Below are 109,833 nucleotides of genomic sequence, written 5' to 3'. Positions count from 1 at the left end.
TCGCGGCGCTGCCACCGGGCGCGCAAATGTATGTCTGCGGCCCGGTGCCCATGCTGGACGCTGCGCGCCACGCCTGGGAGGCGTCTGGCCGGCCGGCGGCCGACCTGCGTTACGAGACCTTCGGCAACAGCGGACGCTTTTCGCCGCAGGCTTTCCGGGTGCTGATTCCTCGCCACGCGCTGGACATCACCGTGCCGGCCGGTTGCAGCCTGCTGGACGCCCTGGAACAGGCCGGCGTCGAAGCGGTATCCGACTGCAAACGCGGCGAATGCGGCCTGTGCACGCTGGACGTGCTGGCGCTGGACGGCGAGATCGACCACCGCGACGTCTTTCTCAGTGAGCACGAGAGGCAGCAGAACACGCGGCTGTGCGCATGTGTCTCACGGGTAGTGGGCTCGGTGACGCTGGATTCTTCCTACCGGCCTGACGCTTGAACATCGGAAGGTGGTGCTCCGTTTTGGCTTCCCGACAGTTCGTATATAGAACATTGGTGCTCATCACGAACGCTCAGTAAACTAGCGCCAGCCACCCTCATCGGCCTTCTATCCATCCTTATAAATTCAAATCGACCACTGGAGACAAACCATGAAAAGACGCCTTTTTACCGCCGCCGCACTTGCCGTTTCCACCCTGGCTTCGGCCACCTCGGCACTGGCCCAGGACAACACCTTCAAGATCGGCCTGATATTGCCGATGACAGGCCAGCAGGCCACCACGGGCCGGCAGATCGAAGCAGCAGTGCGTCTTTATATGGCGCAGAACGGTGACAGCGTGGCGGGCAAAAAAATCCAGCTGATCGTGAAGGACGACACCTCGCTGCCGGACACCACGCGCCGTCTGGCGCAGGAACTGGTGGTCAATGACAAAGTCAATGTGCTGGCGGGCTTTGGCATCACGCCCTCGGCGCTGGCCACCGCGCCCATTGCGACGCAGTCGAAGACACCGATGGTGGTGATGGCCGCAGCAACGTCCAGCATCACCCAGGCCTCGCCCTACATCGTGCGCAGCAGCTTCACCCTGCCGCAGGTCTCGGTCGCATTGGCCGACTGGGCGCCAAAAAACGGCATCAAGAAAGTGGTCACGCTGGTGTCCGACTACGGCCCCGGCATCGATGCCGAGAAATACTTCAAGGACCGCCTGACCTTCAACGGCGGCCAGGTGACCGACGCGCTGCGTGTGCCGCTGCGCAATCCCGACTTCGCACCCTTCCTGCAAAAAGTGCGCGACAACAAACCCGATGCGCTGTTCGTCTTCGTGCCCTCCGGCGCGGGCGCCGCGGTGATGAAGCAGTTCCTCGAGCGCGGCCTGGACAAGGCCGGCATACGGCTGATCGCCACCGGCGACGTGACAGACGACGACCAGCTCAACGACATGGGAGACGGCGCGATCGGCGTGGTGACCTCTCATCACTATTCGGCGGCGCACCCCTCAGCCATGAACAAAAGATTCGTGGAAGCTTTTGCCAAGGCCAACAAGGGCCTGCGTCCCAACTTCATGGCCGTGGGCGGCTATGACGGCATGCGGGTAATCTACGAGGCACTCAAAACCAGCAAGGGCCAGGGTGGCGGCGACGCGCTGCTCGAGGCCATGAAAGGCCAGCTGTTTGAAAGCCCGCGCGGCAAGATCTTCATCGACGCGCAGACGCGCGACATCGTGCAGGACGTCTACCTGCGCAAGGTCGAGAAGAAGGACGGCCAGCTTTACAACGTGGAGTTTGACGTGATCAAGGACGTCAAGGACCCCGGAAAGAACAAGTAACCCCCGAAGCGCCGCTTCGCGGCGCCTCCCCCTGCTGGGGGCAACCTCTGCGGCCCGGCAAAAGCCGGTTCCGCGCCGTTCCTTGCGAAGACAAATGCTCACGATCCTTTTCGACGGTATCGCTTACGGCATGCTGCTGTTCATCCTGGCGGTGGGCCTGGCCGTGACCATGGGCTTGATGAATTTCATCAACCTCGCGCATGGCGCCTTCGCGATGGCCGGCGGCTACATCACCGTGCTTCTGATGCAGCACTTCGGCATTCCTTTTTTGCTGTGCCTGCCGCTGGCCTTCTTAGGCTCGGCGCTGCTGGGCGCGGTGCTGGAGCGCACGCTCTACCGGCCGCTCTACAACAAGCCGCACCTGGACCAGGTGCTGTTTTCCATAGGCCTGGTGTTCATGGCGGTGGCTAGCGTGGATTACTTCGTGGGCTCGACGCAGCAGATCATCCAGTTACCCGAATGGCTCAAGGGCCGCACCGAGATCGGCAGCGGCGCCTGGATGCTGGGCATGGGCCACTACCGGCTGTTCATCATCGCAGTGTGCGCAGCGTTGACGGTGGGCCTGCAGTACCTGCTGGCGCGCACGCGCTTCGGCAGCCGCTTGCGCGCGTCGGTGGACGACCAGCGCGTGGCGGCCGGCCTGGGCATCAACGTCAACCTGGTGTTTCTCTCAACCTTCGCCGTGGGCTCGGGCCTGGCCGGCCTGGGCGGCGCGCTGGGCGCCGAGGTGCTGGGCCTGGACCCGAGCTTTCCGCTCAAGTTCATGATTTATTTCCTGATCGTGGTAGCCGTGGGCGGCACCTCGTCGATCACCGGCCCGCTGCTGGCCGCCCTGCTCCTGGGCATCGCCGACGTGGCGGGCAAGTACTACATTCCCAAGCTGGGCGCCTTCATCGTCTACAGCCTGATGATCGTGATCCTGATCTGGCGGCCGCAAGGCCTCTTCGTGCGCAAGGGTGGCAAATAGCATGGGCAACACGCAGACATCGCTGCTCAAAAGCAGCCGCTGGAAGCCCTGGGAACCAGTGCTCTGGCTCCTGGCCTTCGCCGCACCGGTGCTGATGCCCAGCCATGCATCCATCATCAATGAGATCGCCATCGTCGCGCTGTTCGCGGTGTCGCTGGACCTGGTGCTGGGTTACACCGGCATCGTCTCGCTGGGCCATGCGGCCTTCTTCGGCATAGGCGGCTATGCGGCGGCGCTGTTCGCCAAGCTGGTCATGCCCGACCCGCTGGTGGGCTTGGCCGTGGGCATCACCACCGCCACGCTGCTCGGCGCCCTGTGCTCGCTCACCATCCAGCGCGGCAGCGACCTGACGCGGCTCATGGTGACGCTGGGCGTGGCGCTGATCCTGCTGGAGCTGGCCAACAAGCTCGACTGGCTGACCGGCGGCGCCGACGGCCTGCAAGGCGTGGTCATGGGCCCACTGCTGGGCCGCTTTGAATTCGACCTCGCGGGCCGCACCGCCGCCTACTATTCGCTGGTGGTGCTGCTGGTGCTGTTCGTGCTGATGCGCCGACTGGTGCATTCGCCGCTGGGCGCGACGCTCAAAGCGATACGCGACAACCGCCTGCGCGCCATGGCCATCGGCATCCCGGTGGCGTCGCGGCTGGCGGTGGTCTACACGGTGGCTGCGGGCGTGGCCGGCGCGGCCGGCGCACTGCTGACGCAGACCACCGGCTTCGCCTCACTGGATCTGTTCGAATTCCACCGCTCGGCCGACGTACTGCTGATCCTGGTGGTGGGCGGCGTAGGCTGGCTGTATGGCGGCGTGGCCGGGGCCATTGTGTTCAAGCTGATGCAGGATGCGCTCTCGTCCATCACGCCGCAGTATTGGACCTTCTGGATTGGCCTCTTCCTGGTGGTGCTGGTGCTGGTGGGCCGCGAAAGGCTGGTCCGGCCCTGGACCTGGCTGCCGCAGCGCCGCAACGGAGGCCGCCCGTGAGCGACCCAACGCATGACGCGGTGCTGTCCGCGCAAGGGCTGGTGATGCGCTTCGGCGGCATTGCGGCCACCAACAACGTGAGCCTGAACCTGCGGCGCGGTGCGCGCCACGCCTTGATAGGCCCCAACGGCGCAGGCAAGACCACGCTGGTCAACCTGCTGACGGGCGTGCTGCAGCCGACCGAGGGCCGCATCCTGCTCGAAGGCGAAGACATCACGCGGCTGGCGCCGCACCAGCGCGTCAAGCGCGGCATGGTGCGCACCTTCCAGATCAACCAGCTCTTCGACTCGCTGACGCCTTTGCAGACGCTGGCGCTGGCCATATCGCAGCAAACCGGCCTGGGCGCGAAATGGTGGCAGCCGCTGGGCCGCAACCGGGCCGTGGCTGAACGCTGCGAACAATTGCTGGAGCAGTTTCACCTCGCCGAGGTGATGGATCAACCGACCCGCGTGCTGGCATACGGCAAGCGCCGCCTGCTGGAGATCGCCGTGGCGCTGGCCTGCGAGCCGCGCGTGCTGCTGCTGGACGAGCCCGTGGCGGGCGTGCCGGCCGGCGAACGCGAGGAGCTGCTGCAAACCGTGGCCGCGCTGCCGGCCGACGTATCGGTGCTGTTGATCGAACACGATATGGACCTGGTGTTCAGCTTCGCCACCACCATGACGGTGCTGGTCAACGGCACGCTGCTGACCGAGGGCACGCCCGAACAGATCGCGGCCGACCCGCAGGTCAAGGCGGTTTACCTGGGCCATGGAGAGGAACATGGGGAGGAGATGGCCCATGGCTGAGCTGCTCGAGGTTGACCAGCTGCGCGCCGGTTATGGCGAAGCCGTGGTGCTGCACGAGGTGTCTTTCACGCTCGGTGAAGGCCAGACGCTTGCGCTGCTGGGCCGCAACGGCACCGGCAAGACCACGCTGATCAACACGCTGGCCGGTGCGACGCGGCAGCATGGAGGAGCCATTTCATTCGGCGCGGGCGCAGCGATGGTCGCACTGCACCGGCTGCCCTCGCACGAACGCGCAGCGGCCGGCATAGGCTGGGTGCCGCAGGAACGCAACATCTTCAAGTCGCTGACGGTGCACGAGAACCTGACTGCGGTGGCCCGCCCGGGCAAATGGAATCCTGACGGTGTGTACGCCATGTTCCCGCGCCTGGCCGAGCGCAAGGGCAACCTGGGCACGCAGCTGTCGGGCGGCGAGCAGCAGATGCTGGCCGTGGGCCGGGCGCTGGTGCTGAACCCGAAGCTGTTGCTGCTCGACGAGCCGCTGGAAGGCCTGGCGCCCATCATCGTGGAGGAGTTGCTGCGCGCCATCCGCCGCATCACGCGCGAAGAAGGCCTGAGCGCCATCATCGTGGAGCAGCACCCGCAGGCCATTTTGGCCATTTCTGACAGCGCCGTGGTGCTTGACCGGGGCATGGTGGTTCATGCGGGGACGGCCCAGGCTCTGCGCGACCAGCCGGAGCGCCTTGATCATTTGCTGGGTGTCGCGCGCTGACATGCTATATAGCTGTTCAGCATTTCCCGCTTAAATCGCACAAAAAACGTTTACGCACCGTTATCGTGAAACAGCTGCCGGTAAAGCGGTTTTCTGTGCTGAAAAGTCAAAGGCAAAGCACCTTTTTGCGTAGATTCACTTACTAGGGTTTTCCCGTCCAACGGCCTACAATCGCTGACCTTACAAAAAATTGACGGTCGCCCCGACCGTTCCGCTGGAGACCTTGCTGATGCCGATACCCACCCCCGCGACACCCGCTGACCGTGAAGAAAAACGCGCCGAACTGCGCCGCGCAGCGCTTGAATACCACGAGTTTCCAACACCGGGCAAGGTTGCCATCGCGGCGACGAAGCAACTGACCAACCAGCGTGACCTGGCATTGGCTTACTCCCCCGGTGTCGCGGCGCCTTGCGAAGAAATCGTCAAAGATCCCAATAACGCTTTCAAATACACCAGCCGCGGCAATCTGGTGGCAGTGGTCACCAATGGCACCGCCGTTCTGGGCCTGGGCGACATTGGCCCACTGGCCGCCAAGCCCGTCATGGAAGGCAAAGGCGTTCTTTTCAAGAAATTCGCTGGCGTGGATGTCTTTGACATCGAAATCGACGAAAAAGACCCAGCCAAGCTGGTTGACATCATTGCCTCGCTGGAGCCGACCTTCGGCGCCATCAACCTCGAAGACATCAAGGCACCCGATTGTTTCTATGTGGAGCGCGAACTGCGCAAACGCATGAAGATCCCGGTGTTCCACGACGACCAGCACGGCACGGCCATCACCGTGGGTGCTGCGGTATTGAATGCCCTGAAGATTGTTGGCAAGGGCCCCGGCCAGGTCAAGCTGGTGACCTCCGGCGCAGGGGCAGCGGCGCTGGCTTGCCTGAACCTGTTGCTCAAGCTGGGCATCCAGCGCGAAAACGTGTTTGTGACCGACTTGGCCGGTGTGGTGTATGAGGGCCGCACCGAGCTGATGGATGAAGACAAGATCCAGTTCGCGCAGAAAACCGACGCGCGCACGCTTGCCGACGTCATTGCCGGCGCAGACATCTTTTTGGGTCTGTCGGCTGGCGGAGTGCTCAAGAAGGACATGGTCGCCAAAATGGCTGCCAAGCCCATCATCCTGGCGCTGGCGAATCCCAATCCGGAAATCACGCCCGAAGACGTGCGCACCGTGCGTGATGACGCCATCATGGCGACCGGCCGCACCGACTATCCCAACCAGGTCAACAACGTCCTGTGCTTTCCCTATATTTTCCGCGGTGCCCTGGATGCCGGAGCCTCCACCATCACCGTGGAGATGGAAATCGCCGCGGTTCACGCCATTGCCGAGTTGGCTCAGGCCGAGCAGAGCGAAGTCGTGGCGGCCGCTTATGTGGGCGAAAAGCTTGCGTTCGGTCCGGAGTACCTGATTCCGAAGCCCTTCGATCCGCGTCTCATGATGAAGATCGCACCTGCGGTGGCTCAAGCTGCCGCCGACAGCGGGGTGGCCTTGCGGCCCATCCAGGATATGAATGCCTACCGCGAGAGGTTGCAAAGCTTTGTCTATGCCTCGGGTACGGTGATGAAGCCGATTTTTGCGGCCGCCAAGGCTGCCAGCCGCAAACGCGTGGCCTACGCGGAAGGCGAAGAGGAGCGTGTATTGCGCGCCTGCCAGATTGTGGTGGACGAAGGGCTCGCGCGCCCGACACTGATTGGCCGACCCGCCATCATTGCCCAGCGCATCGAGAAATTTGGCCTGCGCCTGAAGGAGGAGCTCGACTACGACGTGGTCAACGTCGAGCAGGACCATCGCTACCGGGACTTCTGGCAAACCTATCACCGCATGATGGAGCGCCGCGGCGTCACCGTGCAGATCGCCAAGATCGAAATGCGCCGCCGCTTGACGCTGATTGCCGGCATGTTGCTGCACAAGGGCGACGTGGATGGTTTGATCTGCGGCACCTGGGGCACGACGGCTCACCACCTGGACTATCTCGACCAGGTAATCGGCAAGCGTGAAGGCGTCAATACCTATGCCTGCATGAATGGCCTGCTGCTGCCTAACCGCCAGGTTTTCCTGCTCGACACGCATGTCAACTGCGACCCGACGGCCGAGCAGCTGGCGGAGATCACCACCATGGCGGCCGAGGAAATGATGCGCTTCGGCATCAAACCCAAGGCGGCCTTACTGTCTCATTCGAATTTCGGCTCCACCAATTCGCCGAGCGCACTGAAGATGCGCCGCACGCTGGAATTGCTGCGCGAAAAAGCGCCCTGGCTTGAGGTTGACGGGGAAATGCACGGTGACATGGCGCTGGACGCCGATGCGCGTGCCCTCATCATGCCGAATAGCACGCTGACGGGAGAGGCCAATCTGCTGGTCCTGCCCAATATTGATGCAGCCAATATTTCGTACAACCTGCTGAAAACAGCGGCAGGCGGCAATATCGCTATTGGCCCGGTTTTGCTGGGGGCCAACAAGCCCATGCATATCCTGACCGCCACGGCAACGGTGCGCCGTATTGTTAACATGACAGCTCTGACGGTAGCGGACGCTAACGCCGGCCGGTAAGCCAAAATTAGATAGCTAGTACTAACTTAAAGTACGAATAATCCCTACCTTTGCTGCCTAAATTTTCAGCATCCACTTGCGTTTTTTGCTCACATGCGGCAAACTACCACTCTTGAAATTTAAGGGTTAACCCGAAAAAATAGGCGGGTAACTCCGGATTCGAGAAAAGGTTTTTCATGTTGCGCAATGGGTGGGCGGCCAAAACGGTCACATTGCTGATTTTGGCAACCGGTCTGGCCGGGTCAATCCCCAGTGTGGTGCAGGCAAGAGGCCAGGTTCCGATCGGAACCATAGCGGCCGTGCAATTGCCTCCCCAGGGACGCGACATGATGGTGCTGATCTACCAAGGCGGGCCTTTCAGGCATGAAAAGGACGGCGTGGTATTTAGGAACCGGGAACGCCTTCTACCGGCTCAAGATCGCGGTTATTACCGTGAATACACCGTCAGAACGCCCGGTGAACGCAGCCGGGGAGCCCGGCGCATTGTTTGTGGTGGCTTGAAACCCGTCGCGCCTGATGCCTGTTATTACACCGACGACCACTATGCGAGTTTTCGCAGAATCGTTCAATAAATTGAACTGTGGTCGTTATTTTGAGTTTTTGACTTAAGAGAAAGAGTAGCGGAGATGGATACACCACTTCGTCGGGACAACGAAACGCCATTGCGCAAGGACGGTGAAACGCCCTTGCGAGGCGTGCGTCCCAATATCGTTCAGTCCATACGGGCTTTCCGGGTGCAGGACCTGCAAGATGCAGCGACACATCTAAACCAGCATTTTCTGTATGCCAACCTGGGCAATGCCCAGAGCAAGCAGGATGTGCTGGACATGATTGCGGCGCAATACACTTTCCCTGCACACTTCGGCAAGAATTTCGACGCGCTGTATGACTGCATGACGGATCTGGTTCACAAATCAGGCCCGCAGCCAGGCTTCATCGTCGTGCTCGAGCAGATTCCGGCGAATGCCAAATTTGACAAGGAAGCGCGCGAGCAGTTGCTCGACATCTTCCGGGATGCCTCGGACTACTGGGCGGATCGCAAGATACCGTTCAGATGCTTCTATTCTTTTCTGTAGCCCGCTCCCCAGACATCGGCCAAGGGGATCGGGCGAATGAGGCCCAGCAAGCAGTTGCAGAAGGTGAAGAAGTCATGCCTACCGACAAACTGGTAGACGTGTCGCCATTGGCGCTGCGCATGAGCAGCCCATTTAACGCGGGTTACTGGCTCGCAGCTGCTTAAAGCAAAATCATATGGTCGCCGCAGGCGCCCGCAAAAAAGCCCGTCTCTGACGGGCTTTTTTTATACCGAAACACCGGCCGTTCAGGTCTGCAATGCTTGTGCCAGGGCTACGTATTCGTCCACCGACACCTCCTCGGCACGGCGCTGCACGTCAAAGACGCCACCAAAGCCCCGCGCGGTCAACCATTGCCCCAACGTGTGCCGCAGCAGCTTTCGGCGCTGGCTGAAAGCCACCTGCACCAGTTCGCTAAGCAGCTTGACGTCCAATACCACAGGCGCTGCATGCGGCATCATGCGCACCACCGCGCTGTCGACACGCGGTGGCGGGTCAAAGCTATGCGGCGGCACGAACAGGACATTTTCCATCGCGTAACGCCACTGCAGCATCACGCTAAGCCGGCCATAGTCGCTGGTGGCCGGCTTAGCTACCATCCGGTCTATTACTTCCTTTTGCAACATGAAATGCTGGTCTTCTATGACCTCCACCGCATCCAGCAGGTGAAACAGAATGGGCGTGGAGATGTTGTATGGAAGATTGCCGACCACACGAAGTTTCTGCCCATCGGCGCAGGCCGTCTGCGCCAGCTGGCGAACATCCACTTTCAACACATCGGACTCGACCACGGCAAGCTGGGGATGCAAGCGTAACTGGCGGGCAAGATCGCGGTCCAGCTCGATGACCGTTAAATGCCCCACCCGCTCGACCAGAGGCTGCGTCAACGCTGCCAATCCGGGACCAATTTCCACCATGGCCTGCCCGGGCCGCGGGGCGATCGCCTGCACAATTTCCTCAATGACGCCTCGGTCCGTCAGAAAATGCTGGCCAAAGCGCTTGCGTGCAATATGTTTCACATCGGCGGCGGGACTAAGCCGACAAGCGGGTAAAAAAACAGGACTGGCTCTCCGGAGAAATCGCCCTGGAAATTGGCTCGCCAGGCGTGGCAGGTAAGGCTAGAGGGAATACGAGGATCATCTTCATAGCTGCGGTGCTTCTCGGTATTCCACATAGGCACGACCCCGGATTTCTTGAACCCACAACGCGTAAGCTTCGGTTTGTTTTTTCTCGCGCAGTACACCGCGCGCCATCTCGCGCTGTTCACGCTGCGAGAGTTGGGTCTCGCGGCGTTCCAGCACCTGAATAAGATGGACGCCAAACCGGGAAACCACGGGGTCGGCTATTTGGTTAGGCGCCAGTCCGTTCATAACGTTCTCGAACTCAGGCACAAACATGCCAGAGCTTGCCCAGCCGAGGTCACCCCCCTCCTTGGCCGAAGCATCGTCACTGTTTTCGCGGGCAAGCGCCGCGAAATCGGCCTGCCCGGCCTGGATGCGTTTTTTGAAACCAGCCAGCTTTTCTATGGCGGCGGCTTCACTGAGTTGCGGCGTCAACCGGAGAAGGATGTGTCTGGCATGGGTTTGCGTCACCATCATGCCCGGCATGCCACCCTGCCGTTTTTCGATGACCTTGAGGATGTGAAATCCCGCCCCACTTCGCAATGGCCCCGCCAAGCCCCCCGCCTGCAGTTTGCTTGTCGCGGCCACAAAGAGGTCCGGATAGCGGTCCGCTGTGCGCAACCCCATCTGACCACCTGAGGCGCGGGTGGGCGATGCGGAGGTTTCGGCGGCCAGGGCGGCAAAGTCGGTGCCACTACGGGCTCGATCCAACACCTGCTGGGCCTTCACCTGCAGCGCTGCGACCTGATCAGGCGTAGCATTCTCCGGCACGGCCACCAGAATTTCTGCGAGGTTGAGAGCAAGCGAAGACGAAGGCGCGCCGCCTTCCTGGTCGCGCAGAAATTGATCGATTTCCTGCTCCGTGACCGTCGCGCGCGATTCCAGCTCACGCTGGCGCAAGCGGGTGACCAGCAACTCGTCCCTCAGCTCAGAACGGAACTGGGTATAGTCGATGTTGTCCGCCTTCAGGCGGCTGCGCAACTCGCTGACTGAGATCTGATTTTGATTGGCAACAGTCTGGATCGCGGCCTCAACGGCGTTGTCATCCACCCTCAGGCCGGAGGAACGAGCCATTTGCAGTTGTGCCTTGTCACTGATCAAGCGCTCCAGGATTTGTCCCACCAGTTCACCACGCGGCGGCACTGCAGCGCCCATTTGAAGCATTTGTTGCTCAGTACGAACCAACTTGCTGCGAACTTCATTGTTGGTAATAGGTTCGGAGTTGACCACCGCAACAATGAAGTCAGCCTGCCGTTGCCCGCTTCCCTGCACCGCCGCTCCGGGGCCGGAAGCCGCATCGGGCAAGCGCAACGTACCGGAGGGCCGCAGCCCTTGAGCCAGCGCCCCTGCCACCACCAACAGCGTCAGGGTCATCACAGCAAGCTGAGCCGGCTTCAAAAAAAACTCTGGAACAACACGAATATTAGTCATAAGTAGTAAAACGGCTTGGCGTACTGGTATTCTCACGCAGATATTGGTAACGCGGAACGTTCGATTTCAGCGTTTCCAGGGGGTTGGAACCGAGACGTGAGAATCCGACCAGTTCAAGCTGGAACAGGATTTTGGTATCGGCGCTTCCGGTCCCCGTTTGAGAACGCTGCAGCACAACGCGCCCTATCCAGCAGCAGCCATCGTATTCAACGCCGATGATCGAATCAACGAGTCTTTTATCCCGCATGCTGTAATTCAGCCGGCCAACAGCATAGTAACGGCCTGCTCCCTGCCCTTGCCCGGGGCCCAGGTCCTTCCCCTTGTCGCCCCACAAATCATTGATGGGCCACTGCCACCCCACATCAACTTGTTCACTGACATTGCGCTGGCGCCGGAACGCAGCACTGATGACGCGGTAACCGCTAGGGTTGTAGCGCACGCTGATAGAGGTCCGCTCAGACTGCTTGGTCTTGGGGTTGTACTGCACCGTGCTGTCGAAAGACCACTGCGGCACCCAATTGATGGACGCGCCGACGAGCAAGTCGCTGATACGGTCAGTCACCGGCAGCGCCCCTGGCAAGGTGACCTTCTGATCCTCAAAGCGCAGGCGCTGCGCAATACCAATACGCACAGCCTCCGCGCCGGTCGCAGGATCCAGCAAGCGCGAGGTGACACCCAAGGTCAGCAGGTTGGCGTCAGAAATACGGTCATTGCCGACGAACGCGTTTTCGGTAAAGACCGTAGCAAAGTTGAAGTCGTTAGACCCAGAATCGTAGTTCGGCAGAAGGCTCTGGTCACGATAGGGCGTACGCACATAAAAGGCCCGGGGCTCCAGGGTTTGGGTGAAGCTCCGCCCCAGGAATTCGGCGCTGCGTTCGAATTGCACGCCACTGTCCAGGCTAAAGGTGGGGACCACACGCGACGCTGTTTTTGCGCCATTGGGCAGTGCTGAATCAAACGTGTAGCTCGCCGCATGCAACTGCACTTTAGGCGTGATGTAACCCGCGGGCAGCAGCCAGGGGCGGCTCAGTTGCAGCCGTGTGAATGCCCGATCACTGTTAGGCTGCTTTGTAAGCTGACGGTTTGCGGAGAACCGGGTGAGATCCCCTTCCACCGACCAGTCAAAACCATTACCCAATCCCGCCACAGGCGCGTCCACACGGGTATAGGCCATCGCAAATTGGGGTAGGCGGTCGTAAGGCGGAATAATGGGCGAGGTGACATCCTGCAAGGTCTGCCACTTGAGTGTCCGCATGGACGAGGAAAAAAATCCACGACTCCAGGACAAAGTCGCATCTTGAGGCAAAAGGCGCGGAGTGGTCGCCCCTTTAAGAGCCGGAAAGTCCCGCCAATAATCGCTATCACTCACCCGGGTCATATTAAGGTTGATACCCAGGTCTCCCACGGATGACAGGCCGCTACTGATAGCGCCGCGATGCTGATAACCGTAAGACCAGCGGTCACGGTTGCGCAACTTGTCTCCGGGTAAAAAGCTTCCTTGCAGTTCGCCGCTGTACTTTTGCTCCAGGTAACGGAATTCCCCGGCGAAATCCACACCACGCTTGAGCATAAACGTCGGGGAAAATGTCGCGTCCCGGTTGGGCGCAATATCAAAGTAATAAGGCTGCTTGTACTCAAAACCATTCAATGACCCCATCCCGACGGAAGGAGGTAGAAGCCCTGACTTGCGCTTGTCGCTTAGCGGGAAACTCACCTTGGGGAATGCCAGGATGGGCACATCCTTGAAACGCACAACGGCTCCATTGGCTACCCCCACCTCACGCTCCAAGTCAAACTCAAAGCTTCGGGCACGCAGCACCCAGGAAGGCTCCCAACTCGCCTCGTCATCGCGCTCGCAGGTGGTGTAACTGGCCCGTTGAGCGGTCAGGTGACCTTCATCGATGAAATCAATTCGCCGGGCCTGACCATTACCCCCATTGCTGAGGAAACGATAGCTTGGCGTCGTGAAAAAACCTTCGAACCGATCTAGCTTGATCTCCAGTTCGGGGCCCTCAAATCTGTTGCCGGCCCGGTTGATGCGGACATTGCCGCGGCTTTTGAGCTGGTCTTCGGGCTGGTAGTACTCGATGCGATCCGCGCGAATGGAGGTGGCCCCGCGGCGCAGTTCAGCGTTGCCGTCAATGACAGTCTCAAGATCCGGCCGTCCTGAAATCCGGTCGCCAAAAACAAACGTGGGGCCCCTATCCTGCGGATCACTGGACACTTCTTCGGCCAACTGGGGCGAAGACTTGAGTTTGGGCGCATCACCTGCAGGCTGGCCCGCAACCTGCGCCGCGGAAGCCCCCTGTAAGGGAACAGGCGACTGGGGCCCAACCTGGGCGTGCGCCCTCCCGGCACCGGTCATCCCCAGTGCTGCGCAAACCACCAGCGTGGAGACAGCTTGCGCTATCGGGGAAAGAATAAAAGGCGAAGGGGATGCGCGGTGCATCGTTTATGTGAGATAAACCCGTTTGTAAAATCAGGCCTGATTATCCATGACCCTCCATCTCCTCCCCGCGCTGCCAGACCGGGGAGCTACCGCAGGACGGCCAAAGGCCTCGCAAACATGAATCTCCCCCCCATTGCCTGGGCCGACCCCGCTCGTGCCAGCGCCTTCTCCAACTGGCTGGCCGCTGCCGCTAACCAGCACCGGCTAAGGCCCGACACGGTCAGGCTGGCTTCTGCCGACGCCAGTTTTCGCCGCTACTTCAGGGTAGACGCCGCAGCAGGCAACGCCAGCTATATCGTGATGGACGCCCCACCCGCACAAGAGGATTGCAAACCATTTGTCAAGGTGGCCGGCCTGATGGCCGACGCCGGCTTGACGGCCCCGCGTGTGCTGGCGTGGGACGAGCCGCTGGGCTTCATGCTGCTAAGCGACCTGGGCGCGCAGACCATGATGGAGGCACTCACCCCGCCCGCTGAAGTAGACGCAATTGCAAGCCCCGCCCCCGCACACTACGACCTGTATGTGGACGCGATCGAGGCGCTGGTGCGCTGGCAACTGGCTTCGCAACCTGGCGTGCTGCCTCCCTATGACGACGCTTTGCTCTCGCGCGAGCTGGCGCTCTTTCCCGACTGGTATGTCGCCAAACACCGCGGTATCGCGCTGGACACCGGCCTTCAGGACAAACTGAACGTCATCTTCGAACAGATTAAGGCCAGCAACCTGAATTCGCTCGATGGCGCACGGGTCTACGTACACCGCGACTTCATGCCTCGAAACCTGATGATCACCCAGCCCAGCAACGCAGGGGGCATGCAATTTGCCGACGGGCTGCCCCCAGGAAACGAGCCCCGAAACATGGCGAACAGGGGCAGCGTAGTACGCGAAGCGACAAGCGTGGGAGCTCCACCTTTAGGCGTGCTGGATTTTCAAGACGCGGTCTACGGCCCCATTACCTACGACATCGCCAGCCTGATGCGCGACGCCTTCCTGACCTGGGAAGAAGATTTCGTGCTGGACATCACCGTGCGGTACTGGCAAAAAGCCCGCAAGGCGGGGCTTCCGGTCGGCGATGATTTCGGGGAGTTCTACCGGGCCGTGGAATGGATGGGCCTGCAGCGCCACCTCAAGATTCTGGGCATTTTTGCGCGGCTCACACTGCGCGACGGCAAGCCCAAATACCTGGCCGACACGCCCCGCTTCATCAAGTACGCCCGCAACACCGCCGCGCGCTACCGGCAGCTCGGGCCGCTGATGGTGCTGCTTGACGAAATCGAAGGCAACGAAACCCGTGTGGGCTATACATTTTGATGAAGAATACGACTCTAGCCCGGACAAGCATTGGACTTATCGCTATTATTTTGATAGCAAAAACACTCTTGCACCGCCACATCGCTTCAAGGCCCGTCCCGTGACCGCCCGCTTCTACGCCGACATCGCTCTCGCGCCCGGCAGCTCCGTCAGCCTGCCCGCGCATGCGGCGCGCCATGTGCAGGTCTTGCGCATGCAGCCCGGTGACGCACTCACGCTGTTCAATGGCCGGGGCAACGGCCAACCGGGCAGCGAAGGCGAATTCGCCGCCACCATCGAACGCATGGGCCGCAGCGACGTCGAAGTGATGGTCGGTGCCTACACCGCCACGGCGCGTGAGGCCGGCCGTGCCGTCCACCTCGCCGTCGGCATGCCGGCCAATGAGCGCATGGACTGGCTGATCGAAAAAGCCGCCGAGCTCGGTGTAGCCAGCATCCAGCCCCTGATGAGCGAACGCAGCGTGCTGCGCATCAAAGGTGAGCGTGCCGACAAAAAGCTGGCGCACTGGCGCGGCGTGGCTATCGCCGCCTGCGAGCAATGCGGCCGCAGCCGCGTGCCGCTCATCCACGACGCCGCCAACCTGGCCGACTGGCTTAAAGGGGCGGGGCATGGCACCACCCAAGGCGGCACCCGGTTGCTGCTGTCGCTGCAGGACGGCACCCTGCCGCTGGCCAAAGCAGTCGCTGCTGCCGGCAGCGGTGCGCTGACTTTCCTGAGCGGTCCCGAAGGTGGCCTTAGCCTCGCGGAGGAAGCGGCAGCCATCGCCAGCGGTTTTGCACCCGTTAGCCTGGGGCCGCGCGTGCTGCGCGCCGAGACCGCGCCGTTGGCCTGCCTGTCGTTGCTGGCACTGGCCTGCGCCTGACCCCGCTGATCCACGGCAAAGGTATCACAACGCTCACGTAAGATGGCGTTGGCGCGATGAGCCGGGAAACTGGAAATACACACAGCCCCGCAACGCCGCTTACAACATCAACCCTTCGAGAGGAGTGTCATGGACTGGTACCTGAAAGTAATGAAGAATTACTTCAACATCGACGGCCGTGCGCGGCGCACCGAGTACTGGATGTACTTTTTGGTGTACATCGGCATCATCATCCTGGCTGGCATCCTCGACGCCATCATCGGCCTGGGTCTGGTCGGTCTTCTCGTGGCGTTGGGCCATCTGATTCCCAGCATTACCGTCGGCGTGCGCCGCCTGCATGACATCGGCCGCAGCGGCTGGTTTTTGCTGATCGGGCTGATCCCCTTCATCGGCTGGATCATCCTGCTGTACTGGGCGGTGAAAGAGGGCGACCCCCAGGACAACGCCTACGGCAGCAACCCCAAAGCCGCCTGACGGGGCGATCAGCAAGGCGCAGCAGCCATGAACCGTAACCTCTGGCTGCTGGCCATCTGCCAAGGCCTTTTTCTCACCAACAACGTCACCTTTATCGCCATCAACGGCCTGGTCGGCCTGAACCTGGCGCCGCTGGGCTGGATGGCCACATTGCCTGTCATGGGTTATGTGGTGGGCGGGGCGCTATCCACTTCCGTGGTGGCTCGCACGCAAACACGCTTCGGGCGCAAGATTTCTTTCCAGTTAGGCCTGCTGGTCGCCGTTGCCTCGGCCCTGCTGTGCTGCTATGCGGCGTACAGCAAAAACTTCTGGTTGCTGGTGGCGGCCACGGTGGTGGCAGGCTACTACGCCGCCAATGCGCAGCTCTACCGCTTCGCCGCGGCAGAACTTGCCCTGCCGGCCTTTCGTGAAAAAGCCATTTCGCTGGTCATGGCCGGCGGCCTGCTGGGCGCCGTCGCCGGGCCCAACCTGGCAGCCCGTACCCGGGAATTGACTGATACCCCTTTTGCCGGCGCCTACCTCGCACTGGCTGGTGTGGCGCTGCTTTCGATGGCACTGCTGGGCTTCATCCGCTTTCCGCCGCCACCCGAGGCACATGCGGCCCGGGGAGGGCGGCCACTCAGCGAAATCATGCGGCAGCCGGTCTTTATTGTGGCCGCTGCTGCGGGCGCCCTGGGCTTCGGCGTCATGAATCTCCTGATGGCTGCCACGCCGATTGCCATGCAGGTCTGTGGGTTGCCGTTTTCCAGCGTTGCGCTGGTTCTGGAGTGGCATGTGATCGGCATGTTTGCGCCGGGGTTTTTCACCGGCCACCTGATCCGCCGATTCGGCATCCTGCCCATCATGGCGGTGGGCGTGGCGCTCAACGTAGCGTGCGTGCTGATCGCGCTCTCGGGCGTGGAACTCAAGGAATTCCTGGTCGCACTCTTTTTGCTGGGCCTGGGCTGGAATTTTCTTTTTACCGGCAGCACCACGCTGGCCCTCACAGCGTATCGCCCTGAGGAAAAAGACAAGGCGCAGGGTGCGCTCAATTTCTGCATTTTCGCCGTGCTGGCGATTTCTTCGCTGGCCTCCGGTGTGCTGGTCACCACGCAAGGCTGGGCGCTGCTGAACATGGGCTCCCTCCTGCCGCTGGGGCTGACCGCAGCGGCGCTGGCCTGGCTCTCACTGGGCCAACGCAAGGCCCAAAAAATCTGAGCCCTTTTGCTTTCCGGGCTTCCGATACTGCCGGACTCTGTCAAATACCTCACAGCGAAGGCCAGGCTCCAAGGACAAACCATGGTGAGGACCCGATGGACAGCTGGATGCAGCTCCAGGCTAAGCCTCCGTCTTTCGCCGGGGGCGCTATTAATTTAATAGCTACTTGTGCCCGTGTTGACTGGGCTAACGAAGGCTTCCCCCAAGATTCTCTTACACGCTAAAAGCGGGCGTCCAGCCAGGCCTTGAGCGTGTCGAACACCGGCGCCGAATCGGTTTCGTTGAATATCTCGTGGTAGAGGCCCTCAAAGCAGCGCGTGGTCACCGTCCCGGGCATGACATCCCGTGAGTTCGCGGCGCTTTCCGCAAAAGCACGGCTGCCCGCCTGGTCGACCAGGCGGTCCGTGCCCGCATACATCAGCAGCGTCGGCGTGCGCCAGCGGGCGGCGGCCGCTATGGTCGCCGGGCCGGCCGTCGCGATGAACTTGCCCAGCCGCGGCGAAATCCTGTTGTGCACCTGCCGGTCTGCCAGGTATTTCCTGACCACCTCGGGGTCGTGCGAGAGGTAGTTCGGATCCAGGCCGTTGCCCACGCACAGGTTGGGCGCCAGTTTCGGCATGAACGCCAGCAACAGTTTTTGCAGAGGACCCAGGCCGGCATCCAGCGCCGGCGAGGACATCACCAGGCCGTCGACGGGGCGCATGCCCAGCGAGACAAAACGGCTGGCCACCAGGCCGCCCAGGCTGTGGCCCAGCAGGACGATCGGAAGCTGGGCGGATTCCGGCGCTGCGGATTCCCGCACCAGGCGCATGCAGCGCAGCCGCGTGTCGTCGACTACCTCGGCCAGGTCGTCGAGCAAGGTGCTGTCATGGGGCAGCACACCCCGCGCGCCGCCCGACTCGCCATGGCCACGCTGGTCGTAGGCGCGCACGGCGAAGCCCCACTCCATCAGTTGGCGCGCGACATGGTCGTAGCGCAGAGCGTGTTCACCCAGGCCATGCACTAGCAGCACGACGGCACGCGGCGGCGGCGCGTACGGGCCCATTTCGTCGGCCCAGGCGTCCAGCGGCCACTCGTAGAGGGCCAGGTTCTCGCCGTCGCGGGCGGTGAAGGGGGCTAGGATGGTCGAATGCATGCGGCGGCGAAAGCCTGGCCTGGGGCAAGCGTACGCGGAAGCCCGCGATGCAGGAAAGAGGAAAGACTGCGCACCCGAGTCAACCGGGGACGCGGGCCATCACATGCGCAACCGCTGCGGTCAGCTTTTTGGCATAGGGCACGTTCAGGAATTCGTTGGGGCCGTGGGCATTGCTCTTGGGGCCCAGCACGCCGCAGACCATCATCTGCGCCTTGGGAAAACCCTTGCTCAGCATGTTCATCAGCGGAATGGTGCCGCCCTGGCCGATGGTGCCGCAAGGTGCGCCAAAAAAGCTCTGCGACGCGTCGTTGAGCGCGTTCTCGAACCAGGGCACAGTGCTGGGGGCATTCCAGCCGGTCGCGCCGCCATTGCTTTCGAAAGTCACCTTGGCCTGGTAGGGCGCATTGTCTTCCAGCAATGTCTTGAGTTCCTGCACTGCCGCGCCGGCATCGATCAGGGGAGGGAAACGCAGCGAGAGCTTGAAAGCGGTGTAAGGCCGCAGCACATTGCCGGCGTCCTTGAGCGCCGGAAAGCCCTCGGCGCCCGTCACGCTCAGCGTGGGGCGCCAGGTGCGGTTAAGCAGGGCTTCGACCGGGTCGGTGGTGGTGGGCAAGGCGAAGCTGCTGGAGCCTTCGCAGTCGTAATGCGCCCACGGAAAGCGCTTGTAGATTTCCTCACCGAGGATTTTGGCGGTAGCCTGCGCCTGGGCCAGGCGGTCGGCCGGGATTTCGCAATGAAAGCTCTGCGGCAACAGGCGCCCGGTCTTGCTGTCCTCGAGGCGGTCCAGCACCTGTCGCATGATGCGAAAGCTCGAGGGGACCAGGCCGCTGGCGTCGCCGGAGTGCACACCTTCGGTGAGCACCTCCACCTTGAGCACGCCGGCCGCATTGCCGCGCAGGCTGGTGGTCAGCCACAACTGGTCGTAATTGCCCGCACCGGAATCCAGGCACACCACCAGCGCGACCTCACCGAGGCGTTCGCGCAGTGCGTTGACGTAGGGCAGCAAATCGTAGGAGCCGCTTTCCTCGCAGGTCTCGATCAGGCCAACGATGCGCGGGTGCGGAACGTTCTGGCTTTTAAGCGCCTGCACTGCGGCGATGCTGGCGTAGACGGCATAACCGTCGTCGGCGGCACCGCGGCCGTAGAGCTTGCCGTCCTCGTACTTCGCCGTCCAGGGGCTCAGGTCATTGCGCCAGCCGGTGAATTCGGGTTGTTTGTCGAGGTGGCCGTACATCAGCACGGTTTGCGTCGAATCGGCGCGCGTCGCCGGGATTTCAAAAAACAGCACCGGGGTGCGGCCTTCGAGGCGCACGATTTCCAGCGTGAGGCCCTCGACCTTCTGCGCCTCGACCCAGGCCGCCGCATTGCGCATGACGGTGTCGATGAACCCGTGCTGGGCCCAGTCGCTGTCGAAGGTGGGGGACTTGGCGGGAATGGAAATGTAGTCGGTGATCTGTTTGACGATGTCACCGTCCCACTGGGCCGTCACCTGGGAAAGGGCCTGGGCGGCGTTGAGGATGCTGGCGGGGATTTCGCGGTGCAAGGGGGCGTTCATGGAAGGGCTCCGGGAGGAAATGTCGGCTTTTCAGGGCGGCTTTTGGCCGCGACAACTGCTACTGTACGCTTCCGACACAGACCGCGCCACCGGCCAGGGGAAGACCCGCAATTGGGGAATTCAACCTACAGCGCCCACGGCCGGCCAGAGCAAAGATAACTTCACCATTTCTCCCCTTATCGGACGAGATTGAACGAGAGAACCGACCAGCAAGCACGGAGCCGCCATGACACCAGCCAGCCGCACCCCAGCAAGCCCCGCCCCGCCGGCCCATTCCCGCATACGGGCGGGCGTGGGCGGCTGGACTTTCGAGCCCTGGCGCAGCAATTTCTTTCCGCCCGGCCTGCCGCATAGCCGAGAGCTGGAATACGCCAGCCGCAAGCTCAGCGCCATCGAGGTCAACGGTACCTACTACGGCACGCTCAAGCCTGCGAGCTTCAAAAAGTGGCACGACGAGACGCCCGATGACTTCATGTTTTCCCTGAAGGCTTCACGCTACGCCACCAACCGCCGGGTGTTGGCGGAGGCAGGCGAATCCATCCAGCGTTTCGTTGACAGCGGCATCGGCGAACTGGGCCGCAAATTGGGTCCTATCGTCTGGCAGTTCATGCCCGGCAAGGTGTTTGACGCGGAGGATTTCGAGGCGTTTCTCGCGCTCTTGCCCAAGCAGGTGGGTAGCCATGCACTGCGCCATGTGGTGGATGTGCGCCATGAAAGTTTCATGTCGCCCGACTACCTGGCACTGGCACGGCGTTACAAGGTAGCCACGGTCTTTACCGACGCTGACAAGTTCCCGTCTTTTGCGGATCTCACCGGTGATTTTGCCTACGCCCGTCTGATGATGAGCGACGCCAACCTGGAAACAGGCTACGAAGAAAGCGCACTCGACGCGTGGGCAGAGCGCGCGCGGCAGTGGGCGGCGGGCACAGCGCCACATGACCTGCCTGCGCTGGAAGACACGCAGGCAAAGGGCAAGCCGCGCGACGTGTTTGTGTATTTCATCAATGGCGCCAAAGAAAGGGCACCGGCGGCCGCCATGGCTTTTTTAAACCGGCTGGGCTTTGAGCCCGCTGTGTAGCCCGCAGGTTTAGCCGTAGGAGGCCATGGCCTCGCCCAGGCGAATCTCGCGGCCGGGCGCCCACTCGGGATTGAACTTGAGCGGGCCTTTGGGAAACAGCATCACGACCGTGGAGCCCAGCAGAAAGCGGCCCATTTCCTCGCCCTGCTTCAGGCGAATCGCAGAGGCCAGCTCGTCGGGGTAGTTCCACTCCCGCACCACCTTGCCGCGCGGCGGGTTGACCACGCCGTGCCACACCGTGGCCATGCTGCCGACAATCGTCGCACCCACCAGCACCAGCACAAACGGACCGCGGGCCGATTCAAAAAGACACACCACGCGCTCGTTGCGCGCGAACAGGCCGGGCACGCCGCGTGCGGTGACGGGGTTGACGGAAAACAGGTCACCCGGCACGTAAATCATGCGCGCCAGGCGACCACCCGTGGGCATATGGATGCGGTGATAGTCCTTGGGACTCAGGTAGAGCGTGGCGAAATGGCCGTCCTGGTAGTGCGCCGCCAGCGCCGCATCGCCCCCCACCAGCGCGGTGGTCGAATAGCTGTGGCCCTTGGCCTGGAAGATCTGGTCTTTCTCAATCGCGCCGAACTGGCTGATCGCACCGTCTACCGGGGAAATGAGATCCGCATTTGCCAGCGGCCGTGCTTCAGGCTTGAGCGCCCGCGTGAAGAAGTCGTTGAAGGTCGGATAGCTAGCAATGTCGGAGTTGAGCGCCTCGTCCATGTTGACCTGGTACTTCGCGACAAAGCGGCGAATGATTTCGGTGGTGACCCAGCCGCGCTCACGCGAAGCCACGAAACCGGCAAAGTTGGTCAGCGCCTGTTTGGGAAACAGGTATTGGGGAATAACGGCGAATCGGTCGGACACTAGGCGGCTTCAGTAGGGAAGAAAGGGTCATTCTATCGACGCCCAAAACACCCTTCCTGTCGGCCAGCGGCTGCTCACTGTGCGGGATAACCCGCCTCAGCGAGCGCGGCCGCCACGGCCCGCCGTTCTTGCGAAGACTGCACCACGACTTTTTTGCCAGGCAAGTCCACACTGACCTGCGCGGCCGGATCCAGCGACTTGACGGCCTGGGTGACGGCGCCAACGCAATGGCCGCAGCTCATGGCGGGGATATTGAATTCCATAAAAACTCCTTAAGGTTGCTGCAGGGATTGTCTGGAGTCTGAACCTTCCCATGGGGGCAGGGTCAAGCGCGGGCCCGGCAAGCCCTGCTCCGACTCAGGGCTATTTCCCCAAGGTGCTTGACCCTCCCATGGTGGTAAGGTTGAGACTACAGGCATGAACACTACATCCACGTTAAAAACATCCATCGCGACACCAGCGCTGACTGAGTGGCAATTTCCCGTCCAGGGCATGAGCTGCGCGTCCTGCGTGGCGCGTGTGGAGCGCTCGCTGGCCAATGTCCCGGGCGTTGAGGACGTGAGCGTCAATTTCGCGACCGAACAGGCCAGCGTCAAGACGCGCAGCAACGTCGGCATGGAGACGCTGAAGGCAGCCGTCGTAAAAGCCGGCTACAGCGTAGCTACGCAATCACTGCAACTCAAGATCGAGGGCATGACCTGTGCTTCGTGCGTGTCGCGCGTCGAGAAAGCGCTCAAGCAGGTGCCGGGGGTGCAGTCGGCCAACGTTAACCTGGCGACTGAGACCGCCGAGGTCAACGTGGCGGGCAACGCCGCGATGCTGCCCGCGCTGATGGCGGCGCTGGCCAAGGCCGGCTACCAGGCGCGGGAAGTTTCTGCCGCCGGAGCGGAGCCTGTGAAAAAACCCGGTGCTGCCTGGTGGCCCATTGCGTTGGCGGCAGTCCTGTCTGCACCACTGGCGCTGCCCATGGTGGGCGCGCTGTTCGGCAAAGACTGGATGCTGAACGGCTGGCTGCAGTGGCTGCTCGCCACGCCGGTGCAGTTCTGGCTGGGTGCGCGTTTTTACCGTGCCGGCTGGAGCGCCTTGCGCGCCCGCACCGGCAATATGGATTTGCTGGTCGCCCTGGGCACCTCGGCCGCCTACGGCCTGAGCGTCTACCAGCTGTTGCGGCATGGCGACCACGGCATGGCCCATCTGTATTTCGAGGCCTCTGCCATCGTCATCACGCTGGTGCTGCTGGGTAAATGGATGGAGGCGCGCGCCAAACACCAGACGACGGCTGCCATCCGCGCACTGCAGGCGCTGCGCCCCGACACCGCACGCCGCCGCCAGGACGGAAAAGACGAGGACGTCGCGCTGCAAGACATACAGCTCGGCGACCTGGTGGTGGTGCGCCCCGGTGAACGTATCGCGGTAGACGGCGAGATCGTCGAGGGTTCCACGCAGGTGGACGAGTCGCTGATCACCGGCGAAAGCCTGCCGGTTGCCAAGCATGCGGGCGACCACGTCACAGGCGGCGCGGTCAACGCCGAGGGCCTGATCGTGGTGCGCACCACGGCCATAGGCGCGGAGTCCACGCTGGCGCGCATCGTGCGCATGGTGGAGTCGGCACAGGCCAAAAAAGCGCCGATACAGCGGCTGGTGGACCAGGTCAGCGCCGTGTTCGTGCCGGTGGTGATTGGCATTGCTTTGGTGACGCTGCTGGGCTGGGGCCTGGCCACGCAAGATTGGGAGGCCGCCATCCTCAATGCCGTCGCCGTGCTGGTGATTGCCTGCCCCTGTGCGCTGGGGCTGGCCACGCCAACCGCCATCATGGTGGGCACCGGCGCTGCCGCCCGCCAGGGCATCCTGATCAAGGACGCGGAGGCACTGGAAGTGGCCCACAGCGTCAAGGTCGTAGCCTTCGACAAGACCGGCACGCTGACTGAAGGCAAGCCTGAGCTGGTGGCGCTGGAACCCAACGTCATTTCTGCCGGTGAGTTGCTGGCCTGGTCGGCCGCCATCCAGTCGGGCAGCGAACACCCGCTGGCCCGTGCAATCACACGCCGCGCAGCAGAGCAGCAGCTTGCGATTCCGCCGGCAACAGAGTTGCGCGCCGTCGCTGGCCGCGGCATGGCCGCCGTGGTGGCCGGCCGTGAACTGCGGCTGGGAAGCCCGCGCTTCATGCAAGAGCTGGGCGTGGACCTGAACGCCTTCGCCGCACTGAACGCACGCGCCAAAGAACTCGAAGCCCAAGGCCGCACGGTGTCGTGGCTGGTCGAAGCCACCGGAACACCGCAGTTACTGGGGCTGATGGCGTTTGGCGACACACTCAAAAGCAGCGCGGCACCGGCGATTGCCCGCCTCCACGCGCTGGGCATTCAAACCGCGCTGGTCACCGGCGACAACCGCGGCAGCGCCGAAGCGGTGGCGCAGCAACTCGGAATAGGCCTCGTGCACAGCCAGGTATTGCCGCAAGACAAGGCAGCCATCCTCGGCCAGCTCAAAGCCGGCGTACAGCCTCAGAACGGGCGCGTGGCCATGGTGGGCGACGGTATCAACGATGCACCGGCCCTGGCCGCCGCCGACGTCGGCATCGCAATGTCTACCGGCACCGACGTGGCCATGCATGCGGCCGGCATCACGCTGATGCGTGGCAACCCTGCGCTGGTGGCCGACGCCGTCGACATTTCGCGCCGTACCTACGCCAAGATTCGCCAGAACCTGTTCTGGGCTTTTGTCTACAACGTGGTCGGCATCCCGCTGGCTGCGTTGGGACTGCTCAGCCCCGTCATCGCCGGCGCCGCCATGGCACTGAGCAGCGCCAGCGTGGTGATGAATGCCCTGCTGCTGCGCCGCTGGAAAGGAAGCACCCATGACTGATAGCTCTGACATTGTTAACACCGGCCCGCTCAACATCGGCCAGGCCGCTGCGCATTCCGGCGTGTCGGCCAAGATGATCCGCCACTACGAGTCGCTGGGCCTGCTGCCCACGGTGCACCGCACCGACGCGGGCTACCGCCAGTACGGCGAGAAAGAAGTGCACACACTGCGCTTCATACGCCGCGCCCGCGCGCTGGGCTTTAGCATGGCCGAAATCACCGAGCTGCTCAAGCTATGGCAAAACAAACGCCGCGCCAGCGCAGACGTCAAGCGCATCGCCCTGGCCCACATGGCCGACCTGGAGCGTCGGATTGTCGAGATGGAGGCGATGAAGCAGACCCTGGGCCATCTGGCCCACTGCTGCCAGGGCAACAGCCGGCCTGACTGCCCCATCCTGAGCGAACTGGCGGCCTGAAAACCGTTTGGGGCCCAATGAAATGTCCGATTCCGGCGAGCGACAGCGAGCCGCCGGATTTATCCTGAGGGCGTCGATGGCACTTCCATCACCCCACGGATCGCCACATGCCACCTCTTTCCAGAACGCCTTCCCTGTTGCCCGCCGACACGGACAGCTGGGCAGCCACCACCGCCGCGCTGAACCTCCACGGCAACGCCGTGCTCCCGCACCTATTGAATGCGCGGGAATGTAAAACCACGGCCGGGCTGTATGCCGACGCGCGCCATTTCCGCAGCCGCGTGGTGATGTAGCGCCACGGTTTCGGCCAGGGCGAATACCAGTACTTCAGCTACCCGCTGCCCGATATCGTCGCGCGGTTGCGCGCCACGCTCTACCCGCGTCTGGTCGGCGTCGCCAACGCCTGGAATGAGGCAATGGGCATAGACGTCCGCTATCCAGCGGCCCATGCCGATTTCCTCGCGCGCTGCCACAAGGCCGGCCAGGAGCGGCCCACGCCGCTGCTCTTGCAATATGGGGCAGGAGACTACAACTGCCTGCACCAGGACCTGTATGGCGAGCATGTGTTCCCGATCCAGGTCGCGGTGCTGCTCTCGCGTCCGGGCGAAGATTTCACGGGCGGCGAATTTGTGCTGACGGAGCAACGCCCACGCATGCAGTCGCGGCCCGAGGTGGTGCCGCTGCGGCAAGGCGATGCCGTGGTGTTTGCCGTACATCACCGGCCGGTGCAGGGCAGCCGCGGGTTTTACCGGGTCAACATGCGGCACGGCGTGAGCACGGTGCGCAGCGGGCACCGGCACACGCTGGGCATTATTTTTCATGACGCTCAATAAAGGAGAGGGTGTGACCCCGGGGCTTTTCGATGAGGCGCCGACGCCGTATGCCGCACCCGAGGCGATTGCATCGGGCGCGGTGCTGCTGCGCGGCTTTGCTCTCGATGTGGATGAAGCCTTGTTGCAAGCAATTCAAAAGGTCACCGCAACCGCGCCGCTGCGTCACCTGGTCACGCCCGGCGGCTACACCATGTCGGTCGCGATGAGCAATTGCGGCACACTCGGCTGGGTGTCTGACCGCAGTGGCTACCGGTATGACGCGAAAGACCCGCTCTCAGGCAAGCCGTGGCCCGCCATGCCGGCCTGTTTCGCCGACCTGGCGCTGCGTGCGGCCGCAGAGGCGGGCTTCGACAACTTCCACCCCGACGCCTGTCTCATCAACCGTTATGAACCCGGAGCCCGCTTGTCGCTGCACCAGGACAAGGATGAGGGCAACATGGCCGCGCCCATCGTGTCGGTGTCGCTGGGCTTGCCGGCGGTGTTTTTGTTCGGCGGCTTGAATCGCAACGACCGCCCCGCGCGATACCGTCTGGTGCACGGTGACGTGGCGGTGTGGGGCGGCCCGTCGCGGCTGGCCTATCACGGCGTGGCGCCACTGGCCGAAGGTGAGCATGCGCGCCTGGGCAGGCAGCGCATCAACTTGACGTTTCGCTGCGCGCGCTGAATTCTTCGAACGCGCTCAGGCGCGTTCGCGAAATTTTTTCAGCCAGCCCAGTCCGGCCGGCGTGGCGCCGCCTTCCGCGCCGCGCAGGGGTTTGTACTCGCAGCCGACCCAGCCGCTGTAGCCGAGTTCATCCAGCAGCGCAAAAAGATAGGGGTAGTTGAGCTCGCCCACATCCGGTTCATTGCGGCCGGGCGCACCGGCAATCTGCAGATGGCCGACGCGGCCCGTGGGCAGGTATTTGCGCAGTTTCATGGCCAGGTCGCCTTCCACGATCTGGCAATGGTAGAGGTCCATCTGCACCTTGACGTTGGCCGCGCCCACTTCGCGGATGATTTCGTGCGCATGGTCTTGCCGGTTCAAAAAGAAGCGCGGAATGTCGCGTGTGTTGATGGGCTCGATCAGCAGGTCGACACCGGCCTTGGCCGCCTGCGCGGCCGCCTCGCGCAGGTTGTTCACATAGAGGGGCTGCACCGCTTCGCGCTCCACCCCCACAGGCAACACGCCGGCCATCACGTGGATGCGCGGGCAACCCAGCGCCTGGGCGTATTCCAGCGCAATGGCAATGCCTGCGCGAAACTCAGCTTCATGGCCCGGCAGGCAGGCCGTGCCTTTTTGCGAGGAGGCCCAGGCCTTCTCAATGCTGGCCACGTCCACACCGCCCGGCGGTGCGTTGAACAGCACCAGCTGCTGGCCGTGCTGCTGCAGGATGGCTTTGAGCTCGTGCGGCGCCCAGGCATAGGGTGAAAGAATCTCCACGGCCTTGAAGCCATCACGCGCGGCCGCGGCAAAGCGTTCGGCCATGGGAAGCTCGGTGTACATCCAGCTGAGGTTGGCGGCGAATTGGGGCATGGGTTTTCAGGGGGCGGGTGTGTCGGGGCCGGGCGCGGTTTTGCATTCCCAGAATATGCGCGCGGTGCAGCGGCGGCAAATCTCCGGGTCCAGCTTGTTGAAGATGGTGGAGATGGCGGTGAATTTGTCAGGGAACTGGTGCTCTGGCCCCAGCACGCTGGTAAAACCCGTCTTGCGCCACATGCGGATCACTTCGGGGCGCGGCCGATGAAAGTACAGGTCACCGCCCATGGCGCGGCGCGCAGCCAGTTCGGCCTCCCACAACTCGGCGCCGGCCAGGTCGATGAAGTTCATGCTTTTGCCCATGACCAGCAGGTGTTTTTGTGGTTGTGGCTGGGTGCGCAGCGCATGCAGGATGTCGGCCACGTGCTGGGTCGCGCCAAAATAGACCTCGCCCTCCATGCGCAAAAGCTTGAGCTGGGGACACTCGGGCAGTACCTGGCGCGGCGCTTCTTCGGGCCCTTCTGCGGTCGGCGTTTTGGTTGTCTCCAGCCCCGCATCGGGCGAGTTGTCGATCACCACAAACTGCCGGTCCAGCCCACGGCTGTCAAAGCCCATGGTGCGCATCGCGGGCTTTGACGTGCGGTAGAGAAAAGACATGAGCGACAAGATCATGCCCAGCAAAATCGCAATCTCCAGCCGTATGGTGACGGTAGCCACCATGGTGGCGAGCGCTACGCCGAAGTCGCTGCGGCTCAGGGTAAACAGCTGACGCCAGCGGGCCATGTCCAGCAGCGCAAAGGCGACCAGCACCAGCAACGCGGCCAGCGCCGCCATAGGAATCTGCGCGAGCAGCGGGGCGCTCACGGCCACCAGCGCCAGCAACAGCAGGGCCGAGAACACCGAGGCCAGCGGCGTGCGCGCGCCGGCTTCCAGATTGGGCATGGAACGGTTCATGGAGCCACAGGAGACATAGCTCGAGAAAAACCCGCCGACGATGTTGGACAAGCCCTGGCCGCGGAACTCCCGATTGGCGTCTATACGCTGACCCGAGCGCAACGCCACCGTCTTGGCAATCGAAATCGCCTGGCCCAACGCAACGATGGTCAGCGCGAAGGCCAGGCCGATGAGGTCGGCAGCCTGCGCCCAACTGATGCGCGGCACTTCAAAACGCGGCCAGGGCACGCGAATCTGCCCCACGGTTCGCAGCGAGGCCGACGGCGCGGCGTCAGGATGAAGAAAACGGCTCCAGGCCCAGGCCAGCGCGGTGGCCACCGCCAGCCCGATCAACATATAAGGCCAGTTGCGGCGCAGCCGGCGCAACAGCAGCGCCACACCCAGCGTGATGGCCGCGACGCCCACGGCCAGCGGCTGGGCCGCGCTTAGCTGCGTGATGACATGCCCCAGAACCGCCGCCGCGCTGTGCTCGGGCGCAGCCGCCAGGCCCAGCAGGTCGGGCAATGCATGCACGGCGATCAACAATGCCGCGCCTGAAGTAAAACCGAACAGCACGGCAGGCGAAATGAAGTTGGCCAGCACGCCCAGGCGCAGTGCGCCTATCAGCCACTGCATGACGCCCACCATCACGGTCACGGCCAGCGCCAGCTGGATGTAGAGCGGGCTGAAGGCCACGGCCAGTGGCGACAGCATGGCAAATAGCGCCAGTGAATTGGCGTTAGTGGGCCCCGACATGACGTGCCGGCTGGAGCCGAAGAGCGCGGCGATGATGCAGGGAATGACCGCGGTATACAAGCCGTAGGCCGGCGGCAGGCCGGCCAGCGTCGCGAAGGCAATGCCTTGCGGCAATACCAGCACCGCACCGAGCAGCCCCGCCATCGCATCGGCCCGCACGGTGGCGGGCGACACCTCGCGCACCCAGTCGCCAAAAAGGCGCTCCAGGAGCGGAATCGATGACCGGGATGCGCTGGGGACTGAAGGTTCCATCACGAGGGCCTGAGCATACCGCGCCCGGCACTCCCGGCGGCGCGATCAGGCCAGGCCGGACAGGCGCAGCAGCAGACCGGCCAGAGCCGATGCAAAGATGACCTGGATCACACCACGCTTGTAGCGCAGCAAGGCCACCGCGGCGCCCAGCGTAATGGCCAACGAGTAAAAGTCCACCCGAGCCAGCCAGGGCCCCCCCGTATCTGCCCGCAGGGCGATGTGCGCGAGAAAAAACAAGGCCAGGCTGGCGATCACACCGACCACGGCCGCCGTGATGGCCGTGAGCGGCGCGGTGAAATGCAGCTTGCCGTGCGTGGATTCCACCAGCGGCCCGCCAGCCAGTATGAACAGGAAGGAAGGCAAAAAGGTAAACCAGGTCACCACCGTGGCTGCCAGCGCCGCACCCAGAAACAGCATGTCCGGCCCCAGCACCTGCTTGGCCCAACCGCCCATAAAACCGACAAACGCCACCACCATGATCAACGGACCGGGCGTGGTTTCGCCCAGTGCCAGGCCATCAATCATCTGCGGACCGGTCAGCCAATGGAATTGCTCCACCGCGCCCTGATAGACATAGGGCAGCACCGCATAGGCGCCGCCGAAAGTGAGCAAGGCCGCCTTGGTGAAGAACCAGCCCATTTGCGTGAGCGTGGCATCCCAGCCCCTGGTAACCAGCAAGGCGCCCATGGGCAGCAGCCACAGCGCGGCACCTACCCCCAGCACGGCGGCCAGGCGCGAAGTTTTGAAGCGGGCATGCGCCGGTGTTGGCGTATCGTCGTCAATCAGTGCGGGCCCATAACCCTTTTGTGCAGCGCCGTGCCCGGCGCCGCCGGAAAACTGAGCCGGCGAGAAGCGGGACCCCAGCCACCCTACCGCCGCAGCGCCCAGCACGATCAATGGAAACGGCACATTCAACGCATAGATTGCTATAAAACTGATAGCTGCTATCGCCCATAAGACGGGGGCTTGAGAGGGTTTTCTTAATGAACGTGAACCGATGCGATGCACCGCCTGCAGAACGATGGCGGCAACCGCCGGCTTGATGCCGTAGAACAGGCCGGCGACGAAGGGCACGTCACCAAACGCCACGTAGATCCAGCTCAGCGCGATCAATATGAACAGCGAAGGCAGCACAAACAGCGCGCCCGCGACGATGCCGCCCCAGGTGCGGTGCATCAACCAGCCGATGTAGGTAGCCAGTTGCTGCGCCTCCGGGCCGGGCAGCAGCATGCAGTAATTGAGCGCATGCAAAAAGCGCCGCTCGCTGATCCAGCGCTTTTGCTCGACCAGTTCGCGGTGCATGATGGCAATCTGCCCGGCCGGCCCGCCAAAGCTGATGAAGCCAAGCTTGAGCCAGAACCTGAAAGCATCGGCAAAAGACACCGCCGCAGGCCGCTCGTGCGGCAAGGGAAGGGATGAAGGCAAGGCAGTGGTCACTTGGTGGCTCCGGTCATGGTTTCTGGCTTCCAGCTGTGTGGCTCGCCCTGCGCTTGGCGGCACCACGCATAGAGCGCGTCGTAAAGCGGCATGGCCGCTTCCAGCATGGCGTGATCATCATCCGCATGCAGGCGCGACAGGCCAAGCGAGAACGCCAGGAGGCCGGCCGATTGCGGCGCGAGTTCGAGGCGATCGGTGTCGGCGCCGCGCACGATGCGGGCCAGCACGTCCAGTGCGGGATCGTTCAGCCCAAAGGCCTTGAGCAAGGTATCAAAGCTGCAGAGTTCGCCTTCGTGCGAGATCGGCGCACCGGGGATGTCGTAGGCCACTGCGCCCAGGCGCTTCGCTTCATCCAGCACTTGCGGAGTCGGCACGTAGAAAAATTCCGCCCGCGTATCGATGAAACGGCGTACCAGCCAGGGGCAGGCGATGCGGTCGATCTTGGGCCGCTCCCGCGTGATCCAGCGTGAGGCTTGCTCGCCAGTGACGCCCCAATCGGGCCGCTTGACCAGCGTGGGTGAGCGTTGAGCACGCCATTGGGCGATGTCTTGCGGCGTATCGACACCGTCTTCACCGCCTTCGATACCGCCGGCCAGTGCGCGGGCATTCCAGCCTGCGGCTCGCAGCGCGGTCACCGCATCCGCGCTGACGTTGTGCCCATAGACGCAATACACCACGACTTCGCGTGGCGGCTGTGACGCGGCAAAGGCCACCACGTCTTCCGGTGCGCAGCGCTGGGCAGCTGCAATCAGATGGGGGCTTTCAAGGAACTTGCCTTTGCGCCGCACATCGAGCAACAAAGGCGCGTCCGCGCGGCCCATGCGGGCTGCGAGTTCTTGAGGGGAAATTGAGGGAACGGAAAGGATAGAGGTGTCCACGGAATACTCCAATGAGTTGCCAGCGCTTGGACGGGACACCGTCTATCTGTGAAGATTCGGGAGGCTGAAATCCCGATAGGCGAATACTAGCACCATTAACTGCGGGTTCTAACCCCGCTGGAACTTGAAGACCGCCCGGCTCGCACGGGCATTCGGCCAGAAGCGGACTTCGCGGCCATCCTGCAAGCCGAAGGAATCCAGGATCTGCAACTGGTTTTGCAGCGCCAACGCTTCAAAGTCCTGCAGCGTGCCGACGCGGATATTGGGCGTGTCATACCACTGGTAAGGCAGCACCTTGGTCACCGGCATGCGGCCTCGCGCGACGGCCAGGCGGTTCGGCCAATGGCCGAAGTTGGGAAACACCACGATGCCGGCGCGGCCCACGCGCGCGGTTTCGCGCAGCATGGTTTCGGCGTTGTGCAGGTGCTGAAGGGTGTCGATCTGCAGCACCACGTCAAACGACCGGTCGCCAAATAACGCCAGGCCGGCTTCGAGGTTGAGCTGGATCACGTTGACACCGCGGGCCACACAGGCCTGCACGTTGGCGTCGTTGATCTCGACACCATAGCCTGAGCATCCGCGCTCGCGAATCAGGTAATCCAGCAGCTCGCCGGTGCCGCATCCCAGGTCGAGCACGCGGGAGCCGTGCGGCACCAGCCGGGCGATGGACAGCAAGTCGGGCGAGGGCGGCACGTTGAGTTCGACGGGAATATTCATACAGCCACCTTGCTCTGGAAGTAAGAGCGCACCACACCGAGGTAGCGGTCATCCTCCAGCAAGAACGCATCATGGCCATGCGGCGCGTCGATTTCGGCGTAGCTCACGTCGCGCTGGTTGTCGAGCAGGGCTTTAACGATTTCGCGGCTGCGCGCCGGCGAGAAGCGCCAGTCGGTCGTGAAGCTCACCAGCAGGAACTTGGCTGACACATGTGCCAGCGCTTTGGTGAGGCTGCCGCCGTAGGTCCGGGCCGGATCGAAGTAGTCGAGCGCGCGAGTGATCAAGAGGTAGGTATTGGCGTCAAAGTACTCGCTGAACTTGTCGCCCTGGTAGCGCAGATAGCTTTCGATTTCAAACTCGATGTCTTGCGTCGTGTATTTGTAGGGGGCGTCGGCTTTCACAGTTTCAGCCACGGCCTGCCGCAGCTGACGGCCGAATTTTTCATTCATCACGTCGTCGCTCAGGTAGGTGATGTGGCCGATCATGCGGGCGATGCGCAAGCCGCGTTTGGGCAGCACGCCGTGGCGGTAGAAATGGCCGCCGTGGAAATCCGGGTCCGTCACGATGGCGCGCCGTGCCACTTCGTTGAAGGCGATGTTTTCGGCAGTGAGATTGGGCGCGCTGGCCACCACCACGGCATGGCGCACGCGCTCGGGGTATTGCAGCGTCCAGGCCAGGGCCTGCATGCCGCCCAGGCTGCCGCCCATCACGGCGGCCAGCGTTTGAATGCCCAGGCGATCAAGCAGGAGGGCTTGCGCACTGACCCAGTCCTGCACGGTGACGACGGGGAAGTCGGCGCCGTAAAGCTCTTGTGTGTCGGGGTTGGGCTGCATCGGGCCAGTAGAGCCGAAGCAGGAGCCCAGGTTGTTGACGCCGATCACAAAGAAGCGGTCGGTGTCCACCGGCTTGCCGGGGCCGATCATGGTGTCCCACCAGCCTTCGGATTTCTCGATCGGTTGGCCTTGCGCATCGAGGTAAACGCCCGCCACATGGTGCGAGGCATTGAGCGCGTGGCAGATCAGAACGGCGTTGGATTTGTCGGCGTTGAGCTCGCCGTAGGTTTCATAGCTCAGGTCGTAGGCGCGTATCGACGCGCCGCTCTGCAAAGGCAGTGCCTCTACAAAATGCATGCTGAGCGGGGTGGCAATAAGTGTCAAAAAATCACCTGCAGAAAACAAAAAAACCCGGCATCGCTAAAGCGAGTCCGGGTCGTTTGGAGTTCGTCTTTAGCTGTACTTTTTAAGCGCCCGCAAGCTGAGCAAATCGGCGCTGAACAAAGTATACCCCCACGGTCGCTCACTGCGTGTAGCTCCCTGCCCCCCGAGGGGGCCGCCCGCCTGCGGCCCGGCAAAGCCGGTTCCGCGGCTCATGCTGGGTTTAAGAGTTCATTGAGCGCGAATGGGGTGGCTTCATATAAGCAATGCCGCCAATCCCATCCCCGCAAAGATCAGCGCCGAAACGATATGCACGATGCGCAGCGGCACAAGCCGCGTGACGCGCTCGCCCAACCAGACCACCGGCGCATTGGCCAGCATCATGCCAAGCGTGGTGCCGGCCACCACGCCCACGATGGCGTCGTAGCGTGCAGCCAGCATCACAGTGGCGATCTGCGTTTTGTCGCCCATCTCGGCGAGAAAGAATACGATGACGGTGGTGAGGAACACGCCGTAGCGCGGCGGCTTTTCTTCCTCTTGTGCATCGAGCTTGTCGGGCACCAGCATCCAGGCGGCCATGGCCAGGAATGAGGCGCCGAGAATCCAGCGCAGCATTTGCGGACTGGTCACGGTCGTCACCCAGGCGCCGGCGGCGCCGGCCAGGGCGTGGTTGACCAAGGTCGCGACGAGGATGCCGGCGACGATGGGCCAGGGCTTTTTAAAGCGGGCGGAGAGGATCAGGGCGAGGAGTTGCGTCTTGTCGCCCATTTCGGCGAGGGCGACGATGCCCGTGGAGACGAGGAAAGCTTCCATTCAAAAAAGACTCCGGCCGAAAACCCATGACTGCACGGCATCCCCGGCCTGAAGCGGAGGCTGTGCAGTCAAAGGTCTCGCGTGATCCGAAGACCGCTTGCGCCATGTCCAGAAGAACGGGTTCCAAGGACAAGTCTGTTGACGCAAGCCCCTTTCAGGATTGAAAGGCTGGCTACTCCCCAATGACAGCCCGCATTATATCGTTAGCCCCCGAAGCTTCCTTCCCCGGCCAGAGCGACGCCGCCACCCCGCCTTCCAACGCGTTTTTGCACGTTTGTGGCGCATTTCTTGCTTGTATTTGGTGCGATTCTCAGAATCGACCCAATAACGCACCAATACATCACATTTCATCTGAAGAGGGACTTATGGAAGCACTAAAACAGGGCTCTGACGCCTTGTTCATCCTGCTGGGCGGCATCATGGTGCTGGCCATGCATGCCGGTTTTGCCTTTCTGGAACTGGGCACCGTTCGCAAAAAGAACCAGGTCAATGCCCTGGTCAAGATCCTGGTGGACTTCTCGGTGTCTACCGTGGTGTATTTCATGGTGGGTTATGGCGTGGCCTACGGAACCCATTTCTTCGTCGGGGCCGAACAGCTGGCCGCCAAAAACGGCTATGAGCTGGTGAAGTTCTTCTTTTTGCTGACTTTTGCAGCGGCGATCCCGGCGATTATTTCGGGCGGCATCGCGGAGCGGGCGCGCTTTTACCCGCAGCTCATCGCCACCGCCGTCATCGTGGGCTTCGTGTACCCCTTCTTCGAGGGCATTGTCTGGAACCAGCACTTCGGCGTGCAGGCCTGGATCAAATCGCTGACGGGCGCGGAGTTTCACGATTTCGCGGGCTCCATCGTGGTTCACGCTGTGGGCGGCTGGCTAGCCTTGCCGGCGGTGATTTTGCTGGGCGCGCGCAGCAACCGCTACCGCAAGGACGGCGCCGTGTCGGCCCATCCGCCTTCAAACATTCCCTTCCTGGCGCTGGGCGCCTGGATTCTCACCGTCGGCTGGTTCGGCTTTAACGTGATGAGCGCGCAGACCATCGACAAGATCTCCGGGCTGGTGGCCGTCAATTCGCTGATGGCCATGGTGGGCGGCACATTGGCGGCGCTGGCGTTTGGCAAAAACGACCCCGGCTTTGTGCACAACGGCCCGCTGGCCGGACTGGTGGCGGTGTGCGCGGGCTCCGACCTGATGCATCCGCTGGGCGCGCTCGTGACGGGCGGCGTGGCGGGCGGCGTGTTCGTTGTGATGTTCACGCTCACGCAAAACAAATGGAAGATCGATGACGTGCTGGGCGTCTGGCCGCTGCACGGCCTGTGCGGCGCCTGGGGCGGCATTGCGGCCGGCATCTTCGGCAGCCAGGCGTTCGGCGGCTTGGGCGGCGTGAGTTTTGGCGCGCAGCTGATCGGCAGCGCGATGGGTGTGGTCTGGGCGTTGCTGGCGGGCTTTGCCGTCTACGGCATCCTCAGGGCCACCATGGGCCTGCGGCTCAGCCAGGAAGAAGAATTCGAGGGCGCCGACCTGTCTATCCACCGCATAGGCGCCACGCCAGACCGCGAAGTCAACTGGTAAGAACGTCCCCGGCCAGCAGATTGCTACCAAATTAGTAGCTACAAATCCATATACTGTTTGGGCTAGAGCCCTATTTTGTTATCAATGCCGAGTGAATACGAGGCGCGGCCCAGCGATCCAGCGACCACGGTCCCAAGCCATAAATGGCCAGCCCCGCCAGCAGTGAGCCCCAGAACACATGTTGCTGCAAGGCGGCCGGAGCAATTTCGCTGAGTGAAATCACCGCCACAGCGTTCACCACAAACAAGCCCAGAGGCGAGAAGCGGCCTCCCAGGCCCAACACGAGCAGCACTGGCAAGGCGATCTCCCCGGCCGTGCCCATCGCCGCCGCCAGGGCTGGTGGCAACAAGGGGACTTTGTACTCGTCCGTGAACAGGGCCACGGTGATCTCCCAGTCCCGCAGCTTGGTCAGGCCTGAGAGAAAGAAGACTTGCGCGATGTACAGCCGCGCCAACAAAGCCGCAAGCGGCTGAAGCGAATCCAGCGAGCGCGTCAGCAGGCGCCAAAGGTCCAGGCCGCGCTGCAAAACGCCTGCCCGGCTTACATGCGCGGTGTGAATGGTGTTCATGGATATTCCCCGGGGGTTGTGATGAAAATTAAAAGGGCTCGGTCAAGTGAGATGCCTGCGAAGGTGAGTGGGCCAGACGGCGCGCGCATGTGACGACGCCATCCTGCACGGCCCGGCTCAACCATTGTTCGAAGCTGAACGCTGCGGACTCCGTCGCGCCAGTGGATGCTCGTTCCAAAGCATTCTCCAGCGCGGTTCCGAGCGAACTGCCGGCTTGAAGCGCCGTCAGCAGGGCATGTTCAGCTTCAGTCATGGCGCACACGCGAGGCTTAAAGCCCTGCCGCCAGACCAGCGCGTGCTCCGCAACTTCGTCGCGCAACCAAGCAGCCGCCTCCGCCAGCGCAGGTTCGCCCACCAGATGGGCATTGACGATGCTGGCCACCGGATAAGCGCTGGCCAGCAGAAAAACACCGGCACCCAGCGTCAACGTGATCTCGTCGGGATCGCTCGCTGATAGCAGGGCAAATGAATGGGGCTCAGGCTGGGCATCGGCGGCTGTGCTTGCCCGATGCAAAGCCCACTCAATACGGGCGACATCGCCTAGGTAGGGCTCATCCGCCAGTTGCGGCTCCGCCTCCAGAAAGACCGCGAACGCATCGCCCCAGCAAGCCATGTCGCCGCGGACAGGAGGGTTGCACCGCCAGAAGTGCCGCGCGAGCGGTGCAAAGCTTTCACCTCCGATCAGCTGCACCAGCACCGGATAGGCCGCAGCCAGCGCCCGCTCCGCCAATGCCAGACCGTTGGCCTGGTAGGCCTGCAGGCCGCGCCGCGCCAGCGGGGCGTGCGCAAGCTGCAAATGAGGCCAAAGGTTGCCGTCGTCGCGCTCACCCATCAAGGCACGCAGCAGCGCGTGCTGTTCCTGCGCCAGCATCGCCGTGGCGTTCATGCTGCCGCCATCTGCGGAATGTGCATTGCGGTGTCCCGCGCGAAGGCAGCCTCTTCCAGCAGCACGGCCAGCGGGGGGATACCAGTGTCCCATTCCACCAGCGCAGGCACACCACCAAAGCGCTGCTGCGCATAGCGGTAGATTTGCCAGACGTCCGCGCAGACACGGCTGCCGTGATCATCAATCACGATGTCACCGGTGACGCAGTGGCCGGCCAGGTGCAGTTCGCCCACACAGCCGTTCGGAATCTGGTCCAGCCATCGCAGACAGGCGGCCAGGGGTTCGGCGTCGCTGCCGGCAAGGCGGTCATTGAGAGCGTTGACATAAATATTGTTCACATCGACCAGAAGGCCACAGCCGGTCCGATGAACCAGCTCGCGCAGGAATGTGGTCTCTTCGCGGTCTGAGCTGTTGAAGTGAAGATAGGCCGACAGGTTTTCCACCAGCAAGGGCCTCTTCAGGCGATCTTGCACGCGCTGCACATTGGCGCACATCACGTCGAGGGCGGCGTTGTTGAAGGCAATGGGCAACAAGTCTGCCGCGTGCAGGTCACGGCCGGCCACCTCACCCCGCGCAAAGCAGGCATGGTCCGACACGCGAACCGGCTCGATACGTTCGACCAGACGGGCCAGCTGATTGAGGTGCCATTCGTCAATGCCGCAGGCCGAGCCCAACGCGAGCCCAACACCGTGCAGGCTGACGGGATAGTGTTTGCGCGCTTGGCCCAGCACGGCCAGCGCGGCGCCGCCATCGGCAAAAAAATTTTCGGAATGAACCTCGATGAAATCAAGGTAGGGCAAAGACTCCAGCAACTCGCCGTAATGCGGATGCCGCCAGCCTATGCCGCAGGAGGGACGGCCTGCGTGATGTGAGAGGGACATGATGAATGCCGCGTGATGTATGGCGTCTCAGGAAAGGGGCGCCGTGCTACGCGGCGCGTGCCCCTCCCTTACTTCGTCAAGATCAGAAAATGTGCGATCAGCTCTTCTTTTCCATCGCCTTCATCTTGGCCTGCTCTGCGGTCATGCCCTTCATGCTGGCGCAAGTGCCCTTGGCAACATATTTCCATTCGTTGGCATCGCCGCTGACCTTGGACTGGCCGGCGCACGAGTGGGTGCCGCTGAGGTTGGCACAGTCGTTCTGGCCCGCCGCAGCGATGCCGTAGCATTTTTCTTTTTCCTGGGCGACCGCGGGCGTGGCAACCAGCATGGTGGACAGCAGGGAAGCGGCGGCAGCGGCAATCATGGCGCGTTGGTTCATGGTGAAGACTCCTGTTAATTCGTAAATTGTGAAAGTTGAACAACAACCACAACAGAGGTTTTCTGTGTGGTTGCGAGTTAGTCTGGCCTGCTTTGTTTTTCTTACGCACGCTTCAAAAATTTTTTGGAGCCCCTCTTTTTTTTACAGCAAGTCGGCGATGCGGTCCCAGGCTTCAGGAGGTATACGGCCCACATAACGCTCAACCACTTTTCCGGTCTTGTCGACGAGGAATGCGGCCGGTAGCTGCGCAGGCTTGCCCACGTTGTCCTTGTAGCCGCCTTCACCCGTCCAAAGCTGCACAAAGCGCTGCTTCAGGGGGACAGTGCGCGAAATGATCCGTTCGTAGTCGAGGAAGTCCTGCATGCGCGTGTCGGTGTTGACGGCGACCAGTTCAAAGGGTTTGCCGGCCCAGCCCTCGTAGTTGTTTCGCAGCTCCGGCATCTTGTCGCGGCAGACAGCACAGCCGGTTGACCAAAACATCACCAGCACCACCTTGCCTTTGAGTGAAGACAGCTTGAAATACGTTCCTTCGATCGTCTTGCCCTCGATCTGTGGCAGGGTGACGGGCGCCACCGCCGAGGTGGCCAGTGTCTGCGCAAAGGCTGAGGCCGTGGACATCATGACCGCGCACGACACAAGCACAGCTCGCCAATAAGACCCAATGGGTCGAGGGCTAGCGGTTTGCGGCAGCGATGTGTATTGCGTGGGGGTCATGGCGACGTCCTAAGTAGTGAGGTGTTTGGCAATAGTCGGAATCCGGCCGCAGTCCTTACGCAATTCGCCAAATTTTTCCGGCGTGACGGCGCCGTGCGGCTAGACTCCCGGGCATGGCCACATTTGAAGAACAGCTGGTTGAGCACCGCATCTACCTCATGCGGTTTGCGCGCCTGCAGTTGCGCAACGATGCATGGGCCGAGGATGCGGTGTCCGAAACCCTGCTGGCCGCGCTGTCAAAGCCGCAGAGTTTTGGCAACCGCTCACAGCTCAAGACCTGGCTGGTCGGCATCCTCAAGCACAAGGTCATTGACCTGCTTCGCAGCAATGCGCGCACAGTGGCCGTTGCGGATGCGCAGGCTGACGAGGAGGGTGACGAGCTGGATCGGCTGTCGTTCAAGGCCGACGGCCACTTTGCCGAAACGCCCAACGATTGGGGCAACCCTGACCAGATCCTGCAGCAGGCGCAGTTTTTCCAGGTGCTGGACGCCTGCATGGAGCGTTTGCCGCCCACACTTGGCCGTTTGTTCCTGATGCGCGAATGGCTGGAACTTTCTTCACAGGAAATCTGTAAGGAACTCTCGCTGACGCCGACGAATTTGTATGTCCAGTTGCACCGGGCCCGGCTTCGCTTGCAGGAGTGCCTGAATATTCATTGGTTCGGCAAACGGGGCGCCTGATCACCCGGCCTTTTTTTACTTCCTCACCCCTATTTCCGCCTCCAGCATGAAACCCCGCATCAACCTGCTAAGACGCACCTGTCAGGAAGCGGCAGCCCTATTGGTCGCGCGCGAGGACCGGGCGCTCAGCCTGCCGGACCATATTGCGCTGAAGTTGCACCTGGCGGCTTGTGACGCATGCCCGAAGTTCCAGAACCAGCTTCTGGTCATGCGGGCGGCCATGAAGCAATGGCGGCATGACGGTGACACCTGAACCGTAGCGACCTGGCGGCGGTTTATGCGGCAAGAAGCGCCCATTGCTCCGCCCGTCATTGAAAATTTGTGTAACTATTTACCGATGCTTCGCATTCAATGCTGGCTGTCGCAAGCATTCACGACCCGACCCGGGCATTGATCGTGACATTGACCATCGGATGCTCGGCGTGTAGGCGGAACATGGGCCGCCCAATGACGCCGCGTCGCAGCCGCTATCGAGGTGTGTGCACTAACTTGTCAATTTGATCAATTAGGCATTGACTATCAGTTTTGGCAGTTACACAGCTTATCCGCACCGGCAAATCCCGCAGACAAGCTCACGCAATGATTTAGCCCGTGAAGCGCGGTCAGTGGAGCCGTTCAGGCAGACCTGCGCCACTGCGGCAACGTAAGAAATTCGGCTGCGTTTTTTCGATGACGGAGGCACCGAAAGCCAGTATTCATGCGGCCTGCCACGGCCTAGGTAGTAACCATAGTAGATTGTGTTTTTGATAACTGAAGCATAATATGCCTGTGCGGGTGTCAGCATTCGCACACGTTAGGTGATCGGTCAGTTTCGCGCGCTACAGCGGTACGTATCAAGATTTGTTGTGCTTTCGGGACCCCATCGCTTTTGTTTTTGTGTTTTAGAGGAGTCCCTTCATGGGCAACAAACTTTACGTCGGCAATCTGCCGTACTCGGTCCGCGACGAAGACCTGCAACAATCTTTTGGCCAATTCGGCTCTGTGACCAGCGCTAAAGTCATGATGGAACGCGACACCGGTCGCTCCAAAGGCTTTGGCTTTGTCGAAATGGGCAGCGATGCAGAAGCCCAGGCAGCTATCAATGGCATGAACGGTCAGCCTCTGGGTGGCCGTAGCGTTGTCGTGAACGAAGCACGTCCCATGGAAGCACGCCCTCCACGTAGCGGCGGCTTCGGCGGTGGTGGTGGCGGCTACGGTGGCGGCGGCGATCGTTCCGGCGGTGGCGGCTATGGCGGCGGCGGCGATCGTTCCGGCGGTGGCGGCTATGGCGGCGGCGGCGGTCGTTCCGGCGGCGGCAGCGACGGTGGTTTCCGCAGCCCATACGGTGGTGGCGGTAGCGGCGGTGGCCGTTCCGGTGGCGGCGGCGGTGGTGGACGCGGCGGCTACTAAGCCCTGCGAACCCTCTCTTCAGCCCCGGCTGAAGTGCGCTAAAAAGGCTTCAAGACTTCGGTTTTGAAGCCTTTTTGCTTTGCAGCCCAACAAACACGGGCGCAAACGGTTCCTTTTTTGATAGCATCGCCCGAGCTTTAGGGCGTCAGCGCTCACCCTGGCGGTGCTTGCGCGCGCGGCCGGACAGGGCTTTGTCAAACACAGCATTGGGCAGCAGGCGCAGCAAACTGGCGACCACGCCCATTTGCCAGGGAATCACGCGATAACTGTCGCCCGCCTGGATGGTGGCAAACGCTTTTTCGGCAAACAGCTCAGCCTTCATCAAAAACGGCATGGCGTAACGGTTTTCGCGGGTTAACGGCGTATCAATATAGCCAGGGCAAATCGTCACCACTTTCACGCCGCTGGGGCGCAGCTCGCCGCGCAGGCTTTCGCAGTAGGCAATGACGGCGGCCTTGCTGGCGCAATAAGCGCCATGGCCCGGAAGGCCGCGTATGCCCGCCACACTGCCTATGCCCACGAAAGTGCCGGAACCGCGCGCCACCATGCCAGCCATAAATGGATGGAAGGTGGCTGCCACCCCAATGTTGTTGGTGGCGAAAGTCTGTGCCATGACATCCAGGTCTGCCCGCACTGTAGTGTCCATGCCGATGCTGATGCCCGCGTTGGCGATCACGACATCGGGAACGCCCTGCGCCGCAACACAGGCCTGGCCTGCCGCCACGATGCTGTCGATGTCAGAGACGTCAGCGCTATAGACCTGAAAACGGCCTGCACTGACAGCATTTGCCTCGGCCCAAGTCTGGACTTCCGCCGTGCGGCGGGCAGCCAGCGCCAGCCGGTAGCCTGCCGAATAAAACCGCATGGCCAGCGCCTGGCCAATGCCGCTGGACGCGCCGGTGATGAATACGAGTCTGGACATGGTGGGATAGGTTGAAGAATCGGGACTAGCGCACGGCTGGATCGCCGCCCGCCGGTTTGGCGGCAGGGTTCGGATCCGCCGGCACCGTCAGCGTTGGAAGACCGGCCGCGCTGGCAGCCGACCGCGGAACCAGAATGCCGCGGACACGGCCCTTCAAGTCGGCTACCCGGTCCAGGTTGTCATAGCCGAAGGTGTCGCCGACGAACTGGTCCGTGCCGCGGATGAGCAGCACAGGCTTGTGCGACCTGACACGGTCCTCATTCAGGAATGCGTGCAGGAACTCGCCGCGAAACTCCATGCGCGGTGTTTCCTTCCCGTCGGCATCTTTGCTTGCTTCCCGAATCACCACCGCATTGCCTACCAACTGCACTTCCGAGCCGTCGCCATTGCTGTAGGCACGATTGGCCGTGGCGTTGGTGACTCGACCTTCAACGCTGATGCTGCGGATACGCGCCTGGTCAATTTCCAGAACATCAGTGTCGGGGAAATGCCTGGCCTCAATGCCATAGATCTCGCTCTTGAGCTGCCCGCCTTCGTCAAATGTTTTCACAGTGAACTTGCGCATGAAGTAGTCGACTTCATGGCTCGCCTCTTTGGCCACCTCGGGCGCGCCGAAGATGGGGGTATTGCGTACCAGCCAATAGGTGCCCAGGGCAAGCGCGCCCATCATCAGCAGGGGCATATAGATAGCCATGCTGTCCCATACGCGCAGAAAACGCCGCCAGGCGTTTTTCAGCTGGCGTGTGGCACCCGAGGTGCCTGAAGCACCATTCTGCAAAGTGGCGCTCACTGGTTGTATTCCTGAAGCAGACCGGCGTAGCGCCCACTGGCAACCAGCAACAGGTCACAAAATTCGCGCCCAGCGCCGTGACCGCCCGCCGCCTGCGTGACGTGGTGGGCACGCGCCCGGACTTCCAGATGCGCATTCGCCGGCGCGCAGCTCACTGCCGCGCGAGCCATCACGGGCAAATCGGGCCAATCGTCGCCCATCGCCGCAGCGACAGACCAGTCCAGGCCCAGGGCCTGCAAGGTGAGTTCCGCTGCGGGGCGCTTGTCTTCAGTACCAAAATGCGCGTGCGTGATTCCCAGCGCATTCAGGCGCGCTCGCAGCACATGGCTGTCCCGCCCCGTGATGACCACCGGGGTAATGCCGGCCCGCTGCAACAGCTTCAGGCCATGGCCATCCAGGGTGTTGAAGCGCTTGATGATCTCGCCCGCAGCGCGGTACCCATCATTGGCCAGCGCCAGCTCATGACCCTCCGGATATTCGGAAAAATACAAGCCCCCATCCGTCAGCACGCCATCTATGTCAAAAAATGCCACCTTGACCCCTTGGGCACGCAGCAACAACTCCGGCGAGAAATTCAGGGCAGGCGTCACAACCATCATGCGTGACCACTCGAAAACCGCATCAAAGCGCCGGGGACTAGGACCGGCCCATTCAAGCCGGGGCCGTGGAACTGGCTTCGCCAGGCCGCAGGCGCAGCGGCCCCCTCGGCGGGCAGCGCATTACGCGAAGCGAAAAGCATGGGGGCCATATCCATCAGATGACTTTGGCGCGCATCAGGTCGTTGGTGTTGAGCGCCCCACACAGGACACCCGCCCCATCCACAACCAGCACGCTGGTGATTCGATATTGCTCCATCAACGCGACGGCTTCAACAGCCAGCGCATCCGGCTGCACCGTGCGAGGATTGGCATGCATCACTTCCCCGGCCTTGCTGCTGCGCAGGTCCACACCCTTTTCGATCAGCCTGCGTAAATCACCATCGGTGAATATGCCCAGCACGCGCTGGCTGCCATCCACCACGGCCGATGCGCCAAGCCCTTTGGCGCTCATCTCGCGCATGAGATCGGTAAAGCTGGTATCCGGCTGAACCTGCGGCACCGCATCGCCGCTGCGCATCACGTCACTGACATGGGTCAGCAATTTCCGGCCGAGCGCGCCGCCCGGGTGCGAGCGGGCAAAATCCTCTTCCTTGAATCCGCGTGCGTCCAGCAAGGCGACCGCCAATGCATCACCCAGAGCAAGCTGCGCGGTGGTGCTGGCGGTAGGCGCCAGGTTGAGCGGGCAGGCCTCCTGGGCCACGCTGCTGTCAAGCGTTACACGTGCATGTCGGGCCAACGTGGACTGTGCGCCCCCCGTGATGGCCACCATCGGCACACCCTGGCGGCTCAGTACCGGAAGGATCACCGTCAGCTCCGCGCTCTCACCACTGTTGGAGATGGCAAGCACCACATCGATGGCTTTGATCATGCCGAGGTCGCCATGACTGGCTTCGGCCGGATGGACAAACATGGCCGGTGTCCCGGTGGATGCGAGCGTGGCGGCGATCTTGCGGCCTATGTGGCCACTTTTGCCCATGCCCATGACGACCACACGGCCCCGGCATCCCAAAATCAGTTCCACTGCCTCAGCAAACTCGCTGCCAAGCCGCCCGGCCAGGCCTAACACGGCCGCAGCTTCTATCTCGAAGGTTTTCCTGGCAAGGCTCAGCACCTGTTGGGCATCAAAATTCACGGCGTCAAGACTCATGGCTGCATTCTATAGAGGCCTCCATGCCCCGTATTACCAACAGCCCTTCATCGCAGGGGCAGTCAAGCCGTCAAATCGCCCTGGGCGCGCAATATCCTCGGCTACCATCAAAGGATGAGCGCGCTTGAATTGACTTTGCTGTACCTGCTGGCCGCTGTGCTGGGTGTGGTGGCATGTCGTTCATTGAAGCTGCCACCCATGCTGGGCTACCTGGCCGTAGGGGTAGCAATAGGGCCCAACGCCCTTGCGCTGGCAGAGAACTCCGATGGCATCCGCCATTTGGGTGAGTTCGGGGTGGTATTCCTGATGTTCGTGATCGGGCTCGAATTCAACCTGCCCAAGCTGCGCTCCATGCGGCGCCACGTATTCGGCCTGGGGCTGCTGCAGGTGGCTCTTACCATCCTCCTGGCCACGGCCGGTTCGCTGTTCCTGGCGAGCATGGCGCCAACTCTCTGGAAGATGGGGTGGCAAACTTCGTTGGCGCTGTCCGGGGCAATTGCAATGAGCAGCACGGCCATCGTGGTCAAACTGCTGTCGGAGCGGCTGGAGCTCGAATCCGAGCACGGCAAACGCGTCATGGGCGTGCTGCTGTTCCAGGATCTGGCCGTGGTGCCACTTCTTGTGCTGATTCCCGCACTGAGCGCACCCGCAGACACGCTGCTCATGGCGCTCGCGATTGCGGGACTCAAGGCGGCCGTGCTGGTGGGACTGTTGCTGACCGGCGGCCAGCGCATCATGCGCTGGTGGCTGACCCTCGTCGCGCGGCGCAAAAGCGAAGAACTCTTTGTGCTCAACCTGCTGCTGGTCACACTGGCGCTTGCCTGGCTCACCGAGCGGGCAGGGCTTAGCCTGGCCCTGGGCGCATTTATTGCCGGCATGCTGATCTCGGAAACGGAATACAAGCACCAGGTCGAAACCGACATACGCCCGTTCCATGATGTGTTGCTGGGCCTGTTTTTCATCAGTATCGGCATGCTGCTGGACTGGCGGCTGGTGCTGGAGCGCTGGCCCCTGGTGTTGCTGCTGATGACGCTGCCCGTGCTGTTCAAGCTGGTTCTGGTCACGGCATTGGCCCGCGCGCTGGGCGCAACGGCCGGTGTCTCACTGCGCACGGGTCTCTATCTCGCACAGGCCGGCGAGTTCGGTTTTGTGCTGCTCACACTGGCCCAGCAGAACAACCTGGTCCCGCCGGCCCTGCTGAATCCCATCCTGGCCAGCATGGTGCTGTCGATGCTGGCCACGCCCTTCATCATCATGTACAGCAACCGCATCGTGATGAGGCTGGTCTCCAGCGAATGGCTGCAGCAGTCGCTGCAGATGACCACCATCGCCCGCAAGTCCATCAACGCCAACAAGCACGTGATCATTTGCGGTTACGGCCGATGCGGCCAGAACCTGGGCCACATGCTGGAACGCGAAGGCATCCAGTACATGGCGCTGGACCTGGACCCCGACCGGGTGAGGCAGGCCGCCGCCGCGGGCGACTCCGTGGTGTTCGGCGATGCTGTGCGGCTACAGGCCCTGATGGCGGCGGGCCTGGCACGCGCCAGCGCAGTGGTCATCACCTACCTGGACACAGCCAGCGCCCTGAAGGTGCTGGCCAATACGCGCGCCCATGCGCCCACAGTGCCGGTGATCGTACGCACAGTGGATGACCATGACCTTGAAAAGCTGCAGGCAGCCGGCGCGACCGAAGTTGTGCCCGAGGCCATTGAAGGCAGCCTGATGCTGGCCAGCCATGCGCTAGCGCTGGTGGGTGTGCCCATGCGCCGGGTGATCCGCGTGGTTCAGGACCAGCGCGATGCGCGCTACAACCTGTTGCGCGGCTACTTCCGCGGCGCCGATGACGATACAGTCAACGAGCTTGAGCAGGAGCGCCTTTCCAATGTCACGCTTCCGCTGGGCATTAAATCCCTGGGCAAGCCCCTGGGTGCCATGGCGCTGGAAGCAGGCGGCGTGCGCGTGGTGAGCCTGCGCCGCAGCAACGGCAAAGCCGTCGCTGCGCACGAAGAAACATTGCTGGAAGGCGGTGACACGCTGGTGTTGTCGGGCAAGCCCGAAGCGTTGGCTATGGCAGAAGAAAAGCTGCTGCGCGGTCGCCCCGGTTGAATTCAACCATGTACCAAGTCAGCATCGCGGCGCTCAACGATGGAAACCATCATGCGCGAGGCTTTACCTTTACGCGCTGACGGCACAATACGGTCGCGATCCACTACGGATAGAGCCATGCCAGACCTGTACAACCTCAACCACCAGACCGTCAGCCAGTACCTCAGAAACCACATCCGCACGGTGCCGGACTGGCCGGCCCCTGGCGTGCAGTTTCGCGACATCACGCCGCTGCTGCAAAACCCCAAGGTATTTCGAGTGCTGATCGACGCCTTTGTGCACCGCTACATGGACCCCGACCTCAGGCCCGACGTGGTGGCCGGGCTGGATGCGCGCGGGTTCATCCTGGGCGCCGTGGTGGCCTATGAACTCAATGTCGGTTTTGTGCCGATACGCAAGAAGGGCAAATTGCCGTTCTCGACGGTGCAGGAGACTTATGAACTGGAATATGGCAGCGCTACTGTGGAGCTGCATACGGATGCGGTCAAGCCCGGTGACCGGGTATTGCTGATCGATGACCTGATCGCCACAGGCGGAACCATGATGGCGGGCAAAAAGCTGCTGGAAAAACTGGGCGCAACCGTCACCGAAGGGGCTGCAATTGTTGATTTGCCCGAACTCGGCGGGTCAGAAAAACTGCAGGCTGCGGGGCTGCCGCTGTTCACGCTTGTTAATTTCGCGGGGCATTGAGCCATTCAACATAGTGACCTGGAAGTCACCTTGATGAAGACTCACTAGCTATCAAAAAGATAGCTGATTGGACCCATTATTATTGGGCGTGGGGTCAATTTACCTTGATTGAGGGGCCACGCCGGCCTAGTGCAGATCCCCGTACTGCGTGCTGCTCAGTGCCGGTGAAGTGGTCTCTGGCGGCATCTCGGTGTCTTCAAAACCCGTCAGCAGCGTGTAGGAGCGCGGGCCGCTGTGGACCTTGACACCCTTTTCCGGCGTGGCTGCGGGGCCTTGGGCGGACGCAGCAAGCAAGGCCTGCTTGAAGGCTGCTACCTCATCGGCCTGGATGGGCTCATAGCGCGGGGCGGCAGGCTTGACGGCAGCGCGTGTTTCGACATTGGCTTCAGCGCGTACAACAGGTGCCTGCGCAGCCTGCGGGCTCGGTGCGCTCGGGCTTGGTTTGACCACGACCGCCATTTCATCCATGCGCCAGTACACGGCAGGGACCGTGATTTCAAAACGTGCCTTGGCATGTTGTGTGATCAATGCCTCGATTTCACCCAGTTGCTCGGGCGGCCCGCCAAAAGCTTTCGCCAGGTCCATCATGACGAGGAATTCATTGCCGCTCTGGTCGAGTGAAAGCACCTTGAACTTGTAGCTGGCCGAGAGCACGCCTGAGCGGGTCATGGCCTCGCGGATCGCGGTGTACAGCTGCTCGCGGCGGGCGTGGCGCTTGAGTTTGCCGACTTCGGCGGGAGTCGGGTTTTCGGCGGAAGGTCGCTGGGGTACGGGCGCTGCGATTTTCTCGCGCGCGGTGCCCGCACGTTTGTGTTCGTCATTTGCAGCCGGAGCAGCTTGCTGCGGCTTGGCGGAAAACCAGTTTAAAAAGGACATGGGCAACGTTTCTCGTGATGAATATGCATTTTCCGTTAATGCGGGAAATGAAATCTGTAAGCAATAGCTCAAACTGTCGCGATGTTGTTTGGCCGCGAATTCAGTTGTCCTAAAGACTTTATCGAATCATTCCAGCAAATGCCCGGTAAAAAATCACGCCCGCCATTACTTTGGCGCCTGTTGTTTGCGCTTTGGCGGGAACACGCCGGAGGCCTATTGCCCCCATGACGCCAGGTCTTCCTGGCAGGTAATCCGGGGTTCAGTGCGAGCCTCAGGTTACCGCTACGCGTTTGGGGCGGTTGTAGAGGCGTTTGGCCATCACGGAGCCCATCGCCATGGTCAGCTCCAGGGCAATCGGGCTGTGGCGGTTGGCCAGTTCCAGGAACCGCATCGGCGTGAGGCACCAGAGTTTGCAGGGTGTCGACGCATGCACTGTGGCGCTGCGCGGCATGTGCGAGAAAAAAGCGCCTTCACCCAACACCGTGCCGGCACCCACCAGCGCCATACGCACGCGGGCTTTTTCGTCTTCGTAATGAACACTGAGCGTGCCGCTTTCCACGAAGTACAGCGTGCGATCCAGCGCTCCCTGTTCCATCAGTACCTGTCCGCTGTTTAATGCAAAAGGCTGCATATAGCTGGCCAGGATGTCCCAGTGCGGCTGGTTGAATTGGCAGCGCAATGCATCACTGGCATGGCAATGCAATATGGCTTGAGCCAGGCCCTGGATGTCAAAACGGATGGCGGCGGGTAATGGAGCGTTCATAGTGCAACGGAAGATACCTTCGCACTACAGGGCCGACAAGTGACTTTAACGCCCACTTACACCTGATACAGGAAATCCGGACTTGTAATTTCTCCTCGACAGCACGCCACTTTTGACTGTTTTTTGAGCATTTCCCGCAACGGGCTACCGCTTGTCTCCAGTCGGCTCCCGCCTGTCGCCGGTCTACTACTTTCCAATACAGAATCTGGAAAAAATTTCGCCCAACAAATCGTCCGGCGTGAACGCACCAGTGATTTCGCTGAGGTGATTCTGTGCCTGGCGCAGGTCTTCAGCCAGCAGGTCGAGGGCAGGGTGCTTTGCACAAATTTGCAGATGCGCCTTTGCGAGCTGCTCCGCGACTTGCTGCAGGGCGCGCACATGGCGCTCGCGGGCCATGAACACGCCTTCAGGCGCGGCTTGCCAACCCACAAGCCGGAGCAGCTGCTGGCGCAGTTCCTGTAAACCGGAGCCGGTCTTGGCGGAGATGAACCCGCCGCCCGGCGTGTTTTTCAGTTGCGCATCATGCGCCAGATCTGATTTGTTCCAGACATCGATAACAACCGTGCCTTGAGGGAGTTTTTGGCTTAATGCCCTTGCTATTCGGGCGTCAGCAGCTATGTAATTCATAGCGTCCTGTGTGTCGCCCGCAGCCGCATGGCGGGTCAGATCGTGGAGAAACAGCACGGCATCGGCGCTCTCGATTTCGGCCCATGCGCGTTCAACGCCGATTTTCTCCACCTCATCCAGCGCCTCCCGCAGCCCGGCGGTGTCCACGACGTGAAGAGGTACACCTTCGATCTGGATCAGCTGCGAGACTTTGTCGCGCGTGGTGCCGGCGATGGGTGTGACGATGGCCAGTTCAGCGCCGGCCAGCGCGTTGAGCAGTGAGCTCTTGCCCGCATTGGGTTGGCCGGCAATAACAACTTTGATACCTTCACGCAGGATTGCGCCTTGTGTGGCACGCCGCATCACATCGGCAAGCGTTGCCTGCAGCCGCTCCAGCTGGCCCAGCGCATCGGCTTTTTGCAGAAAATCAATATCCTCTTCGGGGAAGTCGAGTGTGGCCTCAACCAGCATGCGCAGATGGATCAACTGCTCGAGCAGCGTGTTGATTGCCAGCGAGAACTCTCCCGACATGGAGCGGGCGGCCGAACGGGCTGCGGTTTCGGTGCTGGCGTCGATCAGGTCGGCAATCGCTTCGGCCTGCGCCAGGTCGATCTTGTCGTTCAAGAAGGCGCGTTCAGTGAACTCGCCGGGTTGCGCCACCCGAAGCCCCGGCACAGCGGTCTTGCCTGTGTCAGGATCAGGTGCCGCACCCGCCTCCAGGCAACGCGCCAACAGCAGTTGCAAGACGACGGGGCCGCCATGGGCCTGCAGCTCCAACACCTCTTCTCCCGTGTAGGAATTCGGCGCAGGAAAATGCAGCGCCAATCCCTGGTCGATAACCCCGCCTTTAGCGTCTTGAAACGGCAGGTAGCTTGCCAGGCGCGGCTGTAATTGCCTGCCGCATACGGCTTGAATGACAGGTGCGATGTTTTTGCCGGACACGCGCACAATGCCGACCGCTCCGCGCCCCGGCGCGGTGGCGATGGCAACGATGGGGTCGTGGTGTCGGGCGAGCATGGGAGTAGATGTTAAGGGGCAAACAACAACAGGTTGGTGGGTTAACGGCAGCCAGCGCCCGCGACGCAAGGCTGCCGGGCCGCTTTCCCATGAAAAAGGGCCGCGAAGCGGCCCAATTTTTTATTCCGTCACTGCCTTATTTGAATTTGGGCAGGTTGAACTGGGGCGGCACGCCCATGCGCGTGTTGATCACCCACTGCTGGGCGATGGACAAGATGTTGTTGGTGATCCAGTACAGCACCAGGCCGGCAGGGAAGAAGAAGAACATCACACTGAAAATCAGCGGCATGAACCACATCAGCTTGGCCTGCATCGGATCCGGCGGCGCAGGGTTCAGCGCCGTTTGCAGCATGGTCGTGAGCGTCATCACGATAGGCAGGATGAAGTAGGGATCTGGCGCCGAAAGATCATGAATCCACAAAACCCAGGGCGCATTGCGCATTTCGACGCTGGACAACAGCACCCAGTACAAAGCGATGAACACCGGAATCTGGATCATGATGGGGAAGCAGCCGCCCATGGGGTTGACCTTTTCCTCGCGGTAGATTTTCATCATCGCCTGCTGCATTTCCTGCGGCTTGTCCTTCAGGCGATCACGCATTTCCATGATCTTGGGATTGATCGCCTTCATCTTGGCCATGCTGGAGTACGCCTTGGCGTTGAGCCAATAGAACGCGATCTTCAGCAGCAGCACCAGCGCCACGATGGCCCAGCCCCAGTTGTGCAGGAAGCCGTGCAGCTTGTCGAGCAGCCAGTACAGCGGCTTGGCCAGGATGGTGAGCCAGCCATAGTCCTTGACCAGTTCCAGGCCGGGAGCAATGGCTTCCAGCATTTTTTCTTCCTGGGGGCCGACAAAGAACTTCGAATCAATGGTCTTGGTCGCACCGGGAGCAATGGTGTCCAGTGGCGTGATCATGACAACGGAATACAGGTTGTTGGCAACCTTCTGGAACAACAGGTCACGCTTCATGCCGTCCGGAAGAATCCAGGCGGTTGCAAAGTAATGCTGCACCATGGCCACAAAACCGTTGGTCGCCTGTTTTTCGACATCTACAGTGCCTTTTTCAATTTCCTTGAACTCGACCTTCTGGTATTTCTTGGCCTCGGTATAAATGGCTGGGCCAGTGAAGGTGGAGTAGAAAGAAGACTCGCCGGGTGGCGGGTTGCCGTCGCGCACCAGCTGCAGGTAAAGCTGCGGCGATACGGCTGCGGTTCCAGTGTTGACGACATCGTGGCGCACGGCAATGTCATAAGCACCGCGTTTGATCGTGTAAGTCTTGACCAGCTTGACGCCGCCGACGTCCGCGGACTCGAACTTGACTTCGAGCTCGTTCAGGCCTTCCTTCAGCGAACGTTCGCCAGGGAGAACTTTCATCGGTGTCTTGTGGGTAGGAAAACTACCCGTGGTGCCGGGCGCCGTCACCAGGCCCGTCTGGGCCACATAGACGCGGTTCGCGCTTTCATCCAGCAGCACAAAACCTTCGTCTTTTTTGCCTTCCGCTTTGTATTTGCTGAAAGTCGAATGCACCAGCGTGCCGCCTTCACTGTCGAAGGTCAGTGTGAGCACGTCGGTGCTCACCACCACGCGCTCGCGCGTGGTCACTGGCGCAGCAGACGGGGCAGACGGGGCACCCGTGGGCACAGCACCAGGCGTCGCGGGTGATGCATTGACGGCCTGCGGCGCCGGCACCGAAGAAGCGGCAGTGCCTCCAACAGGCGCTGAGGCGGCGGAGCCGGCTGCCGGTGCCTTTGCGGTCTGCGTGGCGGACGGGAAGAAGGTCGCCTTGTGGCCGTTATAAACCTGCCACTGGTCCCACAGAAGGACCATGGAAAAACCAAAAATCACCCACAGGATGGTGCGGCGGATGTCGTTCATGACGGCGTCTTTTTAGAAGGGGTGGAGGCCACGGGAGTGACCAGGCGGGAGAAAAGTGAAATCGGGGCAGGCGGCACAGGATCGTGCCCGCCTTCGCACCAGGGGTGGCAGCGGGCCAGCCTGTGCAATGTGAGGTAGCTGCCTACGGCCGCTCCGTGCTGCTGCAGGGCCTGCAATGAATACGCGGAACAGGTGGGCTCAAAACGGCAGGCCGAACCCAGCCAGGGGCTGAGCAACAGCCGATAGCCTTTGACCAGGCCGATCAGCAGGGTTTGCGGTAAACGGGTGAGGGAAGCCAGCATGACGAAAGCCGGATTCATGGCGCCTTGGCTCCCGCCTGCATCAATGCCAGCACTTCGTTACGCACGGCCAGCTTGAGCTGGTCGGAAGTCGCGCTGATGAATTCTTTGCGGGAAAAATCACGCCGCAAGCGGACCACAAAAGCGGCCTTGGGATACTGATGCGAAAAATCAGCGCTCACGGTGTAAATCTGGCGTTTGATGGCGTTGCGCGTGACAGCCCGTTTGGCCCAGCGTTTGGGAACCATTGCCCCAAGCCAGACGTCCTGGACGGGGAACAGCGACCTTGCGGCAGGAGAATCAACAGGGCTGCCGGACTCGGCTTGCACAGGCCTGGCATCGAGCGCATTGCGATGCAATGCGAAGTGCGTTGTTTTTGCAACAATGGCGCCGGCAAGAACTGCCTGGAACTGGGGTCGGGTTTGAAGCCGCTGCACGAGCGCCAGGCGTCAGTTCAAAAACTGCGGATGGCCAGCAAAAACGAAAGGCTTAGACAGCCAGGCGTTTGCGGCCTTTGGCGCGACGTGCAGCGATCACTGCGCGGCCGCCACGCGTTTTCATGCGCGTCAGGAAACCGTGCGTACGGGCGCGTTTGACTTTGGATGGTTGGTATGTGCGTTTCATGATGAGTCCTACTAGCCGGTCAGCTACAAAGCTTCCCCTTTTGCCTCCGAGCTGCCTTATCTAGATAAAGACACTGTTATTGGCGATTCGAATGATCTTGGTGGCCGTACAACACAACCATCTCTGCAAGTCTTCAAGGCAGGCAAGCCCGCCGCGAATCAGGGAAACCCATGATTATCGCAGATTTCCCAACACTGGCAACAAGTTAGCCCGCCCATTTGGGGTAAAGGCTGAGATGCGCCTGGCCTGGCCTCTGGCTACCACAAATCAAGGTCCGAAATAGGTTGAAACCCGAAGCAATTATTTTGTGGATAACTCCTCATCCAGACTAGAATTGCCGGTGCTTAAAATTAACAATATCCACAAGCAGCCACACGCTGCCGGGCGCCTCTTGCCAGGCCAGCAACCCAGCCAAAACAGCCATGAGTGAGGCATCCGTCCAAAACCTGAGCCAGGACTTGTGGCAAAGCTGCGTCGACCACCTGGCGCAGGAATTACCCGAACAACAGTTCAATACCTGGATCCGCCCCCTGCTTGTGGAGATCGCTCCCGACCTCACCAAAGTCACCGTTCTGGTGGGTAACCGGTTCAAACTCGACTGGGTCCGCGCCCAATATGCCGGCCGTATTTCAGCCTTGCTCGAGAAGATTTCCGGTCAAAGTATCCCTCTTGAGTTAGCACTTGCTCCGCGCGAAGCGCCCGCCAAATCTGCTTCTTTGGTTCGCAGCTTTGAAGGTTCCAGTGTTCCTGAGCCCGTCGGTCTGGGCCTTCCCGAAGAAGCCGCCGGCGCCCCCTTCAAGAATCGGCTCAACAGCGCGCTGACTTTCGACACCCTGATCGAAGGCACCGCCAACCGCATGGGCCGGGCGGCGGCGTTACATGTTTCCAGCAGCCTGGGGCAGCTTTACAACCCGCTATTTATCTACGGCGGTGTCGGTTTGGGCAAGACTCATTTGATGCACGCCATCGGCAATAAATTGCTGTCAGACAACCCCGCCGCCAAAGTTCTCTACATCCATGCTGAACAATTTGTTTCAGATGTGGTTAAAGCTTACCAACGCAAGACTTTTGATGAATTCAAGGAGCGTTACCACTCCCTGGATTTGCTGCTGATTGACGACGTCCAGTTCTTCGCCAACAAGGACCGTACCCAGGAAGAGTTTTTTAACGCTTTCGAGGCCTTGCTGACCAAAAAGTCGCACATTGTGATGACTAGCGACACTTATCCAAAGGGTTTGACGGATATCCACGAACGCCTGGTGTCGCGCTTTGATTCAGGCCTTACGGTCGCCATCGAGCCGCCCGAGCTCGAAATGCGCGTCGCCATCCTGATCCGCAAGGCCGAGGCCGAAGGCGCCTCCATGCCCGAAGAGGTCGCCTTCTTTGTCGCCAAGAACGTGCGCTCCAACGTGCGTGAGCTCGAAGGCGCCTTGCGCAAGATCCTGGCGTATTCGCGCTTCAATCTCAAGGAAATCTCCATCCAGCTGGCCCGAGAGGCCCTGCGGGACCTGCTTTCCATCCAGAACCGGCAGATTTCCGTCGAGAACATCCAGAAGACCGTCGCCGACTATTACAAGATCAAGGTCGCCGACATGTATTCCAAGAAGCGGCCCGCCAGCATTGCACGGCCGCGGCAGATTGCCATGTACTTGGCCAAAGAACTCACCCAGAAGAGCCTTCCCGAGATCGGTGAGCTCTTTGGCGGGCGCGACCACACCACAGTGCTGCATGCCGTCCGCAAGATGTCTGCCGAACGCCAGCAGATGACAGAACTCAACCAGCAGCTGCACGTGCTGGAACAAACCCTGAAAGGCTGAAGAGCGGCACCCATGCGTCAAACACATCCTTCAGCGCTCGGTTCACCCGGTTTTTGGGGTGATATGCAGGGCCAAACCAGCGCCTCAATAAGTTTGGGGACAACTTTTGAACAACCCATGGCTTATCCACAGAAGCAGATGACAATCGAAAGTTGTTCATATTCGGCAGTGCAGTTCAGGGGCGTCTGAACACAAGGTTAAACAAACGCCAAGTGGTTGATCAAAAAGGGGAAAATGGCACTGTCCACAGATTGGTGCCGCCCTTATCTACTACTACTAATTTGAATTAAAGAATTAAAGATAAATACAGAGGAAGTCATGATCGTTCTGAAAGCAACCCAGGATAAAGTTTTGTCGGTACTGCAGTCGGTGGCCGGCATTGTGGAGCGCAGGCACACCTTGCCCATCCTTGCCAACGTGCTGATCCGCAAAACGGGTGCGCAGGTACAGCTCACCACCAGCGATCTTGAAATCCAGATCCGCACCACGGCTGAACTCGACGGCGACGCCGGCAACTTCACCACCACCGTGGGTGCCCGCAAACTCATCGACATCCTGCGTTCCATGCCCAGCGACCAGACCGTGTCGCTCGAGTCGTCGCAGAACAAGCTGATCCTCAAGGGCGGCAAGAGCCGCTTCACGCTGCAGACCCTGCCGGCCGAAGACTTTCCCCTAGTGCAGGAAGCCGCCAATTTCGGCCCCAGCTTCTCGGTACCGCAAAAGGTTTTGAAAGAGCTCCTCAACCAGGTCTCCTTCGCCATGGCGGTGCATGACATCCGCTACTACCTCAACGGCATCCTGTTTGTGGCCGAAGGCAAGCAGCTGAGCCTGGTCGCCACCGACGGCCACCGCCTGGCCTTCTCCTCGGCCATGCTCGACGTCGAAGTGCCCAAGCAGGAAGTCATCCTGCCGCGCAAGACGGTTCTGGAAATGCAGCGCCTGCTCAGCGACAAAGAAGGCGCCATCGAAATGCAGTTCGCCGGCAACCAGGCCAAGTTCAGCTTTGAAGGCATGGAATTCGTCACCAAGCTGGTTGAGGGCAAGTTCCCCGACTACAACCGCGTGATCCCCAAGAACCACAAAAACATCATCACCCTGGGCCGCGTGCCCCTGCTGGCCAGCCTGCAGCGCACCGCCATCCTGACCAGCGAGAAGTTCAAGGGCGTGCGCCTGAACATCGAGCCAGGCACCCTGCGTGTGGCGTCCAACAACGCCGAGCAGGAAGAAGCCGTCGACGAGCTCGACATCGACTACAGCGGTGACGCCATCGAAATCGGTTTCAACGTCACCTACCTGATCGATGCGCTGGCCAACATGGACCAGGACATGGTGAAGATCGAGCTGGCTGACTCCAACAGCTCCGCGCTGCTCACCATCCCGGACGACGCAGCCTTCAAATACGTGGTGATGCCGATGCGCATTTAACGCGCTGGCCACACGCTAAACAACAACCCGACCCGCGACTCTCCGCGGGTTTGGTCATTCAAGAGATTGAAGAAATCGAAGCAATTCGAGAAATCATCTGGAAAAAGATCGGAAATAAAGCTGGCTATGACTGAAGAAAACACACCGAACGAAGTCGATCAGGTAAACGTCAACGACGGCGCTGCAGGCGAAGGAAGCTCCAATTTCCAGCCCAAGATCGACACCAACCAGGCCGGCGCATCCGAAGCCTATGGTGAAGGCTCCATCCAGATCCTCGAAGGCCTGGAGGCCGTGCGCAAGCGCCCCGGCATGTACATCGGCGACACGTCCGACGGCACCGGCCTGCACCACCTGGTGTTTGAGGTCGTCGACAACTCCATCGATGAAGCATTGGCCGGCCATTGCGACGACATCGTCGTCACCATCCACACTGACAACTCTGTCAGCGTGACAGACAACGGCCGCGGCATCCCGACTGGTATCAAGATGGACGACAAGCACGAGCCCAAACGCTCGGCCGCTGAAATCGCCCTGACCGAGCTTCACGCCGGCGGCAAGTTCAACCAGAACAGCTACAAGGTTTCAGGCGGTCTGCACGGCGTGGGCGTGAGCTGCGTCAACGCACTCAGCAAAATGCTGCGCCTGACGATTCGCCGTGACGGCAAAGTGCACGTGATGGAGTTCTCACGCGGCTTTGTGCAAAACCGCATCATCGAACAAGTCAACGGCGTGGATGTGTCACCCATGAAAGTCATGGACGACACCGACAAGCGCGGCACGGAAGTCCACTTCCTGCCCGACACTGACATCTTCAAAGAGAACAACGATTTCCACTACGAAATCCTGAGCAAGCGCCTGCGCGAGCTGAGCTTCCTGAACAACGGGGTGCGCATTCGCCTCAAGGACGAGCGCAGCGGCAAGGAAGACGACTTTGCCGGCGCTGGCGGTGTGAAGGGTTTTGTTGAGTTCATCAACAAAGGCAAGACCGTACTGCACCCCAATGTGTTTGCCGCCATGGGCGACCGCGCCAGCGACCAGGGCACCAACATCGGTGTGGAAGTCGCCATGCAATGGAACAGCGGCTACAGCGAACAAGTGCTGTGCTTCACCAACAACATTCCCCAGCGCGACGGCGGCACCCACCTGACGGGCCTGCGCGCCGCCATGACCCGCGTCATCAACAAATACATCGACGACAGCGAGCTGGCGAAAAAAGCCAAGGTTGAAGTCACCGGCGACGACATGCGCGAAGGCCTGTGCTGTGTGCTGAGCGTGAAGGTGCCTGAGCCCAAGTTCTCCAGCCAGACCAAAGACAAGCTGGTTTCCAGCGAAGTGCGCGGCCCGGTGGAAGACATCGTGAGCCGCCTGCTGCACGACTACCTGCAAGAGCGCCCCAACGATGCCAAGATCATCGTCGGCAAGATCATTGAAGCCGCCCGCGCCCGTGAAGCTGCCCGCAAGGCCCGTGACATGACGCGCCGCAAAGGTGTGCTCGACGGCATGGGACTGCCCGGCAAACTGGCCGACTGCCAGGAAAAAGACCCCGCCATGTGTGAGATCTATCTGGTCGAGGGTGACTCCGCCGGAGGCTCTGCCAAACAAGGCCGCGACCGTAAGTTCCAGGCCATCTTGCCCCTGCGCGGCAAGATTCTGAACGTTGAAAAAGCCCGCTATGAAAAGCTGCTGACCAGCAACGAAATCTTGACGCTGATCACCGCACTCGGCACCGGCATCGGCAAGGCCGGCGGCATTGGCGGCACGCCAGGCACGGATGACTTCAACGTCGCCAAGCTGCGCTACCACCGCATCATCATCATGACCGACGCTGACGTTGACGGTGCGCACATCCGTACGCTGCTGCTGACCTTCTTCTACCGCCAGATGCCTGAGCTCGTTGAGCGCGGCCACATCTACATTGCGCAGCCACCGCTGTACAAGGTCAAGGCCGGCAAGGAGGAGCAGTACCTCAAGGACACCGCCGCACTTGACGGCTTCCTGCTGCGTATTGCGCTGAAGGATGCGTCCGTGCAGCCCGGCGCCGACGACAAGACCGTGCTGACCGGCGAAACGCTGGCCGAGCTGGCCCGCAAGCACCAGCTGGCTGAGTCCGTTATTGCCCGCCTGCGCGGCTTTATGGACGCGGAAGCCCTGCGCGCCATTGCCGACGGCGTAAGCCTGAACCTGGATACCGTGGCCGACGCTGAAGTGTCAGCCGTGACGCTGCAAGCCAAGCTGCGCGAACTCAACACCACCGGCGCCCCCGCCGAAGTGGCCGGCGAGTTTGACACCCGCACCGACAAACCCATCTTGCGCATCAGCCGCCGCCACCACGGCAACGTGAAGAGCAGCGTGTTGACCCAGGACTTTGTGCACGGCGCCGACTACGCCACCCTGGCCGAAGCCGCCGCCACCTTCAAGGGCCTCATCAGCGAAGGCGCCAAGGTTATGCGCGGTGAAGGCGAGCGCCAGAAGGAAGAAAAAGTCAGCGACTTCCGTCAGGCCATGGCATGGCTCATCGGCCAGGCTGAAAACGCCACCGCACGCCAGCGCTACAAAGGCCTGGGCGAGATGAACCCCGCCCAGCTGTGGGAAACCACCATGGACCCGCAAGTGCGCCGCTTGTTGAAGGTACAGATCGACGACGCCATCGAAGCCGACCACGTCTTCACCATGCTGATGGGCGACGAGGTCGAGCCACGCCGCGAGTTCATTGAACAGAACGCCCTGCGCGCCGCCAACATCGACGTTTAAGCGACCATCCAGTTCTTGCCTGACACCATGACCGAAGAAACCACAACTACAGCAGCAACTGCCACCGAGCGCCCGCCGCTGCCCGACCACCTCTCCACCGACGAGCGCAGCCCGCACTTCGTCAAAGCCATTTTTGAACATGAGGTGGGCATCCGCTTTAACGACAAAGAGCGCAACGACGTCGCTGAGTACTGCATCAGCGAAGGCTGGATCAAAGTACCCGTCGGCAACAAGGTAGACCGCAAAGGCAACCCGCTGATGATCAAACTCAAAGGGCGGGTTGAGTCGTTTTATAAATAAGTGAACAAGTAGACGCAGCCGGGCCAGTCATTCATTAACCTGGTATTGATCAACACCATGAAGCTTCAACCTCCCGCAGGTGAACTTCATGGTGTTTTTCATTGGGCCCTTATTTGAACTTGGTATTTTCAGCGTCCGCAAATTTCAACCACCCATGACCCGCATCGCCGTCATCGACTTCGAAACCACAGGCCTCTCACCCGCCATGGGTGACCGCGCCACCGAAGTCGCGATCGTCATGGTTGAACACGGCCAGGTCGTCGACAGATTCCAGAGCCTCATGAACGCAGGCCGCTATATCCCGTCCTTCATCGAAAGCCTGACTGGCATCAGCAACGCCATGATCGCTGTCGCACCAGCGGCTGAGAAGGTCATGGTCGAAGCCAATCGCTTTGTCGGCAACGCACCCATGGTGGCGCACAACGCTTCGTTTGACCGCAGGTTCTGGGAAGCCGAACTCGCCCGCGCAGGAGAAAAGGCTACCCAACCCTTCGCCTGTACTATGCTCGTCGCCAGAAGGCTGTACCCCCAGGCACCCAGCCACAAGCTAGGCGTGCTGATCGACTACCACCGTCTGCCGAAAGTCGGCCGGGCTCACAGAGCGATGGCTGATGCGGAGATGGCTGCGTCGTTATTGGGTCAGATTCAGGACGACCTGCGCAGCCGTCATCGTGTTACCCAGCCGGATCACACCTTGTTGCTTGCGCTGCAGCGCTGTGCGAAGCCTGCTGTGTCGGCGTTGATGTCGAGGTATGTAGATGTCTAAGGGATCGCTGTAGCAACCAGCTTAGTGCGTAATACGCCTTCGTTTCAGGGTAAGTATTTCCTGATATCTGTCAATAAAGTCTTTGTGATATTGCCGAGCTTGTGCCAAGAGATCGCTATAGGACTTGATTTCAAAATCTTGACTATTGCGAAGAGAATCCACCATCGTCTGGACACCTGGACCGTAGCTGTGATTTTCAGAAATTAAGATGACTTTTACTTTTTTAACGCCATCTGGCAAACGTTTTCTTATAAATTCGATGTATTGGGTGCTTTGATTTATCTCTTCGAGACCGATCTTGATCTGTGGACGTTTTAGTTCGATGATGTGCACAGTTCCATTGTTATTGGTGCATAGAAAATCGATTCGCTTGTTGCTTTCTTCAAGTTTCTCTTCTTTGAAATGTTCTTTAAGCCAGCCACTGAAGGTAACCTCGCGCTCGAATGTTGTCATTCGAGGATCTAGGATCCAAGGAAATTTCTCCAGAAACTTCTGCATTATTTTTGTCTCGGAGACATTCGCAGTTATGTACTTTCCGAATTGATCTATGGTGCTCACTCGACCGTCGGAGAGTTTGGCCATTTCCTTTGCCTCAATAAACTGCCAATCCTCGAGTAGTTTGATAGCCTTACCCTCATCTAGAACGCCGAGAGTTCTGAGGGTTTCGGCAAAGTCCTGAAAGCCTTGCAGGGAAAAAGCATCTTGAATATGGAGGAGTAGAGATGCAGATTTGTCCTCCTCAAGCTCTGTGCTATTGATTATTGAATCTGAAATATTTCTAGCTAGTGGTCGTTCAGCTGCACTTAGCTCTGAAATCCATGTGTCAACGTCAATGTTATGAGCGGCCTTGAATTTCTCCTTTTTTGCGAGCGATCTTTTTTTTCTCCAGTCGTTTGCGATCACTTTCAGGATGTCATTTAACTTTTCGCGAAGCTCTTCCAGTTCTTCGCCTTCCCACACCAAAGATTTTCTGTCGGTCGATACGTTATCGACGTCGTTGTCTTGATCGATAAAGTCGACATTTAGAACTCCATATAGGTACGAGTGAAAGTAATCGTTAGAGCGATCATCAAAGAAGGCATTCTCTTGTACTAGTTTCTTGCGAGCTAAAAGAGTGACACCTTGCTGCATTTTTTTAAGGGGCGTATTTGAAGTGCAAAGAACACCAAAGATACCCTTGCTTTTGTAGTAATCAAGATCCGGTAGAAGTGCTTCAAAATCGTTTGGAAATTCCCACTCAAATTGTTTTGAGGTTCCGTCAAAGAGCGTTTTGTTTTCTACTTGAATTGGTGAACCATCATTGTGGATTACATAGACGTTGAGCTCATCGAAAATGGAAAACCGCTTTGCTAAGCTTTGTGCGAGCGCAAGAGGTTCAAAGCTGGATTTGCGTTTTATATCGATAAGCTCTATTTTTGTGCCATCAGGTTCTTTGGTGTGCTGTTGTTTCACTAGAGCCGTCGGGCTATAACTACCGCCGCTCTTCTTCATCGTAGAGTAGGTCATTGAAAAAGAGTTCTTCAGAGAGTTTTTGACCGTTGTGACGATGATGGTTTCTGCAATGCCAAACATTGACAGTTTTCCAATTCCTTTTTTTCCGAGGACTGCTCTGCTTTTCTTGGCGCTATCACCGGTGCTATTTGCGATGCGACGATTTCGCCCTACGGTGAGAAAACAAGCGTTGATCTCGTCCGCGTCCATGCTAGTCCCGTTGTCTGTTACGACAATTCTTTTTTCTCCGCGGTCATATAGATAGATGTGCACGTCGTTGGCATCTGCATCCCATGAGTTTGATAGCAGTTCTGCAATCATGGGTGGATATTGCGTGTACAACTTGACGCCTAAATGTTCAATAGTATTTAGGTCGAAACGCATTTCCCATTTAACTTCGGCAGTCATTTTTTCTCCTCCATTTTTAAACTTTTATCAAGGTCACGAATTGCTCTAGCGAGAGAATCCACACTTGTTGGGCATTCGTATAGGTGCTCTTTACGGATTTTGGCGTCACGAGTTGAACGTGATTAGCTTGCATTTCTTGTGTCTGGCTTTGAGAAATTGCCGTCTCTAGGGTGACTAGGTGCTTTATTGGAATTCGAGCGGCCTCTGCTAGAACTTGTCTCCAGCGATCTTTGCAAGTTGATTTAGCGGCAAGCATTCTTAGTGGTGGCGAAGACACGTTGGGGTCGTGATATGCCGTCTCGCTGGGGAAGAGGAAGTCTGGTTTTGAATTTCCTTCCGTTCTCCCTCCTCGCTGGTACCTAATGTCATTCGCTTTTAAAACTGCCTCTAGGTGGTTTTCGAAAGCATGACCAACCCGTGACTTTCGGCGATTTTGGACGGAAAGAGAGAACGCAATGAAGGGATCAACAGCCTCAAAACCCTGTTCCAGGCGAACCTCAACAATGGCTCGTTCGAGGGATCTAAAGAGCCGCTCTTCTTGTCTCATCCATTCTTCGATCGCGCGGTCTGGGTCATCCTTAGCGGAGAGATCGGAACCGAGGGAGTGTCGTGCAAATTCTGAAAACTCCTTGGTCGGCGGAAATCTCAGCCCAAATTTAGCAACAATCCTATCCAACATCTCATCAGCGGAATCTTTAATTTCAACGCCTAGGGCCTCAAGAATAGTTTGAGAAGCGAAATCCAACTTTTGAGTGTCGATCTCCTTTTCAACGACCCACTGCGCTTGAGCGTTTTCAACATCAAATAGGTATCTGAGTCGACGCTCGTGATCTGAATCTGGTCTAGCTACTGCGATCAGTAGATCGCCATTGTTTTGAACAGCAATCAAGCAAAAATCGCCCTTTTTGAGCTGTTCAGTAACCGCGTTATCTCTGTAGTAGAGGCGGTACTCGGGTCTTCGGTTTGGTTGATTGAGGCGCGTATCGTAGTAAGTCACGGTATCCGTGCAGGACTCCGGCTCGTCAACATCGGGATTGAAGAATAAGAAGGTGGTATTGAAGCGAAGCTTCTGGGTGCTTGGGTCGCCGAGAATCGCCGTGAATTTGTTAGATCCAATCTCATGTTGATTGGACGTTGGCATTGCATCGACGGCACTGAGGTATTTGCTTGCGGTTCCTTTGAAGTAGTCGCTCAGTGACGTCATGTGTGCCTTTATTTTGATACGTCGGCAAGTATGCGCGAAACTCGGTCTACTGCAGCATTTGGCAGCATGTAGCCCGTTTTTCTTAACTCACACTCCCAGACAGTCAGTACGCGCCAACCTAACTTTTGAAGTAGTTGCTTAACTCGTTTGTCTCGGGCGCTGTTTCCTTGCAGTTTCTGTTGCCAGAACTCTTGGTTGCTGCCCGGCCATTTGAAGTACTTGCAATCGTGACAATGCCAAAAGCATCCATGAACAAAAATCACGATGCGACGAGCGGGGAAAGTGAGGTCCGGTTTGCCTGGCAGCCCACAGCCACCAAGTCGATAGCGAAAGCCTCGGGCATGCAGCTCCTTGCGCAGAAAGACCTCGGGCTTGGTGTCCTTGCCTTTTATGCCAGACATCATCCGGCTACGGGTTGCAGTATCTACAACATCAGCCAAGGATGATCGCTTTCGATTGATAGAGGTTCAGGCAGCGCGAGGCAGGGGTTGTTGTTCTTGGCGAATAGATTCAAGAATCATGGGTTGCATTGCGCGAGCGACAGCGCCGATCACTGGAACTACGACAGAGTTTCCAAACTGTTTATATGCCCGGGTATCTGACACCGGGATTTGGTGCTCATCAGGGAAGCCCATCAACCTTGCACATTCGCGTGGTGTTAGCCGGCGAGGATTTTTCCGCTTGCCCTGATCCACCAAGATCTCGGAGCCATCCTTGTAGTAGCGGGCGGAGAGCGTTCTGGTTACGCTGTCGGGGGAAACTAGGCCAAAGCCGAAGCCATTCCCGGCTGCTTGATGCTTCTTCTTGTAGTTCTGTAGATACGTCCAGAGATTGTCTGTGAGCGTGTATTTATCCAAGACCTTTCGCTTCGCGTGATCGTAATACCTAGACTCATCCCAAGCGAGCATGGGCTCATCGGATTTTTTGTGAAGTATCGCTCCAAGCCGCTGTGAGCCTTTGGCCGGAATGTCCAGCGTGTCCCAGTCAAAAATGACCGGTTCGCGAAAGCCGACAATGATGATGCGCTCCCGATGTTGTGGAACGAAATGAGCACCATCAATTATTTTGGTGAAAATTTGATAGCCCAAATCACGCAATGTCCTTTCAATGACATCAAAGGTACGGCCTTTGTCGTGTGACTTGAGGTTTTTGACATTCTCAAGCATGAAAGCCCGCGGGCGCTTCTTGCCAATGATTCTGGCAACGTCAAAGAACAGCGTACCTTGAGTTTCGTCTGCAAAGCCGTGAGCGCGGCCTAAGGCATTTTTCTTGGATACGCCGGCTATCGAGAAGGGCTGGCATGGAAAGCCACCTAAGAGCACGTCATGGTCAGGAATGTCGTCCTCGTGAATGGTGGTGATGTCGCCATTCAAAGCATGACTACTTCGAAAATTTGCCAGATAACTTTTTTGGGCATAGGAATCCCACTCGCTGGTGAAAACACATTCACCGCCGATCTGCTCAAACGCGCGGCGAATGCCACCGATGCCCGCGAAAAGGTCGATGAATTTGAAGTCCCCCGATGTGCTTTTAAGGGGCCCAAAACTTAGCAACCGCTGGAGTTCCTCGGCGAAGTAGGCGGGCGGTAGCCCTTCGCCTTTTTCCAGCCGGGTCAGAACGCTTCTTCCAACATATTCTGCGACTGCTTCATAACCTCCGGGTTTATTCCGGGCGGCGGCTAAATAGGTAACGATGGCGGAGTGATCTGCAGTATTTAAAGGGGTTTTCATGGCGGCGGGAATAATTTTGGTGATTTTGTCCAGTTTTCGTCCCCTTGTAAATCTATACAGTATTTATTTTTGCTTTCTGTCTGTTTGAGGGGATGTTTGGTTGTCGATCATCTAAGCTGGGGGCCCTTAAAAACTGTTGAGGACAAACATGACCACCCCCTCCCTCCCCGAAAGCATCATGTCCCACGTCTCCATCGGCACGAACGACTTCGAGCGTGCCAAGGCGTTCTATACCGCTGTGTTGGGCGCAATGGAAATCCGCGTGGTGATGGAGCACCCTGGTGCCGTCGCTTTCGGGCGGGCATATCCGGAGTTCTGGGTGGGGGTGCCGCATGACGGCGGCAAGGCGCATGTGGGCAATGGCTCGCACTTTGGCTTTCTGGCCGTTTCCAAAGCGCAGGTGGATGCGTTTTATGCCAAGGCACTGGAGATGGGTGGCACGGGTGATGGTGCGCCGGGGCCTCGGCCTCTCTATGGGCCTGAGTATTACGGCTGCTATGTGCGGGACCTGGATGGGCACAAGATTGAGGCGCAGTTTTCGGATACGTCTGCGAGCTGACCCACCGGGCATCACCGGCATTTTCTTAAGCCAAACTGGCCTCTAGCCCAGGTAATTCCTGGGTATATTGCTCTTTAATTGATAGTGTTAGTTCACCACTTCGCCTTGTCGCGCCTGAGTATGGGGTGTTGTCTGACATAGGTGGAGTGGGGCGGTTTTCAGAATGGGTTGCATGTGGCTGCGTGCGCGTTGCGCGGCGCCGGCCTTGGTTCAACCCTTTTTCTGGAGACTCACCATGGAATCATCATCGCTTCGCCCTTTGGCCATCGTCACGGGCGCTTCTTCGGGCATTGGCTATTACCTGGCCATGTGCGCCGCTGAAGCGGGCCATGACCTCATCCTGGCGGCTGACCAGCCGCTGGAGGCCGCTGCCGAAGAAGCACGCCGGATGGGCGTGCAGGTGGACACTGTGCAGACCGAGCTGGCCAGCCGCAAGGGCGTGGAGGAGCTGTACGCTGCGGCCAACGGGCGGCCCGTGGCCTTGCTGATGGCCAATGCCGGGCATGGCTTGGGTGGTGCCTTCCTCACACAGGACTTTGAGGAGGTGCAGCATGTGATTGACACCAACATCACCGGCACGATTTACCTGCTGCAGAAGGTGGCCAAGGGCATGGTGGTGCAGGGCCAGGGCCGCATCATGGTGACGGGCTCGATCGCGGGCTTCCAGCCGGGCAGCTTCCAGGCGGTTTACAACGGCACCAAAGCGTTTGTCGACTCGTTTGCGGCCGCGCTGCGCAATGAGCTGAAGGACACGGGCGTGACGGTGACCTGCCTGATGCCGGGCCCGACGGACACCGAGTTTTTTGCGCGCGCAGGCATGCTGGACACCAAGGTGGGTTCGGACGAAGGCGCCAAGGCCGACCCGGTCGACGTGGCGAAGATTGGCTTCAAGGCCATGATGGACGGCGAGGCCGACGTGGTGGCGGGCATGAAGAACAAGATGCAGGTCATCATGTCCAAGGTCATGCCGTCGCAGGTGGTGGCTGAGCAGCACCGCAAGATGGCCGAACCCCAGCATTGACCGAAATCCATTCCGGCACATGGCCGCTCTTGATCCAACTGAAGGAGATTCCATGACATCCAAACGAAACCGTTCAGACCGTTCTGACGACGTACAAACCCAGGACAACGAGGCCGCCGCCGACGACCGGCAGGGCCCGGCCGGGCACGGCGGGAAAGTCGAAAACGACGTGAACAAAATGGGCGAGCAGAAGCCCACGCAGAAGAACGAAGGCCAGCGCACGCCCAACAGCCGCAGCGACCGGGAGTCGCATGTGGGCGGCAGCAACCAGCTGCAGTCGCGCCGGGGCACCACCGGGCGCTGATGTGGGTGCTGACACGTTCCAGCGCGACGGCCAGCCATTTTCATAGACAAAAGTGGCTGTAGCCCAGGTAATACGGGCGCGAGCAGCTATCAATACCATGGCAACTGAGCTTTCAGTGCTGGCGCCGTGCGCGTCTTTACCGGGTGTTGAGGCAATTCCTTACAAACCGCAACGTGGCCGACGCATGCCATCAAATTGGGTGGCGCAGGATCAAGGCTTGTTTTTTGCTGCAGGGCAATCACCTGCAGACATCGCCCCGAAAGGCCGCCATGACAAAGATTGCCGACTTCCTGTTTCACCCGCGCTACCTGCGGGCCATTCCTTCACTGGTGGTGCTGACCACCGCCATGGCCTGGAGCGTGGCTCCGGATCCGGACGGTATGGACGTCCTTCAAAAGCGGGCTGGCATGACGCTGCCGCTGAACCACGCTGCTGCAGGCGCGGGCACCGGCGGCACGCCTGGTGCCGATGCGCCTGACGCGGGTGATGGCATAGCCGGCTGATGCGCTGCCCCGGGAGGGCCAGTGGCGGCTACCGGCTTGTACGCTGGGGTTTGTCATACAGTGCCCGCAGTTCGTTCTTGGCATCTTCGAGATGCTTGCGCTGGCCCTTCGGCAAGGTGTCGCCAGCGCGGTTGATATAAAAGGTCAGCATGGACATGGCCGAGCGATAGGGGTCGCTCTTGCGGCGGTCGCTGTGCTCGGCCGAAGACTTGAGGGACCTGGCGATCTTCTTCGGGTCTTTTTCCTTGAAGACGCCGTGTTTCAGGTCAAGCGCGTCGCTGGTCTCGGTGACGCGTTGCGACCACTTTCGGGATGATGGGGATGATGGGGTTGATGGGGTGGAGTTGGCCATGGGCGTTCCTTCCTTCGGTGCTGTTCGGTGTTCACTGCCCGAAAACCCACTGTGCCGCGCAAGGGCTAGCCGCGCTTGCAGGACAACGCCGCGTGGCGATGTCACCTTTCTTTTCCCCCTGAGCCTCGTTATCGGGGCCTGGCCGCGGTCACCCAAGTGCCGATCTTGCCGATCACTTCGGCCTCCAGCCCGTTAAAGCCGTGATACGCCATGGCTTCGCAGGGGTCGCCCCGGCTTTGCCCGCCGGTGAATGTCAGCAGCTCGGCCTTCGGTGTTTTGGCGAGCTTGCTCATCAGCTGGGGCATGTCACTGAAGGCGCAGACCTTGCAGCCGTCTTGCTCGTGGTGCACCACCAGCACAGGGATGCGTAACTTTTCCAGCGGCATTTTGGGCACGGCGCGGCCGCTGGGGTCTGTGAGGATGGTGGAGGTCAGCACGATGCCGTCGGGGCCGCCTTCCCCGGGGCTGGCCTCGGTGGCGATGTAGGCGGAGGACTGGGTGCCGCGGCTGGTGCCCACCAGCCACACGGGCACAGGCGCCTGCTGCTTGAGCCAGGCGATGACTGCCAGCACGTCGGCAGTGTGCTCGGGCTTTTGCCGATTGCCCGACAGAAACGGCGGCGACTGTTTGTCTGACGGCGCGTCGATGACCGCGACCGCAAAGCCGGCATCTGCGAACTGCTGGCGCGTGCGCACCAGGAAGTTGCCACCCCGGCCGAACTCACCGCTGTCTTTGATCTGCAGGCCGCCGTGGCCGCCGGCGAACAGGATGAGGGAGGCCTTGGGGCCAGTGGATGCGCCGGGTGCGATGTAGACAAAACGCTGGGTGACGCCGGGGCGGGTGGGAATGTCGACCACGCGCGGCGCGGTTTGCGCCTGCGCACTTTGCCCGGCCATGGCCATGAAGAAAAGCCATGCAGACACGGTGCAGTGGAGCCAGAGGCGACGGGTGCCAGCGTGCGATGTCATGCCGTGTCTCCTTGCTGCGGTGCTGCGTGCAGTGGCGCTGTCAAGGCCTGTTTTATAAGCCAAATCGGCCTTTAGCCCAAGCAAAACCTGCGCGAACAGCTATCAATTTAATAGCGAAAATGGCGGCGGACATTGCCACCCGGTTTCGCCTGGGTTCATGGCGCGGTGGCGGTTTTGATCCACTGCGCCACGGCGTCGCTGGCCACCACGGGGGTTGAAAGATGGTTGGCCTTGATTTCGAGGTACTGGCTTTTGGGGTTGGCGGGCAGCTTGTCGACAAAGTAGGTGCGGGCGAACTTGATGATGTTGTCGTCATCGCCCACGACCGTGAGCACCGCCGTGGCCGCAGGGATGCGCGGGGCGGTGACGCCCATGTCGGCGTCGGACTCGGGGTCAAAGTAGCTGAGGTAGTCTTTGGCGGTGGCCACCACGGGCAGCTGCTTGCCCTGGTTGATGTCGGAGAAGCGTTCACGCGAATCGCCCTTGCCGGCAGCGACCAGCGCGCGGGCTTCGTCAATGCTTTCGCGTACCACCTTGTTTTGCGTCGATGCGTAGTAACGTGCCGGCACGTGGCCCGGCGCCAGCAGCACGAGCGCCTGCACGTCGCCGCCGCGCGCGGCAAAGCCCATGGCGGCGGGCACGCCCATGCTGTGGCCGGCGATGACGATTTTGGTGGCGCCCTGGCTGCGCAGGGTTTGCACATGCGCGGCCATTTCGGCCATGGCCTTGTCCCAGTGGCCGTCGAGGTAGCGGCCGCGCGACCATGGCATGTCGGGATAAATTACCACCATGCCTTCGCGCTCCAGCACGGGCTTGAGGCGGCTCATGTTGAGGTCGTTGTTGCTGCCGGGGTTCTTGCCGTGCAGCATGAGCACGCCGATCTTGTGGGGAGCTTGCGCGTGGGCGGCGCCGGCCACCAGGGCCGAGACGAAAACGAGGCAGGTGGCAACCAGGTGGTGGAAATGTCTGCGGCGCATGAAAGCCTTTCGTGGGGTGGCGGGGTAGTTTTGAGCCCAATATACCCGTAGCGCCCGGGTTTGCACGCAGGGGCTGGGCTTCCTACAATGGCGCGATGAACGCTGTCATGCCGCACCCCCCCGTGAACGCCCCGGTAACTCCCTTGCTGGCCAGTGAACCTGATCGCGCGGCTTACCGCGATTACGCGCAGCCGGGCCTGGACCGGGTGCGCACCTTCTACCGCAACAACCACCAGCAGCAGACCTACGAGTTTGTGCAGGGCAAAAAGGCGCAGTGGCTGGCGTTCTCCCAGCGCGAGATGACGCCGTGGGCGGCGCTGGAATTCCTCAATACGCTGGTGGATGAGTCGGACCCGGACATTGAGCTGCCGCAAATCAGCCACCTGCTGCAAACCGCCGAAGCGATTCGCGCCGACGGCCACCCCGACTGGTTTGTGCTGACGGGTTTTATCCACGACCTTGGCAAAGTGTTGTGCCTCTTTGGCGAGCCGCAATGGGCCGTGGTGGGCGATACCTTTCCGGTGGGGTGCCGCTTTTCAGACCGCATCGTCTACCCCGAATACTTTGCGCTGAACCCCGACAGCACGGATGCGCGCTACAACAGCGAGTACGGTGTGTATGCGCCCGGCTGTGGGCTGGACGCGGTGCACATGTCATGGGGCCACGACGAATATTTGTACCAGCTGCTGAAAGCGCATTTGCCGCTGCCGGCGCTGTACATGATTCGCTACCACTCGTTTTATGCCTGGCACCGTGAGGGCCAGTACGGCCACCTGACGGACGCGCAGGATGCCGCACACCTGGAATGGGTGCAGAAGTTCAACCCCTACGATCTGTATTCCAAGAACGACAAGCCGCCGGTGCTGGCGGAGCTCAAGCCGTATTACGACGACTTGATGGCGAAGTACCTGCCGGCGCAGCTCAAGCTGTAGCCGTGTAAAAATCAAAGGAAAAGGGGCTGTAGCCCTTTAAATACGGGCGCAAGCAGCTCCTGAAAAGATAGCGCCTGTCAACCCTCGTCGTCGCTGTTGCGGCCGCGGCTGCTGCGCCAGATGGCCCGCACCAGCCACAAGCCGCCGGCCATGGCGCCCATGAACCCGACAAACCCGAACGCCGGCAAGCCGAACAGCGTGGGGCCGCCCTTGACGGTCATGACGATGGACGAGCCGATGATGAGCGCCGAAATCACCAGCGCCATCGCCAGCCGGTTGGCGGCGCGGTCGAGCTGGTCGCCCACGCGTTTGAGGTGCGCCAGCTCAATGCCGACATGCAGGTGGCCGCGGCGCGCATTGCGCAGCAGGCGCGACACATCGTGCGGCAGCTGGCCGGCCAGCGCCAGCACACGTCGAAGCGTGTGCCAGCCGCGGGCGGCAATGGCCTGGGGCTGGTAACGCGCGTGCATCACCTGCCGCAGCAGGGGCGTGGCTTCCGTGGCCATATGAAAGCCCGGGTCCAGCGCGCGGCCCATGCCTTCAAGCGAGATAAAAGCCTTGATCAACAGCGCGAGATCGGACGGCAGGCCCAGGTGATGCTCACGCAGAATGGCGGTCACGTCGGACAGCATTTGTCCCAGGCTGAGCTGGGCCAGCGGCGTGCTGTGGTACTGGTCGACAAAGGCTTCAATTTCGCCTTCCAGCTGGGAAAGGTTGATGCCGTGGTCGTCGCCCGTCCAGTCGAGCAGCACGTCGGCCACGTCATCAGGCTGGCGTTCAACCAGGCCGAGCAGCAATTGCAGCAGCTCGGTACGCCGCCGCTCGGTCAGGTGCCCGATCATGCCGAAGTCGATGAAGGCGATGCGGTTGCCCGGGAGGTAAAACACATTGCCGGGGTGCGGGTCCGCGTGGAAGAAGCCGTCTTCCACAATCATCTTCAGCACGGCGCGGGCACCACGGCGGGCGAGTTCGCTGCGGTCGAAGCCGGCTTCGGGGGTGAGCTGGTCCAGCGCGTCGCCGGGCAGGCCGATCACCCGGTCCTGCACGTTGAGGCGCAGGCCGGTATGGGCCCAGTGCACACGCGGGATGACGATATAGGGCAGCGGCGCCATGTTGGCGGCAATGCGTTCGGCGTGGCGGCATTCGGCCGCCAGGTCGAGTTCGCGCCGCAGTGACCTGGCAAGCTCACGCACCAGCTGGCGCAGGCGGTAGGGTTTGAGCGCGGGCAATTCCAGTTCCGCGAGCACAGCCAGCCGGTCCATCAGGCGCAGGTCGGCGTCGATGACTTCGGTGATGCCGGGGCGGCGGATCTTGACGATGACTTCCGTGCCGTCGTGAAGCTGCGCGCTGTGTACCTGCGCAATCGAGGCGGCAGCCAGCGGCGTGGTGTCAAAGCGGGCAAAGACCGCCTCGGGCTCGCCACCCAGGTCTTCGCGCAGCTGGGGCAGCAGCAGCGCCAACGACACGGGCGGCACGTGGCTGTGCAGTTTCTCGAACTCGGTGATCCAGTCAGGACCGAACAGGTCAGCGCGTCCGGCAAGGACCTGCCCGAGTTTGACGAAGGTGGGGCCCAGCTCTTCAAGCGCCAGGCGCACGTGTTCGGGCGGCGTGACACGGGCGAGGTCGGCCACATGGTCCCAGTGGAAGGCATGTCCCGCGCGTTCGAGCGTGTCAGCCAGGCCGAGGCGGCGCACGCTGTCGCCAAAGCCGTGGCGAATCAGTACACCGGTGATTTCCGCCAGGCGCGCCATGTCGCGCGTGGCACCCAGGGTCTCGATCAACATTTGCCGATGATAGCCCCGGGAATTCCCGCCGGGGTTGCCATTTGTCAACTCCCGGGCAGGTGCTATCTCCGGTCGGTTTTGCCGGACATGCCGGACACGCCGGTCTTGTCGCCTTTGTCGGGGAGCTCGATCTTCACTTCCAGCACATCCAGGTTGTCCTGCCGTTCCAGGTGCAGCTTGATGTGCTCAGGATTGATGGGAATGTATTTGGCGATCACCGCGATCAGGTCACGCTGCAGCGCCGGCAGGTAGTCGGGCTTGGGGCTGCGGTCGGTGCGCTCGTGTGCCAGGATGATCTGCAGCCGCTCCTTGGCGACGCTGGCGGTTTTTTTCTTTTCTCCGAGCAGGAAGGACAGGAAGGACGCCATCGTCTTATTTCCCCCCGAACCAGCGCTTGAAGAGGCCGGGCTTTTGTGCGTCGATGAAACGCATGGGTTTGTCTTTGTCGCCGAGGAAGCGGTCGACCACGTCCTTGTAGGCTTCCGACACATCGCTGCCCTGCATGTGCACGGCCGGCACGCCCTGGTTGGAGGCCTGCAGCACGGATTCGGATTCGGGGATCACGCCGATGAGCTTGATGCGCAGGATGTCCTGGATGTCTTCAAGCGAGAGCATCTGCCCCTGGTCGACGCGGCCGGGGTTGTAGCGCGTGATGAGCAGGTGCTCCTTGATCGGGTCGCCGCCGTCGATGGCGCGTTTGGTCTTGCTTGACAGCATGCCGAGGATGCGGTCGGAGTCGCGCACCGACGACACCTCGGGGTTGGTGACGATGAGGGCTTCATCGGCAAAGTGCATGGCCATGAGCGCGCCGGTTTCAATGCCGGCGGGGGAGTCGCAGACGATGTACTCGAAGTCCATCTCGCCCAGGTCTTTGAGCACCTTCTCCACGCCGACTTTGGTCAGGGCGTCCTTGTCGCGTGTTTGCGAGGCGGCCAGCACAAAGAGGTTGTGGCACTGCTTGTCCTTGATGAGTGCCTGGTTGAGTGTGGCTTCGCACTGGATGACGTTGATGAGGTCGTACACCACGCGGCGCTCGCAGCCCATGATGAGGTCGAGGTTGCGCAGGCCGACGTCGAAGTCGATGACTGCGGTTTTATGCCCGCGCAAGGCGAGGCCGGTTGCAAAGCTGGCACTGGTGGTGGTTTTGCCCACGCCGCCCTTGCCGGAGGTGACCACAATGATTTTTGCCATCAGATAAAAGTCCTTTTGGAAGCGATAGATATTTCAGTCGGGGCCGCGGAACCGGCTTTGCCGGGCAGAACCAGCCCACCCCTGTCCAGGCTCACTTCGTGTAGCCTGCTCCCCCTCAAGGGGGCGGCACCTAGGGCCGGCAAAGCCGGACCCTCGGCCCCCGCTGGTTGAACCCCCGAACTCTTAAATCCAGTCGGGGCCGCGGAACCGGCTTTGCCGGGCCGCAGGCGCAGCGCCCCCTCGGGGGGCAGCGCATTACACGGAGCCGAAGGCGAAGTGAAAAGCGTGGGGGCCATATTGCTAGGCTGTCAGCACATTCATGACAAGCCGGTCGCCTTCCTGGCCTTCGTCACCAGGCACCAGCCGCACCTGCGTGGGCTGGCCTGCCAGGCCTTCGGGCAGCGGGTGTTCGGCGGTGCGGTACACGCCGGCAATCGAAATCAGCTCGGCTTCCAGCGCCAGCGAAAAAATGCGTGCCTCGGTGTTGCCGCGCGCGCCGGCCATGGCCTTGCCGCGCAGCGGCGCGTACACGTGGATGTGGCCGTCGGCAATGACTTCAGCGCCGGCGTTGACCATGGCCAGCACCACCAGGTCGCGCCCGCGTGCATACACCTGCTGGCCCGATCGCAGGGGTTTGTCGACCACCAGCGCACCCAGCGGCGCGGCGGCGGGTGCGACCACGGCTGCAGGCTGGGGTGGTGGTTGCTGCTGCGACGGTGCAGCCGCCACGGGACGGTCGGGCAGCAGGTGTGCATCGGGTACGGGCAGCAACCCGGCCTGCAGCGCCGCTGCCATTTGCGCCGGGTTGCCACCTTTCACGGAAAGCGGCACCAGCTGGTAGCTGCCCAGCAAGGTGATGAGGGCCGGGAAGTCGATGTCGCCCACCGCGCGGCCGCTGCGCACGGCGGCGGACTGCAGCGGCGTGAGGTCGATCATCAGCGCGTCCTGGTCGAAAAAATCCGGAATATCGCCAAAGCGGGCTTGCAGCTCTTGCGCCAGGGCGACGAGGTCGGTGGACTTGAGCAGCAAAGCCACCAGGGGCAGGTTGGCGCTTTTGATTTCGAAGGTGGCGGGGGTGGTGGCCTGTATGGCAACAGTCATGGGCGGAAGGACAACGGGCGACCGGTGCGAAGAAGACGAAAGTAACAACAGGAGTGCCAACGAGGGCGCAGAAAGATGGCCGAGGGTAGCGTGCGAAAGGGCGGATTCGTGCGCACGCTTTGTCGCACTTGTGAGCGTATGAAACGCTGGCCGGTGACTTGTGGTGCGCTGGTTGCGGTGTTTGCGCGGCGCGGCAGGTCCGTTTTAAAGCGGCTTTGGCATTGAATGCGCGCGCCCCGTACCCATGTGCAGGGCTCATTACGCTCACCATCCCATGGATATTTCATGAACTTCCTGCCCTTGGCGCTTGTAACCGCGCTGCTCCATGTTTACATTGGCGCACGCCTTGTCCCCGGGCTGGAGGCTTACCCCACAGGGCAGTGGCTGCTTGCTGCCGGACTGTTGGTGTCGGCGCTGGTCATGCCGCTGGGGCTGATGGCCGGCCGTGTGGCCAGGCAGCCTTTGGCCGATGTCCTGACCTGGGCTGGCCTGCTTTTCATGGGCCTGTTTTCGTCGCTGCTGGTGTTGACGCTGGCGCGTGATGCCCTGCTGCTGGTGCTGTGGCTGGGTAACCTGGCCGTGCCCGGCTACCTGCCCATGGCCCAGCTGCGCACGGTGTCGGCGGAAGCGGTGCCGCTGCTGGGCGGGTTGATCACCGTGCTGGGCTTTTTGAATGCGCGCCGCACGGCAGCCGTGGTGAAAGTGGATGTGCCCATCAAAGGCCTGCCTGCGTCGCTGCAGGGCTTTACCGTGGCGCAGATCAGTGACATCCACGTCGGCCCAACCATCAAGCAGCAGTACTTGCGCCGCATTGTCGACAAGGTCAATGCGCTGCAGGCCGATGTGGTGGCCATCACCGGCGACCTGGTGGACGGCAAGGTGAGCGAGCTGGCCTCGCACGTGGCGCCCTTGGCGCAGCTGCAGTCGCGCCACGGGACATATTTTGTGACGGGCAACCACGAGTACTACTCCGGGGCGCATGCCTGGATCGACGAGTTGCGCCGGCTGGGCCTGACGGTGCTGCTGAACGAGCATGTGGTGATCCACCCGCCCGGTGCTGGTGGGCAGGGCGTGCCGCTGGTGCTGGCGGGTGTGACGGACTACAGCGCAGGCCATTTCGACGTGGCCCACCGCAGCGACCCGGAGCTTGCCCTTCGCGGCGCGCCGCTGGCGGCGGTGCGTGTGCTGCTGGCGCACCAGCCGCGCAGCGCGGTGGCGGCGGCGAGGGCGGGGTTTGACCTGCAGCTGTCGGGCCATACGCATGGCGGGCAGTTTTATCCGTGGAACCTGTTTGTGCGGTTTCAGCAGCCGTTTACGGCGGGGTTGCACAGGTTGCAGAACCTGTGGGTCTATACCAGCCGGGGGACGGGGTACTGGGGGCCGCCCAAGCGGTTTGGGGCGCCTTCGGAGATTACTTTTTTGAGGTTGGTGGGGGGGTGAGGTCTTTGGTGTTTTGTGGTTGTTGTTGATTTTTAGGGCGTGATCTTTGCTGAGGGTTGCTGGCCCGGGGGTTGCCCGGCATGCAACTCACTTTCTTTTGCTTCGCCAAAAGAAAGTAAGCAAAGAAAAGGCGACCCTGCTGTCTGCGTCCCCTTCGCTGCGCTACGGGGCAACCTGCGGTGCTCGGTCCAGCCGGGGTCAAAAACAACTCGCCTGCGGCTCAAACAAGTTTTTGCCCTGATCCGTCTGGCCCTCCGCTCCTCGGCGCATACAGAAGGGGGTGGGGAAGGAATACCAACAGCCGAAGGCAAGAACGCGAATACCTGAAGAAAAAAGGACACGCCACTGCGTGTCCTTTTCGGTATTGGATTTGGTTTGGTTTTCGATATTCGAATTCGGACTTCCCCCGTTCTGGCTGGGCCGAGCAGCGCAGACGGAGGCGGAAGGTCGGGCCGCAGTTGTTTGAGCGAAGTGCAACGTAGCGAGTTCTGCGGAACGCCGCCGGAGTCGAGCAGCGCAGGTTGCCCGTAGCGAAGCGTAGGGACCCAGACTGCGGGTCGCCTTTTGGTATTCGCATAACTTCGCTTCGCGAAGTGAGCGAATCCCCACTACGTGACCTTTGGTGACTTTCTTTTGGCGAAGCAAAAGAAAGTTACTTGCTGCCGGCAACCCCGGCCAGCAGACCTCAGCAGAGAACCCAACCACTTGAACGACCAGAACACATCGTCTACCCTGAACCCCATGCCCCAAACCCTAGCCCTCCGCCTGAACCCAGGCGACGACCTGCGAGCCGCCCTGGACGCAGCATTCGCCCGGCTGCAGGCTGAGCAGAACACCCAAGCGGCGTGTGTCATCTCTGCGGCAGGAAGCCTCTCCCGCGCCGTGCTGCGCTACGCGGCCGAGCCGCAGGGAACGGTGTTAGTGGAGCCACTGGAACTGATCACGCTGTCGGGCACGTTGAGCCCTGATGGTGCGCACCTGCACGCCAGTGTGGCCAACGCGCGGGGAGAGATGTGTGGCGGCCATGTAATGCCGGGTTGTATTGTGCGGACGACTGCTGAAATTGTGCTGGCGCCGCTGCAGGGCTGGGTGTTTACGCGTGAGCAGGATGTCCGGACCGGCTTCAAGGAGCTGGTGGCAAGGCCGGCAAAGCCTTGACTGTGGAAACGGTGGCTGCCTCTGTAGGCCGGCCCCGACAGCCGGGCATGCCCTATGGCGGTAGCGGATTTAGGGGACTGGCGTAGAGTGATGTCAGCACACAAACTATCAGCAGATCCAAGGAGGCATGTCGATGCAGAAACCACTTTCTTTCTTTGTCCCGGGCGCCGTGTTGGCACTGGCCCTCTTTGTGGGGGCACAAGCGGTGGCCCAGACGACATCACCAACCGCGCCGCCGGCGCCTGTTGCCGCACCTGACGCCGCGACCCCGACAGCGCCCTTGCGGAATCCGCTGAACCGCAACCCGGCACGCCGTGCGTCCGCACCGGAAGCGCCACCCATGCCGCCGGATCCGCGTGACTCGTCCGTCCGCCCCGTGACGCCGCCCGGCAGCGACAGCCGTGACACCGTACTGCCCACGCCGGCCGCCACACAACCGCCGGGCGCCTCGCCGACGCGGCCAGTTCCTGCCAGGCCCTGAGCCCGCGCTGAAGTGACTGCTTTCAGCGGCATTGCAGGCAAATAGCTGCAGGCAAATAACCCCCTGGCCCCAACAAGTACCGACGCGGGCAGCTATCGAATTGATAGCGGCTGGGGCCGGCATCTGCCGTGTAGGCCTCTTCGCACAACCGTATGGGTCTCTGGGCGGTGATGGGAACCTGTCGCCGGGCATAAATTGGAATGACGGCACCGGTGCTTGTCTTGTTGACATGACCCCGACAGCGCTTGGGTTCAGCACTTGGGTTATTTCCACCGGTGATTTCAACCATGGCTGAAATGCCTGCGTGATGCCAATGCGGCGAGCATGGTGTTTCAGCCGGAACGCAGGAGAGTTGTCATGAAAGCATCAAACCATTCATCGCATTGTTGTTATTCCCGGATGTGTTTGCCCGCGTTGCTCGTGGCTGTGCTGGCATTTCCGCCGGCGGGTGCGCAGACCATGGGGGTTGGCACAGGGTCGGCCACTGGAACGGGCGCAACCGGCACCACGGGTGCCACTGGGAGCGTAGGGGCTACGGGTAATACGGGCATTACCGGCACCACAGGCACGAATACCAACACAGGTACCGGCACGGGCGGCACCGCCATCAACGGCAATAACACCGGCACCACGATCACCAACACGAATACGGGCACCGGCACAGGCGGCACCAATATCAATGGCGTCAACACCGGAACGGGGCTGACCAACACCAACCCGAGCGCCGGAACCGGCGGAACGATGACAGGTACCGGTAATGGCACGGGCACGACGGGCACCAACACCAATACGGGCACCGGCACAGGCGCCACCAATATCAACGGCAGCAACACTGGAACGGGATTGACCAACACCGACCCGGGCGCCGGAACCGGCGGAACGATGACAGGGACTGGTAACGGCACGGGCACGACAGGCACCAACACGAATACGGGCACCGGCACAGGCGGCACCAATATCAACGGCGTCAACACCGGAACGGGGCTGACCAACACCAACACAGGAAGCGGAACCGGGGCCGCCTTGGGTACGGACGGGACAGGCGCCAATGCGGTTGCGCCGCCGGCCAATCCGCTGAACCGCAATCCGGCATCCCGCGGCATCATCAGCGGACCGGCACAGCCTTTGGCTACCGATCCGAGGGATTCGACCACCCGGCCCGTCACCCTGCCCGGCACCCCCGACCCGCGGGACAGCATGCGTTAAGGCTGCGTCCGGGGGCGATTGAACAGGGGCGGTGTTTGCTGCGCCAATCGCTAATGGGGCGCAGCGATCCTTAAAACAAATCAGTGGGGGTTGATGCGCGAGAGGTCGTGCAGCCACTCGCGGTACGCGTTGTCACGGTCGGGTGGCGGCACACGCAGCAGTGCGGAGGGGTGCAGGGTGATGAGCACCTTGCGTCCGTCTTCGCGCTGAAGGATCTGGCCGCGGTTGGCCATGACCGGCACCGCTTTCCCCAGCAGTGAGCGGGCAGCAGTTGCACCCAGCGCAACCAGCAATTGGGGCTGCACCATGGCGATCTCGTCTTCCAGCCAATGTGAACACGCGGTGATTTCGCGCTGCGTCGGGGTTTTGTGAATGCGCCGTTTGCCGCGCAGCTCGAATTTGAAGTGTTTCACCGCGTTGGACACAAACACTTTGTCGCGGCCGATGCCGAGCTGGGCGAGCGCACGGTCCAGCAGGTGGCCGGCCGGACCCACAAAGGGCTTGCCGGCAAGGTCTTCCTGGTCGCCCGGCTGCTCGCCCACCAGCATGACGAGCGCCTTGCGCGGGCCTTCGCCGCAAACGGCCTGCGTGGCGTGTTCGCCGATGGGGCACTCACGGCAGCGGTCAGTAGCGCGCTTGAGTGCTACGCGTGAGCGCACCACTTCAACCGTGCCGGGTGCTGTGGTCTCCAAGGGCTCATCGTGTCCGCCGGGCTTCGCAGCACGTGGGGATTTGCTGATCTGCGCCGTGGCCGGGAGGTGGCGCTCATCACCCCGATACCTTGTGCCTCTCATCTTCAGAACCTGCCTTCAATGGTGTGCTGCGAAACGGCCTTCCGCCCCATCAACACGGTCCGGCTCCTAAAGCGATAGCGAGTGATTGGGAGCCTGGCTGGCGCCTGATGTGCCTGCTGCGCCTGGTCCCCTGCCTGCATGGCTTTTGCGCGCACCGGCGGGAGCGCCTGGTGTGGCCCGTGGCCGGCTTTTGCGGGAGTGCCTGGGCTGCTCTTTTTGCATCATGCGGCGGCGCAGGCGGTCGGGGTGAAAGACTTGCTCGTAAAACGTGAGCCAGCGCTGCTCGCTGGCGTCCGCGGACGGCGCGGTGCCTTTGTCGGCGCCGCGGCGAAAGCGCAGCGCAGCCAGAGCCTCATGGGGTTGTACCGCGGCGAGCCCTGCGTCGGCCTGGACGGCATGCCGGGCATTTTGCGGGCCCAGGTAATCGGCTTCGACGCTGCATTGGGGTGTGAGGATGGCCCAGCGCATGTGGGCGAAGCGGCGCCCAAACAGCGGCGCCACGGCTTCAACGATGTGGTGTTCCGGCTCGAACCAGGCCACGTGCAGCGGGCCGCCTTGCGGGCGGGTTTTAAAGAGGTCGTCCTGTACCGAGTGAAAGCGCAGCTGGGCTTTCATTTTCTGCATGTCATGGCGCACCTCTTCGGCCATCTGCCTTGCCAGCGCCACGTCGGCGTCCAGCTGGTTGTGCCGCAGTTCGGGCTCATGCACCAGGCGCCACAGCAGGCGGTAGAGCAGGCTGAAGCGCTGCGGGTTGCTGTGCAGGATGACGGCCTGGCACAGCGCAAGAAATTCGGGCGGGACGGCGACGGCAGGCGCGTCGCTGGGTGCGGGGCCTTGCGCTGTGCCGGCGGACGGCAGGCCCTCAGCGGGTGTGGTGCTGCAATGCCAGCTGACCTGGCCGGGCAGGATGTTCTGTGCCAGCAGGCCGCGCGCGGCACGGCGAAAGCCTTCCAGGTCTATCTGGCCTTGCAGCGTGACAGGCAGCGTGGCTTGTGGAAAGAGGTCGTTCGTCAGCAGGTCATTCATCACGCCCATGGACACATCCTTTCTTCACAGTTCAGGCCCCATGGTGCGGCGGCGGGCACCGCTGAGGGTGTAGGTAAAAGAGCCGACTTCCTGGGTGCGGGTGGCGCATTGCCGGGCCAGAAAGCCTGCAGGTACTGTGTAAATATACAGTGTTTAAGGGATTTGAGTGCAAATATGAGGTGTAGATCCCTCGCGTTGTGTGGCTTTGGTGTCTAAAAGGCAGGGGAAAACCACGAAAAGGGCATGGCTGACGGTAACGGCGCCGAACTGGCCTGGATCGCCCGGGTGGGCACCGGGAGAACTGCGTTGGTTGGCTAGCGGTGCGCGGGGTTCTTGCTTTTGCCGGTTTTTGCGGCTTGGCCCAGCTTTTTGGCGTGCGCTTCCATGACGAGGTAGGTCACGACGGCTATGGCCAGGGGCACCAGGTAATAGATCACCCGGTAAGCCACCAGCGCGGCGAGCAGCTCATACTGGGGCATCTCGTGCGACAGCAGGGCGACGAACACAGCCTCCAGTACGCCCAGCCCCGCCGGCACATGGGTGATCACCCCGGCAATGGCCGCCAGCAGCAGCACGCTGACGACGGCGGAGAACTCGATGCGGTACTGCAGGAGGATGAAAATGATCCCCGACATGATGAGCCAGTTGCCGGCGCCCATCAGGAGCTGCAGGGCCGCCAGCCGCGCAGAGGGCAGCACCACTTCATGGCCGCGCAGCCGCAGCGTGCGCTGGCGGGAGAACCCGCAAATGCCCAGGTAAGCCACCACCACCGCCAATAGCACGGCCCCGATCAGGCGCAGGGAATCGGTGGTGATGGGCCAGTCTGCCGGCAGGGTGGGCGGCTGCAATGCGAACACCCCGCCGGCCAGCAGCAGGTAACCCATCCAGTTGGTGAGCATGCTCAGCGACATGATGCGGGTGATGGCGCCGTAACGCAGGCCCAGGCGTGTATAGAGGCGGTAGCGAAATGCGACACCCCCCACCAGGGAGCCGAGGTTGAGGTTGAAGGCGTAGCTGACGAAGGTCAGCGCCATCACGGCGGGGGCACGCAGCGCATGGCGTGTGTAATGGCGGCCCAGCAGGTCAAAAGTGCTGTAAAGCGTGAAGCTGGCCGCGCTCAGCACCACGGCACCCCAGGCGGCGGTGAGGGGATAGTCCTCCAGTGCGGTGAGGACCTGGGACCATTCGATATTGCGGGCTTGCGAGACGAGCAGGGTGGCGATGAGCAGAAAGAACGCGGCGGTGGCGCCATGCTTGAGCCATGGCCACCAGGCCTTCCTTTTGGGCGCGGCCGGCTGCGGTTTGCCGCTTCGCACCCGGCCTGGCGGGCGGGGTGGATGGGGCCTGGGCAAGGTGCGGCTGTGGGCCATCACGCGCTCAAACGGGTTTGGCCTGGCCCGGCGGTGGTTCGCGGTCTCCGTCTTCGGGCGCGGGCACTTCGGCGGGTGTGATGCGCGGCGCATGTGCCGGCAGCCAGCCTGCCCAGGCCGGGTAGCGGCGCAGCAGGTGAAAGACAAAGTAGCTGCGCACGCTGCGCCACCAGGTGGACTCGACCAGGTCCTTGCGCTCGATCCGCTTGCAGTGATGCTGGATCAGGTGGGCAAGCCGCCCGGCCAGGTCTTCATTGAAAGCACGGTCGCGGATGACAACGTTGGCCTCCAGGTTGAGCGAGAGACTGAGCGGATCCAGGTTGCTGGAGCCTACGGTGGCCCATTCGTCGTCCACCACAGCCACCTTGCCGTGCAGCGGCCGCTGGCAGTACTCATAAATCTGTACCCCGGCATCGAGCAGGTGGTGGTAGAGCATGCTGGCGGCGGTCTTGACAATCGCCATGTCGGGCTCGCCCTGCAGGATGAGCTGCACTTCCACGCCGCGCCGTGCTGCCTTGCGCAGCTCCTGGATCAGCCGGTAGCCGGGGAAGAAATAGGCATTGGCAATCACGACACGGTGGCGCGCCGTGCGGATGGCGGCGCGGTAGTGGCGCTCGATGTCGTTGGTGTGCTTGCGGTTGTCGCGCGTGACAAAAAGTGCCGCGGCGTCGCCTGCCGGCGGCGGTATGTTGTCCTCGCGCCATGTGCCGGCCATGGAACGGGCGCGTTCGGAAAAGCGTTCGCGCAGGCCGGGAGGAGGTTCGCCACTGGCGCCGGCATTGCGCTGGCCCGCCGCCAGGGCCTTGCGCACGAACCGGTGAATGTCAGCCACGATCGGGCCTTCAATCTCGACGGCGTAGTCCTGCTTGGCCTGCGGGCCGAAGTCGGCCAGATGGTCCGCCGAATAGTTGATGCCGCCTACGAAAGCGCGTTCGCCATCGATCACCACGATCTTGCGGTGCATGCGGCGAAACAGGTTGGTGCGCCAGCCCCACAGCCTGGGCCCCGGGTCAAACACATGCACGCGCACGCCGGCCCGTGTCAGGGTGGAAATGAATTCCGGCGACAGGTCCGGCGAGCCGTAGCCGTCAATCGTCAGGTCAATCTGCACACCGCGCCGTGCCGCCTGGTGCAAAGCCGCGTGCAGCTCTTCACCGACCCTGTCCTCAAACAGGATGAAGGTTTCCACCAGCACCTCGCGCCTGGCGGTGGCGATGCACTCGAAGACGCGCGGGAAAAACTCCTCGCCGTTTTCAAGCAGCTGGAACTGGTTGCCGCTCACCCACCTCGACATACATCCTCCTTGGCCGCAGAAGGAGGCGCCTCCCGGGCTCCAGGCGCAGCGGCCCCCTCGGGGGGCAGCGCATTACGCGAAGCGAAAAGCGTGGGGGCCCTAATCACAATTCAATCTCCGCGGCGAGAGGCGCGTGATCTGACAAATGCGACCAGGGCCGCAGCGGCAACACCACTGGTGCGTGCCCGATGGCGTTGCGCACATAGATGCGGTCCAGGCGCAGCAGAGGCAGGCGCGCGGGAAAGGTGCGTGCCGCTTTTCCATTGGCCTGCACAAACACTTCATGCAGATCGGCGCCTTTTTCAAGCCGGGCGTGTGCGCGGTGGCGCCAGTCGTTAAAGTCCCCCGCGACCACGACAGGTGCCTGCGGCGGGATGTTGTTGCGCACCAGGCCGCACAGCATGTCCATTTGCTGTTCGCGGTGCGCTTCCATCAGGCCCAGGTGCACGCAGACGGCATGTACGTTCACACTGCGGCCGGGCATCTGCAGTTCGCAATGCAGCAGGCCGCGGCGCTCGGGCCCGCTGATGGATACGTCGAGGTTTTCAAATCGTACGATGGGAAACTTGGACAGCACGGCATTGCCGTGGTGCCCGTTGGTGTAGACCGCGTTACGGCCATAAGCGAACTGCGGCCAGATGGTGTCAGCCAGGAATTCGTAGTGCGGAGTTTCAGGGTAGTTGTCGAACTTGTCCTGGTGTTTGACATGGTTGCCCGTCACCTCCTGGAGGAACACGACATCGGCCCCGACACCCCTGACCGCCTCGCGCAATTCGGGCAGGATGAATTTGCGGTTGAAAAAGGTAAAGCCCTTGTGGATGTTGACAGTGAGCACCTTGAAGGAGAACGACGAGTCGGGGCTCACCGCGGCAAGCGCGGTCTGTGTGTCGGCCTCCACCGCATCCATGTCAATCGGCGTGACGGTCTCGGGCACACCGGCCGGCACGGCGACAGACAGGGCTGAAGGACCGCGGTGTGAAGATGACGAAGGAGAGTCGGGCGTAGAAGTCGGCATAAGAATAAGGGCAGGCGAAGGGACACAGAAAAGCGCCTTGATGGCCTTGATGGATAGGGCGCCTTAATGGCGCGTTAATGGGAGCCCAGGCGCACATTGTCATTCTGCGCGCGGGCGGGCGACTGTAGGACAGTAACTTATTTGCCGTGGGCCAGCACCTCACATCACACGCGTCAAGGCGGATTTGTGGGCGCACCACTGGCCACAGACCGCGGGTGCAGTGTCCTACATGGCACAGCGGGGCTCTCCGATAAGGTGCACTGGACGGGCTCGGTAGATTGAATTCAGCGTTAGCCCTCATGCAGCGGCAGGCGTGTTTTTTTCAACCAGCCTTACGAGGCAGTAAAGGAGTCACTCCCATGTTCAAAAGCAACTCATCCATGAAAGCCATCCCTCTGGCCGCAGCCATGACGGCCGCACTGCTGTTTGGTTCTGCCGTACACGCGCAGAGCGCCCTGCCGGCAGAGAAACCAGGTGACAGCGGTGCTACGGCGACCCAAGGCGCCAACGCCAAGAGCCCCGAACAGCGTGACGCCGCCAAGGCCGAAAAGCAGGCAGCCAAAACTGACAAGAAACAGGCCAAGGCCGCAAAACGCGCGGCTCGAAAAAGCAATGCCTCTTCCCCGGATACGACTGGGGCGGCTGGAAACACGGGGGGCCGATCCGACGGCAGTGGTAGCACCGGCGCCGCAACACCCGGTGCCGCTGGCGCAGGTACCGGGGGCACGAGTGGCACTACGGGCGCTGCAGGGACCACAGGTGGTGCTGGCACCACCGGTACTTCCCGGTAAGCGCCGGACGGTTTAAGGCTGCACGCCGGTTCGCCGGCAGTGTGTGGGGCCGGTCCGGTCCCACGCGATTCAGGTCAAGGCACATTCGCGTTGCCTTCACCTTAAAAGGAGTTTGATATGTCCAAGTACTTTATGCGTTCCATTCCTGCGGCTGCGGCGTTGACCATGGCTGCCTTGTTTTCAGTCGGGGCCTCTGCACAAGGTCTCGGTGTGGGTGTCGGCACTGGTGTGGGCGTAGGCGTCTCCGCCGGCCAGAACACCCAGATTGATGCGGGTGTCCGTGCAAAAGCCGCAGCAGGTGCTACCACCGGATCAGGCGCTTCCAGCGGTGGGGTCGGGGTAGGCGCCAATGTGTCCGGCTCAGCCCAGGGGGACAACGCCATGGGCAGCGCGACCGCCGCCACAGTGGACAACACCGTCCGCGGCGCGGGCCGGGCTGCAGCCCGCACCGGCAGCGCCGTGAAGAGCGGCGCCAAACGCACCTATAACCAGGTGGGCAACACGGCCGGGAATGTCAGCGTCCAGGGCAATGTCCAGGGTGATGCAGCCGCCGGCGGCAGTGCAAGGTAAGGTGCGCGTGTAATCGCCGAACCGGGGCGGTTACCGGACGACCACACCGGAGACAAAGGCCGGGTCCAGGGTTGAACCTGCACCCGGCTTTTTCATGCCAGCGTCTTTATTTATTTGGGCCGTGGACGCGGCAGGCGCTTGTCGGGCTGCGAGAGCGTACCCGCGCGAAGTTCGGTGACCGCGCCCGCAACTGCCGTGGCCGCATTGCGGACTTCTTCCATCAGCGCCTGGTCCCCGTCCAGTGCGTCGTGGCTGGTGGCGTAGGGCTCGTAATAACCGATATAGCGGTCCAGCCGGGCCTGGCTGCCGGCGTCGATCAGGCCCATCCAGTCCAGCCAGTCGCACAGGCTACGGCGTGTGCCTTCAATTCCCGCTACGTCGCCGTGGACCACCACGCCGTAGGCCCGGCCTGCCAGGTGTTGGGGGTAGTCCCAGCCCTTCATCTCCAACGCCTTGGCTTCATCGGGCTTTTTGCCGTGGGTAGTGGTGGGATCGGGGTTGCCGCCGTCGGCGCAGACCAGCCGATCCATCATGAGCTTGAGCGGACTGGGTGACTGGTACCAGTAGACGGGCGTGAGGATGAGGACGCCGTGCGCGGCCGTCCAGCGTTCGTAGATCTCGGCCATCCAGTCGCTGGTTTGTCCCAGTGCGTGATTGGGGTAGCAGCTGCAGGGCCAGTGGCACAGCGGCATGGCGGTGGCAACGCAGCCTTTGCAGGGGTGGATGTGCATGTGATAGCTGGAGGTGAGCAAGCTGAGGTCCAGCACGTCGCAGTGCATGCCTGCACGCTCGAGCGAGGTTTTCGCGGTGTTCAGCAGCCGCCACGTCTTGGAGATCTCGCCGGGGCAGGTGCCGTCATTGCGGGCGGAGCCGCAGATGAGCAGCACGCGGGACGGCGTGGCCGCATCCTTCCACGCAGCCCCGGCTTTCTTCAGGCGTTCGCGCGTTTCAAGCCACTCTGTTGACAGGTCGTAGTGGGGATCGGCAAAGTCATTTCCGGCTTTGCGTGTGCTGGGCGCTTTGCGGCCTTCCTTGTAGGCGTCCCATGCCAGCGCTTCAATGCGCGCCAGGGCCTCGTCTTCGCTGCGGAAGGCGGGATCGACAAAGGATTGCATGAAGCGTTCGTGGAACTCGCTGCGCGACAGGACGGCCGGCGCCTGGCCTTTGCGTACTTGGGTCATCGAACCAGTTTAGTGAGGCTATGCGGCCCGAAAAGGCAGTTTCGATGTCGTCCTACGCGGGCTTTCGATGCCGTCCGGCGAGATGTGGCTTTCAGTAAAAAATGCCGTTAGCCCAAACTTAACGGGCGCGAGTAGCTATCAAAATCGTAGCGCGAGGGGTGCGAATTGCCCATGAAAAAGCCCGCACGCAGCCTTGGGGGGCTGCGGTGCGGGCCTGATGGCTGATGTTACTGCTTCGGTTCAGCGTATTGCCAATGCTCAGCCTTTTTGCGCGGCGGGGCCGCCGTGGCCGCGGGCGCCGCCATGGCGGAAGCCGTGCTTCTTGTGCTCGGCATCAAAGGTTTTTTGCTGCTCGGGCGTGAGGGCCGCGTAGAAGGTCTTGGTGGCTTCGCCGCGCTTGTCCATCGCCGCGTTCATCTCGGCCATGCGCTGGGTGCGCAGTTCCTTCATCTTGTCGATGCGCTGGGGGGTGGTCAGCTTGTCAAACTCGGCACGCTGCTCAGGTGTGGGACGTGCGCCATGTACGGGCGGCTGCATGGAGGCCGTGTAGCTGGTCCATGCGCCTTCCTGGGCCGGTGTGAGCTTGAGCTTGGCTTTCAGTTCCCCCTGGTGCTTGGCGATCATGGCCTGCATCTTGGCGGGGTCGCGGTGGCCCATGCGGCCTTCGTGGGGGCCGGCAGGTTTGCCGGCAACAGGCGGCGATCCGGCGGGAGGGGCGGCAGGCGTTTGTGCCATGGCACCGGTGCCTACCGTTGCCAGCAGGCCGGCCAGTACGAGGCTGTTGAGGGAAGCGGTGTGGTTGAATGCGAATTTCATGAGGAACTTCCTTTCAGGAGAAGATGCCTGACTTCCATCGGGTCGTGACATACGGCTTTTGGGTTCAGGTTGAAAGCAAGTGTGGCGGCCGTCTGTTTCCCGGCCATTGCCGAAAGGTAAAGATAAGCCGTGGATACACCCCTATCGGCACTCACTTCGTGTAGTGCCTTTTCCCCTTCCAGGGGACGGCGCCTGAGGCCTGGCGAAGCCAGTTCCGCGGCCCCCGCTTGAAGGGGAGAGGAGTTGGAGAGGGCGACGAAATCGCCGCGAATTGACCGGGGTCATTTGCCATGGGTGCGCTGCCTGCCTACAATGGCCTCAGCTTGTCGGGGTGCCAAGGATGTTTCCGTGAGGAAGCTTTCGAGGCTGAGATCGCAGTATGCGAGACCCGCTGAACCTGATCGGGGTCATCCCCGCGTAGGGAACAACGCAATTGGCTCCGGAACTCCGCAGCGGCACACCAGGTGCCACCGATGGACCCCCGGCTCCCCAGCAGGCACCCCACCTCTGGAATTCAGGAGCACAAAGCCATGGCCAAAACCCGTCTCACCGTTGACACCCAGGACCTCACCAGTCGCATTACACGCGCGCCTTTCCCCGGCTCGGCAAAAATTTATATCGAAGGTTCACGCCCCGACATCCGCGTGCCGTTTCGTGAAGTCACGCTGACCGACACGCTGGTGCACGAGGGCGCCGGTGAGCCGCGCCGCGAAGCCAACCCGCCGCTGCGCCTGTACGACGCGTCGGGCGTGTACACCGACCCGGCCGCACCTATCGACATCACGCGTGGCCTGCCGCCGCTGCGCGGCGCCTGGATCAACGAGCGCCAGGACACCGAAGCCCTGCCCGGCATCAGCAGCGCCTATGGCCGCGAACGCCTGAACGACCCGGCCCTGGCCGCGCTGCGCATGGCGCATGCGCCCGTGCCGCGCCGCGCCAAGGCGGGCGCCAATGTGTCGCAAATGCATTACGCACGCAAAGGCATCATCACCCCCGAGATGGAATACATCGCCGTGCGCGAAAACCTTGTGCGCGCACAACTCGCCGAGCGCCTGAAGACCGAACGCATGCCGAAGAAAGGGCATTCCTTCAACGCTGCGATTCCGGAGCAGATCACCGCCGAATTTGTGCGCGACGAAGTGGCGCGCGGCCGCGCGGTCATCCCGAACAACATCAACCACCCCGAGAGTGAGCCGATGATCATCGGCCGCAACTTCCTGATCAAGGTCAATGCCAACATCGGCAACTCCGCCGTCACTTCGAGCATTGAAGAAGAAGTCGACAAACTGGTCTGGTCCATCCGCTGGGGCGCAGACACCGTGATGGACCTCTCGACCGGTGAGAACATCCATGAAACGCGCGAGTGGATCTTGCGCAACTCACCCGTGCCCATCGGCACGGTGCCGATTTACCAGGCACTGGAAAAAGTCAATGGCAAGGCCGAAGACCTGACCTGGGAAATCTTCCGCGACACGCTGATCGAGCAGGCCGAGCAGGGCGTCGATTACTTCACCATCCACGCCGGTGTGCGTTTGGCCTACGTGCCGCTCACGGCCAATCGCCTGACGGGCATCGTCTCGCGCGGCGGTTCCATCATGGCCAAGTGGTGTCTGTCGCACCACAAGGAAAGCTTCCTCTACGAACGCTTTGACGAGATCTGCGAGATCATGAAGGCGTACGACGTGTGCTTCTCGCTGGGCGACGGCCTGCGCCCCGGCTCGATTGCCGATGCGAATGACGAAGCTCAGTTTGCCGAGCTGCATACGCTGGGCGAGCTCACGCAGATCGCCTGGAAGCACGATGTGCAGGTGATGATCGAAGGGCCCGGCCATGTGCCGCTGCAACTGGTGAAAGAAAACGTCGACAAGCAGCTGGAAGCCTGCTTCGAGGCACCGTTCTACACGCTGGGCCCGCTGATCACCGACATCTCCCCGGGTTACGACCACATTTCTTCCGCCATGGGTGCGGCCAATATCGGCTGGTACGGCACGGCCATGCTCTGCTATGTGACGCCAAAGGAGCATCTGGGCTTGCCGAACCGTGATGACGTGAAGCAGGGCCTGATCGCCTACAAGATCGCCGCGCATGCGGGCGACCTGGCCAAGGGCTACCCGGGCGCGCAGATGTGGGACAACGCGGTGTCCAAAGCACGCTTCGAGTTCCGCTGGGAAGACCAGTTCCGCCTGGCGATCGACCCCGACACGGCGATGGCCTATCACGACGAAACGCTGCCGAAAGAGAACGCCAAGGTGGCGCATTTCTGCTCGATGTGCGGGCCGAAGTTCTGCTCGATGAAGATCTCGCAGGAAGTGCGTGAGTTTGCGCGCCTTAACCCCACGACCACCACGCTGGCGCCGGCCGCGGGCACGATCCCGATCAAGCAGATCGCGACCGGCTTCGAAGAAAAGGCCAAGGAGTTCCGTGAAGGTGGGAGCGAGATTTATTCCTGAGTTATTTCGGAGCTTTTCCTGACATGAGCACCTTGCACATCGGCATCGCGGGCGCGGGCCTGGCCGGACGCACGCTGGCTTGGCGCCTGCTGCGCGCCGGTTGCCGTGTCAGCCTGTTCGATGCGCGGGTGCGTGACGACCTGGCCACAGCATCGATGACGGCGGCGGCCATGCTCTCGCCGCTGGCGGAACTTGCGGTGGCGGACGAGACCGTGTTTGCACTGGGCCAACGCTCCATGCAGCTGTGGCCGCAGTGGATTGCGGAGCTGGCCACTGAAGGCTTGCCGGTGTATTTCCGCCGCGAAGGCACGCTGGTCGTGGCCCACGCGCCGGACCAGAGCTCGCTGGAACACTTCACTCGCCTGCTGATGCATAAGCTGCCTGATGCGTCACGTGCGCAGGTGCAGGCCCTGGATGCCGCTGCGCTGGGCCGTGCCGAGCCGGCACTCGCCGGGCGTTTTGGTGGCGGTCTGATGCTGGAAGGCGAAGGCCAGCTGGCCAATGACCAGTGGATGGCCGCGCTGGCGGTGGAAATCGACAGGTTGGGCGGCTCATGGCTCGAGGGCCAGGCTGTTAACGCCGTGGAAGAGGGACGCATCACCTGCGCTGGGCAAACCCATGGGGTGGATGTCGCGGTGGATGCGCGCGGTGTGGGTGCCAAGGAAGGCTGGCCGCAGCTGCGCGGTGTGCGCGGCGAAGTGCTCACGGTGGAATGCGCCGGCGTGACGTTGCAGCGCCCGGTGCGCCTGATGCACCCGCGTTACCAGCTGTATGTGGCGCCGCGGCCCGGCCACCGTTTTGTCGTCGGAGCGACCGAGCTTGAGTCGGAGGACAGCGGACCGGTGACGCTGCGCTCGACGCTGGAGCTGGCCAGCGCGCTGCACAGCCTGCACCCGGCTTTTGGCGAAGCCCGTGTGTTGCGCCTGGCGGCTGCGCTGCGGCCTGCGCTGGACGACCACCGCCCGGCGATTGCGCTGCGCGGCGGTGTCTGGCATATCAATGGCTTGTACCGGCATGGTTATCTGTGTGCGCCCGCGCTGGTGGACGGGCTTGTCCATAAACTCCTGGGTACGGAGAATGAATGACATGGCGACGACAACATTGCAAATCTCTTTGAACGGTGAACGCATGGAAACCGATGCGTCGACCCTGCAGGCTTTGCTGCAGGCACGGGGCTACGATTTCAAAAGCGCCTTTGCCTGCGCTATCAACAACGGGTTTGTGCCGCGGCCGCAGTGGCCTGAGCGTGCGTTGCAAAACGGCGACCGCATCGACGTCGTTACTCCCATCACTGGAGGCTAGATGTGGAACACCCCCGCCGTAAATTTTGGTACACCCCCATCGGACGCTCACTGCGTGTAGCGCCTTTCCCCCTTGCAGGGGGCGGCGCTGGCGGCCCGGCTAAGCCGGTTCCGCGGCGCCCACTTGCATTTTTGGGCGACAAGCATGACCTCGGTTAATTCCTCCATCGCACACGGCAATCCCTGGGCGGTTGCCGGCACCACGCTGAGCAGCCGGTTTTTTCTTGGCACCTCGCATTACCCATCGCCGCAGGTGATGAGCGATGCGGTGCGTGCCAGCGGATGCGAGGTGCTGACGGTCGGCTTGCGCCGCCTGCAGCCTGAAAGCGGCGGCGGCAACAGTTTCTGGCAGCGCATCCAGGCGCTGGGCTGCCACATCCTGCCCAACACGGCAGGCTGCCACAGCGCCGAAGAAGCGATCACGCTGGCGCAGATGGCGCGCGAGATTTTCGGCACGAGCTGGATCAAGCTGGAAGTGATCGGCGACGACTACACCCTGCAACCAGACACCCACGCCACCCTGCACGCCGCAACCGTGCTGGCCAAAGACGGCTTTGCCGTGTTTGCCTACACGACGGACGACCTGGTGATCGCCCAGCGCTTGCGCGACGCCGGCTGCGCGGCCGTGATGCCTTGGGCCGCGCCCATCGGCACCGGCCGTGGGCCGCTGAACCCTTATGCGCTGGAGACCATGCGTCGCCGCCTCCCTGATGCGGTGCTGGTGGTGGATGCCGGCATCGGCCGGCCTTCGCATGCCGCAGCCGTGATGGAACTGGGCTTTGATGCCGTGTTGCTGAACACCGCGGTGGCGCAGGCCGGTGACCCGGTGCGCATGGCGCGGGCGTTTGCGGATGGCGTGGCCGCCGGCCGCGCCGCATATGAGTCGACACCCATGCCGGAGCGGGCGGCCGCGCAGGCTTCCACGCCGACGGTTGGCGTTCCCTTTTGGCACGCGCCCTGACTGGACTTTCCATGAACACACCCGCATTTGCGCCGCTCACTGGACCTATTGGCTTTTATCCTGTGGTGCCCGATGCGGCCTGGGTCAAGCGCCTGTTGGGCTGGGGTGTGCGCACGATCCAGCTGCGTATCAAGGCGGCGGACCACACGCCGGCGGAAATTTCTGCCGAAGTGCAGGCCGCCATTGAAGCAGGGCGCAGCATCAAAGGCGCGCAGGTCTTCATCAACGACCACTGGAAGCTGGCGCTGGATTTTGGTGCCTACGGGGTGCACCTGGGCCAGGAAGACCTGGACACGGCCAACCTGGATGCGCTGCGCAAGGGCGGCGTGCGCCTGGGCCTGAGCACCCACACACCGGCCGAGTTGGCGCGCGCGCATGCGGTGCAGCCGTCGTACCTGGCCATCGGCCCGGTCTACCCGACGACGCTCAAGGTCATGCCTTATGAGCCGGTGGGGCTGGAGCAGCTACGCGACTGGGCCCTGAGGGCCTCGCCCTACCCGGTGGTGGCGATAGGCGGCATCTCCCTGGACCGCATCGCCGGTGTGATGGCGTGCGGCGTCAATGGCGTGGCGGTGGTGAGTGCGGTGACATTGGCTGCGGACCCGCAGGAGGCCGCACTGCACGGTTTGCGCCTGGCGGCACCGAGCCGGGCCTAAACCAGTTTTGTATGAAAACACCCGTTCAGCAGCCTGAATGGGCGTAGGCAGCTATTAATTTGATAGCGCCGGATAGTCTGTGTAGCCCTTCTCGCGGCCGCCATAGAAGGTGGCCTTGTCGGGGATATTGAGCGGCGCGCTCACACGCAGCCGTTCCACCAGATCCGGGTTCGCGATATAGGGCTTGCCGAAGGCGACCAGGTCGGCGCCGTCTGCCACGGCTTTTTCGGCCAGCGCCTGGTCATAACCGTTGTTCACCATCCACGCGCCCTTGCCGCCGGCTTTGCGGTAGGCCGCCTTCAGCGCGGCATAGTCGAACGGCCTGTCGTCAATTTCACGCGGGCCGCCGGTAGCGCCCTCGATGATATGGACATAGGCCAGGTTGAGTGTGGCGAGCTGTTTGATCACGTACTCGAACAAGGGCTGCGGGTCCGTGTCGTGCATGTCGTTGGCGGGAGTCACGGGCGACAGGCGAATGCCCGTGCGGCCACCGCCCACGGCGTCTGTCACAGCGCGCGTGATTTCCAGCAGGAGGCGGGCGCGGTTCTGGATGCTGCCGCCGTAGTCGTCGATGCGCTGGTTGCTGCCGTTCTTCAGGAACTGGTCCAGCAGGTAGCCGTTGGCACCGTGGATTTCCACGCCGTCAAAGCCGGCGGTTTCCACTGCATTGCGCGCCGCTGCGGCAAAGGTATGCACGATGCCCGGGATTTCTTCGGAGGTGAGTGCGCGCGGCTCGGAAGTTTCGACGAAGGTCGGCACGCCGTCCTCAATCAGGACCGTCTTGGTTTTGGCCGTGATGGCCGAAGGAGCGACCGGCTTGCCGCCGTCCGGCTGCAGCCTGGTATGTGAAACCCGGCCCACATGCCAGAGTTGCACGACGATCTTGCCGCCTTTTTCGTGCACGGCATGGGTGACTTTCTTCCAGCCATCGAGTTGCTCGCTGCCGTAAAGGCCCGGCACGTCGGCATAGCCCTGGCCTTGATGGCTGACAGCCGTGGCTTCCGTGATCAGGAGGCCCGCGCTGGCACGTTGGCCGTAATAGATCTGGGCGATATCCGTCGGGATGGCGTTGGGCGAGCGGTTGCGCGTCAGCGGCGCCATCACGATGCGGTTGGCAAGGGCCAGGTCACCGGCTTTGTTGGTGTCGAATAAGGTGGGCATGGTTGGTTGGGAGTTCTTGGTTTTGTAAAGGGGAAACAGGGTCAGTTTGGTCCTGTTTGGATTGGCTTGCTGAACACGGGTTGCTGATTTCGTGTTATTTGACATAGCGAGCCAGGTCGTTTCAGACGCTGATGTTGGTTTGCGTTCCGGGGCCGGGGGTTGCCCGGCTGCAAGTAACTTTCTTTTGCTTCGCCAAAAGAAAGTCACCAAAGAAAAGGCGACCCGCAGTCTGGGTCCCTGCGCTTCGCTTCGGGCAACCTGCGGTGCTCGAGGCAAGCGGGGTCTCGCTCGAACTCGCCTTCGGCTCAGACAATCGCGATCCCTGATCCGCTTGCCTCTGCGCTCCTCGGCCCAGCCAGGACGGGGGAAGTCCGAAGACAAGAAAACCAACACCCAATACCAACAAGGACACGCTATGGCGTGTCCTTGTTTCTTCAGGTGTTCGGTATTGGTATTCCTTCCCCCACCCCTTCTGTATGCGCGAGGAGCGGAGGGCCAGACGGATCAGGGCAAAAACTTGTCTGAGCCGAAGGCGAGTTGTTTTTGACCCCGGCTGGACCGAGCACCGCAGGTTTCCCTGAAGCGAAGCGCAAGGGACGCAGACAGCAGGGTCGCCTTTTCTTTGCTTACTTTCTTTTGGCGAAGCAAAAGAAAGTGAGTTGCATGCCGGGGCAACCCCCGGCCCCGGAACGCAACTCAACATCAGCGTCCGTGATGCCCCGTTATTTCAGCAACCCCTCATGCTTCATAGCCGCCTGCACAGCAGGCCGAGCCCCCACCCGCTCGCGGAAGCTGGCAAGGTTCGCAAACCCCGTGATGTCCACCCCAACCCGTGGCGCCCAGTTGGTCACAACGAACAGATAAGGGTCCGCCACACTGAAGGTATCGCCCATCAGGTATTGCTTGCCGGCGAGCTGGCCGTCCACCCACTTCAGGCGCGACATCAGTTTGTCGATGGCGGTGACCTTGTAGTCTGCCGGCGTGGCGGCATTGAAGAGCGGGGTGAAGTTTCTGTGGAGCTCCATGCCGATGAAGGTCAGCCACGACTGCATTTTGTAGCGTTCCAGCGTGCCGTTGGCCGGCGCGAGTTGTTTCCCGGGCACCTGGTCGGCGATGTACTGCACGATGGCCGGGCCTTCGGCGATGCGGGTGCCGTCATCCAGCTCGAGGAGGGGCACATAACCCAGGGGGTTGATGGTGTAGTAGTCGGTGCCGTCTTCCAGCTGGTGGGTTTTGGTGGGCGCCAGCACATGCTCGAACTTCAGGCCGGACTCATGCAAGGTGATGTGGGGTGACAGTGAGCAGGCGCCGGGGGAGTAATAAAGCTTCATGGTCTCTCGTCCTTTGTAGGTGCGGGTGTAGCGGGAGTGTGGCGGGAATGTCGCACAGTCCCCGATGCTAGCCGGATCGGCGGACTTTTGCTGCGGGAGCGCGCCACAATAGCCGCATGGCAAAACTTTTCAAATGGCTGGTGTTCCTGGCCCTCGGCCTGGTGGTGCTTCTGGCCGTGGTGGCTTATACCCTGCACCGTTGGGTCAGCACGGAGGACTTCAGGCTGCGCGTTGAGCGGGAAGCGTCGGCGGCACTGGGCGCTCCCGTGGCGCTGGATCGCGTGGCGGTGGACATCTGGCCCCTGCCGGCTGTGGCGCTGAGCGGCATTTCGGTGCAAAGCAAGCCCCCGCTCACAGTGGAGCGGGTGGAAGTACGGCCGGAATGGCGCCCGCTGTTGTTGGGACGCCTGGAGGTCGCCACCTTGCTGGTGCGCCGGGCGGTGTTGCCCCAGCAGGGCATTGATGCGCTGCTGTTGCTGCTGCAAAAGAAAAAACAGGCCGTGCCCGTGAAGCCAGGAGCGCCGGTGCCCGCCGCAAACGAGGGGCCCGAGATGAGCCGGCTTGGCTGGTTGCCGCGCCGGACGGTGCTGGAAGATGTCACCTGGGTGAACGCCACCGGCGCGCGGACCACGGTCAAGGGCGTGGCGCAACTGGGCGAGGACGGCTTTCCGGACAACGCGACGGTCAAGCTGGTGGAGGGCAACCTCCAGGGGCTTGAAGCAACGCTCCAACGTGTGGAGGCACAAGCTGGTGCGGCCAGCGGTGCCGCGCAATGGGACTTGCTCGTGAATGTGGGCGGTGGCAAGGTCGAGGGACGGCTGGGCCTGCAGCGTGGTTTTGTGCCGGCGGCCGCCCCAGCCGCCAAACCGGGCGCCAAAGCACCGCCCTCCAAAGCGCTCCCGGCAAGGTCGGCCGAAGAGCTGGTGCTTCAGGGCCAGCTGAAAACCAGCGGCGTCGAAGTGGCAGCGCTGACGGCGCCCGGCAAGGCCCTGACCGGCCAGCTCGAAGCCGCTACGACGCTGAATGCCCGCGCGGCCACTACATCGGCGCTGGTGGATGCCCTGCAAAGCCAGACCACCTTCACGGTCCGCAATGCGGTGGTGGACGGGATCGACCTGGCCAAGGCAGTCAAGACGGTGGGCCTGAGCCGTGGTGGCCAGACTCCGCTCGATACCCTGGCCGGCCAGGTCAGCACCCAGGGGCGGTCGGCTCAGCTGACCAATCTGGTGGCCACTTCCGGCGCTTTGAGTGCCACCGGCAATGTGGCGATTTCGCCGGCGAAGGTATTGAGCGGGCAGGTCAGCGTGACGCTGGCCGGCGACAGCAAGATCGGCAATGCCATCGGCGGCGCCGTGGGCGTGCCGCTGATCGTGGGTGGAACGCTGGACAACCCCGAAGTCACGCTGTCACGCTCGGCGCTGCTGGGCGCTGCCATTGGCACCGCCCTGATGCCGGGTGTGGGCACCGGCGCAGGCGCCAACGTGGGTGAAAAGGTGGGCAACAGTCTGCGCGGCCTTTTCGGTAAGTAAACGGGCATATCCGGGGCCGCAGCTGAGTCCGGCCTTGGTGAATGCGCGTGACGCGCTCCTGAAACAATAGCGCACCCCAATCGGCCGGGTTTTGTCCTACAGGGGCATGCGGGCGCTGCTGATTCGGAAAAATCGGCCTGGCTTTTAGTATGGATGGACGGGCCATGGGCTTCGCTCACTTTGTGGGCGATGTCTGTGGCGATGCGTAAGCCTCATCCTGCGCCATCTCGCGCAAGAGGCCCGTTCTTTGGAGGCCATGATGCTCAAGTACGCGATTATTTTTGCGGTGATTTCGCTGATTGCGGGTGCCCTCGGTTTTGGCGGAGTTGCAGCGGGTGCTGCCGGTATTGCCAAAATCCTGTTCGGCCTGTTCCTGATCCTGGCGGTCATCTTTGTCGTGTTGGCCGCGCTGGGTGTTGGCGCTGCAAGGAAAGCGCTCAAATAAATGACTGCGCGCGCCGACTCAGTACCACCCACGCTGGCTGCACGGTTTCGGAAACGGCTGTTTCAGCCGTGGCTGCAATCGCGCAGCGAAAGCGCGCGGCTTCCTGCGCCGGGCGCGCCCACCGCGCCCAGGCGGCAGTTGAACCTTCAAGCCAGCATCGCCGAGTTTTTGCTGATTAACCGCCTGCGCGCGCGCCGTCCCGCGGCGCCTTCTGCCGATGTGCTGGAGCGCGCTGCGCGGATTGTGTTTGTGACGTGCCAGAACTGGTTCGCGCCACCCGAGAACCGCGATGTCACCCATCGCACGCGGCTCTGAGCTGGTGTGTGACTTGCAGGCGCTTGCCATGGTGCAACTGCCGCGCCTTGCGCACTTCCCCTTTTTTCCACCGGTTCAGGTTTATGCACACTACCCTTGTTGATTTGCTGCTCGAGTACGAGGTCAGCAGCCCGGCCCATTTCCTGTTTCACATCGAGACGGCCTTTTACGAAGGCCACCATGTGCAGGAGGAGCGGTTGACCATCACGCCCAGCATGAAGGTTCGCACTTTCTCGGATGATCGGAGCGGCAACCGTTTTATCCGGCTGGACGCGCCCAAAGGCGTGCTGTCAGTGAACTACCACGCACGCGTGGCCCTGAAACCACCGCCTGTACCGTTGCACCTGGATGAGACCCCCGTGACGGCGGTGCCGGACGATGTGCTGCGCTACCTGATGCCCAGCCGCTACTGCGAATCCGATGTCATGAGCCGGGCTGCGCTGCAGCTGTTTGGCCATCTGCCGCCGGGGATAGGCAGGGTGCGTGCCATCGAAAGCTGGATCCATGACTCTATTGGCTACCTGCCTGGCTTCAGCAATTCCACGACCACCGCGCAGGAGGTGTTTGTGCAGCGCGCGGGTGTCTGCCGCGACTTTGCACACTTGGGCATCACGCTGTGCCGGGCCTTGAACATTCCCGCGCGCCTGGTCGTGGGGTATGTGCATTTTGACGAACCGCCGCAGGACTTCCATGCGGTGTTTGAAGCCTGGCTGGAGGGCCGATGGGTCATTTTTGACCCGACACGCATGGCGCCTGTTGACCGGCTGGTGCGGGTGGGCACGGGCCGCGATGCCAAGGACGTGGCGTTTGCCACCATTTTTGGCGGCGTTCAGATGCTGCGCAAGGAACTGACGATCACCGAAGAGGACGTACGCCCCGCTGTTTCGACGGGCGTGCATTCTCCCGCGCTGACCGTTGTCACGGTCTAAAGACTGGGCGCGCGGGGCCTGCGGTCGCTTGCTTCAGGGCTCCGCTGTTGTGCCGGCTGGCGTGGGCGCAACGTGCCGCCGCAGCACCAGCAGTCCAAACAGTGTGGCGGTCACGTACATGCTGAACGAATAAATCGCCGCGGGCAGGGCCAGCTGGAAGTTGTTCAGTACGGCAAGCGCGATGAAGATGGCCAGCGTGGCGTTATGAATGCCGATCTCATAGCTGATGGCGGTGGAAATCGGTTTGTCCAGCCCCGTAGCGCGTGCGACGTAATACCCCGCCAGCAAGCTCACCAGGTTAAAGGCCAGCACGGCCGGGCCGATAGCCGCAAAACCGCCGCTGAGCGCCTGCCATTCCTTGACGACCGCACCCACTGCCACGACGACCAGCACGATGATGCTGAAGACCTTGGTCGGGTTCTCGCTGCGCGCGGCCCAGCCGGGCTTTACAGTGCGCAGCCACATGCCGATGGCCACCGGCACCAGCACGATGACGATCACTTCCACCACCTTGCCGAACTGCAGCGGCACGACTTGCCCGGTTTTGGCGAAGGTGTTGATGGCCCAGTTGGCGATCACCGGCATGGTGACGATGGACAGCAGGGTGTTGATGGCCGTGAGCGAGATGTTCATGGCCACATTGCCGCCGAAAAGGTGGCTGAACAGGTTGGCCGAAATGCCGCCCGGCGAGGCCGCCAGCAGCATCAACCCCACCGCAAAGATGGGTGGCACATTGAGCAACACGATGATGGCGTAGCAGGCGATGGGCAGCACGATGACCTGCAGCACCAGCGCCACCACCACGGCCTTGGGGTACTTGAGCAGGCGCGTGAAATCTTCGACCTTGAGCGTCAGCCCCAGGCCCAGCATCACCAGCGCGAGCGCAACGATCAGCAGTTGTGCAACAAGGGGAGAGCTGCTCATGATTTGTAGCTTTCGTCGAGTTTGTCGAGCTTGCGGATGAGTGAAGGCCAGACAAATGCCCCACCCAAGCCGCCGGTCTGCACGCGCATGGCTTCGGCCACGCCCTTGACGATGAGCGGGTTCACCTGCGTGAGCTCGCCGCCGGCTTGTGCGTCGAGCTGGATGCGGCAGGTGTTTTCAAAGGTGTACATGCTGAGGAAGGCGTCGGGAATCGTTTTGCCGACGACCAGCAGGCCGTGGTTGCGCAGCATCAGGAAATTGGCGTTGCCAAGGTCGGCCTGCAGGCGCGGCTTTTCGTCCTCGCGGAAAGCCACGCCTTCGTACTCGTGGTACGCCAGCGACGCCAGCACAAAAGTGGACTGCTGGCTGATGGGCAGCACGCCGCACTTCTGCGCGCTGACGGCCACGCCGGCGCGTGTGTGGGTGTGCAGCACGCAGCCGGCGTCGGCGCGTGCCTCATGTACCGCGCTGTGGATGACAAAGCCGGCGGGGTTCACCGGGAACGGGGAGTCGATCACCTTGTTGCACTGTCCGTCGACCTTGACCAGACTCGAGGCCGTGATCTCGTCGAACATCAGGCCGTAGGGGTTGATCAGGAAGTGGTGGTTGCCGGCGCCAGAGACCGACTCGGGCAGCTTGGCGCTGATGTGGGTGAAGACCAGGTCGCTCCAGCCATAGAAGGCGACAAGGCGGTAACAGGCGGCGAGGTCGCAGCGCAACTGCCATTCTTCGGCGCTGACGACTTCTTTGAGGGAAGGGATATGCATTTGTTGTCTCCGTGGTTTGTACGAATCGACATGGGTGCTTCTTGCGGCACGAACTGCCACGATACGTGGGTGCTTGACGGGGAACTGTCAAAAATTTGACAATTGACCGCATGCCTATCGTCGCCGCGACACCTTCGCCGCTTTCCATGATGGCCCGCATGTCGGCCAACCCGTGGTTTGGCGCGCTGCCGCTGGCCAACCGGCAGGCACTGCTGGCGTCCGCCGAGGTGTTGCGCCTGCGGCCCGGCGAGATGCTGTTTCGCCAAGGCGATGCGCCGGGCGGGTTTTATGGCTTGCTGGACGGCTTGCTGAAGATTTCGTCGCTGCGGGAGGACGGACGCGAGGCGATTCTGGTGGTGCTGGAGGCGGGCAACTGGATTGGTGAGATTTCTTTGATGGACGGCGAGCCGCGCACGCATGACGCCACGGCGCAGTCGGCGGTGGAAGTGCTGGTGGTGCCGCAAACGGCTTTCGCTGCGCTGATGGAGGGCGCGCCGTTTGCACGGGCGATCGCGGGGCTGCTGGCGGCGCGCGTGCGCTCGCTCTACGGCATGGTGGAGGACGCAGCGCTACGCTCAACCCGTGCCCGCGTGGCGCGCCGCCTGCTTCTGCTGGCGCGCGGCGACGCCACGCTGGCGCCCAGGGCGCGGCCGGTGGTGCCGGTGTCGCAGGAGGCTCTGGCGATGATGCTGGGCATCAGCCGGCAAACGCTGTCCGTGGAGCTCAAGGCCATGGTGCAGCAGGGCGCCATCGCGCTGCATTACCGCTGCATTGAAATCGTATCGGCCGCGCGGCTGGAGGCCTTGGGAAATGTGTCGCGCCAGGAGCGGCTTTAACGTCAGTGCAGGCCCGGCCGTGTATCGCTTTCCAGGCGGGTCAACCAGACCATCGCACTGCCTCCGTCTGCGCCGCACATCTCGCTGGACGGCATGAGCTGGCCGCAGACGGCAGGCCTTTCGGGGCGGCCGAAGATCAGGCAGCGGTTGGCGTCGTCGAGCTGCACGCAGCGTACGCCGGCCGGCTTGCCGTTCGGCATGCCGGGAATGGCGGAGCTGATGGAGGGGGCGATGCAGCAGGCGCCGCAACCGGGTCGGCAGTTCATGGTATGGGCGCTATGAAATTTATAGCTGCTTGCGCCCGTTTTATTGGGCAAAAGCCCGATTTGATACTCAAAAAACGTGTTGAACGCGTCTTCGCGCTGTGGGCCGGGCTTGGGCAGTGGCCTGTATTGTCGTTCCTGCGTGGCCGTGGCCAGCGCATTAGTCCGGTTTGATCTTCGCGCGCGCCGCCACTTCCTTCCAGCGCGACTGCTCGGTCTTGATGAACGCGGCGTACTGCGCGGGCGTGTCACCCACGGGCAGGGCCGTGTCGCCGCGCAGGCGTTCGGTCGCCTGTGGGTTGCGCATGGCCTTGTTGCAGGCTTCGGCAATGCGGTCGATGTTGGCCTGCGGCATATTGGACGGGGCATTGAGGCCGTACCACTGCGTCATCTCAAAACCGGGGTAACCGCTTTCGGCCACGGTGGGCACATCGGGCAACTGGGGCAGGCGTTCTTTGGTGCCGGTGGCAATGCAGCGCAGCTTGCCGGACTTGATGTGGCCCAGGATGGCCGGTGCGCCCACGCTGGCGGCCTCAAGCCGGCCGGCCAGCAGGTCGGTGAGCTGCGGGCCGGTGCCGCGGTAGGGCACGTGCAGCACAAAGATGCCGGTGGCCATCTTCAGGTATTCAAACGCCAGGTGGCCGGCGCTGCCGTTGCCGGCCGAGCCGTAGTTGAGCTGGCCGGGCTTGGCCTTGGCCAGGGCGATGAACTCCTTGAGGTTGTTGGCCGGCACGCTGGCATTCACCACATACAGGCTGGGCACCTTGGCCAGCAGGGAAATCGGCTTGAAGTCCTTGTTGGTGTCGAAGGGAAGTTTGTCGAAGATGAAAGGATTCACGGCCATGGTGCCGATGTGCCCGAGGATGATGGTGTGGCCGTCGGTCGAGGAGGCGCATTCCTGCATCGCGATGTTGCCGCTGGCGCCGGGCTTGTTTTCCACAAACACGGTCTGGCCCAGGGTTTTGCTGAGCTCGTTTGCGGCCGAGCGCGCGACGATTTCAGAGCTGCCGCCGGGCGCGAACGGCACCAGCAGGCGGATGGGTTTGCTGGGCCAGCCGCTTTGGGCGTGCGCGGTGCTGAGCAGCCCCGGAAAGGCAGACACCGCAGCCAGTGCGCCACCGGCCTTGAGGCCGAACTGCAGTGCGCCGCGGCGCGTATTCAGGTGTTTCATGGGATGTCTCCGTTGTCGTTGTTGTTGGGACCAATATAGGACCGTACGTGCGCCACCTGGCTACGTGATTCCGCTAATGAGGCTAACCCTGCGCTGCGGCCGGCACCGCGGCGCTAGCTGAATGACGCATCAAACCGTTCGCGCGCAGCCTTCAGGCTTTGGTGATTTCGCTCGGCCCAGTTGTCCAGCGGGATCAGCGTTTCGCTGAGCGATTCGCCCAAGGTGCTGAGCCGGTATTCCACATGCGGCGGCACGGTCTGGTGGTCGGCGCGCAGCACCAGGCCGTTGCGCACGAGTTCCTTGAGGGTTTGCGTCAACATCTTTTGCGAGATGCCTTCGATCTTGCGCATCAACTCGTTGTTGCGCACCGGGCCGCCGGCCAGTGCGGGGATCACGAGCAAGGCCCATTTGCTGGCGACCAGCTCCAGCGCCTGACGTGATGGGCAGGCCTGGCTAAACACAGTTGAGCTGTCGGTGGAGGGGCCGGAAGAAATTGTCATGGTTACCGAAAGGTGCGTACTTGCCTATGGGTAATCGTAAACCTAAGCTGGCGGCTCTTCAATCCTTCACTCTGTTTAACCCTCTCCCAAGAAAGACCCCCAATGGCCTGGTTCTATTTACTCGCCGCAAGCATTGTCGAAATCGCAATGGCCTTGTTCCTCAAATCTTCCGAAGGCTGGACGCGCCTGTGGCCCAGTGTGCTGGGCGTGGCCGCGGCCGGCGCCAGCATTTTCTTTTTGACGCATGCCGTCAAGACACTGCCGGTGGGTACGGCCTACGCGATCTGGACGGGCATCGGCTCGGTCGGCGTCACGCTGATCGGCATTGTCTGGATGGGCGAGAGCGCCTCGCCGCTGCGCCTGCTTTGCATTGCCTTCATCGTGGCCGGGATGGTGGGACTGCGCTTGATGGATGGCGCTTGAGAGATGGCCATGCGGCTATGCCATGGTGCGGTCGTGACGCAAAAAAGAAAGAGCTAGGGCGCAGGTGGACCTGGAGGGTCCCGGCGAAAGGTGTTCGGCGTGCAGCCCAGCAGTTCGCGGAACGAGGCAATGTAGGCCGTCGGGCTTTCGAATTGCAGGATACGTGCAATTGCCTTGACGGGCGTGTTTGAGGCCAGCAGGTCGAGCGACGTGATGATGCGTGCGCGCTGCCGCCAGGCGCGAAAACTCAGGCCCGCTTCGGCCGTGAAGCGCCGGGTAAAGCTGCGTTCAGACATCGCAGCCACGGAGGCCAGCTCGTGCATTGGAAGCTGCCATTGATTCGTCTGCAGCAGCAGCATCAGAGCGCGCCGCAGTCCGTCATGGGAAGGCATAGGCAGGTGCGTCGGAAGGCTGGGCGTCTGTTGCAGCGTGTGCAGCAGCAGCGAAACCATCAGCTCCCGTGTGGGGTGGTCGAACCCGCCATCGAACAGGCCGAGCACCAGCTCCCTGATCAGCGGCGAGGCGGCCACGGCATGCACCTCATTGCGGCGCGCAAAAGATTCGCAGCGGTCGACCAGCACCGGCTGGCAATACACGGTGCGCATTTCGGTGGCCGAGATCACCTGGATGGCGTGCGGATGGTGCGGGGGTATCCACAGCGCGCGCTGCGGCGGGACGGTCCAGCGTGTGAGCGGTGTTTCGACCAGCATCACGCCGCGCGTCGCAAACACGAGCTGGCCGGCCCGATGCTGATGCCGCGGCAGCGTGCTGCCCGCCGGGTGGGTTTTCGCGAGGGTTGCCCACAAGCCGTGATTTTGGCGCTTGGGCGATGTTTGTTGGCGTTCAGGCTCCGACATGCCGTCCTATTATGAATGCCAATCGCAACCCGCCCTGCAACCCATCCTCTTTCCCATCATGCACACAGACACATTTCTTGCCCACTCAGGCCGCGAAACAGCGAGGGCCGCCCAGGCCATCAATCCGCCGTTGGTGCGTGCGTCGACGGTGGTGTTCGAGACCCTGGCCGATTACAAGCATGCGCATCACCAGACCGTGTTCGACTCACCGCGCTACGGACGGTCCGGTACATCGACAACCTTTGAGCTGCAACGCGCCATGGCGGCGTTGGCAGGTGCGCAAACCTGCCTGGCTACGGCGAGCGGGCTTTCCGCCATCGTGGCGGTTCTCAGCGCCCATGCGGGACCCGGCAAACATCTGCTGTTGAACGAGAGCGTGTATGGGCCGACGCGAACCTTCTGCGACCGGGACCTGGTGCCGATGGGCACCACCGTCGACTACTTCCCTGAAGGCGCAGACATCACGTCCTACCTGAGGGACAACACCAGCCTGGTCTATATCGAGGCGCCGGCTTCGCTGACGATGGAAATGCTGGACGTGCGCGCGGTATGCGCGGCAGCGCGCCGCCGGGGCGTGCCGGTGGCGTCGGACGCGACGTGGGGCACCCCGGTCTTTTTCGATGCGCATGCGCTCGGGGTCGATATCGCCATCCATTCAGCCACCAAATACATCAACGGGCACTCGGACCTGATGCTGGGGCTGATCACCGGCTCGCTCGACGACCTTGCCGGCATCCGGAGCTTTTGTGATCGCAGCGGGGTGCACGCGGCACCCGATGTGTGTTGGCTGGCACTGCGTGGCCTGCGTACGCTTGCGATCCGGCTGCAACGCCACCAGCAAACCGCCATGGCCATCGCCCTGTGGCTGCAACAGCAGCCGCAGGTGAAGCGCGTCATGTTTCCGGCGCTGGCATCTGACCCGGGACACGCGCTGTGGCGCGATCAGTTTTCGGGTGCGGCCGGGCCGTTCACGTTTGAACTGGTGCCGTGCAGCGAAACCTCGTTCACGGCTTTTATCGACGCTTTGCAGCTCTTCAGCCTGGGAACCAGCTGGGGTGGCTACGAGAGCCTGGTGCTGCCGGCGGTCCCCCACCACTTGCGCACCCTGAGCGTGCTGCCCGATGAAGGTCGGCTGGTGCGCTTGCACATCGGCCTGGAGCACGGAGAAGACTTGCGTGGTGATCTTGCGCAAGCGCTTGCCCGGATCTGACCACCCGGCGGCGACCGGCGGTGAAAACGGCTGGCGGCTTAGCCGTTCAGGCGCTGGCTGGCAAACAGCACCTGGTCGATCACGGCCTGCACATTTTTTAAGTGCGATTCATCGAGCAGTTGGCCCTCGGCATCAAAAGCCGCGCCGGCCCGGCCCAGGGCAAAAGCCTTGGGCGCGACCCAGCATTGCGCGTTGAGCAGCAACGGTACCAAGTGACTCTGTGAGCGCAAGCCGCCCAGGGCGCCGGGCGACGCGCTGAGCACGCCCACCACCTTGCCGGTAAAAGACTTGAAGCCTTCGTGCCAGGCCGGGTCGCTCTTGACAGGGCTGGAGACCCAGTCGATGGTGTTTTTGAGCAGGGCGGTGTAGCTGCCGTTGTATTCGGGTGAGCAGATGATCCAGGCCGGGTGCTCGAACATCAGCTGCTTGAGCTTTATGACGTCGGGCGGCGTGCCCTTGGCTTCGAGGTCTGCGTTGTACATCGGGACATCAAAATCAGCCAGCTCGATATGGGTGACTTCGGCGCCGCTGGCGCGCGCCAGGGCGGCCGCCACATGGGCGAGTTTGCGGTTGAAGGAGTTCTGACGGGTGCTGCCGGCAAAGACAAGGAGTTTGGATGGGGTGCTCATGCGGCTGATTTCACCACAGGCCGCATGGTGAAAAACTGCGTGCTGAGCGCCTTGCAGGCAGGAACCCGCTAAAATGTACAAAATATTGAAATTTGTACAAAATGCACACCATTGCCCTCAGTGAATTTCGCGCCCACGCATCCGCCATGCTTGATCTGGTGGAGCAGGGCGAAACCGTCCGAATACTCCGGCATGGCAAGCCGGTGGCTGAACTCGTGCCTTTGAAAGCCGAGGAAGATGTCGCCAAGGTACCCAGTTGGAAAATCCCTTTTGAGCCGGTCATCCTGCCGCCCGGCGTGTCGCTGTCGCAGGCGGTGCTGGATGAGCGGAATGAATCGCCATGGTGAAGCGCTTGCAGGCGGCCTATGTGGCGCAATCCGCAGGGAGCGCCTCCCGGGTGGTGGCGCGCGACGGCGAAGCCCGGCTGATGTTTGATGCTTCGGCCCTGACCAAGCGCTACGCGAGCGAAGCCGGGCGCGACCGGGTGTTGATGCTGTTCGAGACGGCCAGCGAATTGCTGGTGGCCGCCCATTGCAAGACCGAGGTGGCCTCTGCGCTGCTGAGGCGCCGGCGCGACGGCAGCCTGCCGGCGCCGGAATTCGACCGCGCCTGGGCAGCGGCGCAGCGCGACGTGGCCGACATGACGCTGGTCCCGCTGGACGCGCATGTCGAGCGTTTCGCTTTTGCCGCGATGGAGCAGGGCCCTTTGCGCGGTATGGATGCCATGCATGTAGGCAGCGCGCTGGCCAGCCGGGTGGACCTGTTTGTCACGGCGGACCGGCGACAGGCGCAGGTGGCGCGCGGCATGGGCCTGGCCACCGAGCTTATCGAGAGCTAAGAAGTTAATAGTGAGTAGCTGGTCGCAAGACCCAAAGGTTGGATATGTTTTACCCCCAAGAATTTGACGTGATCGTGGTCGGTGGCGGCCATGCCGGCACCGAGGCTGCCTTGGCTTCGGCGCGCATGGGCTGCAAGACGTTGCTGCTGTCGCACAACATCGAAACCCTGGGCCAGATGAGCTGCAACCCGTCGATCGGCGGCATCGGCAAGGGCCACCTGGTCAAGGAAGTGGACGCGCTGGGCGGTGCAATGGCGCTGGCCACCGATGAAGGCGGCATCCAGTTCCGCATCCTCAATAGCTCCAAGGGCCCGGCCGTGCGTGCCACCCGGGCGCAGGCCGACCGGATTTTGTACAAGGCGGCCATCCGCCGCAAGCTTGAGAACCAGCCCAACTTGTGGCTCTTCCAGCAGGCCGTCGACGACCTGATGGTGGAGGGCGACCGTGTGGTCGGCGCAGTCACACAGGTCGGCATCAGGTTCCGTTCGCGCACCGTGGTGCTGACGGCAGGGACTTTCCTGGACGGAAAGATCCACGTCGGGCTCAACAATTATTCGGCCGGCAGGGCGGGCGACCCACCGGCGGTGTCGCTGTCGGCACGGCTGAAAGAACTCAAATTGCCGCAAGGCCGGCTCAAGACCGGCACACCGCCGCGCATCGACGGCCGCAGCATCGACTTCAGCAAATGCACCGAGCAACCCGGTGACGGCATGCCCGGTGGTATCGAAGGCCCGGTGCCGGTGTTCAGTTTTATGGGCGGCGGCATTGCCCACCCGAAGCAAATGTCCTGCTGGATCACCCATACCAACGAGCGCACCCACGACATCATCCGCTCGGGTTTTGACCGCAGCCCCATGTTTACCGGCAAGATCGACGGTGTCGGCCCGCGCTATTGCCCCAGCGTGGAAGACAAGATCAACCGCTTCGCCGACAAGGACAGCCACCAGATTTTCCTGGAGCCCGAGGGCCTGACAACCCACGAGATCTACCCCAACGGTATCTCGACCAGCCTGCCTTTTGACATCCAGTACGAGCTGGTGCGCTCCATGGCCGGCATGGAAAACGCCCACATCCTGCGACCCGGTTACGCCATCGAATACGACTACTTTGACCCGCGCGCGCTGAAGTCGAGCTTTGAGACCCGGGCGATTGGCGGCCTGTTCTTTGCCGGCCAGATCAACGGTACGACCGGTTATGAAGAGGCGGCGGCCCAAGGCCTGTTCGCCGGCGTCAATGCCGCGTTGCGATGCCAGGGCAAGGATGCCTGGCTGCCCAAGCGCGACGAAGCCTACCTTGGCGTGCTGGTCGACGACCTGATCACCAAGGGCGTGACTGAGCCCTACCGCATGTTCACCAGCCGGGCAGAGTTCCGCCTGATGCTGCGCGAGGACAACGCCGACATGCGCCTGACCGAAAAAGGCCGGGAACT

111 protein-coding genes, 1 pseudogene and 2 riboswitches (2 of these 114 cut by a window edge) are annotated in these 109,833 nt (G+C 61.7%); of the genes and pseudogenes, 55 read left to right on the top strand and 57 right to left on the bottom strand.

The window, feature by feature from the left end; genetic code table 11:
* The 9 genes from ACQ4MS_RS09615 to ACQ4MS_RS09575 all read left to right on the top strand — a co-directional run.
* On the top strand, window positions 1-434 hold the final stretch of the coding sequence (locus ACQ4MS_RS09615; protein ID WP_431099236.1) for a PDR/VanB family oxidoreductase. The gene continues 553 nt to the left of window position 1, outside the view; only the last 434 of its 987 coding nucleotides appear in the window; its start codon lies beyond the left edge, outside the window; its stop codon occupies window positions 432-434.
* Between the two features lie 151 nt (window positions 435-585).
* A complete protein-coding gene (locus ACQ4MS_RS09610) occupies window positions 586-1,758 on the top strand; it encodes an ABC transporter substrate-binding protein (RefSeq protein WP_431099235.1) in 1,173 nt (390 codons plus the stop codon).
* 94 nt (window positions 1,759-1,852) lie between these two features.
* On the top strand, window positions 1,853-2,725 hold the full coding sequence (locus tag ACQ4MS_RS09605; protein ID WP_431099234.1) for a branched-chain amino acid ABC transporter permease: 873 nt from the start codon (window positions 1,853-1,855) through the stop codon (window positions 2,723-2,725).
* Between the two features lies 1 nt (window position 2,726).
* Window positions 2,727-3,704, top strand: a complete 978-nt coding sequence (locus ACQ4MS_RS09600; RefSeq protein ID WP_431099233.1) for a branched-chain amino acid ABC transporter permease — start codon at window positions 2,727-2,729, stop codon at window positions 3,702-3,704.
* Between the two features lie 44 nt (window positions 3,705-3,748).
* Window positions 3,749-4,489, top strand: a complete 741-nt coding sequence (locus ACQ4MS_RS09595; protein WP_431099565.1) for an ABC transporter ATP-binding protein — start codon at window positions 3,749-3,751, stop codon at window positions 4,487-4,489.
* Complete coding sequence (locus ACQ4MS_RS09590; protein WP_431099232.1) at window positions 4,482-5,198, top strand: ABC transporter ATP-binding protein; 717 nt, start codon at window positions 4,482-4,484, stop codon at window positions 5,196-5,198. Before ACQ4MS_RS09595 ends, ACQ4MS_RS09590 begins: the two co-directional genes overlap by 8 nt.
* 229 nt (window positions 5,199-5,427) lie before the next feature.
* Window positions 5,428-7,746 (top strand): NADP-dependent malic enzyme, encoded by a 2,319-nt coding sequence (locus ACQ4MS_RS09585; RefSeq protein WP_431099231.1) that lies wholly within the window; start codon window positions 5,428-5,430, stop codon window positions 7,744-7,746.
* 176 nt (window positions 7,747-7,922) lie between these two features.
* Window positions 7,923-8,318: a ribonuclease domain-containing protein gene (locus ACQ4MS_RS09580; protein WP_431099229.1), complete on the top strand. Its 396-nt coding sequence runs from the start codon at window positions 7,923-7,925 to the stop codon at window positions 8,316-8,318.
* A 54-nt stretch (window positions 8,319-8,372) separates the two neighbouring features.
* A complete protein-coding gene (locus ACQ4MS_RS09575) occupies window positions 8,373-8,822 on the top strand; it encodes a barstar family protein (RefSeq protein ID WP_348050784.1) in 450 nt (149 codons plus the stop codon).
* Window positions 8,823-9,067: 245 nt separating this feature from the next.
* Here the strand turns inward: ACQ4MS_RS09575 and rsmA are convergent, their stop codons facing one another.
* From rsmA to ACQ4MS_RS09560, 3 genes are all read right to left on the bottom strand, one after another.
* Entirely contained in the window at window positions 9,068-9,838 is a 771-nt protein-coding gene (rsmA, locus tag ACQ4MS_RS09570; protein ID WP_431099228.1) for a 16S rRNA (adenine(1518)-N(6)/adenine(1519)-N(6))-dimethyltransferase RsmA, read from the bottom strand.
* A gap of 123 nt (window positions 9,839-9,961) precedes the next feature.
* A complete protein-coding gene (locus ACQ4MS_RS09565) occupies window positions 9,962-11,371 on the bottom strand; it encodes a peptidylprolyl isomerase (RefSeq protein ID WP_431099227.1) in 1,410 nt (469 codons plus the stop codon).
* Window positions 11,364-13,820, bottom strand: coding sequence for an LPS-assembly protein LptD (locus tag ACQ4MS_RS09560; RefSeq protein WP_431099226.1), 2,457 nt, complete (start codon window positions 13,818-13,820; stop codon window positions 11,364-11,366). Before ACQ4MS_RS09560 ends, ACQ4MS_RS09565 begins: the two co-directional genes overlap by 8 nt.
* A 117-nt stretch (window positions 13,821-13,937) precedes the next feature.
* Between ACQ4MS_RS09560 and ACQ4MS_RS09555 the strand changes: the two genes are divergently transcribed.
* The 4 genes from ACQ4MS_RS09555 (at window position 13,938) to ACQ4MS_RS09540 (ending at window position 17,661) form a co-directional block, all read left to right on the top strand.
* Window positions 13,938-15,128 (top strand): aminoglycoside phosphotransferase family protein, encoded by a 1,191-nt coding sequence (locus ACQ4MS_RS09555; protein WP_431099225.1) that lies wholly within the window; start codon window positions 13,938-13,940, stop codon window positions 15,126-15,128.
* Window positions 15,129-15,228: 100 nt separating this feature from the next.
* Window positions 15,229-15,990 (top strand): 16S rRNA (uracil(1498)-N(3))-methyltransferase, encoded by a 762-nt coding sequence (locus ACQ4MS_RS09550; protein WP_431099224.1) that lies wholly within the window; start codon window positions 15,229-15,231, stop codon window positions 15,988-15,990.
* A gap of 129 nt (window positions 15,991-16,119) precedes the next feature.
* Window positions 16,120-16,464, top strand: coding sequence for a DUF805 domain-containing protein (locus tag ACQ4MS_RS09545; protein WP_431099223.1), 345 nt, complete (start codon window positions 16,120-16,122; stop codon window positions 16,462-16,464).
* 27 nt (window positions 16,465-16,491) lie between these two features.
* Window positions 16,492-17,661 (top strand): MFS transporter, encoded by a 1,170-nt coding sequence (locus ACQ4MS_RS09540; RefSeq protein ID WP_431099222.1) that lies wholly within the window; start codon window positions 16,492-16,494, stop codon window positions 17,659-17,661.
* A gap of 220 nt (window positions 17,662-17,881) precedes the next feature.
* Here the strand turns inward: ACQ4MS_RS09540 and ACQ4MS_RS09535 are convergent, their stop codons facing one another.
* The gene (locus ACQ4MS_RS09535; protein ID WP_431099221.1) at window positions 17,882-18,796 is read right to left on the bottom strand and encodes a lysophospholipase; all 915 of its coding nucleotides are present in this window, start codon (window positions 18,794-18,796) and stop codon (window positions 17,882-17,884) included.
* Window positions 18,797-18,875: 79 nt separating this feature from the next.
* On the bottom strand, window positions 18,876-20,351 hold the full coding sequence (locus tag ACQ4MS_RS09530) for a M20 family metallopeptidase (RefSeq protein WP_431099220.1): 1,476 nt from the start codon (window positions 20,349-20,351) through the stop codon (window positions 18,876-18,878).
* Between the two features lie 226 nt (window positions 20,352-20,577).
* Between ACQ4MS_RS09530 and ACQ4MS_RS09525 the strand changes: the two genes are divergently transcribed.
* A complete protein-coding gene (locus tag ACQ4MS_RS09525) occupies window positions 20,578-21,429 on the top strand; it encodes a DUF72 domain-containing protein (protein ID WP_431099218.1) in 852 nt (283 codons plus the stop codon).
* Between the two features lie 9 nt (window positions 21,430-21,438).
* Here ACQ4MS_RS09525 and asd read toward each other — a convergent pair whose 3' ends face one another.
* Window positions 21,439-22,293, bottom strand: a complete 855-nt coding sequence (gene asd, locus ACQ4MS_RS09520) for an archaetidylserine decarboxylase (protein ID WP_431099217.1) — start codon at window positions 22,291-22,293, stop codon at window positions 21,439-21,441.
* A gap of 74 nt (window positions 22,294-22,367) precedes the next feature.
* A complete protein-coding gene (locus tag ACQ4MS_RS09515; RefSeq protein WP_431099216.1) occupies window positions 22,368-22,556 on the bottom strand; it encodes a heavy-metal-associated domain-containing protein in 189 nt (62 codons plus the stop codon).
* A gap of 154 nt (window positions 22,557-22,710) precedes the next feature.
* Here ACQ4MS_RS09515 and ACQ4MS_RS09510 point away from each other — a divergent pair, with 154 nt between their 5' ends.
* From ACQ4MS_RS09510 to alkB, 4 genes and pseudogenes are all read left to right on the top strand, one after another.
* Window positions 22,711-25,155 (top strand): heavy metal translocating P-type ATPase, encoded by a 2,445-nt coding sequence (locus ACQ4MS_RS09510; RefSeq protein WP_431099215.1) that lies wholly within the window; start codon window positions 22,711-22,713, stop codon window positions 25,153-25,155.
* Window positions 25,148-25,570 carry a Cu(I)-responsive transcriptional regulator gene (cueR, locus tag ACQ4MS_RS09505; RefSeq protein WP_431099214.1) on the top strand — a complete coding sequence of 141 codons (423 nt, stop codon included), beginning with the start codon at window positions 25,148-25,150 and terminating at the stop codon, window positions 25,568-25,570. Before ACQ4MS_RS09510 ends, cueR begins: the two co-directional genes overlap by 8 nt.
* A gap of 107 nt (window positions 25,571-25,677) precedes the next feature.
* Window positions 25,678-26,403 (top strand): annotated as a pseudogene (locus tag ACQ4MS_RS09500) (2OG-Fe(II) oxygenase).
* A gap of 10 nt (window positions 26,404-26,413) precedes the next feature.
* Entirely contained in the window at window positions 26,414-27,067 is a 654-nt protein-coding gene (gene alkB, locus ACQ4MS_RS09495) for a DNA oxidative demethylase AlkB (protein ID WP_431099564.1), read from the top strand.
* Window positions 27,068-27,082: 15 nt separating this feature from the next.
* Here alkB and otnI read toward each other — a convergent pair whose 3' ends face one another.
* The 7 genes from otnI to ACQ4MS_RS09460 all read right to left on the bottom strand — a co-directional run bounded on the left by otnI (window position 27,083) and on the right by ACQ4MS_RS09460 (window position 34,799).
* Window positions 27,083-27,916 (bottom strand): 2-oxo-tetronate isomerase, encoded by an 834-nt coding sequence (otnI, locus tag ACQ4MS_RS09490; protein WP_431099213.1) that lies wholly within the window; start codon window positions 27,914-27,916, stop codon window positions 27,083-27,085.
* A gap of 6 nt (window positions 27,917-27,922) precedes the next feature.
* Window positions 27,923-29,800 (bottom strand): SulP family inorganic anion transporter, encoded by a 1,878-nt coding sequence (locus ACQ4MS_RS09485; RefSeq protein ID WP_431099212.1) that lies wholly within the window; start codon window positions 29,798-29,800, stop codon window positions 27,923-27,925.
* Between the two features lie 45 nt (window positions 29,801-29,845).
* Window positions 29,846-31,237, bottom strand: coding sequence for a chromate efflux transporter (gene chrA, locus ACQ4MS_RS09480; RefSeq protein ID WP_431099210.1), 1,392 nt, complete (start codon window positions 31,235-31,237; stop codon window positions 29,846-29,848).
* Window positions 31,234-32,115, bottom strand: coding sequence for a chromate resistance protein ChrB domain-containing protein (locus tag ACQ4MS_RS09475; RefSeq protein WP_431099208.1), 882 nt, complete (start codon window positions 32,113-32,115; stop codon window positions 31,234-31,236). The genes chrA and ACQ4MS_RS09475 overlap by 4 nt, the downstream gene beginning before the upstream one ends.
* Window positions 32,116-32,223: 108 nt before the next feature.
* On the bottom strand, window positions 32,224-32,832 hold the full coding sequence (gene metW, locus ACQ4MS_RS09470) for a methionine biosynthesis protein MetW (protein ID WP_431099207.1): 609 nt from the start codon (window positions 32,830-32,832) through the stop codon (window positions 32,224-32,226).
* The gene (gene metX / locus ACQ4MS_RS09465; RefSeq protein ID WP_431099206.1) at window positions 32,829-33,989 is read right to left on the bottom strand and encodes a homoserine O-succinyltransferase MetX; all 1,161 of its coding nucleotides are present in this window, start codon (window positions 33,987-33,989) and stop codon (window positions 32,829-32,831) included. Before metX ends, metW begins: the two co-directional genes overlap by 4 nt.
* Before the next feature lie 252 nt (window positions 33,990-34,241).
* Entirely contained in the window at window positions 34,242-34,799 is a 558-nt protein-coding gene (locus ACQ4MS_RS09460) for a TMEM165/GDT1 family protein (RefSeq protein ID WP_431099205.1), read from the bottom strand.
* Window positions 34,800-34,805: 6 nt separating this feature from the next.
* A riboswitch (yybP-ykoY riboswitch) is annotated at window positions 34,806-34,992 on the bottom strand.
* A 172-nt stretch (window positions 34,993-35,164) separates the two neighbouring features.
* Between ACQ4MS_RS09460 and ACQ4MS_RS09455 the strand changes: the two genes are divergently transcribed.
* The gene (locus ACQ4MS_RS09455) at window positions 35,165-36,367 is read left to right on the top strand and encodes an ammonium transporter (protein ID WP_431099204.1); all 1,203 of its coding nucleotides are present in this window, start codon (window positions 35,165-35,167) and stop codon (window positions 36,365-36,367) included.
* Between the two features lie 70 nt (window positions 36,368-36,437).
* Here ACQ4MS_RS09455 and ACQ4MS_RS09450 read toward each other — a convergent pair whose 3' ends face one another.
* From ACQ4MS_RS09450 to ACQ4MS_RS09430, 5 genes are all read right to left on the bottom strand, one after another.
* Window positions 36,438-36,935, bottom strand: a complete 498-nt coding sequence (locus tag ACQ4MS_RS09450; RefSeq protein WP_431099203.1) for a DoxX family protein — start codon at window positions 36,933-36,935, stop codon at window positions 36,438-36,440.
* 28 nt (window positions 36,936-36,963) lie between these two features.
* On the bottom strand, window positions 36,964-37,821 hold the full coding sequence (locus ACQ4MS_RS09445) for an HvfC/BufC family peptide modification chaperone (protein WP_431099202.1): 858 nt from the start codon (window positions 37,819-37,821) through the stop codon (window positions 36,964-36,966).
* Window positions 37,818-38,702: a DUF692 domain-containing protein gene (locus ACQ4MS_RS09440; RefSeq protein ID WP_431099200.1), complete on the bottom strand. Its 885-nt coding sequence runs from the start codon at window positions 38,700-38,702 to the stop codon at window positions 37,818-37,820. The genes ACQ4MS_RS09445 and ACQ4MS_RS09440 overlap by 4 nt, the downstream gene beginning before the upstream one ends.
* A gap of 97 nt (window positions 38,703-38,799) precedes the next feature.
* Window positions 38,800-39,081, bottom strand: coding sequence for a BufA1 family periplasmic bufferin-type metallophore (locus ACQ4MS_RS09435; RefSeq protein WP_431099199.1), 282 nt, complete (start codon window positions 39,079-39,081; stop codon window positions 38,800-38,802).
* A gap of 141 nt (window positions 39,082-39,222) precedes the next feature.
* On the bottom strand, window positions 39,223-39,795 hold the full coding sequence (locus ACQ4MS_RS09430) for a peroxiredoxin family protein (RefSeq protein ID WP_431099198.1): 573 nt from the start codon (window positions 39,793-39,795) through the stop codon (window positions 39,223-39,225).
* A 113-nt stretch (window positions 39,796-39,908) separates the two neighbouring features.
* Here ACQ4MS_RS09430 and ACQ4MS_RS09425 point away from each other — a divergent pair, with 113 nt between their 5' ends.
* The 3 genes from ACQ4MS_RS09425 (at window position 39,909) to ACQ4MS_RS09415 (ending at window position 41,864) form a co-directional block, all read left to right on the top strand.
* Entirely contained in the window at window positions 39,909-40,475 is a 567-nt protein-coding gene (locus ACQ4MS_RS09425) for a sigma-70 family RNA polymerase sigma factor (protein ID WP_431099197.1), read from the top strand.
* Window positions 40,476-40,521: 46 nt separating this feature from the next.
* Window positions 40,522-40,728, top strand: a complete 207-nt coding sequence (locus ACQ4MS_RS09420) for a zf-HC2 domain-containing protein (RefSeq protein ID WP_431099195.1) — start codon at window positions 40,522-40,524, stop codon at window positions 40,726-40,728.
* Between the two features lie 644 nt (window positions 40,729-41,372).
* Window positions 41,373-41,864: an RNA recognition motif domain-containing protein gene (locus ACQ4MS_RS09415; RefSeq protein WP_431099194.1), complete on the top strand. Its 492-nt coding sequence runs from the start codon at window positions 41,373-41,375 to the stop codon at window positions 41,862-41,864.
* 145 nt (window positions 41,865-42,009) lie between these two features.
* On the opposite strand, the gene ACQ4MS_RS09410 is transcribed toward ACQ4MS_RS09415, so the two are convergent.
* The 4 genes from ACQ4MS_RS09410 to ACQ4MS_RS09395 all read right to left on the bottom strand — a co-directional run bounded on the left by ACQ4MS_RS09410 (window position 42,010) and on the right by ACQ4MS_RS09395 (window position 45,322).
* Window positions 42,010-42,786 (bottom strand): SDR family oxidoreductase, encoded by a 777-nt coding sequence (locus ACQ4MS_RS09410; RefSeq protein ID WP_431099192.1) that lies wholly within the window; start codon window positions 42,784-42,786, stop codon window positions 42,010-42,012.
* Window positions 42,787-42,811: 25 nt separating this feature from the next.
* On the bottom strand, window positions 42,812-43,480 hold the full coding sequence (gene lptC, locus ACQ4MS_RS09405) for an LPS export ABC transporter periplasmic protein LptC (protein WP_431099563.1): 669 nt from the start codon (window positions 43,478-43,480) through the stop codon (window positions 42,812-42,814).
* A 92-nt stretch (window positions 43,481-43,572) separates the two neighbouring features.
* On the bottom strand, window positions 43,573-44,175 hold the full coding sequence (locus tag ACQ4MS_RS09400; RefSeq protein ID WP_431099191.1) for a KdsC family phosphatase: 603 nt from the start codon (window positions 44,173-44,175) through the stop codon (window positions 43,573-43,575).
* Window positions 44,176-44,329: 154 nt separating this feature from the next.
* Window positions 44,330-45,322 (bottom strand): KpsF/GutQ family sugar-phosphate isomerase, encoded by a 993-nt coding sequence (locus tag ACQ4MS_RS09395; protein ID WP_431099189.1) that lies wholly within the window; start codon window positions 45,320-45,322, stop codon window positions 44,330-44,332.
* Window positions 45,323-45,436: 114 nt separating this feature from the next.
* On the opposite strand from ACQ4MS_RS09395, the gene ACQ4MS_RS09390 reads away from it, so the two are divergent.
* Together ACQ4MS_RS09390 and ACQ4MS_RS09385 are read left to right on the top strand one after the other, a co-directional pair.
* Complete coding sequence (locus tag ACQ4MS_RS09390) at window positions 45,437-47,431, top strand: cation:proton antiporter (RefSeq protein WP_431099187.1); 1,995 nt, start codon at window positions 45,437-45,439, stop codon at window positions 47,429-47,431.
* A 117-nt stretch (window positions 47,432-47,548) separates the two neighbouring features.
* The gene (locus ACQ4MS_RS09385) at window positions 47,549-48,121 is read left to right on the top strand and encodes an adenine phosphoribosyltransferase (protein ID WP_431099186.1); all 573 of its coding nucleotides are present in this window, start codon (window positions 47,549-47,551) and stop codon (window positions 48,119-48,121) included.
* A 126-nt stretch (window positions 48,122-48,247) separates the two neighbouring features.
* Here the strand turns inward: ACQ4MS_RS09385 and ACQ4MS_RS09380 are convergent, their stop codons facing one another.
* The 7 genes from ACQ4MS_RS09380 to rpmH form a co-directional block, all read right to left on the bottom strand.
* Window positions 48,248-48,997, bottom strand: coding sequence for a hypothetical protein (locus ACQ4MS_RS09380; protein WP_431099185.1), 750 nt, complete (start codon window positions 48,995-48,997; stop codon window positions 48,248-48,250).
* Between the two features lie 271 nt (window positions 48,998-49,268).
* Window positions 49,269-49,760 (bottom strand): Crp/Fnr family transcriptional regulator, encoded by a 492-nt coding sequence (locus tag ACQ4MS_RS09375; RefSeq protein ID WP_122954706.1) that lies wholly within the window; start codon window positions 49,758-49,760, stop codon window positions 49,269-49,271.
* 186 nt (window positions 49,761-49,946) lie between these two features.
* Entirely contained in the window at window positions 49,947-51,383 is a 1,437-nt protein-coding gene (gene mnmE / locus ACQ4MS_RS09370) for a tRNA uridine-5-carboxymethylaminomethyl(34) synthesis GTPase MnmE (protein WP_431099184.1), read from the bottom strand.
* Between the two features lie 136 nt (window positions 51,384-51,519).
* The gene (gene yidC / locus ACQ4MS_RS09365; RefSeq protein WP_431099183.1) at window positions 51,520-53,259 is read right to left on the bottom strand and encodes a membrane protein insertase YidC; all 1,740 of its coding nucleotides are present in this window, start codon (window positions 53,257-53,259) and stop codon (window positions 51,520-51,522) included.
* Window positions 53,256-53,579: a membrane protein insertion efficiency factor YidD gene (gene yidD, locus ACQ4MS_RS09360; protein WP_431099182.1), complete on the bottom strand. Its 324-nt coding sequence runs from the start codon at window positions 53,577-53,579 to the stop codon at window positions 53,256-53,258. Before yidD ends, yidC begins: the two co-directional genes overlap by 4 nt.
* Entirely contained in the window at window positions 53,576-53,995 is a 420-nt protein-coding gene (locus ACQ4MS_RS09355) for a ribonuclease P protein component (RefSeq protein ID WP_431099181.1), read from the bottom strand. Before ACQ4MS_RS09355 ends, yidD begins: the two co-directional genes overlap by 4 nt.
* Window positions 53,996-54,047: 52 nt before the next feature.
* Complete coding sequence (gene rpmH / locus ACQ4MS_RS09350) at window positions 54,048-54,182, bottom strand: 50S ribosomal protein L34 (RefSeq protein ID WP_007862708.1); 135 nt, start codon at window positions 54,180-54,182, stop codon at window positions 54,048-54,050.
* Window positions 54,183-54,604: 422 nt separating this feature from the next.
* On the opposite strand from rpmH, the gene dnaA reads away from it, so the two are divergent.
* From dnaA to ACQ4MS_RS09325, 5 genes are all read left to right on the top strand, one after another.
* Window positions 54,605-55,999, top strand: a complete 1,395-nt coding sequence (gene dnaA, locus ACQ4MS_RS09345) for a chromosomal replication initiator protein DnaA (protein ID WP_431099180.1) — start codon at window positions 54,605-54,607, stop codon at window positions 55,997-55,999.
* A gap of 318 nt (window positions 56,000-56,317) precedes the next feature.
* A complete protein-coding gene (dnaN, locus tag ACQ4MS_RS09340; RefSeq protein WP_431099179.1) occupies window positions 56,318-57,424 on the top strand; it encodes a DNA polymerase III subunit beta in 1,107 nt (368 codons plus the stop codon).
* Window positions 57,425-57,550: 126 nt separating this feature from the next.
* The gene (gene gyrB, locus ACQ4MS_RS09335; protein WP_431099178.1) at window positions 57,551-60,175 is read left to right on the top strand and encodes a DNA topoisomerase (ATP-hydrolyzing) subunit B; all 2,625 of its coding nucleotides are present in this window, start codon (window positions 57,551-57,553) and stop codon (window positions 60,173-60,175) included.
* Between the two features lie 27 nt (window positions 60,176-60,202).
* Window positions 60,203-60,475 carry a DUF3297 family protein gene (locus ACQ4MS_RS09330; protein ID WP_431099177.1) on the top strand — a complete coding sequence of 91 codons (273 nt, stop codon included), beginning with the start codon at window positions 60,203-60,205 and terminating at the stop codon, window positions 60,473-60,475.
* A 154-nt stretch (window positions 60,476-60,629) separates the two neighbouring features.
* A complete protein-coding gene (locus ACQ4MS_RS09325; RefSeq protein WP_431099176.1) occupies window positions 60,630-61,241 on the top strand; it encodes a 3'-5' exonuclease in 612 nt (203 codons plus the stop codon).
* A gap of 21 nt (window positions 61,242-61,262) precedes the next feature.
* On the opposite strand, the gene ACQ4MS_RS09320 is transcribed toward ACQ4MS_RS09325, so the two are convergent.
* The 4 genes from ACQ4MS_RS09320 to dcm are packed head-to-tail and all read right to left on the bottom strand — an operon-like array spanning window position 61,263 to window position 66,074.
* The gene (locus tag ACQ4MS_RS09320) at window positions 61,263-63,140 is read right to left on the bottom strand and encodes an ATP-binding protein (protein WP_431099175.1); all 1,878 of its coding nucleotides are present in this window, start codon (window positions 63,138-63,140) and stop codon (window positions 61,263-61,265) included.
* Between the two features lie 16 nt (window positions 63,141-63,156).
* The gene (locus ACQ4MS_RS09315) at window positions 63,157-64,344 is read right to left on the bottom strand and encodes a type II restriction endonuclease (RefSeq protein ID WP_431099174.1); all 1,188 of its coding nucleotides are present in this window, start codon (window positions 64,342-64,344) and stop codon (window positions 63,157-63,159) included.
* Between the two features lie 8 nt (window positions 64,345-64,352).
* A complete protein-coding gene (locus ACQ4MS_RS09310) occupies window positions 64,353-64,784 on the bottom strand; it encodes a very short patch repair endonuclease (protein ID WP_431099172.1) in 432 nt (143 codons plus the stop codon).
* 27 nt (window positions 64,785-64,811) lie between these two features.
* Entirely contained in the window at window positions 64,812-66,074 is a 1,263-nt protein-coding gene (dcm, locus tag ACQ4MS_RS09305; protein WP_431099171.1) for a DNA (cytosine-5-)-methyltransferase, read from the bottom strand.
* A 148-nt stretch (window positions 66,075-66,222) separates the two neighbouring features.
* Here dcm and ACQ4MS_RS09300 point away from each other — a divergent pair, with 148 nt between their 5' ends.
* The 4 genes from ACQ4MS_RS09300 to ACQ4MS_RS09285 all read left to right on the top strand — a co-directional run bounded on the left by ACQ4MS_RS09300 (window position 66,223) and on the right by ACQ4MS_RS09285 (window position 68,461).
* Entirely contained in the window at window positions 66,223-66,633 is a 411-nt protein-coding gene (locus ACQ4MS_RS09300) for a VOC family protein (protein WP_431099170.1), read from the top strand.
* Window positions 66,634-66,868: 235 nt separating this feature from the next.
* Window positions 66,869-67,654: an SDR family NAD(P)-dependent oxidoreductase gene (locus tag ACQ4MS_RS09295; RefSeq protein WP_431099169.1), complete on the top strand. Its 786-nt coding sequence runs from the start codon at window positions 66,869-66,871 to the stop codon at window positions 67,652-67,654.
* 52 nt (window positions 67,655-67,706) lie between these two features.
* Entirely contained in the window at window positions 67,707-67,958 is a 252-nt protein-coding gene (locus ACQ4MS_RS09290; protein WP_431099652.1) for a hypothetical protein, read from the top strand.
* A 269-nt stretch (window positions 67,959-68,227) separates the two neighbouring features.
* Window positions 68,228-68,461: a hypothetical protein gene (locus ACQ4MS_RS09285; RefSeq protein WP_431099167.1), complete on the top strand. Its 234-nt coding sequence runs from the start codon at window positions 68,228-68,230 to the stop codon at window positions 68,459-68,461.
* A gap of 28 nt (window positions 68,462-68,489) precedes the next feature.
* Here the strand turns inward: ACQ4MS_RS09285 and ACQ4MS_RS09280 are convergent, their stop codons facing one another.
* The 3 genes from ACQ4MS_RS09280 to ACQ4MS_RS09270 all read right to left on the bottom strand — a co-directional run bounded on the left by ACQ4MS_RS09280 (window position 68,490) and on the right by ACQ4MS_RS09270 (window position 70,758).
* Window positions 68,490-68,813: a DUF3175 domain-containing protein gene (locus ACQ4MS_RS09280; protein ID WP_431099166.1), complete on the bottom strand. Its 324-nt coding sequence runs from the start codon at window positions 68,811-68,813 to the stop codon at window positions 68,490-68,492.
* Between the two features lie 128 nt (window positions 68,814-68,941).
* The gene (locus ACQ4MS_RS09275; protein ID WP_431099165.1) at window positions 68,942-69,781 is read right to left on the bottom strand and encodes an alpha/beta hydrolase; all 840 of its coding nucleotides are present in this window, start codon (window positions 69,779-69,781) and stop codon (window positions 68,942-68,944) included.
* Between the two features lie 155 nt (window positions 69,782-69,936).
* Complete coding sequence (locus ACQ4MS_RS09270) at window positions 69,937-70,758, bottom strand: alpha/beta fold hydrolase (RefSeq protein WP_431099164.1); 822 nt, start codon at window positions 70,756-70,758, stop codon at window positions 69,937-69,939.
* Window positions 70,759-70,853: 95 nt separating this feature from the next.
* Here ACQ4MS_RS09270 and ACQ4MS_RS09265 point away from each other — a divergent pair, with 95 nt between their 5' ends.
* On the top strand, window positions 70,854-71,690 hold the full coding sequence (locus ACQ4MS_RS09265) for an inositol oxygenase family protein (RefSeq protein ID WP_431099163.1): 837 nt from the start codon (window positions 70,854-70,856) through the stop codon (window positions 71,688-71,690).
* Between the two features lie 77 nt (window positions 71,691-71,767).
* Here ACQ4MS_RS09265 and ACQ4MS_RS09260 read toward each other — a convergent pair whose 3' ends face one another.
* From ACQ4MS_RS09260 to minC, 4 genes are all read right to left on the bottom strand, one after another.
* Window positions 71,768-73,474, bottom strand: coding sequence for an ABC1 kinase family protein (locus ACQ4MS_RS09260; RefSeq protein ID WP_431099162.1), 1,707 nt, complete (start codon window positions 73,472-73,474; stop codon window positions 71,768-71,770).
* Between the two features lie 62 nt (window positions 73,475-73,536).
* Window positions 73,537-73,842 carry a cell division topological specificity factor MinE gene (minE, locus tag ACQ4MS_RS09255; RefSeq protein WP_431099160.1) on the bottom strand — a complete coding sequence of 102 codons (306 nt, stop codon included), beginning with the start codon at window positions 73,840-73,842 and terminating at the stop codon, window positions 73,537-73,539.
* Window positions 73,843-73,846: 4 nt separating this feature from the next.
* Complete coding sequence (gene minD / locus ACQ4MS_RS09250) at window positions 73,847-74,665, bottom strand: septum site-determining protein MinD (protein ID WP_431099158.1); 819 nt, start codon at window positions 74,663-74,665, stop codon at window positions 73,847-73,849.
* Window positions 74,666-74,965: 300 nt separating this feature from the next.
* Complete coding sequence (gene minC / locus ACQ4MS_RS09245; RefSeq protein ID WP_431099157.1) at window positions 74,966-75,766, bottom strand: septum site-determining protein MinC; 801 nt, start codon at window positions 75,764-75,766, stop codon at window positions 74,966-74,968.
* Window positions 75,767-76,051: 285 nt separating this feature from the next.
* Here minC and ACQ4MS_RS09240 point away from each other — a divergent pair, with 285 nt between their 5' ends.
* The 4 genes from ACQ4MS_RS09240 to ACQ4MS_RS09225 all read left to right on the top strand — a co-directional run bounded on the left by ACQ4MS_RS09240 (window position 76,052) and on the right by ACQ4MS_RS09225 (window position 80,051).
* A complete protein-coding gene (locus ACQ4MS_RS09240) occupies window positions 76,052-77,206 on the top strand; it encodes a metallophosphoesterase (RefSeq protein WP_431099156.1) in 1,155 nt (384 codons plus the stop codon).
* Between the two features lie 741 nt (window positions 77,207-77,947).
* Window positions 77,948-78,364, top strand: coding sequence for a PPC domain-containing DNA-binding protein (locus ACQ4MS_RS09235; protein WP_431099155.1), 417 nt, complete (start codon window positions 77,948-77,950; stop codon window positions 78,362-78,364).
* Window positions 78,365-78,497: 133 nt separating this feature from the next.
* On the top strand, window positions 78,498-78,845 hold the full coding sequence (locus ACQ4MS_RS09230; protein ID WP_431099154.1) for a hypothetical protein: 348 nt from the start codon (window positions 78,498-78,500) through the stop codon (window positions 78,843-78,845).
* A 357-nt stretch (window positions 78,846-79,202) separates the two neighbouring features.
* Entirely contained in the window at window positions 79,203-80,051 is an 849-nt protein-coding gene (locus ACQ4MS_RS09225; RefSeq protein WP_431099153.1) for a hypothetical protein, read from the top strand.
* An 80-nt stretch (window positions 80,052-80,131) separates the two neighbouring features.
* Here ACQ4MS_RS09225 and ACQ4MS_RS09220 read toward each other — a convergent pair whose 3' ends face one another.
* The 5 genes from ACQ4MS_RS09220 to ACQ4MS_RS09200 form a co-directional block, all read right to left on the bottom strand.
* Complete coding sequence (locus tag ACQ4MS_RS09220; RefSeq protein WP_431099152.1) at window positions 80,132-80,845, bottom strand: UdgX family uracil-DNA binding protein; 714 nt, start codon at window positions 80,843-80,845, stop codon at window positions 80,132-80,134.
* Between the two features lie 66 nt (window positions 80,846-80,911).
* Entirely contained in the window at window positions 80,912-81,880 is a 969-nt protein-coding gene (locus tag ACQ4MS_RS09215; RefSeq protein ID WP_431099151.1) for a TIGR03915 family putative DNA repair protein, read from the bottom strand.
* A 305-nt stretch (window positions 81,881-82,185) separates the two neighbouring features.
* Window positions 82,186-83,241: a lysylphosphatidylglycerol synthase domain-containing protein gene (locus tag ACQ4MS_RS09210; RefSeq protein ID WP_431099150.1), complete on the bottom strand. Its 1,056-nt coding sequence runs from the start codon at window positions 83,239-83,241 to the stop codon at window positions 82,186-82,188.
* A gap of 7 nt (window positions 83,242-83,248) precedes the next feature.
* Complete coding sequence (clsB, locus tag ACQ4MS_RS09205) at window positions 83,249-84,535, bottom strand: cardiolipin synthase ClsB (protein WP_431099149.1); 1,287 nt, start codon at window positions 84,533-84,535, stop codon at window positions 83,249-83,251.
* A gap of 103 nt (window positions 84,536-84,638) precedes the next feature.
* Window positions 84,639-85,442, bottom strand: a complete 804-nt coding sequence (locus ACQ4MS_RS09200) for an endonuclease/exonuclease/phosphatase family protein (protein ID WP_431099562.1) — start codon at window positions 85,440-85,442, stop codon at window positions 84,639-84,641.
* 467 nt (window positions 85,443-85,909) lie between these two features.
* On the opposite strand from ACQ4MS_RS09200, the gene ACQ4MS_RS09195 reads away from it, so the two are divergent.
* A complete protein-coding gene (locus tag ACQ4MS_RS09195) occupies window positions 85,910-86,341 on the top strand; it encodes a hypothetical protein (RefSeq protein WP_431099148.1) in 432 nt (143 codons plus the stop codon).
* A 117-nt stretch (window positions 86,342-86,458) separates the two neighbouring features.
* Window positions 86,459-86,911, top strand: coding sequence for a hypothetical protein (locus ACQ4MS_RS09190; RefSeq protein ID WP_431099147.1), 453 nt, complete (start codon window positions 86,459-86,461; stop codon window positions 86,909-86,911).
* A 110-nt stretch (window positions 86,912-87,021) separates the two neighbouring features.
* Here the strand turns inward: ACQ4MS_RS09190 and ACQ4MS_RS09185 are convergent, their stop codons facing one another.
* Together ACQ4MS_RS09185 and ACQ4MS_RS09180 are read right to left on the bottom strand one after the other, a co-directional pair.
* Window positions 87,022-88,092: a flavodoxin family protein gene (locus ACQ4MS_RS09185; protein ID WP_431099146.1), complete on the bottom strand. Its 1,071-nt coding sequence runs from the start codon at window positions 88,090-88,092 to the stop codon at window positions 87,022-87,024.
* A gap of 258 nt (window positions 88,093-88,350) precedes the next feature.
* Entirely contained in the window at window positions 88,351-88,908 is a 558-nt protein-coding gene (locus ACQ4MS_RS09180) for a Spy/CpxP family protein refolding chaperone (RefSeq protein WP_431099145.1), read from the bottom strand.
* Between the two features lie 317 nt (window positions 88,909-89,225).
* Window positions 89,226-89,349, top strand: a riboswitch (TPP riboswitch).
* An 89-nt stretch (window positions 89,350-89,438) separates the two neighbouring features.
* Between ACQ4MS_RS09180 and thiC the strand changes: the two genes are divergently transcribed.
* The 5 genes from thiC (at window position 89,439) to thiE (ending at window position 94,276) form a co-directional block, all read left to right on the top strand.
* The gene (thiC, locus tag ACQ4MS_RS09175; protein WP_431099144.1) at window positions 89,439-91,358 is read left to right on the top strand and encodes a phosphomethylpyrimidine synthase ThiC; all 1,920 of its coding nucleotides are present in this window, start codon (window positions 89,439-89,441) and stop codon (window positions 91,356-91,358) included.
* 23 nt (window positions 91,359-91,381) lie between these two features.
* Window positions 91,382-92,443 carry a glycine oxidase ThiO gene (thiO, locus tag ACQ4MS_RS09170; RefSeq protein ID WP_431099143.1) on the top strand — a complete coding sequence of 354 codons (1,062 nt, stop codon included), beginning with the start codon at window positions 91,382-91,384 and terminating at the stop codon, window positions 92,441-92,443.
* Between the two features lies 1 nt (window position 92,444).
* A complete protein-coding gene (thiS, locus tag ACQ4MS_RS09165; RefSeq protein WP_431099142.1) occupies window positions 92,445-92,660 on the top strand; it encodes a sulfur carrier protein ThiS in 216 nt (71 codons plus the stop codon).
* A gap of 144 nt (window positions 92,661-92,804) precedes the next feature.
* Window positions 92,805-93,620, top strand: coding sequence for a thiazole synthase (locus ACQ4MS_RS09160; RefSeq protein ID WP_431099141.1), 816 nt, complete (start codon window positions 92,805-92,807; stop codon window positions 93,618-93,620).
* An 11-nt stretch (window positions 93,621-93,631) separates the two neighbouring features.
* Window positions 93,632-94,276 (top strand): thiamine phosphate synthase, encoded by a 645-nt coding sequence (gene thiE / locus ACQ4MS_RS09155; protein ID WP_431099140.1) that lies wholly within the window; start codon window positions 93,632-93,634, stop codon window positions 94,274-94,276.
* A 54-nt stretch (window positions 94,277-94,330) separates the two neighbouring features.
* Here thiE and ACQ4MS_RS09150 read toward each other — a convergent pair whose 3' ends face one another.
* Both ACQ4MS_RS09150 and gstA read right to left on the bottom strand, forming a co-directional pair.
* The gene (locus tag ACQ4MS_RS09150) at window positions 94,331-95,437 is read right to left on the bottom strand and encodes an alkene reductase (protein ID WP_431099139.1); all 1,107 of its coding nucleotides are present in this window, start codon (window positions 95,435-95,437) and stop codon (window positions 94,331-94,333) included.
* A gap of 722 nt (window positions 95,438-96,159) precedes the next feature.
* Window positions 96,160-96,768 (bottom strand): glutathione transferase GstA, encoded by a 609-nt coding sequence (gene gstA, locus ACQ4MS_RS09145; RefSeq protein WP_431099138.1) that lies wholly within the window; start codon window positions 96,766-96,768, stop codon window positions 96,160-96,162.
* Window positions 96,769-96,884: 116 nt separating this feature from the next.
* On the opposite strand from gstA, the gene ACQ4MS_RS09140 reads away from it, so the two are divergent.
* The 4 genes from ACQ4MS_RS09140 (at window position 96,885) to ACQ4MS_RS09125 (ending at window position 99,986) form a co-directional block, all read left to right on the top strand.
* On the top strand, window positions 96,885-98,297 hold the full coding sequence (locus ACQ4MS_RS09140; protein ID WP_431099137.1) for an AsmA family protein: 1,413 nt from the start codon (window positions 96,885-96,887) through the stop codon (window positions 98,295-98,297).
* Window positions 98,298-98,556: 259 nt separating this feature from the next.
* Window positions 98,557-98,742, top strand: a complete 186-nt coding sequence (locus tag ACQ4MS_RS09135; RefSeq protein ID WP_431099561.1) for a DUF1328 family protein — start codon at window positions 98,557-98,559, stop codon at window positions 98,740-98,742.
* Window positions 98,743-99,057, top strand: coding sequence for a hypothetical protein (locus ACQ4MS_RS09130; RefSeq protein ID WP_431099136.1), 315 nt, complete (start codon window positions 98,743-98,745; stop codon window positions 99,055-99,057). It abuts the gene before it with no gap.
* An 83-nt stretch (window positions 99,058-99,140) separates the two neighbouring features.
* Window positions 99,141-99,986 carry a transglutaminase-like domain-containing protein gene (locus ACQ4MS_RS09125; RefSeq protein WP_431099135.1) on the top strand — a complete coding sequence of 282 codons (846 nt, stop codon included), beginning with the start codon at window positions 99,141-99,143 and terminating at the stop codon, window positions 99,984-99,986.
* A gap of 33 nt (window positions 99,987-100,019) precedes the next feature.
* Here ACQ4MS_RS09125 and ACQ4MS_RS09120 read toward each other — a convergent pair whose 3' ends face one another.
* Window positions 100,020-100,910: a bile acid:sodium symporter family protein gene (locus tag ACQ4MS_RS09120; RefSeq protein ID WP_431099134.1), complete on the bottom strand. Its 891-nt coding sequence runs from the start codon at window positions 100,908-100,910 to the stop codon at window positions 100,020-100,022.
* Window positions 100,907-101,677, bottom strand: coding sequence for a class II aldolase/adducin family protein (locus ACQ4MS_RS09115; RefSeq protein ID WP_431099133.1), 771 nt, complete (start codon window positions 101,675-101,677; stop codon window positions 100,907-100,909). The genes ACQ4MS_RS09120 and ACQ4MS_RS09115 overlap by 4 nt, the downstream gene beginning before the upstream one ends.
* Before the next feature lie 110 nt (window positions 101,678-101,787).
* On the opposite strand from ACQ4MS_RS09115, the gene ACQ4MS_RS09110 reads away from it, so the two are divergent.
* Window positions 101,788-102,513, top strand: a complete 726-nt coding sequence (locus ACQ4MS_RS09110; RefSeq protein ID WP_431099132.1) for a Crp/Fnr family transcriptional regulator — start codon at window positions 101,788-101,790, stop codon at window positions 102,511-102,513.
* Between the two features lie 2 nt (window positions 102,514-102,515).
* Here ACQ4MS_RS09110 and ACQ4MS_RS09105 read toward each other — a convergent pair whose 3' ends face one another.
* The 3 genes from ACQ4MS_RS09105 to ACQ4MS_RS09095 form a co-directional block, all read right to left on the bottom strand.
* Window positions 102,516-102,779: a YkgJ family cysteine cluster protein gene (locus ACQ4MS_RS09105; protein WP_431099131.1), complete on the bottom strand. Its 264-nt coding sequence runs from the start codon at window positions 102,777-102,779 to the stop codon at window positions 102,516-102,518.
* Window positions 102,780-102,936: 157 nt separating this feature from the next.
* Window positions 102,937-103,947, bottom strand: coding sequence for a Bug family tripartite tricarboxylate transporter substrate binding protein (locus tag ACQ4MS_RS09100; RefSeq protein ID WP_431099130.1), 1,011 nt, complete (start codon window positions 103,945-103,947; stop codon window positions 102,937-102,939).
* A gap of 113 nt (window positions 103,948-104,060) precedes the next feature.
* Window positions 104,061-104,447, bottom strand: coding sequence for a winged helix-turn-helix transcriptional regulator (locus tag ACQ4MS_RS09095; protein ID WP_431099129.1), 387 nt, complete (start codon window positions 104,445-104,447; stop codon window positions 104,061-104,063).
* A 102-nt stretch (window positions 104,448-104,549) separates the two neighbouring features.
* Between ACQ4MS_RS09095 and ACQ4MS_RS09090 the strand changes: the two genes are divergently transcribed.
* Window positions 104,550-104,870, top strand: a complete 321-nt coding sequence (locus tag ACQ4MS_RS09090) for a DMT family transporter (protein ID WP_431099128.1) — start codon at window positions 104,550-104,552, stop codon at window positions 104,868-104,870.
* A 53-nt stretch (window positions 104,871-104,923) separates the two neighbouring features.
* Here ACQ4MS_RS09090 and ACQ4MS_RS09085 read toward each other — a convergent pair whose 3' ends face one another.
* The gene (locus ACQ4MS_RS09085) at window positions 104,924-105,676 is read right to left on the bottom strand and encodes an AraC family transcriptional regulator (protein WP_431099127.1); all 753 of its coding nucleotides are present in this window, start codon (window positions 105,674-105,676) and stop codon (window positions 104,924-104,926) included.
* Between the two features lie 109 nt (window positions 105,677-105,785).
* Between ACQ4MS_RS09085 and metC the strand changes: the two genes are divergently transcribed.
* Entirely contained in the window at window positions 105,786-106,937 is a 1,152-nt protein-coding gene (gene metC / locus ACQ4MS_RS09080; RefSeq protein WP_431099126.1) for a cystathionine beta-lyase, read from the top strand.
* A gap of 38 nt (window positions 106,938-106,975) precedes the next feature.
* On the opposite strand, the gene ACQ4MS_RS09075 is transcribed toward metC, so the two are convergent.
* Window positions 106,976-107,566 carry an NADPH-dependent FMN reductase gene (locus ACQ4MS_RS09075; protein ID WP_431099125.1) on the bottom strand — a complete coding sequence of 197 codons (591 nt, stop codon included), beginning with the start codon at window positions 107,564-107,566 and terminating at the stop codon, window positions 106,976-106,978.
* 101 nt (window positions 107,567-107,667) lie between these two features.
* On the opposite strand from ACQ4MS_RS09075, the gene ACQ4MS_RS09070 reads away from it, so the two are divergent.
* The 3 genes in view from ACQ4MS_RS09070 to mnmG are tightly spaced (at most 44 nt apart) and all read left to right on the top strand, a layout consistent with a single transcriptional unit that may run on beyond the window.
* A complete protein-coding gene (locus ACQ4MS_RS09070) occupies window positions 107,668-107,913 on the top strand; it encodes a type II toxin-antitoxin system Phd/YefM family antitoxin (RefSeq protein ID WP_431099124.1) in 246 nt (81 codons plus the stop codon).
* Window positions 107,907-108,404: a type II toxin-antitoxin system VapC family toxin gene (locus tag ACQ4MS_RS09065; RefSeq protein WP_431099123.1), complete on the top strand. Its 498-nt coding sequence runs from the start codon at window positions 107,907-107,909 to the stop codon at window positions 108,402-108,404. The genes ACQ4MS_RS09070 and ACQ4MS_RS09065 overlap by 7 nt, the downstream gene beginning before the upstream one ends.
* 44 nt (window positions 108,405-108,448) lie before the next feature.
* A protein-coding gene (gene mnmG / locus ACQ4MS_RS09060) for a tRNA uridine-5-carboxymethylaminomethyl(34) synthesis enzyme MnmG (RefSeq protein WP_431099122.1) crosses the window boundary here: on the top strand, window positions 108,449-109,833 show its 5' portion. The gene runs 601 nt beyond the window's last position; 1,385 of the gene's 1,986 nt are visible here — the first part of the coding sequence; its start codon is at window positions 108,449-108,451; the stop codon falls past the right edge of the window.

Source organism: Polaromonas aquatica (genome assembly GCF_050626995.1).
GTDB classification, from domain to species: Bacteria; Pseudomonadota; Gammaproteobacteria; order Burkholderiales; family Burkholderiaceae_C; genus Polaromonas; species Polaromonas aquatica_A.
This window is presented reverse-complemented; position numbering and strand designations above follow the sequence as displayed.

What these genes read in the sequence shown, in the direction of transcription:
- ACQ4MS_RS09610 (WP_431099235.1), top strand. Translation starts at nt 586, where the DNA reads ATGAAAAGACGCCTTTTTACCGCCGCCGCACTTGCCGTTTCCACCCTG.
- ACQ4MS_RS09605 (WP_431099234.1), top strand. Translation starts at nt 1,853, where the DNA reads ATGCTCACGATCCTTTTCGACGGTATCGCTTACGGCATGCTGCTGTTC.
- ACQ4MS_RS09600 (WP_431099233.1), top strand. Translation starts at nt 2,727, where the DNA reads ATGGGCAACACGCAGACATCGCTGCTCAAAAGCAGCCGCTGGAAGCCC.
- ACQ4MS_RS09595 (WP_431099565.1), top strand. Translation starts at nt 3,749, where the DNA reads ATGCGCTTCGGCGGCATTGCGGCCACCAACAACGTGAGCCTGAACCTG.
- ACQ4MS_RS09590 (WP_431099232.1), top strand. Translation starts at nt 4,482, where the DNA reads ATGGCTGAGCTGCTCGAGGTTGACCAGCTGCGCGCCGGTTATGGCGAA.
- ACQ4MS_RS09585 (WP_431099231.1), top strand. Translation starts at nt 5,428, where the DNA reads ATGCCGATACCCACCCCCGCGACACCCGCTGACCGTGAAGAAAAACGC.
- ACQ4MS_RS09580 (WP_431099229.1), top strand. Translation starts at nt 7,923, where the DNA reads ATGTTGCGCAATGGGTGGGCGGCCAAAACGGTCACATTGCTGATTTTG.
- ACQ4MS_RS09575 (WP_348050784.1), top strand. Translation starts at nt 8,373, where the DNA reads ATGGATACACCACTTCGTCGGGACAACGAAACGCCATTGCGCAAGGAC.
- ACQ4MS_RS09565 (WP_431099227.1), bottom strand. Translation starts at nt 11,371, where the DNA reads ATGACTAATATTCGTGTTGTTCCAGAGTTTTTTTTGAAGCCGGCTCAG.
- ACQ4MS_RS09560 (WP_431099226.1), bottom strand. Translation starts at nt 13,820, where the DNA reads ATGCACCGCGCATCCCCTTCGCCTTTTATTCTTTCCCCGATAGCGCAA.
- ACQ4MS_RS09555 (WP_431099225.1), top strand. Translation starts at nt 13,938, where the DNA reads ATGAATCTCCCCCCCATTGCCTGGGCCGACCCCGCTCGTGCCAGCGCC.
- ACQ4MS_RS09545 (WP_431099223.1), top strand. Translation starts at nt 16,120, where the DNA reads ATGGACTGGTACCTGAAAGTAATGAAGAATTACTTCAACATCGACGGC.
- ACQ4MS_RS09540 (WP_431099222.1), top strand. Translation starts at nt 16,492, where the DNA reads ATGAACCGTAACCTCTGGCTGCTGGCCATCTGCCAAGGCCTTTTTCTC.
- ACQ4MS_RS09535 (WP_431099221.1), bottom strand. Translation starts at nt 18,796, where the DNA reads ATGCATTCGACCATCCTAGCCCCCTTCACCGCCCGCGACGGCGAGAAC.
- ACQ4MS_RS09530 (WP_431099220.1), bottom strand. Translation starts at nt 20,351, where the DNA reads ATGAACGCCCCCTTGCACCGCGAAATCCCCGCCAGCATCCTCAACGCC.
- ACQ4MS_RS09525 (WP_431099218.1), top strand. Translation starts at nt 20,578, where the DNA reads ATGACACCAGCCAGCCGCACCCCAGCAAGCCCCGCCCCGCCGGCCCAT.
- ACQ4MS_RS09515 (WP_431099216.1), bottom strand. Translation starts at nt 22,556, where the DNA reads ATGGAATTCAATATCCCCGCCATGAGCTGCGGCCATTGCGTTGGCGCC.
- ACQ4MS_RS09510 (WP_431099215.1), top strand. Translation starts at nt 22,711, where the DNA reads ATGAACACTACATCCACGTTAAAAACATCCATCGCGACACCAGCGCTG.
- cueR (WP_431099214.1), top strand. Translation starts at nt 25,148, where the DNA reads ATGACTGATAGCTCTGACATTGTTAACACCGGCCCGCTCAACATCGGC.
- otnI (WP_431099213.1), bottom strand. Translation starts at nt 27,916, where the DNA reads ATGCCCCAATTCGCCGCCAACCTCAGCTGGATGTACACCGAGCTTCCC.
- ACQ4MS_RS09485 (WP_431099212.1), bottom strand. Translation starts at nt 29,800, where the DNA reads ATGGAACCTTCAGTCCCCAGCGCATCCCGGTCATCGATTCCGCTCCTG.
- metW (WP_431099207.1), bottom strand. Translation starts at nt 32,832, where the DNA reads ATGAATATTCCCGTCGAACTCAACGTGCCGCCCTCGCCCGACTTGCTG.
- ACQ4MS_RS09460 (WP_431099205.1), bottom strand. Translation starts at nt 34,799, where the DNA reads ATGGAAGCTTTCCTCGTCTCCACGGGCATCGTCGCCCTCGCCGAAATG.
- ACQ4MS_RS09455 (WP_431099204.1), top strand. Translation starts at nt 35,165, where the DNA reads ATGGAAGCACTAAAACAGGGCTCTGACGCCTTGTTCATCCTGCTGGGC.
- ACQ4MS_RS09450 (WP_431099203.1), bottom strand. Translation starts at nt 36,935, where the DNA reads ATGAACACCATTCACACCGCGCATGTAAGCCGGGCAGGCGTTTTGCAG.
- ACQ4MS_RS09445 (WP_431099202.1), bottom strand. Translation starts at nt 37,821, where the DNA reads ATGAACGCCACGGCGATGCTGGCGCAGGAACAGCACGCGCTGCTGCGT.
- ACQ4MS_RS09440 (WP_431099200.1), bottom strand. Translation starts at nt 38,702, where the DNA reads ATGTCCCTCTCACATCACGCAGGCCGTCCCTCCTGCGGCATAGGCTGG.
- ACQ4MS_RS09435 (WP_431099199.1), bottom strand. Translation starts at nt 39,081, where the DNA reads ATGAACCAACGCGCCATGATTGCCGCTGCCGCCGCTTCCCTGCTGTCC.
- ACQ4MS_RS09430 (WP_431099198.1), bottom strand. Translation starts at nt 39,795, where the DNA reads ATGACCCCCACGCAATACACATCGCTGCCGCAAACCGCTAGCCCTCGA.
- ACQ4MS_RS09425 (WP_431099197.1), top strand. Translation starts at nt 39,909, where the DNA reads ATGGCCACATTTGAAGAACAGCTGGTTGAGCACCGCATCTACCTCATG.
- ACQ4MS_RS09420 (WP_431099195.1), top strand. Translation starts at nt 40,522, where the DNA reads ATGAAACCCCGCATCAACCTGCTAAGACGCACCTGTCAGGAAGCGGCA.
- ACQ4MS_RS09415 (WP_431099194.1), top strand. Translation starts at nt 41,373, where the DNA reads ATGGGCAACAAACTTTACGTCGGCAATCTGCCGTACTCGGTCCGCGAC.
- ACQ4MS_RS09410 (WP_431099192.1), bottom strand. Translation starts at nt 42,786, where the DNA reads ATGTCCAGACTCGTATTCATCACCGGCGCGTCCAGCGGCATTGGCCAG.
- lptC (WP_431099563.1), bottom strand. Translation starts at nt 43,480, where the DNA reads ATGGCTATCTATATGCCCCTGCTGATGATGGGCGCGCTTGCCCTGGGC.
- ACQ4MS_RS09400 (WP_431099191.1), bottom strand. Translation starts at nt 44,175, where the DNA reads ATGATGGTTGTGACGCCTGCCCTGAATTTCTCGCCGGAGTTGTTGCTG.
- ACQ4MS_RS09395 (WP_431099189.1), bottom strand. Translation starts at nt 45,322, where the DNA reads ATGAGTCTTGACGCCGTGAATTTTGATGCCCAACAGGTGCTGAGCCTT.
- ACQ4MS_RS09390 (WP_431099187.1), top strand. Translation starts at nt 45,437, where the DNA reads ATGAGCGCGCTTGAATTGACTTTGCTGTACCTGCTGGCCGCTGTGCTG.
- ACQ4MS_RS09385 (WP_431099186.1), top strand. Translation starts at nt 47,549, where the DNA reads ATGCCAGACCTGTACAACCTCAACCACCAGACCGTCAGCCAGTACCTC.
- ACQ4MS_RS09380 (WP_431099185.1), bottom strand. Translation starts at nt 48,997, where the DNA reads ATGTCCTTTTTAAACTGGTTTTCCGCCAAGCCGCAGCAAGCTGCTCCG.
- ACQ4MS_RS09375 (WP_122954706.1), bottom strand. Translation starts at nt 49,760, where the DNA reads ATGAACGCTCCATTACCCGCCGCCATCCGTTTTGACATCCAGGGCCTG.
- mnmE (WP_431099184.1), bottom strand. Translation starts at nt 51,383, where the DNA reads ATGCTCGCCCGACACCACGACCCCATCGTTGCCATCGCCACCGCGCCG.
- yidC (WP_431099183.1), bottom strand. Translation starts at nt 53,259, where the DNA reads ATGAACGACATCCGCCGCACCATCCTGTGGGTGATTTTTGGTTTTTCC.
- yidD (WP_431099182.1), bottom strand. Translation starts at nt 53,579, where the DNA reads ATGAATCCGGCTTTCGTCATGCTGGCTTCCCTCACCCGTTTACCGCAA.
- rpmH (WP_007862708.1), bottom strand. Translation starts at nt 54,182, where the DNA reads ATGAAACGCACATACCAACCATCCAAAGTCAAACGCGCCCGTACGCAC.
- dnaA (WP_431099180.1), top strand. Translation starts at nt 54,605, where the DNA reads ATGAGTGAGGCATCCGTCCAAAACCTGAGCCAGGACTTGTGGCAAAGC.
- dnaN (WP_431099179.1), top strand. Translation starts at nt 56,318, where the DNA reads ATGATCGTTCTGAAAGCAACCCAGGATAAAGTTTTGTCGGTACTGCAG.
- gyrB (WP_431099178.1), top strand. Translation starts at nt 57,551, where the DNA reads ATGACTGAAGAAAACACACCGAACGAAGTCGATCAGGTAAACGTCAAC.
- ACQ4MS_RS09330 (WP_431099177.1), top strand. Translation starts at nt 60,203, where the DNA reads ATGACCGAAGAAACCACAACTACAGCAGCAACTGCCACCGAGCGCCCG.
- ACQ4MS_RS09325 (WP_431099176.1), top strand. Translation starts at nt 60,630, where the DNA reads ATGACCCGCATCGCCGTCATCGACTTCGAAACCACAGGCCTCTCACCC.
- ACQ4MS_RS09320 (WP_431099175.1), bottom strand. Translation starts at nt 63,140, where the DNA reads ATGACTGCCGAAGTTAAATGGGAAATGCGTTTCGACCTAAATACTATT.
- ACQ4MS_RS09315 (WP_431099174.1), bottom strand. Translation starts at nt 64,344, where the DNA reads ATGACGTCACTGAGCGACTACTTCAAAGGAACCGCAAGCAAATACCTC.
- dcm (WP_431099171.1), bottom strand. Translation starts at nt 66,074, where the DNA reads ATGAAAACCCCTTTAAATACTGCAGATCACTCCGCCATCGTTACCTAT.
- ACQ4MS_RS09300 (WP_431099170.1), top strand. Translation starts at nt 66,223, where the DNA reads ATGACCACCCCCTCCCTCCCCGAAAGCATCATGTCCCACGTCTCCATC.
- ACQ4MS_RS09295 (WP_431099169.1), top strand. Translation starts at nt 66,869, where the DNA reads ATGGAATCATCATCGCTTCGCCCTTTGGCCATCGTCACGGGCGCTTCT.
- ACQ4MS_RS09290 (WP_431099652.1), top strand. Translation starts at nt 67,707, where the DNA reads ATGACATCCAAACGAAACCGTTCAGACCGTTCTGACGACGTACAAACC.
- ACQ4MS_RS09285 (WP_431099167.1), top strand. Translation starts at nt 68,228, where the DNA reads ATGACAAAGATTGCCGACTTCCTGTTTCACCCGCGCTACCTGCGGGCC.
- ACQ4MS_RS09280 (WP_431099166.1), bottom strand. Translation starts at nt 68,813, where the DNA reads ATGGCCAACTCCACCCCATCAACCCCATCATCCCCATCATCCCGAAAG.
- ACQ4MS_RS09275 (WP_431099165.1), bottom strand. Translation starts at nt 69,781, where the DNA reads ATGACATCGCACGCTGGCACCCGTCGCCTCTGGCTCCACTGCACCGTG.
- ACQ4MS_RS09270 (WP_431099164.1), bottom strand. Translation starts at nt 70,758, where the DNA reads ATGCGCCGCAGACATTTCCACCACCTGGTTGCCACCTGCCTCGTTTTC.
- ACQ4MS_RS09265 (WP_431099163.1), top strand. Translation starts at nt 70,854, where the DNA reads ATGAACGCTGTCATGCCGCACCCCCCCGTGAACGCCCCGGTAACTCCC.
- ACQ4MS_RS09260 (WP_431099162.1), bottom strand. Translation starts at nt 73,474, where the DNA reads ATGTTGATCGAGACCCTGGGTGCCACGCGCGACATGGCGCGCCTGGCG.
- minE (WP_431099160.1), bottom strand. Translation starts at nt 73,842, where the DNA reads ATGGCGTCCTTCCTGTCCTTCCTGCTCGGAGAAAAGAAAAAAACCGCC.
- minD (WP_431099158.1), bottom strand. Translation starts at nt 74,665, where the DNA reads ATGGCAAAAATCATTGTGGTCACCTCCGGCAAGGGCGGCGTGGGCAAA.
- minC (WP_431099157.1), bottom strand. Translation starts at nt 75,766, where the DNA reads ATGACTGTTGCCATACAGGCCACCACCCCCGCCACCTTCGAAATCAAA.
- ACQ4MS_RS09240 (WP_431099156.1), top strand. Translation starts at nt 76,052, where the DNA reads ATGAACTTCCTGCCCTTGGCGCTTGTAACCGCGCTGCTCCATGTTTAC.
- ACQ4MS_RS09235 (WP_431099155.1), top strand. Translation starts at nt 77,948, where the DNA reads ATGCCCCAAACCCTAGCCCTCCGCCTGAACCCAGGCGACGACCTGCGA.
- ACQ4MS_RS09230 (WP_431099154.1), top strand. Translation starts at nt 78,498, where the DNA reads ATGCAGAAACCACTTTCTTTCTTTGTCCCGGGCGCCGTGTTGGCACTG.
- ACQ4MS_RS09225 (WP_431099153.1), top strand. Translation starts at nt 79,203, where the DNA reads ATGAAAGCATCAAACCATTCATCGCATTGTTGTTATTCCCGGATGTGT.
- ACQ4MS_RS09220 (WP_431099152.1), bottom strand. Translation starts at nt 80,845, where the DNA reads ATGAGAGGCACAAGGTATCGGGGTGATGAGCGCCACCTCCCGGCCACG.
- ACQ4MS_RS09215 (WP_431099151.1), bottom strand. Translation starts at nt 81,880, where the DNA reads ATGGGCGTGATGAATGACCTGCTGACGAACGACCTCTTTCCACAAGCC.
- ACQ4MS_RS09210 (WP_431099150.1), bottom strand. Translation starts at nt 83,241, where the DNA reads ATGGCCCACAGCCGCACCTTGCCCAGGCCCCATCCACCCCGCCCGCCA.
- clsB (WP_431099149.1), bottom strand. Translation starts at nt 84,535, where the DNA reads ATGTCGAGGTGGGTGAGCGGCAACCAGTTCCAGCTGCTTGAAAACGGC.
- ACQ4MS_RS09200 (WP_431099562.1), bottom strand. Translation starts at nt 85,442, where the DNA reads ATGGATGCGGTGGAGGCCGACACACAGACCGCGCTTGCCGCGGTGAGC.
- ACQ4MS_RS09195 (WP_431099148.1), top strand. Translation starts at nt 85,910, where the DNA reads ATGTTCAAAAGCAACTCATCCATGAAAGCCATCCCTCTGGCCGCAGCC.
- ACQ4MS_RS09190 (WP_431099147.1), top strand. Translation starts at nt 86,459, where the DNA reads ATGTCCAAGTACTTTATGCGTTCCATTCCTGCGGCTGCGGCGTTGACC.
- ACQ4MS_RS09185 (WP_431099146.1), bottom strand. Translation starts at nt 88,092, where the DNA reads ATGACCCAAGTACGCAAAGGCCAGGCGCCGGCCGTCCTGTCGCGCAGC.
- ACQ4MS_RS09180 (WP_431099145.1), bottom strand. Translation starts at nt 88,908, where the DNA reads ATGAAATTCGCATTCAACCACACCGCTTCCCTCAACAGCCTCGTACTG.
- thiC (WP_431099144.1), top strand. Translation starts at nt 89,439, where the DNA reads ATGGCCAAAACCCGTCTCACCGTTGACACCCAGGACCTCACCAGTCGC.
- thiO (WP_431099143.1), top strand. Translation starts at nt 91,382, where the DNA reads ATGAGCACCTTGCACATCGGCATCGCGGGCGCGGGCCTGGCCGGACGC.
- thiS (WP_431099142.1), top strand. Translation starts at nt 92,445, where the DNA reads ATGGCGACGACAACATTGCAAATCTCTTTGAACGGTGAACGCATGGAA.
- ACQ4MS_RS09160 (WP_431099141.1), top strand. Translation starts at nt 92,805, where the DNA reads ATGACCTCGGTTAATTCCTCCATCGCACACGGCAATCCCTGGGCGGTT.
- thiE (WP_431099140.1), top strand. Translation starts at nt 93,632, where the DNA reads ATGAACACACCCGCATTTGCGCCGCTCACTGGACCTATTGGCTTTTAT.
- ACQ4MS_RS09150 (WP_431099139.1), bottom strand. Translation starts at nt 95,437, where the DNA reads ATGCCCACCTTATTCGACACCAACAAAGCCGGTGACCTGGCCCTTGCC.
- gstA (WP_431099138.1), bottom strand. Translation starts at nt 96,768, where the DNA reads ATGAAGCTTTATTACTCCCCCGGCGCCTGCTCACTGTCACCCCACATC.
- ACQ4MS_RS09140 (WP_431099137.1), top strand. Translation starts at nt 96,885, where the DNA reads ATGGCAAAACTTTTCAAATGGCTGGTGTTCCTGGCCCTCGGCCTGGTG.
- ACQ4MS_RS09135 (WP_431099561.1), top strand. Translation starts at nt 98,557, where the DNA reads ATGCTCAAGTACGCGATTATTTTTGCGGTGATTTCGCTGATTGCGGGT.
- ACQ4MS_RS09130 (WP_431099136.1), top strand. Translation starts at nt 98,743, where the DNA reads ATGACTGCGCGCGCCGACTCAGTACCACCCACGCTGGCTGCACGGTTT.
- ACQ4MS_RS09125 (WP_431099135.1), top strand. Translation starts at nt 99,141, where the DNA reads ATGCACACTACCCTTGTTGATTTGCTGCTCGAGTACGAGGTCAGCAGC.
- ACQ4MS_RS09120 (WP_431099134.1), bottom strand. Translation starts at nt 100,910, where the DNA reads ATGAGCAGCTCTCCCCTTGTTGCACAACTGCTGATCGTTGCGCTCGCG.
- ACQ4MS_RS09115 (WP_431099133.1), bottom strand. Translation starts at nt 101,677, where the DNA reads ATGCATATCCCTTCCCTCAAAGAAGTCGTCAGCGCCGAAGAATGGCAG.
- ACQ4MS_RS09110 (WP_431099132.1), top strand. Translation starts at nt 101,788, where the DNA reads ATGCCTATCGTCGCCGCGACACCTTCGCCGCTTTCCATGATGGCCCGC.
- ACQ4MS_RS09105 (WP_431099131.1), bottom strand. Translation starts at nt 102,779, where the DNA reads ATGAACTGCCGACCCGGTTGCGGCGCCTGCTGCATCGCCCCCTCCATC.
- ACQ4MS_RS09100 (WP_431099130.1), bottom strand. Translation starts at nt 103,947, where the DNA reads ATGAAACACCTGAATACGCGCCGCGGCGCACTGCAGTTCGGCCTCAAG.
- ACQ4MS_RS09095 (WP_431099129.1), bottom strand. Translation starts at nt 104,447, where the DNA reads ATGACAATTTCTTCCGGCCCCTCCACCGACAGCTCAACTGTGTTTAGC.
- ACQ4MS_RS09090 (WP_431099128.1), top strand. Translation starts at nt 104,550, where the DNA reads ATGGCCTGGTTCTATTTACTCGCCGCAAGCATTGTCGAAATCGCAATG.
- metC (WP_431099126.1), top strand. Translation starts at nt 105,786, where the DNA reads ATGCACACAGACACATTTCTTGCCCACTCAGGCCGCGAAACAGCGAGG.
- ACQ4MS_RS09075 (WP_431099125.1), bottom strand. Translation starts at nt 107,566, where the DNA reads ATGAGCACCCCATCCAAACTCCTTGTCTTTGCCGGCAGCACCCGTCAG.
- ACQ4MS_RS09070 (WP_431099124.1), top strand. Translation starts at nt 107,668, where the DNA reads ATGCACACCATTGCCCTCAGTGAATTTCGCGCCCACGCATCCGCCATG.
- ACQ4MS_RS09065 (WP_431099123.1), top strand. Translation starts at nt 107,907, where the DNA reads ATGGTGAAGCGCTTGCAGGCGGCCTATGTGGCGCAATCCGCAGGGAGC.